Origin of the sequence: Agromyces bauzanensis (genome assembly GCF_014645655.1) — a bacterium.
In the GTDB taxonomy this organism is placed as follows: Bacteria; Actinomycetota; Actinomycetes; order Actinomycetales; family Microbacteriaceae; genus Agromyces; species Agromyces bauzanensis.
The window spans coordinates 1-94,730 of sequence record NZ_BMMD01000015.1; the positions used below are offsets into that span (position 1 = coordinate 1).

88 protein-coding genes, 3 tRNA genes and 5 pseudogenes are annotated in these 94,730 nt (G+C 69.8%); 33 read left to right on the plus strand and 63 right to left on the minus strand.

The genetic code is table 11. The annotated features are described in order from the left end of the window. Positions 1-126: 126 nt before the first annotated feature. The 9 genes and pseudogenes from IEX31_RS12770 to IEX31_RS12810 all read right to left on the minus strand — a co-directional run. Positions 127-1,281, minus strand: coding sequence for an acyl-CoA dehydrogenase family protein (locus IEX31_RS12770; protein WP_188743820.1), 1,155 nt, complete (start codon positions 1,279-1,281; stop codon positions 127-129). Positions 1,282-1,344: 63 nt separating this feature from the next. Next, positions 1,345-3,393, minus strand: coding sequence for an acetyl/propionyl/methylcrotonyl-CoA carboxylase subunit alpha (locus IEX31_RS12775; protein ID WP_373285524.1), 2,049 nt, complete (start codon positions 3,391-3,393; stop codon positions 1,345-1,347). Beyond that, positions 3,347-4,945, minus strand: a complete 1,599-nt coding sequence (locus IEX31_RS12780) for an acyl-CoA carboxylase subunit beta (RefSeq protein WP_229662340.1) — start codon at positions 4,943-4,945, stop codon at positions 3,347-3,349. The genes IEX31_RS12775 and IEX31_RS12780 overlap by 47 nt, the downstream gene beginning before the upstream one ends. 57 nt (positions 4,946-5,002) lie before the next feature. Continuing rightward, on the minus strand, positions 5,003-5,659 hold the full coding sequence (locus IEX31_RS12785) for a TetR/AcrR family transcriptional regulator (protein ID WP_188743822.1): 657 nt from the start codon (positions 5,657-5,659) through the stop codon (positions 5,003-5,005). Continuing rightward, entirely contained in the window at positions 5,652-5,957 is a 306-nt protein-coding gene (locus tag IEX31_RS12790) for an AtuA-related protein (protein WP_188743823.1), read from the minus strand. The genes IEX31_RS12785 and IEX31_RS12790 overlap by 8 nt, the downstream gene beginning before the upstream one ends. Continuing rightward, positions 5,954-7,312, minus strand: coding sequence for an acyclic terpene utilization AtuA family protein (locus IEX31_RS12795; protein ID WP_188743824.1), 1,359 nt, complete (start codon positions 7,310-7,312; stop codon positions 5,954-5,956). The genes IEX31_RS12790 and IEX31_RS12795 overlap by 4 nt, the downstream gene beginning before the upstream one ends. Before the next feature lie 2 nt (positions 7,313-7,314). Then, positions 7,315-8,361 (minus strand): phosphate acyltransferase, encoded by a 1,047-nt coding sequence (locus tag IEX31_RS12800; protein ID WP_268236989.1) that lies wholly within the window; start codon positions 8,359-8,361, stop codon positions 7,315-7,317. Then, a complete protein-coding gene (locus IEX31_RS12805) occupies positions 8,345-10,078 on the minus strand; it encodes an AMP-binding protein (RefSeq protein ID WP_229662347.1) in 1,734 nt (577 codons plus the stop codon). The genes IEX31_RS12800 and IEX31_RS12805 overlap by 17 nt, the downstream gene beginning before the upstream one ends. A gap of 90 nt (positions 10,079-10,168) precedes the next feature. After that, positions 10,169-10,342: pseudogene (locus IEX31_RS12810) on the minus strand (transposase); the annotation flags it as partial. Positions 10,343-10,529: 187 nt separating this feature from the next. On the opposite strand from IEX31_RS12810, the pseudogene IEX31_RS19615 reads away from it, so the two are divergent. Beyond that, positions 10,530-11,291 (plus strand): annotated as a pseudogene (locus IEX31_RS19615) (IS3 family transposase); the annotation flags it as partial. 114 nt (positions 11,292-11,405) lie between these two features. Next, positions 11,406-11,722: pseudogene (locus IEX31_RS19620) on the plus strand (integrase core domain-containing protein); the annotation flags it as partial. A gap of 608 nt (positions 11,723-12,330) precedes the next feature. Here the strand turns inward: IEX31_RS19620 and IEX31_RS18950 are convergent. Next, entirely contained in the window at positions 12,331-12,780 is a 450-nt protein-coding gene (locus IEX31_RS18950; protein WP_229662348.1) for a hypothetical protein, read from the minus strand. Positions 12,781-12,882: 102 nt separating this feature from the next. Here IEX31_RS18950 and IEX31_RS18955 point away from each other — a divergent pair. After that, positions 12,883-13,380, plus strand: a pseudogene (locus IEX31_RS18955) (pirin family protein); the annotation flags it as partial. Positions 13,381-13,501: 121 nt separating this feature from the next. Here the strand turns inward: IEX31_RS18955 and cls are convergent. From cls to tilS, 16 genes are all read right to left on the minus strand, one after another. Beyond that, positions 13,502-14,977: a cardiolipin synthase gene (gene cls, locus IEX31_RS12825; RefSeq protein ID WP_188743828.1), complete on the minus strand. Its 1,476-nt coding sequence runs from the start codon at positions 14,975-14,977 to the stop codon at positions 13,502-13,504. Then, on the minus strand, positions 14,974-15,150 hold the full coding sequence (locus IEX31_RS12830; protein ID WP_188743829.1) for a hypothetical protein: 177 nt from the start codon (positions 15,148-15,150) through the stop codon (positions 14,974-14,976). The genes cls and IEX31_RS12830 overlap by 4 nt, the downstream gene beginning before the upstream one ends. Positions 15,151-15,408: 258 nt before the next feature. Beyond that, a complete protein-coding gene (lysS, locus tag IEX31_RS12835; protein WP_188743830.1) occupies positions 15,409-16,941 on the minus strand; it encodes a lysine--tRNA ligase in 1,533 nt (510 codons plus the stop codon). A 225-nt stretch (positions 16,942-17,166) separates the two neighbouring features. After that, positions 17,167-18,027 (minus strand): pantoate--beta-alanine ligase, encoded by an 861-nt coding sequence (gene panC, locus IEX31_RS12840; RefSeq protein WP_373285525.1) that lies wholly within the window; start codon positions 18,025-18,027, stop codon positions 17,167-17,169. 5 nt (positions 18,028-18,032) lie between these two features. Then, positions 18,033-18,791: a Rossmann-like and DUF2520 domain-containing protein gene (locus IEX31_RS12845; RefSeq protein WP_188743831.1), complete on the minus strand. Its 759-nt coding sequence runs from the start codon at positions 18,789-18,791 to the stop codon at positions 18,033-18,035. Further along, entirely contained in the window at positions 18,781-20,514 is a 1,734-nt protein-coding gene (locus IEX31_RS12850) for a PH domain-containing protein (protein WP_188743832.1), read from the minus strand. The genes IEX31_RS12845 and IEX31_RS12850 overlap by 11 nt, the downstream gene beginning before the upstream one ends. Beyond that, entirely contained in the window at positions 20,511-21,044 is a 534-nt protein-coding gene (locus tag IEX31_RS12855; RefSeq protein ID WP_188743833.1) for a PH domain-containing protein, read from the minus strand. Before IEX31_RS12855 ends, IEX31_RS12850 begins: the two co-directional genes overlap by 4 nt. Further along, positions 21,037-21,510 (minus strand): DUF3180 domain-containing protein, encoded by a 474-nt coding sequence (locus IEX31_RS12860; RefSeq protein ID WP_188743834.1) that lies wholly within the window; start codon positions 21,508-21,510, stop codon positions 21,037-21,039. The genes IEX31_RS12855 and IEX31_RS12860 overlap by 8 nt, the downstream gene beginning before the upstream one ends. Further along, the gene (gene folK, locus IEX31_RS12865) at positions 21,507-21,992 is read right to left on the minus strand and encodes a 2-amino-4-hydroxy-6-hydroxymethyldihydropteridine diphosphokinase (RefSeq protein WP_188743835.1); all 486 of its coding nucleotides are present in this window, start codon (positions 21,990-21,992) and stop codon (positions 21,507-21,509) included. Before folK ends, IEX31_RS12860 begins: the two co-directional genes overlap by 4 nt. Beyond that, positions 21,989-22,360 carry a dihydroneopterin aldolase gene (gene folB / locus IEX31_RS12870; RefSeq protein WP_229662342.1) on the minus strand — a complete coding sequence of 124 codons (372 nt, stop codon included), beginning with the start codon at positions 22,358-22,360 and terminating at the stop codon, positions 21,989-21,991. The genes folK and folB overlap by 4 nt, the downstream gene beginning before the upstream one ends. Next, the gene (gene folP / locus IEX31_RS12875) at positions 22,344-23,144 is read right to left on the minus strand and encodes a dihydropteroate synthase (RefSeq protein ID WP_188743902.1); all 801 of its coding nucleotides are present in this window, start codon (positions 23,142-23,144) and stop codon (positions 22,344-22,346) included. Before folP ends, folB begins: the two co-directional genes overlap by 17 nt. Positions 23,145-23,232: 88 nt before the next feature. After that, positions 23,233-23,826, minus strand: coding sequence for a GTP cyclohydrolase I (gene folE, locus IEX31_RS12880; RefSeq protein WP_188743837.1), 594 nt, complete (start codon positions 23,824-23,826; stop codon positions 23,233-23,235). Between the two features lie 30 nt (positions 23,827-23,856). Continuing rightward, on the minus strand, positions 23,857-25,875 hold the full coding sequence (gene ftsH / locus IEX31_RS12885; protein ID WP_188743838.1) for an ATP-dependent zinc metalloprotease FtsH: 2,019 nt from the start codon (positions 25,873-25,875) through the stop codon (positions 23,857-23,859). Between the two features lie 126 nt (positions 25,876-26,001). Further along, positions 26,002-26,553: a hypoxanthine phosphoribosyltransferase gene (gene hpt, locus IEX31_RS12890; RefSeq protein ID WP_188743839.1), complete on the minus strand. Its 552-nt coding sequence runs from the start codon at positions 26,551-26,553 to the stop codon at positions 26,002-26,004. Between the two features lie 70 nt (positions 26,554-26,623). Next, complete coding sequence (locus IEX31_RS12895) at positions 26,624-27,046, minus strand: hypothetical protein (protein WP_188743840.1); 423 nt, start codon at positions 27,044-27,046, stop codon at positions 26,624-26,626. Positions 27,047-27,163: 117 nt separating this feature from the next. Beyond that, positions 27,164-28,282 carry a tRNA lysidine(34) synthetase TilS gene (gene tilS, locus IEX31_RS12900; protein ID WP_188743841.1) on the minus strand — a complete coding sequence of 373 codons (1,119 nt, stop codon included), beginning with the start codon at positions 28,280-28,282 and terminating at the stop codon, positions 27,164-27,166. Positions 28,283-28,363: 81 nt separating this feature from the next. On the opposite strand from tilS, the gene ppa reads away from it, so the two are divergent. Next, on the plus strand, positions 28,364-28,849 hold the full coding sequence (gene ppa, locus IEX31_RS12905; RefSeq protein WP_188743842.1) for an inorganic diphosphatase: 486 nt from the start codon (positions 28,364-28,366) through the stop codon (positions 28,847-28,849). 169 nt (positions 28,850-29,018) lie between these two features. On the opposite strand, the gene IEX31_RS12910 is transcribed toward ppa, so the two are convergent. Together IEX31_RS12910 and IEX31_RS12915 are read right to left on the minus strand one after the other, a co-directional pair. After that, positions 29,019-30,314 (minus strand): C40 family peptidase, encoded by a 1,296-nt coding sequence (locus tag IEX31_RS12910; protein WP_188743843.1) that lies wholly within the window; start codon positions 30,312-30,314, stop codon positions 29,019-29,021. Then, positions 30,307-31,518, minus strand: a complete 1,212-nt coding sequence (locus tag IEX31_RS12915) for a M23 family metallopeptidase (RefSeq protein WP_229662343.1) — start codon at positions 31,516-31,518, stop codon at positions 30,307-30,309. Before IEX31_RS12915 ends, IEX31_RS12910 begins: the two co-directional genes overlap by 8 nt. Before the next feature lie 357 nt (positions 31,519-31,875). Between IEX31_RS12915 and IEX31_RS12920 the strand changes: the two genes are divergently transcribed. The 7 genes from IEX31_RS12920 to IEX31_RS12950 all read left to right on the plus strand — a co-directional run bounded on the left by IEX31_RS12920 (position 31,876) and on the right by IEX31_RS12950 (position 35,136). Next, positions 31,876-31,951 (plus strand) — tRNA-Glu (locus IEX31_RS12920). 52 nt (positions 31,952-32,003) lie between these two features. Then, positions 32,004-32,077: transfer RNA gene (locus tag IEX31_RS12925), tRNA-Asp, on the plus strand. Positions 32,078-32,165: 88 nt separating this feature from the next. Further along, a tRNA-Phe gene (locus IEX31_RS12930) sits at positions 32,166-32,238 on the plus strand. A 474-nt stretch (positions 32,239-32,712) separates the two neighbouring features. Next, positions 32,713-33,339, plus strand: coding sequence for a hypothetical protein (locus IEX31_RS12935; RefSeq protein WP_188743845.1), 627 nt, complete (start codon positions 32,713-32,715; stop codon positions 33,337-33,339). Further along, positions 33,336-34,106, plus strand: coding sequence for a PspA/IM30 family protein (locus IEX31_RS12940; RefSeq protein ID WP_188743846.1), 771 nt, complete (start codon positions 33,336-33,338; stop codon positions 34,104-34,106). The genes IEX31_RS12935 and IEX31_RS12940 overlap by 4 nt, the downstream gene beginning before the upstream one ends. 41 nt (positions 34,107-34,147) lie before the next feature. Further along, entirely contained in the window at positions 34,148-34,534 is a 387-nt protein-coding gene (locus tag IEX31_RS12945; RefSeq protein ID WP_188743847.1) for a DUF2255 family protein, read from the plus strand. A gap of 266 nt (positions 34,535-34,800) precedes the next feature. Next, the gene (locus tag IEX31_RS12950; RefSeq protein ID WP_444541793.1) at positions 34,801-35,136 is read left to right on the plus strand and encodes a DUF7882 family protein; all 336 of its coding nucleotides are present in this window, start codon (positions 34,801-34,803) and stop codon (positions 35,134-35,136) included. On the opposite strand, the gene IEX31_RS12955 is transcribed toward IEX31_RS12950, so the two are convergent. After that, the gene (locus IEX31_RS12955; RefSeq protein ID WP_188743849.1) at positions 35,126-35,572 is read right to left on the minus strand and encodes a helix-turn-helix transcriptional regulator; all 447 of its coding nucleotides are present in this window, start codon (positions 35,570-35,572) and stop codon (positions 35,126-35,128) included. The genes IEX31_RS12950 and IEX31_RS12955 overlap by 11 nt on opposite strands. Before the next feature lie 453 nt (positions 35,573-36,025). Here IEX31_RS12955 and IEX31_RS12960 point away from each other — a divergent pair, with 453 nt between their 5' ends. From IEX31_RS12960 to IEX31_RS12970, 3 genes are all read left to right on the plus strand, one after another. Then, positions 36,026-36,226, plus strand: a complete 201-nt coding sequence (locus tag IEX31_RS12960) for a hypothetical protein (RefSeq protein ID WP_188743850.1) — start codon at positions 36,026-36,028, stop codon at positions 36,224-36,226. A 9-nt stretch (positions 36,227-36,235) separates the two neighbouring features. Beyond that, on the plus strand, positions 36,236-36,538 hold the full coding sequence (locus IEX31_RS12965) for an antibiotic biosynthesis monooxygenase family protein (RefSeq protein WP_188743851.1): 303 nt from the start codon (positions 36,236-36,238) through the stop codon (positions 36,536-36,538). A 71-nt stretch (positions 36,539-36,609) separates the two neighbouring features. Next, complete coding sequence (locus IEX31_RS12970; RefSeq protein WP_188743852.1) at positions 36,610-36,822, plus strand: hypothetical protein; 213 nt, start codon at positions 36,610-36,612, stop codon at positions 36,820-36,822. A gap of 34 nt (positions 36,823-36,856) precedes the next feature. Here IEX31_RS12970 and IEX31_RS12975 read toward each other — a convergent pair whose 3' ends face one another. From IEX31_RS12975 to IEX31_RS12990, 4 genes are all read right to left on the minus strand, one after another. Further along, complete coding sequence (locus IEX31_RS12975) at positions 36,857-37,882, minus strand: PHP domain-containing protein (protein WP_188743853.1); 1,026 nt, start codon at positions 37,880-37,882, stop codon at positions 36,857-36,859. 31 nt (positions 37,883-37,913) lie between these two features. Then, positions 37,914-38,495 (minus strand): dihydrofolate reductase family protein, encoded by a 582-nt coding sequence (locus tag IEX31_RS12980; protein ID WP_188743854.1) that lies wholly within the window; start codon positions 38,493-38,495, stop codon positions 37,914-37,916. 354 nt (positions 38,496-38,849) lie between these two features. Further along, positions 38,850-39,965: a zinc-dependent alcohol dehydrogenase family protein gene (locus IEX31_RS12985; protein WP_308423509.1), complete on the minus strand. Its 1,116-nt coding sequence runs from the start codon at positions 39,963-39,965 to the stop codon at positions 38,850-38,852. A gap of 107 nt (positions 39,966-40,072) precedes the next feature. Beyond that, on the minus strand, positions 40,073-40,393 hold the full coding sequence (locus IEX31_RS12990; RefSeq protein ID WP_308423514.1) for a cell wall-binding repeat-containing protein: 321 nt from the start codon (positions 40,391-40,393) through the stop codon (positions 40,073-40,075). A gap of 98 nt (positions 40,394-40,491) precedes the next feature. Here IEX31_RS12990 and IEX31_RS12995 point away from each other — a divergent pair, with 98 nt between their 5' ends. Both IEX31_RS12995 and IEX31_RS13000 read left to right on the plus strand, forming a co-directional pair. Further along, positions 40,492-41,430: an EamA family transporter gene (locus IEX31_RS12995; protein ID WP_188743856.1), complete on the plus strand. Its 939-nt coding sequence runs from the start codon at positions 40,492-40,494 to the stop codon at positions 41,428-41,430. A 61-nt stretch (positions 41,431-41,491) separates the two neighbouring features. Then, entirely contained in the window at positions 41,492-42,187 is a 696-nt protein-coding gene (locus IEX31_RS13000) for an alpha/beta fold hydrolase (protein ID WP_188743857.1), read from the plus strand. Between the two features lie 95 nt (positions 42,188-42,282). Here IEX31_RS13000 and ypfJ read toward each other — a convergent pair whose 3' ends face one another. Both ypfJ and pip read right to left on the minus strand, forming a co-directional pair. Continuing rightward, positions 42,283-43,158: a KPN_02809 family neutral zinc metallopeptidase gene (gene ypfJ / locus IEX31_RS13005; protein ID WP_188743858.1), complete on the minus strand. Its 876-nt coding sequence runs from the start codon at positions 43,156-43,158 to the stop codon at positions 42,283-42,285. A 9-nt stretch (positions 43,159-43,167) separates the two neighbouring features. Next, positions 43,168-44,274: a prolyl aminopeptidase gene (gene pip, locus IEX31_RS13010; RefSeq protein WP_188743859.1), complete on the minus strand. Its 1,107-nt coding sequence runs from the start codon at positions 44,272-44,274 to the stop codon at positions 43,168-43,170. 76 nt (positions 44,275-44,350) lie between these two features. Between pip and IEX31_RS13015 the strand changes: the two are divergent. From IEX31_RS13015 to IEX31_RS13030, 4 genes and pseudogenes are all read left to right on the plus strand, one after another. Further along, positions 44,351-44,623, plus strand: a pseudogene (locus IEX31_RS13015) (DUF427 domain-containing protein); the annotation flags it as partial. 51 nt (positions 44,624-44,674) lie between these two features. Further along, entirely contained in the window at positions 44,675-45,685 is a 1,011-nt protein-coding gene (locus IEX31_RS13020; protein ID WP_188743861.1) for a malate dehydrogenase, read from the plus strand. A gap of 26 nt (positions 45,686-45,711) precedes the next feature. Further along, a complete protein-coding gene (locus IEX31_RS13025) occupies positions 45,712-46,503 on the plus strand; it encodes a glycoside hydrolase family 16 protein (protein WP_188743862.1) in 792 nt (263 codons plus the stop codon). A gap of 20 nt (positions 46,504-46,523) precedes the next feature. Beyond that, complete coding sequence (locus tag IEX31_RS13030) at positions 46,524-46,697, plus strand: HPP family protein (RefSeq protein ID WP_188743863.1); 174 nt, start codon at positions 46,524-46,526, stop codon at positions 46,695-46,697. A 51-nt stretch (positions 46,698-46,748) separates the two neighbouring features. On the opposite strand, the gene IEX31_RS13035 is transcribed toward IEX31_RS13030, so the two are convergent. The 7 genes from IEX31_RS13035 to IEX31_RS13065 form a co-directional block, all read right to left on the minus strand. Next, complete coding sequence (locus IEX31_RS13035) at positions 46,749-47,519, minus strand: TetR/AcrR family transcriptional regulator C-terminal domain-containing protein (protein ID WP_188743864.1); 771 nt, start codon at positions 47,517-47,519, stop codon at positions 46,749-46,751. Positions 47,520-47,719: 200 nt separating this feature from the next. After that, positions 47,720-49,852 carry an acyl-CoA dehydrogenase family protein gene (locus tag IEX31_RS13040; RefSeq protein ID WP_188743865.1) on the minus strand — a complete coding sequence of 711 codons (2,133 nt, stop codon included), beginning with the start codon at positions 49,850-49,852 and terminating at the stop codon, positions 47,720-47,722. 206 nt (positions 49,853-50,058) lie between these two features. Further along, the gene (locus IEX31_RS13045) at positions 50,059-50,430 is read right to left on the minus strand and encodes a DUF7144 family membrane protein (RefSeq protein WP_188743866.1); all 372 of its coding nucleotides are present in this window, start codon (positions 50,428-50,430) and stop codon (positions 50,059-50,061) included. Positions 50,431-50,499: 69 nt separating this feature from the next. Beyond that, the gene (locus IEX31_RS13050; RefSeq protein ID WP_188743867.1) at positions 50,500-50,919 is read right to left on the minus strand and encodes a DUF7144 family membrane protein; all 420 of its coding nucleotides are present in this window, start codon (positions 50,917-50,919) and stop codon (positions 50,500-50,502) included. Positions 50,920-51,007: 88 nt separating this feature from the next. Beyond that, a complete protein-coding gene (locus IEX31_RS13055) occupies positions 51,008-51,439 on the minus strand; it encodes a DUF7144 family membrane protein (protein WP_188743868.1) in 432 nt (143 codons plus the stop codon). Between the two features lie 112 nt (positions 51,440-51,551). Continuing rightward, positions 51,552-53,627 (minus strand): DNA helicase RecQ, encoded by a 2,076-nt coding sequence (gene recQ, locus IEX31_RS13060; RefSeq protein WP_188743869.1) that lies wholly within the window; start codon positions 53,625-53,627, stop codon positions 51,552-51,554. A 79-nt stretch (positions 53,628-53,706) separates the two neighbouring features. Next, the gene (locus IEX31_RS13065; protein WP_188743870.1) at positions 53,707-55,761 is read right to left on the minus strand and encodes a bifunctional metallophosphatase/5'-nucleotidase; all 2,055 of its coding nucleotides are present in this window, start codon (positions 55,759-55,761) and stop codon (positions 53,707-53,709) included. Positions 55,762-55,997: 236 nt separating this feature from the next. On the opposite strand from IEX31_RS13065, the gene IEX31_RS13070 reads away from it, so the two are divergent. Then, complete coding sequence (locus IEX31_RS13070) at positions 55,998-56,735, plus strand: EamA family transporter (RefSeq protein ID WP_188743871.1); 738 nt, start codon at positions 55,998-56,000, stop codon at positions 56,733-56,735. A gap of 44 nt (positions 56,736-56,779) precedes the next feature. On the opposite strand, the gene IEX31_RS13075 is transcribed toward IEX31_RS13070, so the two are convergent. Together IEX31_RS13075 and IEX31_RS13080 are read right to left on the minus strand one after the other, a co-directional pair. Continuing rightward, positions 56,780-59,257, minus strand: coding sequence for a DEAD/DEAH box helicase (locus IEX31_RS13075; RefSeq protein ID WP_188743904.1), 2,478 nt, complete (start codon positions 59,255-59,257; stop codon positions 56,780-56,782). A gap of 96 nt (positions 59,258-59,353) precedes the next feature. Then, entirely contained in the window at positions 59,354-59,680 is a 327-nt protein-coding gene (locus IEX31_RS13080; protein WP_188743872.1) for an LGFP repeat-containing protein, read from the minus strand. A 541-nt stretch (positions 59,681-60,221) separates the two neighbouring features. Between IEX31_RS13080 and IEX31_RS13085 the strand changes: the two genes are divergently transcribed. Continuing rightward, complete coding sequence (locus tag IEX31_RS13085; protein ID WP_188743873.1) at positions 60,222-62,345, plus strand: hypothetical protein; 2,124 nt, start codon at positions 60,222-60,224, stop codon at positions 62,343-62,345. Between the two features lie 133 nt (positions 62,346-62,478). Here the strand turns inward: IEX31_RS13085 and IEX31_RS13090 are convergent, their stop codons facing one another. Together IEX31_RS13090 and IEX31_RS13095 are read right to left on the minus strand one after the other, a co-directional pair. Continuing rightward, positions 62,479-63,198: a DUF1353 domain-containing protein gene (locus IEX31_RS13090; RefSeq protein ID WP_188743874.1), complete on the minus strand. Its 720-nt coding sequence runs from the start codon at positions 63,196-63,198 to the stop codon at positions 62,479-62,481. Between the two features lie 38 nt (positions 63,199-63,236). Further along, positions 63,237-64,157, minus strand: coding sequence for an AEC family transporter (locus IEX31_RS13095; RefSeq protein ID WP_188743875.1), 921 nt, complete (start codon positions 64,155-64,157; stop codon positions 63,237-63,239). Positions 64,158-64,308: 151 nt separating this feature from the next. Between IEX31_RS13095 and IEX31_RS13100 the strand changes: the two genes are divergently transcribed. Next, positions 64,309-66,747 (plus strand): phosphoketolase family protein, encoded by a 2,439-nt coding sequence (locus IEX31_RS13100; RefSeq protein ID WP_188743876.1) that lies wholly within the window; start codon positions 64,309-64,311, stop codon positions 66,745-66,747. 94 nt (positions 66,748-66,841) lie between these two features. On the opposite strand, the gene IEX31_RS13105 is transcribed toward IEX31_RS13100, so the two are convergent. The 8 genes from IEX31_RS13105 to IEX31_RS13140 form a co-directional block, all read right to left on the minus strand. Continuing rightward, on the minus strand, positions 66,842-67,831 hold the full coding sequence (locus IEX31_RS13105; RefSeq protein ID WP_188743877.1) for an aldo/keto reductase: 990 nt from the start codon (positions 67,829-67,831) through the stop codon (positions 66,842-66,844). Positions 67,832-67,841: 10 nt separating this feature from the next. Next, positions 67,842-68,708 carry a PhzF family phenazine biosynthesis protein gene (locus IEX31_RS13110; RefSeq protein ID WP_188743878.1) on the minus strand — a complete coding sequence of 289 codons (867 nt, stop codon included), beginning with the start codon at positions 68,706-68,708 and terminating at the stop codon, positions 67,842-67,844. 4 nt (positions 68,709-68,712) lie between these two features. Then, the gene (locus tag IEX31_RS13115) at positions 68,713-69,264 is read right to left on the minus strand and encodes a hypothetical protein (protein WP_188743879.1); all 552 of its coding nucleotides are present in this window, start codon (positions 69,262-69,264) and stop codon (positions 68,713-68,715) included. Between the two features lie 143 nt (positions 69,265-69,407). Continuing rightward, positions 69,408-69,848, minus strand: a complete 441-nt coding sequence (locus tag IEX31_RS13120) for a VOC family protein (protein ID WP_188743880.1) — start codon at positions 69,846-69,848, stop codon at positions 69,408-69,410. Between the two features lie 28 nt (positions 69,849-69,876). Further along, entirely contained in the window at positions 69,877-70,359 is a 483-nt protein-coding gene (locus tag IEX31_RS13125; RefSeq protein ID WP_188743881.1) for an SRPBCC family protein, read from the minus strand. Then, entirely contained in the window at positions 70,356-70,769 is a 414-nt protein-coding gene (locus IEX31_RS13130) for an ArsR/SmtB family transcription factor (RefSeq protein WP_229662345.1), read from the minus strand. The genes IEX31_RS13125 and IEX31_RS13130 overlap by 4 nt, the downstream gene beginning before the upstream one ends. Before the next feature lie 504 nt (positions 70,770-71,273). Next, a complete protein-coding gene (locus IEX31_RS13135) occupies positions 71,274-71,480 on the minus strand; it encodes a cold-shock protein (RefSeq protein WP_142138881.1) in 207 nt (68 codons plus the stop codon). Positions 71,481-71,587: 107 nt separating this feature from the next. Then, entirely contained in the window at positions 71,588-72,625 is a 1,038-nt protein-coding gene (locus tag IEX31_RS13140) for a fatty acid desaturase family protein (RefSeq protein WP_188743882.1), read from the minus strand. Positions 72,626-73,007: 382 nt separating this feature from the next. Here IEX31_RS13140 and IEX31_RS13145 point away from each other — a divergent pair, with 382 nt between their 5' ends. Continuing rightward, on the plus strand, positions 73,008-73,856 hold the full coding sequence (locus tag IEX31_RS13145; protein ID WP_188743883.1) for an NAD-dependent epimerase/dehydratase family protein: 849 nt from the start codon (positions 73,008-73,010) through the stop codon (positions 73,854-73,856). A gap of 60 nt (positions 73,857-73,916) precedes the next feature. Here IEX31_RS13145 and IEX31_RS13150 read toward each other — a convergent pair whose 3' ends face one another. Then, positions 73,917-74,120: a cold-shock protein gene (locus tag IEX31_RS13150; protein WP_136709507.1), complete on the minus strand. Its 204-nt coding sequence runs from the start codon at positions 74,118-74,120 to the stop codon at positions 73,917-73,919. 361 nt (positions 74,121-74,481) lie between these two features. Here IEX31_RS13150 and IEX31_RS13155 point away from each other — a divergent pair, with 361 nt between their 5' ends. The 3 genes from IEX31_RS13155 to IEX31_RS13165 are packed head-to-tail and all read left to right on the plus strand — an operon-like array spanning position 74,482 to position 76,246. Next, the gene (locus IEX31_RS13155) at positions 74,482-75,057 is read left to right on the plus strand and encodes a VanZ family protein (RefSeq protein WP_188743884.1); all 576 of its coding nucleotides are present in this window, start codon (positions 74,482-74,484) and stop codon (positions 75,055-75,057) included. 36 nt (positions 75,058-75,093) lie between these two features. Then, complete coding sequence (locus IEX31_RS13160) at positions 75,094-75,912, plus strand: sulfite exporter TauE/SafE family protein (protein WP_188743885.1); 819 nt, start codon at positions 75,094-75,096, stop codon at positions 75,910-75,912. After that, positions 75,902-76,246: a DUF2510 domain-containing protein gene (locus IEX31_RS13165; RefSeq protein WP_188743886.1), complete on the plus strand. Its 345-nt coding sequence runs from the start codon at positions 75,902-75,904 to the stop codon at positions 76,244-76,246. Before IEX31_RS13160 ends, IEX31_RS13165 begins: the two co-directional genes overlap by 11 nt. Positions 76,247-76,341: 95 nt before the next feature. Here the strand turns inward: IEX31_RS13165 and IEX31_RS13170 are convergent, their stop codons facing one another. After that, the gene (locus IEX31_RS13170) at positions 76,342-76,749 is read right to left on the minus strand and encodes a YciI family protein (protein WP_188743887.1); all 408 of its coding nucleotides are present in this window, start codon (positions 76,747-76,749) and stop codon (positions 76,342-76,344) included. Between the two features lie 204 nt (positions 76,750-76,953). Between IEX31_RS13170 and IEX31_RS13175 the strand changes: the two genes are divergently transcribed. Next, the gene (locus tag IEX31_RS13175; protein WP_188743888.1) at positions 76,954-78,093 is read left to right on the plus strand and encodes a carboxylate-amine ligase; all 1,140 of its coding nucleotides are present in this window, start codon (positions 76,954-76,956) and stop codon (positions 78,091-78,093) included. A 514-nt stretch (positions 78,094-78,607) separates the two neighbouring features. Here the strand turns inward: IEX31_RS13175 and IEX31_RS13180 are convergent. From IEX31_RS13180 to IEX31_RS13195, 4 genes are all read right to left on the minus strand, one after another. After that, positions 78,608-79,219 carry a hypothetical protein gene (locus IEX31_RS13180; RefSeq protein ID WP_188743889.1) on the minus strand — a complete coding sequence of 204 codons (612 nt, stop codon included), beginning with the start codon at positions 79,217-79,219 and terminating at the stop codon, positions 78,608-78,610. A 292-nt stretch (positions 79,220-79,511) separates the two neighbouring features. Beyond that, positions 79,512-79,991, minus strand: coding sequence for a hypothetical protein (locus IEX31_RS13185; protein WP_188743890.1), 480 nt, complete (start codon positions 79,989-79,991; stop codon positions 79,512-79,514). 329 nt (positions 79,992-80,320) lie between these two features. Continuing rightward, complete coding sequence (locus IEX31_RS13190) at positions 80,321-80,902, minus strand: hypothetical protein (protein WP_188743891.1); 582 nt, start codon at positions 80,900-80,902, stop codon at positions 80,321-80,323. Positions 80,903-80,967: 65 nt separating this feature from the next. Then, a complete protein-coding gene (locus tag IEX31_RS13195) occupies positions 80,968-81,195 on the minus strand; it encodes a zinc ribbon domain-containing protein (protein WP_188743892.1) in 228 nt (75 codons plus the stop codon). Positions 81,196-81,459: 264 nt separating this feature from the next. On the opposite strand from IEX31_RS13195, the gene IEX31_RS13200 reads away from it, so the two are divergent. Both IEX31_RS13200 and IEX31_RS13205 read left to right on the plus strand, forming a co-directional pair. Beyond that, positions 81,460-82,512 carry a BadF/BadG/BcrA/BcrD ATPase family protein gene (locus tag IEX31_RS13200; RefSeq protein WP_188743893.1) on the plus strand — a complete coding sequence of 351 codons (1,053 nt, stop codon included), beginning with the start codon at positions 81,460-81,462 and terminating at the stop codon, positions 82,510-82,512. Beyond that, on the plus strand, positions 82,505-82,963 hold the full coding sequence (locus tag IEX31_RS13205; RefSeq protein ID WP_188743894.1) for an NUDIX hydrolase: 459 nt from the start codon (positions 82,505-82,507) through the stop codon (positions 82,961-82,963). Before IEX31_RS13200 ends, IEX31_RS13205 begins: the two co-directional genes overlap by 8 nt. A gap of 73 nt (positions 82,964-83,036) precedes the next feature. Here IEX31_RS13205 and IEX31_RS13210 read toward each other — a convergent pair whose 3' ends face one another. Continuing rightward, the gene (locus tag IEX31_RS13210; protein WP_188743895.1) at positions 83,037-84,689 is read right to left on the minus strand and encodes an acyl-CoA dehydrogenase family protein; all 1,653 of its coding nucleotides are present in this window, start codon (positions 84,687-84,689) and stop codon (positions 83,037-83,039) included. Between the two features lie 305 nt (positions 84,690-84,994). On the opposite strand from IEX31_RS13210, the gene IEX31_RS13215 reads away from it, so the two are divergent. From IEX31_RS13215 to IEX31_RS13225, 3 genes are all read left to right on the plus strand, one after another. Beyond that, positions 84,995-86,743, plus strand: a complete 1,749-nt coding sequence (locus tag IEX31_RS13215) for an ABC transporter ATP-binding protein (protein WP_188743896.1) — start codon at positions 84,995-84,997, stop codon at positions 86,741-86,743. Positions 86,744-86,846: 103 nt separating this feature from the next. Continuing rightward, the gene (locus tag IEX31_RS13220) at positions 86,847-88,901 is read left to right on the plus strand and encodes an ABC transporter ATP-binding protein (RefSeq protein WP_188743905.1); all 2,055 of its coding nucleotides are present in this window, start codon (positions 86,847-86,849) and stop codon (positions 88,899-88,901) included. 202 nt (positions 88,902-89,103) lie between these two features. Then, positions 89,104-90,450, plus strand: a complete 1,347-nt coding sequence (locus IEX31_RS13225) for an MFS transporter (protein WP_229662346.1) — start codon at positions 89,104-89,106, stop codon at positions 90,448-90,450. 248 nt (positions 90,451-90,698) lie between these two features. Here the strand turns inward: IEX31_RS13225 and IEX31_RS13230 are convergent, their stop codons facing one another. Together IEX31_RS13230 and IEX31_RS13235 are read right to left on the minus strand one after the other, a co-directional pair. Next, entirely contained in the window at positions 90,699-93,752 is a 3,054-nt protein-coding gene (locus IEX31_RS13230; protein WP_188743898.1) for a DEAD/DEAH box helicase, read from the minus strand. 363 nt (positions 93,753-94,115) lie between these two features. Beyond that, a complete protein-coding gene (locus IEX31_RS13235; RefSeq protein WP_188743899.1) occupies positions 94,116-94,559 on the minus strand; it encodes a DUF2868 domain-containing protein in 444 nt (147 codons plus the stop codon). Between the last annotated feature and the right edge of the window lie 171 nt (positions 94,560-94,730).

Sequence of the window (94,730 nt, forward strand, 5' to 3'; positions counted from 1 at the left end):
GATCCTCCGTCGACAGCGCGACAACATGGTCCTTGGGCCTGGGCATGACAGACGACTCCTCCCGATCAAGTATCAATCAGGACAACCCAATCCCAACATACACAAATAATTAGGAGCGACACGCTACTAGTAGGAACTCGGCAAGCCGAGGCTGTGCTTCGCGACATAGTTGAGGATCATTTCCCGGCTGATCGGTGCCGTCCGCATGAGCCTCATCGAACCCCACAGGGTGGCCAACCCGTACTCGGTCGACAACCCGTTCCCGCCATGGGTCTGGATGGCTTGGTCCAATGCGGCCATTCCTGCTTCGGCTGAGGCGAACTTCGCCATGTTCGCGGCCTCCCCCGCCAGCGGATCTCCCTCGTCATGCAGCCATGCGGCACGCTGCGTCATCAGACGAGCAAGATCGACGTTGATCCGCGCGTGCGCCAACGGATGCGCCACGCCCTGGTGCGTGCCGATCGGAACGCCCCATACCTGGCGTCCTCGGGCGTATTCAGCTGCCTTGGCGAGCGCATATCGAGCGATGCCGTTGCCGATGGAGGCCCCCATAATGCGCTCCGGATTCAGACCCTGGAAGACCTGGCGCAGGCCATCACCCTCCTGCCCTATCAGGCAATCCGCAGGGACGCGGACGTCATCGAAGAAGAGGTTGAACTGCTTGTCTGGCGCCGTGATCTCGACTGGAATGACGGACTTCGTCAGACCGGCGGCGTCAGCAGGAACCACGATGAGGCTCAGCTGCCCACGATCCCTCTCGTCCGTCCCGGTGCGCGTCACGACGAGGATGGCGTCAGCCTCGTCCACACCGGATATGTAGTACTTGGTGCCGGACAATACATAGTCCGTGCCGTCGCGGCGAGCCTGCGTCGAGATGTTGTGCGAGTTCGAACCCGCGTCGGGTTCGGTGATGGCGAAGGACATGATCATCTCGCCTGAAGTCAGACGCGGGAGCCACCGCTGTCGTTGTTCCTCCGTGCCGAACGACTGGATGACCGACCCGCAGATCGCAGGGGACACCACCATCATGAGGAGCGGGCACCCAGCAGCGGCCAACTCCTCAGCCACTATCTGCAACTCGTATACCCCAGCACCGCCGCCGCCGTACTCCTTTGCCAGATTCACCCCCAAGAATCCGTGCTGTCCGACGGCCTTCCAGAGCTGAGTACTCTTCGCTCCTGACTTCGAGGTTTCAACGAAATAGTCGTGCCCAAAGGATCGTCCAAGCTTCGCCACCGCATTCCGGAGAGCGCTCTGCTCATCGGTTTCACGCAAGTCCATCGGTGCTCCTAACTCAATTCTCAGATGGTGGGCGCCGGAGGCGCTCATCTGCGGCCGGGCCGCTTACTCCTCGTTGCCGTCGATCACGACGAGCTCTTCGCCGTCGCGCACTGTTGCCCCCTGGAGAACCATGACCTCCCGAACCACGCCCGCGTGCGGACTCGTCACGGTATGCTCCATCTTCATGGCCTCGAGTACCAAGAGCGGTTCCGCGGCGGCGACGACGTCGCCGTTGGCAACGAGGACCCGGACCACGGTGCTCGGCATCGGCGCATTGAGCGACCCGCCGAGAGCGGCTGACGAGGTCGGCTCGAAGCGCGCGATCCGTGTGAAGGAGGTGTGCCCGATGCGACTATCGACATGCACGGTCGGTGTGTCTCGCTCACCGCAAATCTTGACCTGAAAGGCTTCGCGGACACCGCTCACCACGAGCACGACACGATCCGGCGCCAGCGCACGGACGGCGACTTCGGGGAGGTCTTCATCGTTGACCTGTGCGCGAACGGTTCCTTGGTCCAGCACGTAGGCGACGCGGTATCTCGTCTCTCCAGCCTCGAGGGTGATGGTCTGCGGCTGCGACCGGTGGTTCCGCCACCCGGCGGGGACAGTCTGCTGCACGGACGCACCCTCCCGCTTCCACACGACGAGGGCCAGGCTCGCTACGACCGCATGCAGGCGTTGTGATTCTGGTCCAGCGAGCGGGCGCCCGAGCTCGACCGGTGAATGCCGGATCAAGAATCCCGTGTCGGTATTGCCAGCCGCAAACTCCGGATGCTCCAGAATGCCGACCAGGAGGTCCCGGTTCGTCACGAGCCCGTGAATGCGGGCGCCGGCGAGCGCCGTGCTGAGCTTGCGTATCGCCTCCCGCCGACTGGGTGCCCAGGCAATGACCTTCGCCACCATCGGGTCGTAGTACTGGCTGATCGATGATCCGGTTTCGACCCCGCTGTCGATTCGCACGCCCGGCACCTCCCCGAAGTCGAAGGTGTCGAGGGTTCCGATCTGCGGCAAGAACTCCTGCAGCGGGTTCTCGGCGTAGAGCCGTGCTTCGACCGCGTGGCCGGAGAGGGCAGCATCAGCAAGCTCCGCAGGAAGCGATTCGCCCTCGGCGACCAAGAGCTGCAGACCGACCAGATCAAGCCCGGTGACAAGTTCGGTCACCGGATGTTCCACCTGCAGCCGGGTGTTCATTTCGAGGAAGTAGTAACGTCCCTGGTCGTCCATCACGAACTCCACGGTGCCCGCGCCCACATAGCCGACGGCTTTCGCCGCCACCACCGCGTCCCGCCCCATCCGTTCGCGGAGCGCGCCATCGACGGCGGGCGAAGGGCTCTCCTCGATGATCTTCTGATACCGGCGCTGAATCGAACAGTCCCGCTCGAACAAGTGCACGACAGCGCCATGCGTGTCGGCGAGCACCTGCACCTCGACGTGGCGAGGAGAAACCACGAGTCGTTCCAGGAAGACGGTCGCGTCGCTGAATGCGGCAGCGGCCTCCCGCTTGGCCGCCGCGACCGACTCGACGAGGTCGCCGGAGTCCGGCACAGCGCGCATGCCGCGGCCCCCGCCCCCTGAGGACGCCTTGACCAGCAGCGGATAGCCGAGGTCGTCGGCGGCGGTTCGGAGCGCGCTCTCGTCCAGCGTCGTGACATCAATCCAGGGCAGCGTCGGAACGCCTGCATCGGCCATGATCGACTTGGCGGCGAGCTTCGACCCCATCGCCTCGATCGCCCCCGCCGGCGGACCCACGAAGGTGAGCCCGTTTGCTGCACAGAGGCGGGCGAAACTCGCGTTCTCGGAGAGAAATCCGTAGCCGGGATGCACAGCATCCGCGCTGACTCTGAGTGCAGCGTCTACCAGCAGTTCGGGACGCAGGTAGGTCTCCGCCGGAGTCACGCCCGGCAGCCGAACTGCCACGTCGGCCTCCGCCACGTAGGGCGCGTCCGCGTCAGCGTCGGAATAGACGGCGGACGTGCGGATTCCCATTTCCCGACAGGTACGAAATATTCGCCTAGCGATCTCGCCGCGATTGGCTACCAGGAGCGTGCTTATCGAAGGCATGGCATCACATTCTGAACACGCCGTAGCCGCGTTGGCCACGGACTTCTGCATTGTGGATCACAGACAGACAAATACCCAGCACAGATCGGGTATCACGCGGATCGATAACGCCGTCGTCATACACTCGTGAACTGATCGCCAATGCAGTCTGCTCACGCTCGATCTGCGACTGCACTCGCTCACGCATTACGGCGTCGGCCGCCTCGTCAAACGGCAGACCGCGGTCCGCCGCCGACTCTTTGGCGACGATCGACATCACGCCCGCGAGTTGTTGTGGGCCCATCACCGCGGTCTTTGAATTCGCCCATGAAAAAAGGAACCGAGGGCCGAACGCGCGACCAGCCATGCCGTAGTTCCCTGCTCCGTAGGAGACGCCTATGTTGACCGTGAGATGCGGTACTCGACTATTGGTCACAGCGTTGATCATCTTCGCTCCGTCTTTGATGATCCCGGCTCGCTCGTATGTTTCTCCGACCATGTAGCCAGTGGTGTTCTGAAGAAACAGCAGTGGCGTGTCGATCTGGTTGGCGAGTTGGATGAACTGGGCCGCCTTCTCGGCCTCCTCGTTGAAGAGCACGCCTCGTGCGTTGGCCAAGACTCCCACGGGGTAACCGTGCACCGACGCCCATCCCGTGACGAGCGAGGTGCCGTAGAGCGGCTTGAATTCATCGAACCTCGAGCCGTCGACGATCCGAGCAAGAACGTCGCGCGGATCGAACGGCACCTTCGGATCCGAGGATGGGATGCCGAGGAGCTGCTCTGCGGGAAAGAGTGGCTCGTCGGGCGGTTCGCTCGGGCCCGACCCCAGTCGCCGCCAGTTCAGTCGACGCACGATCTCTCGGCCGATGCGAATCGCGTCCAGTTCGTCCTCGGCCAAATAGTCGGCAAGTCCGGAAGTCCGGGCGTGCATCTCTGCCCCACCCAACGACTCGTCGTCAGAAGCCTCACCCGTCGCCATCTTCACCAGTGGTGGCCCGCCCAGGAATACCTTGGCTCGCTCGCGAACCATCACCACGTAGTCGGACATACCGGGCATGTAGGCGCCACCGGCCGTCGCGTTGCCGAACACGAGAGCGATCGTGGGAAGCCCAGCGGAGGAATGATCAGTCAGGTCGCGGAACATGCGCCCGCCTGGTATGGCGACCTCCGCCTGCGTCGGAAGGTCGGCACCGCCTGATTCGACGAGGGTCACTACCGGCAGTCGGTTCTCCTTCGCGATCTCCATCGCGCGGAAGATTTTCTTGAAACTGAAGGGATTGAGGGTTCCTCCGCGCACGGTCGGGTCATGAGCGATCAACATGATCTCGACGTCTTCGATGACACCAATGCCGGTCACGACACTGGCACCGACGGTGAATTCGGTGCCCCATGCTGCGAACGGCATCAATTCAAGAAATGCGGAGTCCTCGTCCAATAGCCACTCAATGCGCTCCCGCGCGAGCATCTTGCCGCGTGCGCGAAGACGCGCCACCGACTTCTCGCCCCCACCATGCAACGTCGCCGCACGAACCTCTGCGAGCTCGTCAAGGCTCATCCGCATTTGGGCGTGGTTCTTCTGAAATACATCAGAGGAACTCTGCACGCGATCGGGCAATACCTGCACGGTTGTCCTCCCTACTCGATCTACATATACGTTCGAATGAAGCGCCGCGTGGGCGCTCTATGAACGGTCAGGCAGGACTGCCACGCCCGCGAAAAGAACACCCATGACGTCGTCAACGACGCGCTCCAAGGGAAGCTCGCCACCAGCTCGGTACCAGAGCGGCACCGAGTTCAGGCCTGCGAGGATGAACTTTACCAATGGAATCACTGGGAGATCCTTGAATTCTCCTGCTGCGATACCCGCCCTCAGAATGGAGGCAAGGATTTCCTCGTACCGTCGTCGAGCTGCGGCCAATCGGGGAGCTGCGGTCCTCGACATGAGCACGGCGCTATTCTCCGCGAGCGCCTTGCCCTCGACCGTAGTGCACACACGAATTACATGCGTGTACATGAACTTGCGCAGCCGTTCGGCAGGATCTCCTTCCTCCACCTCAGCCGGTTGGGAATCGATAACAGCGAGCAACAGCTCAGCGAGCAGGTCGCTCTTCGAGGATACGTAGTAGTAGAGGCTGGCCTTCGAAAGGCCGACCTTGTCGCCGATCGTCTGCAAGCTCGCGTCATGATAGCCACGGTCCGCGAACTCCCCGGCCGCCGCCTCGAGGATCTCGGTACGCCGCCGATACTGACGCAGTTCTCTGCGCCTCGTGGCTGGCAACCCTCCCACAGCCTGGCTCCTCCGAGTCTCCGCAGAGGCGGCATCGGCACGCTCAGACACCGATCTCCATGAAGAGCAACGCCTCGCCCATGGCTTTGCCTTGCGCGTCCACGCGTAACGACGTCGTACCACCGCCCCCCAAGGCGGCGGTCAAGATGAAATTGAGCGCCCCGAGATTTGGCAGCTCATATCGCTCGACCGTGCCGAGGCAGACTCCCTCGAAGTGCTGCGCCACCCGTTCCGCCGTGACCTCCCGCACCATCAGGGGGTAGTTCGAGCGGTCACGCGCGATGAGTCCGATGTTGACGGAATCACCTTTGTCGCCGGACTTGGCGTGCGCAATGTCGATCAGTCTCATACGCCATCTCTCACAATCACTTGGGGATCAACGACAGTCTTGGGAATCAGAGTCGGCCAGTAGGCCATGACCAGGCTTGGCCGAATTCGTCCGCCGGCCAGCAGCCCAGTGAAACCTGCTGGACCCATCACCAGGGGAGCTATTTCCGCCGCGAATCTGCTCACGGTGCGCTGGTCGTCCGCCCAGATCGACACCCGCAAGACAACTTCCGACGTCTCCGACGCCTCAGGGGGAATCACGCGTCCGTGAACCGACCCATAGCCGACCAGGTCGGTGCGCATCTCGCGAAACGACAGGCCGAGGTCATCAATTCGGGTTCTCAGGATCTCGTCCGCCAACTTGGCCTTTGCCACTGCATCCGGCCATGCATACGTGATCATGGCGGAACCTTGAAAGCCGTCCGAGTAGGCCATCGAGACCTTGAGTGAGTCCGTCGGTGGTCTGCCTTGAGCGCCCGTGACTTCGACCCGATCCTCGCCCACTTCTCGAACCTGGAGGCCGGTGAAGTCCGCGGTCACATCGGGTGACAGGTAGGTCGTGGGGTTGCCGAGTTCGTACAGCAATTGCTCCGTGACCGTAGCGGTCGTCACCGCTCCACCGGTCCCCGGGTGCTTCGTGACGACGAAGCTGCCGTCGGCACTGACCTCGATGACCGGATACCCGACGTGAGCGAGGTCACGCATCGTTCGCCAACCGCCCTGGAAGTTCCCACCGGTAGCCTGGGCCCCGCATTCAATCGTGTGCCCCGCGACAGTGCCCGCTGCGAGCAGGTCCCAGTCATCCCATCGCCAGCCGAACTCGTGCACGAGCGGCCCCAGCACCAGTCCCGGATCAGTGCAGCGACCGGTCACCACCACGTTCGCTCCCTCTGCCAGAGCGCGAGCAATCGGTTCGGCTCCGAGGTACGCATTGGCACTGGCGATGCGGTCGCTGACCTTTTCAAAGGGCTGACCGGTGTCCAGGTTCTGCAGCGACACCCCCTGGTGGATCAGGTCGTCCAACTTCCCCACAATGTTATCGCCGGTGACTACACCGACCCGCAATCCGCTGATCCCTTGGCTCACGGCAACATCAAGCAGGGCTTGCGCACAGCCCTCCGGATTGACCCCGCCAGCATTCGCAATCACCTTGATGTCTTTCTGAATGCATTCCCGCATGATCTCCGACATCAATTCGACGAAGTCCCTCGCGTACCCCGCGGATGGGTCTCGCTCGTGCTGTTTGCGTAGCACAGACATGGTGATCTCGGCCAGGTAGTCCAACGTCAGGTAATCGATTTCGCCTCCTCGTACCTGGGCGATCGGAGCAGAGGGACTGTCGCCCCAAAAAGCCTGTCCATTGGCAATTCTGACCATGCTCAACTCCGAACTCCTTCTCGTCGATTGCTCTCGGGTGCCAATCTTTGCAGCGCGTCGACCAATAGCATTCGAACAGTCATGACGATGTCGTCGACACTTGCTCCCCGCGACACGTCCGCAAGCGGCTGCGCCAAACCCTGCAGGAGGCCCCGCGCCCGCGCGCCACCCAGTTGTTCCGCCACCTTGTAGGCGATATTCGCCGAATCGAGGCTTGGGAAGATGAGAACATTGGCGGTACCCGCAACTTCGCCCACCGCGTGCTTGCGATCCGCCACAGCCTTCGACACAGCAGAGTCGAACTGTAATTCGCCGTCGACGACCTCCTCGGGGAAAGACTGCTTGAACAGCGCGACCGCCTCCTGGATGCGCGTGACGTGCGACGATGCGGAACTGCCGTGCGTGGAGAAGGAGAGAAAGCCGATACGCGGCTCGGTCTTCATCAAGGCCCGCCAGGATTGCGCTGTGGCGGCGGCAATATCCACGAGCTGCTCGATCGTGGGTAGCGGAGTCACCACCGCGTCCGCGAACGCCAGCGTGCCGTTCGAGCCGATGTCTGGCCGCTGCGTGTCGAGGAACATGGCTCCGCTGACCGTGCTTCTGTCCGTTGCTAAGCCGATGCATGACAGGCCAGCGCGGAGCATGTCCGCACTCGTGGTGCGCGCTCCCCCAATGGCCGCGTCGACCCACCCGCATCGCACGAGCATCGCGCCCCAGAGGGCAGGATTCGTCGGAGATTCGCGCCCCAACTCCGGCGCGTGCCCGGTGTGGCGCTCAAAGTCATCGAGCAACTGTGCGCGAACCGCGCTGTCGCTGACATCGACGATGTCAGCGACGCGCTCGTGCACTGCACGCTCGATGCCGGCCCGATCCCCCATCAGCACAGGTCGACAGAGCCCCGCTTCCTCGACCCGGGTCGCAGCGTGAAGCATTCGCGGTTCGTCGCCCTCCACAAACGCAACTCGCAACGACGAAGTGATGCCCTCAAGGTCCCGCCACGCACCGACACCGGGAGCGTTCGAGGACGCGTTATCAGGCCGTGATGTCATTGCGTTTGAGGCTCAGCAATGTTGAATACTCCTCCACTAGTACGAACTTCTTCACCTTTCCGGCCGGCGTGAGCGGATACTCAGTCACGAACTGGACGTATCGTGGCACCTTGAAGCTGGCGAGCTTTCCTCGGCAGTACTCGATGAGTTCGGCCTCCGTCGTCTCATGACCTGCCCTCAGCTGCACGACGGCAAGCCCGACTTCGCCGTACTTCTCGTCCGGGACGCCGACGAGATACGCATCCTGGACGGCAGCATGGGTGCGCACGTACGCCTCAACCTCCACCGGCGCCACGTTTTCGCCCCCGACGATATACAGGTCTTTCAGACGCCCCGTGACATGGTAAAACCCGTCCTCGTCCCGCCTCGCAATGTCCCCGGTGTGGAGCCAGCCTTCACTGTCGATAACCTCAGCGGTTTTCTCCGGCATTTTGTAGTAACCCCTCATGACGTTCGGGCCGCGAGTGCAGAGTTCTCCGTCGATTCCCGGGCCCAATTCGTCTCCCGTCACCGGGTCGACGATCTTCACCTCGCAGCCCTTGGGTCGGCCGACTGAGGCGACTCGCAGTTCGAACGGATCATTGCGGCGGGAAACCGTGATGAGGGGGGAACTCTCGGTCATGCCCATTCCGATGATGAGCGTCATCCCGAACGTGTTCTCTACAGCCCTGCTGGTCTCGACCGGACACGGCGCCCCCGCCATGAATCCCATCCTGAGGGCGTCGTAGGTGTGCTCCTTGACGCTTGGATCGTGCAGCAGCGCGATGTAGTTGGTGGGTACGCCACCAGTGTGCGTGCACTTCTCTTCGTCGAGGATGCGCAAAGCCAGTGACGGAACGAACCGATCCATAGAGATGAGCGTCGATCCGCGCTGCAACGCGCTCAGAAGGCCAAGGACGCACCCACCATTGTGGAAGAAAGGAACCGGAATGAGGTACCTGCTGTCATCCGCAAGTTCGAGTGCCTCACTAAAATGCCAGGAGTTCGTCAAAAGGTTCGCATGCGACAGGATGCAACCCTTGGGGTCTCCCGTCGTGCCGGATGTGTACATGATCATGAGTGTGTCGTCGGGCTTCACATCCGCCGTGATCCGGAGCAGATCCTCGTCCGTCATCTCCCGACCGGCGTCGACCAGCCCTTGCAGACTCAGGGTTCCGGGCAGACAAGTCTCGTCGTCCACACACACGACGTCACGCAGCATAGGGAACCGTTCGAAGCGGCTCGCGTCCGCAGTCTCCGAGTGTGCTTCGGCAGTCTCCAACTCAGGCATTAGGTTGGCGAGAGCCTGTTGGTAGTCGAGGTTCAGGAACCGAGGCGTGTACACCAGGACCACTGAATCGGACTGACGAAGCAAGTACTCGAACTCGTCCTGCCGGTAGAAGGAGTTCGCTGGCACCAGCACGGCGCCGATCATGGCTGTCGCGTGCTGGAACAAGACCCATTCAGGACAATTCGGAAGCCAGATCGCGACGTTGTCGCCATAGCCGACGCCTCGGGCACTCAGCCCCTTGGCGATTTCCACGGCCCGTCGGTAGAGCTCGTCGTAAGTCAGCCGAGTAACACGCGCCCCATTGTCCTGATAACAAACGATGGCTTCTCGCTCGGCGTTACCACTCCGTGCGGCAGCCAGTCGGTCCGGCAGAGTTTCTGTTGCTGAGTCATAAGTTGAAATCGGCAAGGCACTTTTCCTTCTTCGTTGAAGTCCTCGTGTCGGCACATGGCCGCGGCGAGGGCGAGTCCTAGTTTTCGATCGCTGGTCGGTGACTCTACCCTCGGTCAAGTTGCGAGGTCAACCGGCTCTTCGAAATCAGGGGTGTAGTGCGGGTCTGGAGCCGCCGGCTTCGAGGAGCGATCTTGCGATGTAGTGGGTGAGGTTTCGGAATCCGAGGGCGGATCCGCGGGGGTGTTCGAGTCGGCCGTTGATCGCCTCTGCCGGGCCGTTCGATGTGCCGGGGCGGTCTAAGAACGCGAGTACTGGGGTGTGACACTTTTGGTGGACGGTCGTTACCAGGAAGGAACGACAGGCAGAGATGTCTACGAGTCGCAGGAAGTTCACTGACGAGTTCAAGGCCGACGCGGTCNTCGTCGCCCGGATGGAGGATGTGCTGGAGGTTGGGGTGTGACACTTTTGGTGGACGGTCGTTACCAGGAAGGAACGACAGGCAGAGATGTCTACGAGTCGCAGGAAGTTCACTGACGAGTTCAAGGCCGACGCGGTCCAGCTCGTCGTGCAGGGTCAGCGCCCGATCGCGCAGGTCGCGAGGGAGTTGGAGATCAGCGAGAGCTCGCTCGGTTACTGGGTGAAGGCGTATCGGGTCCAGCACCCGGATCCGGAGACGGCGCCGCCTCCGACCGAGGCCGCGCGGGTCGCGCGGCTGGAGGCCGAGGTGCGGCGGCTGGCGGAGGAGAACGCGTTCCTGAAAATAGCCGCGGCCTTCTTCGCGAAGGAGCAGCGGTGAGCGAGAAGTTCACGCTGATGCACGCGGAGAAGGCCGCCTTCACGATCGAGCTGATGGCCCGTCTGCTCGGGGTCTCACGCGCCGGCTACTACGCGTGGGCCAAGCGGCGGGACACGGTGCCCCCGACGACGGCGCGGCGGGTGTGGCTGTCGGGTGTGATCACGCAGATCCACGACGACTCGCACGGCGTGAACGGGTTCCGGCGGGTGCTCGCCGAGCTGGGCCGCCAAGGGATCACCGCCTCGGAGGGCCTGCTCCGCAAGATCATGCGGGAACTGGGGACCTTCGGGATCCAGCCCCGCACCAAGAAGCGCACCACGATCCCCGCCGTAGACGTCGTGACGCGCCCCGATCTGCTGGAGCGGGACTTCACCGCCGACGCGCCCGGCACCCGCCTGGTCGGCGACATCACCTACCTGCGCACCGGCGAGGGCTGGCTGTACCTGGCGACGGTGATCGACCTGTTCAACCNAGGCCACAGCTCGGCCTCGGTCCCGCCGCGCGTGTCGCGGTACTTGATCAGCCACGTGCGGAGCGTCTCGGGACCAACGCCATACGCGACCGCGACGTCCTTGATGGTCTTCNCCGTGTTCCATTCGGACCGTGGAAGCCCAGTACACCTCCGACGAGTACGCGACCCTCGCGGGCCGGCTGGGCGTGCGCTTGTCGGTGGGCCGCACCGGGGTGCTGGGACAACTCGGTAGCCGAATCGTGGTTCTCGATGCTCAAAAAACGAGACGTACTACCGGCAGAGCTTCGCCACCCGACGACGAGCACGATTCGCCGTCATGCAGTACATCGAGGTGTTCTACAACCGCCGTCGGCTGCACTCCACCCTCGGCTACCGCACCCCCACCGAGACCCGGGCCGCCTACCACGCCCAGACCACAGCCGCGGCCTGAAATCCACAAAGAGACCGTCTACGAAGCTTGACGTTGACAGCCCAGTCGGAGTCGGACTCGGGATCTGAGACATCCCGTTCGCCCCACCGCGCCGTCACGAGAAGGGCGAGCACCAGCACCGCGAGCAGTGCCGCGAGCAGGATGGCGTCGAACACGACGGGGCGGTCGGTGGCCAGTCCTGCGGCATCCGCGATGTTCCCGATCGCCCGTCGGGCTTCCCGGCGCCGACAGCCGCGGCCGACGCGGCGGCGAGGGCCCATTTCGCGGTCGCACGACGTCGGCCGAGCAGGAGGACCGCGGTGGTCGCGAGTGCGATCAGCGCGAAGACGTGCATCGCAACCGCGAGCGCGCCCGCCACCGCGGCCGCGACCCATGCCGCAGGTCTCCCGGATCCGCCCATCGCCACGTCGGGAACGTCGAGCGCCGCATGGGCCGACGTGGCGATTCGTCACGCAACACCGGCAGATCGACACAGACTCAGGCCGAGTGCAAGTGCGGCCGGGATGCCCCACGCGGCCCTCCTTGCCCAAGCCGCCGAGCCGTCCGGCACCCGACCCGCGGCGAGGCCCCGCGACCGCGAACCCCCGGGTCGTGCCGACACGCGAGCGCTACTTGACGGGAACCGTGACGGTCTCGCCCACGACTTCGACGACGAGCTCCTCGGTCGTGGTGACGTCGACCGGCGTCCAGAACACCGTGGTGTGCGGCACGAGGTCCATCGTGCAGACCTCGTCCTCGGTGCGCTCGACGACGTCGACCGCCACCCGGTTGCCCTCACCGGCCTTGTCGAGCACTCGGATGCTGCTGCCGACGACGGGGCAGGTCGAGCTGCCGGGGATGGTCACGGCGATCTGCCCGCCCTGCTGGAGCCAGGCCGCCTGCACCTCGTCCTCGGCGGCGCCCTCGTGCCCCTCGGCGTCGCCGGCGTGGTCGTTGACGGGCAGGCCGCTGTAGTCCTCGATCGCTCCGCCGCCGGGGTTGCACGCGGAGAGCAGGAACACGGATGCCACGGCCGCTGCCACGAGGCCGGCACGGCGAAGGGGGAGGGAGGATGCCATGCCCCACATGTTATCGGGTCGCGCGCACGCGCGACGGCGACGCCCGGCGGCGGTTCCGGGTGCCCGGGCGGGGGCGCTGCGGCACCGAGTAGCATTCCGGACATAAGCAACCTCGAACGCGATCCGGTGGAGCTCACGTGCCCGCCCGAGGAGCCCACCAGGCCGCTCGTGCAGGTGCTCGCGCCGCGCGAGGTCCCGCTCGGCGGACCGCACGCCATGAACGTGCGGCGCACGCTCCCCCAGCACGGGCGCACGACCATCGGCGCATGGTGCTTCGCCGACCACCACGGCCCCGACGACGTCGCCGCCTCGGGCGGCATGGTCGTGCCGCCGCATCCGCACACCGGACTGCAGACGGTGAGCTGGCTCTTCGACGGCGAGATCGAGCACCGCGACAGCGCCGGCAGTCACGAGTTCGTGCGTCCGGGCGCCGTGAACCTCATGACCGCGGGGCGCGGCATCTCGCACTCCGAGGTGTCGACCCCGGGCACGACGCGGGTGCACGGCCTGCAGCTCTGGGTGGCGCTGCCCGAGGCATCCCGCCGTATCGAACCGTTCTTCGAGCACGCCGAGACGGTGCCCGTCGCGATCGACGACGCCCGAGCTGCCGAAGATGCGGCTGAAGCCCCGGTCGTGATAGCCGCCGGCCTGCTGAAGCCGCGACGCGGAGCAAAGCGGGCGCGGCCGGGCGGGCGGGATGCCGCGGCATCCGCCCGCGTCGTTACTGCAGCGCCGAGGTGAGCCGGGCGAGGTTGTCGAGCACGGTGGAGCGCAGCGGCTGGCGCAGCCACTCCTCGAGCGTGAGTTCGCGGCTGTTGCGGCGGTAGTCGTCTTCGGCCACGCGCATCTCGCGCACGAACGAGGCGCCGCGCACGAGGAGCGACACCTCCATGTTGAGCTCGAAGGAGCGGATGTCCATGTTGCTCGAGCCGATCACGGCGACGTCGTCGTCGATCGTGAAGTGCTTGGAGTGCAGGATGTACGGCGCCTGGTAGAGCCAGATCTTCACGCCCGCGCGGAGGAGGGCCTCATAGTACGAACGCTGCGCGTGATACACGAGCGCCTGGTCGCCGACCTCCGAGACGAAGAGCTCGACGTGCACGCCGCGCTGCGTCGCACCGCTGATCGCTCGGAGCATCGCCTCGTCGGGGACGAAGTACGGACTCGTCAGGATGATGCGCTCGCGCGCCGCGTACATGAGGGCGAGGAAGAGCTTCAGGTTGTTCTCGTTCGTGTAGCCCGGGCCACTCGGCACGACCTGGCAGTCGAGGCCCTGCGCCTCGCTCTGCTGGCCGAGTGGTACGATCTCGCGCATCGGCGGCTCGCCGGTCTCGAGGTACCAGTCGGTCGCGAAGATGGCCTCGAGGCCCGAGACGATGGGGCCCTCGACGCGCGCGACGAGCTCCTTCCATTTCAGGCCGCGACGGATGTTGCCGGGTTTGTTGTACGAGCGATCGATGATGTTCTGCGAGCCCATGAAGCCGACCTCGCCGTCGACGACGAGGAGCTTGCGGTGGTTGCGAAGGTCGGGCCGCTGGTACCGTCCGAGCCACGGTTGCACCGGCAGCATGAGCTGCCAGCGCACGCCCAGGTCGTCGAGTCGCTTCAGGGTCTTCCGGTACCCCGCGATGCGAGCCGATGCGATGTGGTCGAGGAGCGCGCGCACCTCGACACCGCGCGCCACGGCCCCGCCGAGCGCGTCGAAGAGGGGAGCCGTGGTGCGGTCGTACGCGAAGATGTAGAACTCGGCGTGCACGTACCGCTGGGCACCGCGGATCGCCTCGGTCATGGCGTCGAGCGAGCCCTGGTAGTCGCCGATGAGGCTCGCGCTGTTGGATCCGATCAGCGGCATCGCGCCGAGGTTGCGGTTCAGTCGCACGACGCCGTCGAACCAGGTGGGCCACGTCGTGCTGTCGCTCACGCGCTGGACGCCGTGCGTCGACTCCCGGATGTACTCGTCGACCTGCGCCTGCTTCTCGCGGCGATGCTTCGGCAGCTTCGGGTTGCCGATGAGCACGAAGAGCAGGATGCCCACGACCGGGATGAAGAAGATGGCCAGCAGCCACGCCATGCCCGCCGTGGGTCGGCGGTTGCGCGGCACCACGATGACCGCGATCACGCGGACGACGATGTCGACGACGATGATGGCGGCGGCGACGATCGCGGTGATCGTCGTCGCCGTGATGTCGATCGTCATCCGGCCGGACGTTCGCGACCGAGCTTCGCGCGCTCCTCGGCCTCGATGCGGGCGTACGCCTTGCGCTCACCGCGGTCGGCGCGGATGACCGAGCGCATCACGAACCAGAAGATGAGCCCGATGAGCACCGTCGGCGCGAGCGACCAGATCGCGTTCGCCCAGAATTCGTCCATAGTCCCATCAGGATACGGTCAATTCCTCGGAATCCACCCACCGGCCGGGCCGGCGGAGAGGTCGGAAGGTGGACCTCATCCGAATCGAGAAGTCGCGGATGCACGGTACGACCCACCATGCGAGCCCGTCCCTGCGCCGAACACGATCCCGAGCATGGGGCGCGCGTTCGACGGGCGCTTCGGGTCGGGGTCGGGCTCGAGTTCCTTTCTGGGGAGGGAGTCGTTCATTCGCGGCATCCGTTCATTCGGGGCATCCGCTCACTTGACCAGCGGGAACAGGATGGTCTCGCGGATGCCGAGTCCCGTGATCGCCATGAGCAGGCGGTCGATGCCCATGCCCATGCCGCCCGTCGGCGGCATGCCGAACTCGAGCGCGCGCAGGAACTCCTCGTCGAGGCGCATGGCCTCGGGGTCGCCGCCCGCGGCGAGCTTCGCCTGCTCGACGAAGCGCTCACGCTGCACGACGGGGTCGACGAGTTCCGAGTAGCCCGTCGCGAGCTCGAAGCCGCGCACGTAGAGGTCCCACTTCTCGACGACGCCCGGAATGGAGCGGTGCTGGCGCACGAGCGGCGACGTGTCGAGCGGGAAGTCCATGACGAACGTGGGGCGCTCGAGGCGGGGCTTGACGTGGTGCTCCCAGAGCTCCTCGACGTACTTGCCGGGCAGCGGGTGGTCGATCTCGATGCCGACCGCATCGGCGACCTGCTTCAGGCGCGACATCGGCGTCTCCGCCGTGATCTCCTCCCCTACGGCCTCGGAGAGCGAGTCGTACATCGACAGCCGCTCCCAGTCGCCGCCGAGGTCGAACTCGGTGCCGTCGGCCCAGGTCACGACGTGCGAACCCGAGACGGCGAGCGCCGCATCCTGCACGAGCTGCTGGGTCAGGTCGGCGATGGTGTGGTAGTCGCCGTATGCCTCGTAGGCCTCGAGCATCGCGAACTCGGGGCTGTGAGTGGAGTCGGCGCCCTCGTTGCGGAAGTTGCGGTTGATCTCGTACACGCGCTCGATCCCGCCGACCACCGCGCGCTTGAGGTAGAGCTCGGGCGCGATGCGCAGGTACAGCTCCGTGTCGAACGCGTTCGAGTGCGTGACGAACGGGCGAGCGGATGCCCCGCCGTGCATGACCTGGAGCATCGGCGTCTCGACCTCGATGAATCCGAGGCTCGTGAACGTCGATCGGAGGCTCGCGTTGACCTTGGCGCGATCGATGACGTTGCGCCGCGCCTGCTCGCGCGCGACGAGGTCGAGGTACCGGCTGCGCACCCGCGTCTCCTCGGAGAGCTCATGATGCAGGTTCGGCAGCGGCAGGATCGCCTTCGCGGCGATGCGCCACTCCTTCACCATGATCGACAGCTCGCCCCGGCGGCTCGTGATCACCTCGCCGGCGACGAACACGTGGTCGCCGAGGTCGACGAGGTCCTTCCAGTCGGCGAGCGATTCCTCGCCCACCTCGGCGAGCGACACCATCGCCTGGATGCGGCTGCCATCGCCCGACTGCAGCGTCGCGAAGCAGAGCTTGCCCGTGTTGCGCGAGTACACGACGCGGCCGGCGAGCCCGACGCGCTCGCCGCTCGCCTCGTCGACGCCGAGGCCGACGAAACGATCGCGCACCTCGGGAATGGTGGCCGTGATCGGCAGTCGCACCGGGTACGCCCCGAGACCGAGGTCGTCGGATTCCGCGATCAGCCGGTCGCGCTTGGCGAGCCGGACGGCCTTCTGCTCGGAGATCTCGTCAACGCTGATCTCCTCGGCGGTCGGCTCGGCTGCGGCATCCGTCTGGGTCTCGGCCATCGTTCACTCTCGGTTCGCGGAAACGTCCGTGCACCAGCCTACTTGGGCGCGGTTGCACGGATCTCGCCACACATCGCCTTCGGCGGCACGACTCGTAGCCAGTGCAGGAAAACGTAGCCAGTGCAGGAAAAAAGGACCCATCCCGCTCGTGGGGCAGGGATGGGTCCCTTTCTCCTGCAGAAGCCGGGTCAGCGCTGTCGCGCAGGGAGCGTGTCGAGACCCACCTCAGCCGACCTGCACGTAGGCGTTGTCGATGAGGCGCGTGCTGCCGACGTACGCGGCGACGAGCACGAGCGCGCGACCGCGGAAGTCGTCGGCGATCGGCAGGAACGTGTCGGGGTCGACGACGACGAAGTAGTCGAGGTTCACGCCCTCGTGGTCGCCGAAGGCGGCGACCCCCTCGGCGAGCAGTTCCGACAGGCCGTCGGCGGCCGCTGCCTCTGCGGCGCGCAGCGACTCGACGAGTACGAGGGCCGCCTTCCGCTGCACGGGATCGAGGTATCGGTTGCGACTGGAGAGGGCGAGCCCGTCGGACTCCCGCACCGTCGGCACCACGTCGAGGCGCACCGGCAGGTCGAGGTCGGCGACCATGCGCGACACGAGGAACGCCTGCTGGCCGTCCTTCTGGCCGAACACCGCGACGTGGGGCTGGGCGATGTTGAACAGCTTCGCGACCACCGTGAGCATGCCGTCGAAGTGGCCGGGCCGTGATGCCCCGTCGTAGCGGACGCCGATCGGACCGGCATGCACGGTGGTGCCGCCCTCGGCGCCGCGGGGATACATCTCGTCGAAGCCGGGCGCGAACACCGCGTCGACGCCGAGACCGGCGAGCGCCGCGACATCCGCCTCGAGCGTGCGCGGGTACTTCTCGAGGTCCTCGTCGGGCCCGAACTGCAGCGGGTTCACGAAGATCGACACCGCGACGACGTCGGCGAGCTCCCGGGCCCGCCGCACCAGGGCGAAGTGCCCGTCGTGCAGGGCGCCCATCGTCGGCACGAGGGCGACGGATGCCCCGGCCGCGCGTCGCTCGTCGAGGAGCGCTCTGAGTTCCGCGATCGTCGTCACCGTGTGCGTGCCCACGGCCACCTCGGTCACCCGCCACCTCCAAGAGGCCGGTCGGTACCGGCCTCGTCGATCGTACCCGCCCCGTCGGGGAGCGGCCCCGCATCGTGGCGCGCGAGGGCGTTCTCGACCGTGCTGCGCACGAGCGAGGCGAGCACGGCGCCGGCTCGCGGCACGCCGATGCCCTCGAGGAGCCCGCTCGCCTGGTCGACGACGGCGGTCGAGAACGACACGGCCGTGTCGATCGCGTCACCGTAGGCGGCGCGGTCGTGCTCGGCCACGATGAAAGGCTCGCCGCCCATCTCCACGACGAGCGCCTGGCCGATCGGCACCACGGGCGCGGGCGCCGTCACGGCGAACCACGTGCCAGGCAGGCGCGCGAGGTCGATGCTCGTGCCCGTGAAGGTCATCGCGGGGTGCACCGCGAGCGGAATCGCACCGGCGCGCACGGCAGGCGCGAGCACCCCCGTGCCGAATCGGGCGGCGGTGTGCAACACGAGCTGCCCGGGCTGCCATGCGCCCGCCTCGGCGAGGCCGGCGACGAGCGCCCCGAGCTCGGTCTCGGGCACGGCGAGCAGCACGAGCTCGCTGCGCTCGACGATCTCGGGAATGGGCAGAACGGGAACGGCGGGCAGCATCGCTCCCGCACGCTCCCGGCTGGACTCGGACACCGCGGCGATGCCCGTCAGCGCGTGACCTGCGCCGGCGAGCGCCGACGCGAGCACCGCTCCCACGCGCCCCGCGCCGATCGTGCCGACGCCCAGCCGCCCGGCGCGCTCAGCGGGCATCCGCGGCCTCCGCACGCGCGCCCCAGTGGTCCGACGTGTCCCTCGCGGCGAGCTCGACGGCCTCGTCGGCCAGTCGTTCGAACAGCGCGAACCCCTCGGCACGGTCGACGACCGGCAGGCTCGCCGTGACCGGCCCCGCGACCGTGTGGATGCGCACGGACGCGAGCCGCAGCATCCGCGCGATGGGACCTGCGGCCACCGCGACCGACTGCATGCGTGCGAGCGGCACGAAGATGAGGCTCCGCTGCAGCCAGCCGCGTCGCAGCAGGGCGACACCGCCCGCGAGCGTCCAGCCGATGCGCCGCCACGAGAACGGGCGCAGCCAGGCGGCGCGAGCCGGGGTGCGCGAGTACCCGCCGGTGCCGGACCTCCCGGTGAGCCCCGCGTCGAGGACCTGCGCGATCGCGGATGCCGCGTCGGGAAGCAGCAGGCCGAGCACGCGGTGCACGTCGGCGACGGTGCCCACGGGCAGCACGAGCGTGCGCTGCGCCGCGTCGTTGGATGCGCTGACCGACTGCCCGGCCACGTTGATGCGGATCGACCACCAGCCGAACGGCCGCCAGAGGATCCACTGCGACACCTCGATCGCGTGGACGCGACCCGGCGGGATGGTCTGGTTGCCCGTGGAGAGGAGGCCGTGGCCGATGCGCACCCCGTCGGGCGTGCCGGCGATCGAGTACCGCAGCGACTTCGTGATGCGCGACCACACGTAGCTCACGAGACCGATCACGGCGGGCACGAAGGAGAACAGCACCCACCACTGGCCGGTGCCGAAGCCCACCGCGATGACGGCGACCAGGATGAGGAGCCAGATGATCGAGCCGCCGAGGAAGGTCGAGCCGATCACCCGGCCGAGCGGCAGGTGCACCACCGACTCGGGCGGCGCGAGCGTCGGATCGAGTTCGGGCGCGAGGAACTCGTCGACGCGATGGCCGATCACGGCGGGCACGTGAATTCGGCTCGCGTACGCCGGCACCCCCGGCGCGGCGGCGTCGACCGGTGCCGACGCCGCGCCGGTCGCGGTCGCGGCATCCTCCGTCGTGCCGATCGCCGTCGTGGCGCCGGCCGCCGCCGCCGCGCCGGGCGCCGTCGTGCCGGCCGCTGCCACCGCGGTCGCCGCCCTCGCGGCCCGGGCGCCCGACGCCAGCCGCAGGATGTCGGCGCGCAGGCCGTCGGCGAGCGCCGACCCGAGGTAGGCCAGCTGCACGTTGGCGGACTGCCCGGCCACCGACACCTCGAGCTTCGCCGTGCCGAAGAGCCGCGCGAACAGCGGACGGGTGACGTTGATGCCCTGGATGCGGTCGAGCCGGGCACTGCGATGCGAGCGGAACAGGATGCCGCTCTGCACCTCGACCGCCTCGTGCGTCACGCGGAAGGTGTGCAGGCGCCACGACAGCCAGAACCCGACCACGAGCAGCGCGATGACGACCCCGACCCCGGCGATCGCCCAGCCGACGAGCCCGTTCGCGATGATGCCGCCGAGCGGGTCGTTCGCCCAGTCGTCGCCGAAGCCCCCGGACCCGGTGTCGAAGGCCGGCGCCGCGTCGGGCGCGAAGAGCACGAGGAACATGTCGACGAGCCGTTCGCGCAGGTTCGCGATGATGAAGCCGAGCACCGCGAGGAGCGCGAGCCCTCCGCGCAGCAGCGGGCTGGCCGGATGCAGCCGGTGCCACTCGCCGTCGGCGAGGCTCGTGACCCGCTGGGGGCGCACGGGTGCGCTCACAGCCCCGCCCGGCGGGTCTCGGCGAGGGCGACGAGGTGGTCGCGCAGCCGGTCGGCCTCCTCCATCGGCAGTCCGGGCACGGTGACGGCGGTGGCCGCCGCAGCCGTGACGAACTTCAGGTCGGCGAGACCGAGCACGCGGGCCACGGGGCCCCGCGTGATGTCGACGAGCTGCATTCTTCCGTAGGGCACGGCGACCTGCCGCTGGAACATGATGCCGCGACGGAACAGCAGGTCGTCCTCGCGCAGCCGGTAGGCGATGGAACGCACGCGCCGCGGCTCGAGGGCGATGCCCACGAGCGACATGACGCCGACCACGACGGCGCCCCAGAGCCACCACCACTGGCCCCAGACGAGGTAGGCGATGGCGAACGCGCCGACGAACACGACCATGCCGATGAGCGACCCGACGACCTCGACGACGACGTACTTCGGCGAGACCCGGTGCCATCCGGTGTCGGATGCCGCGGCCGGCGCTTCGACCGTGGGCGCCGCCTCGACCGGTTCGTCGTGCTGGGCGGCATCAGGCATGCGCGTGCTCTTCCTTCTCGGGCTGGGTGTCGTCGGGCGGCAGGGTGCAGAAGTACTCGGCGACGAGCCCGCCGGCAAGGAGGAGTGCCGCGCCGATGGCGGTGGCGAGCGTGAGCCAGACGGTGTCGGCCGCCGGAACCACGCTCCGGGTCACGAGGAACAGGGTGATGCCGATGCCGAAGCCGAACACGAGCGCGCCGCTGAGGCTGCAGGCCTTCGCGAGCACCGCCGTTCGCATGGCGCGGAACGGGTCGAGGTGCTTCGTGGTCTTGCCCTTCACGGCGCGACGGATCGGCCAGGCGAGCGCCACGACCACGACCGCGACGCCCACGAGTGTCACCGGAAGGGACAGCGGCGGCACGATGGCCTTGCCGCCGGCGGACACGGTCGCGAGGTCGCCGAGGTAGCCCAGGACGACGCCGGCGAGCGTGAACGCGATCACCGCCGAGGCGTGCGTGCGCTTCATCGGCGCCTCACCTCGTCGGTCGCCGCCGCACGCAACTCGGATACGGGCCCGCGACCGGGCAGCACGGCGTCGGGCTCGACGTCGAGCCATGGCTGCAGCACGAACGCCCGTTGCCAGGCTCGCGGATGCGGAAGCTCGAGCCGGTCGTCGGACTCCTCGCGGCCGCCGAAGTCGATGAGGTCGAGGTCGAGCGTGCGGTCGCCCCAGTGCTCGGTGCGCACGCGGCCGTGCCGGGCCTCCACCGACAGGAGCACGTCGAGCAGGCGGTGCGGCTCGAGGGCGGTCTCGATGACGAGCACGCCGTTCAGGTAGCCGGGGGCGTCGCGGTCGACGCCCGCCGCCTTGATGGCCGGCGTCTCGTACACGGGCGACACGGCCACGAGCGTGATGCCCTGCGTGTCGGCGAGGTCACGGGTCGCCGCGGCGACGGTGGCCTCCCGGTCGCCGAGGTTCGCGCCGAACGCGATGACCGCTCGCGTCATGCGCGGCCCCGCACGATCGTGACCGAGACATCCGTGAACGGCACCTCGATGGGCGCCTGCGGCTTGTGCACCGTGACCTCGACCTCCTCGACCGCGGGGTAGCCGAGGGCGATGCCCGCCACTCGCTCGGCGACGGTCTCGATGAGGTCGACGGGGTCGCGCTCGACCGCCGCGGCGATCGCTTCGGTGAGCTCGCCGTAGTGCACCGTGCGACCGAGGTCGTCACCGGATGCCGCGGCCGCGAGGTCGACGGCCACCGACACGTCGATCACGAACTCCTGCCCCTCGGCGCGCTCGAAATCGAAGACGCCGTGGTGCGCTCGGACCCGGATGCCGGTCACGGCGATGCGATCACGTGTGCTGGCCACGTCGTCCACTCTGCCACGCCCCGAGGACGTCGAGGGCGCGCATCGTGCCGCGGACGTCGTGCACGCGCACGCCCCACGCGCCGGCCTGCGCCAAGAGCACGCTGACAACCGCCGTCGGCAAGTCGCGCGCCTCCACGGGCGCATCGTCGGGCAGCAGCGTTCCGAGGAACCGCTTGCGCGACGCACCGACGAGGATGGGCAACCCCAGCTCAGCGAGCACGTCGAGGCGACCGAGCAGGGCCCAGTTCTGCGCACCGCGCTTGGCGAAGCCGAGCCCGGGGTCGAGGATGAGCCGATCGGGCGCGACGCCGGCCGCGACGAGCGCGTCGACACGGACTGCGAGTTCGTCGCGAACCTCGCGGGCGGCGTCGCCGTACTCGGCGAGCGAGTCCATGCGGTCGGAGTGGCCGCGCCAGTGCATCGCGACGTAGTGCGCGCCGGTCTCGGCCACGATGGGCGCCATGGCGGCATCCGCGAGTCCGGCCGAGACGTCGTTGATGATCCCCGCGCCGGCCTCGACCGCGGCGAGGGCGGTCGCCGCCCGCATGGTGTCGACGCTCACGCGGATGCCGCGACCGGCGAGCTCGCGCACGACGGGCACGACCCGGCGCAGTTCCTCCGCGGGCTCGACGCGGGCGGCGCCGGGGCGCGTGGATTCGCCGCCGACGTCGAGGACGTCGGCGCCGTCGGCCACGAGTTCGACCCCGTGCGCGATCGCCGCGTCGGCGTCGAACCAGCGCCCGCCGTCGCTGAACGAATCGGGCGTGACGTTGACGACGCCCATGACCTGCGGCCGCGTCGCGCCCGCGGGTCGAGGATCGCCCGGCGCAGCCGGACGTGTCTCGAGACCCTCGTCGCCGAACCTCGAAGCCTCAGGCATCCCGGGCTCCGATGAGATGGATGATCTCCGCGCGCGCGCCCGGCTCGGCGAGCGCGCCCCGGCTCGCGATGGTGATCGTCGAGCTGCGCTCCTGGCGTGCGCCGCGCGTGGTCACGCATCGGTGCTGGGCGTCGAGCACGACGAGCACGCCCTTCGGCTCGAGACCCTCCTGGAGCACATCCGCGATCTCCTCGGCCAGCCGTTCCTGGAGCTGCGGCCGGGCGGCGAGCGTGTCGACCACGGCGGGGATGCGGCCCAGCCCGACGACCCGGTCGCCGGGCAGGTAGGCCACGTGGGCGGTGCCGACGAAGGGGAGCAGGTGATGCTCGCACACCGACCGGAATGCGAGGTCACGGAGCACCACGGCGTCCGAGGTCGCAGGCACGCCCTGCTCGTTCGAGCCGATCGGCACCGAGTCGGCGAGGTGCGACAACGGGTCCACGTGGAGCCCGCCGAAGAACTCGGCGTACGCCTCGGCGACCCGCTGCGGCGTGCGCTCAAGCCCGGGCCTGGCCGGATCCTCGCCGATGGCGAGCAGGATCTCGCGCACGGCGCGCTCGATGCGCGCGGTGTCGACGTCGGCCATGGGCATCCCTCTTCGGGTCGGGGTGGACGACTACGCCGTCGCCGGGCGCGGCTTCGACAGCGGCGCCCTGGCACCCGCAGGCTCGCCGACCGGGGTCTGCCCCGAGTCCACGCCGCCGTCGACGGCACCCTGGTCGATCGGCAACTTCTCGGTCGGGAACGAGATCGGCGGACGCTCGGAGACCGGGCGGCGATCGCTCGACAGCCAGAGCGGCCGCTCGGGCAGCTTCTGGACGTGCGTGAAGATCTCGGCGATCTGGTTGTGGTCGAGCGTCTCGTGCTCGAGCAGCTCGAGCGCGAGGCGATCGAGGATGTCGCGGTTGGCGTTCAGCACCTGCCACGCCTCGTCGTGCGCCTGCTCGATGAGGGCGCGCACCTCGACGTCGACGGTCTCGGCGACCTCCTCGGAGTAGTCGCGCTGGTGGCCCATATCGCGGCCGAGGAAGACCTCGCCCTGCGACTGGCCCAGCTTCACGGCGCCGACGGTGGCGCTCATGCCGAACTCCGTGACCATCTTGCGAGCGGTCGACGTGGCCTTCTCGATGTCGTTCGACGCGCCGGTCGAAGGGTCGTGGAAGACGATCTCCTCGGCGACCCGGCCGCCCATCGCGTACGTGAGCTGGTCGAGCAGCTCGTTGCGGGTGACGGAGTACTTGTCTTCGAGCGGGAGCACCATCGTGTAGCCGAGGGCGCGACCGCGCGGCAGGATCGTGATCTTCGTCACGGGGTCGGTGTAGTTCATCGCCGCCGCCGCGAGTGCGTGTCCGCCCTCGTGGTAGGCCGTGATGAGCTTCTCCTTGTCCTTCATGACGCGGCTCCGGCGCTGCGGCCCCGCGATCACGCGGTCGACGGCCTCGTCGAGCGCGCGGTTGTCGATGAGCTGCGCGTTCGAGCGGGCGGTGAGCAGCGCCGCCTCGTTGAGCACGTTCGCGAGGTCGGCGCCCGTGAAGCCGGGCGTCTTGCGGGCGAGCACCTCGAGGTCGACGCCCTTCGCGAGCGGCTTGCCCTTGGAGTGCACCTCGAGGATCTTCTGTCGGCCCTTGAGGTCGGGTGCGTCCACGCCGATCTGGCGGTCGAATCGACCGGGGCGCAGGAGCGCCGGGTCGAGGATGTCGGGACGGTTCGTCGCGGCGATGAGGATGACGTTCGTCTTCGGGTCGAAGCCGTCCATCTCGACGAGCAGCTGGTTGAGCGTCTGCTCGCGCTCGTCGTGCCCGCCGCCGAGGCCGGCGCCGCGGTGACGGCCGACCGCGTCGATCTCGTCGACGAAGATGATGGCCGGCGCGTTCTGCTTGGCCTGGTCGAACAGGTCGCGCACACGCGACGCGCCGACGCCGACGAACATCTCGACGAAGTCGGAGCCCGAGATCGAGTAGAACGGCACGCCGGCCTCGCCGGCGACCGCGCGAGCGAGCAGCGTCTTGCCGGTGCCGGGAGGGCCGTAGAGCAGCACGCCCTTCGGGATCCGCGCACCGACGGCCTGGAACTTGGCCGGGTCCTTCAGGAAGTCCTTGATCTCGTGCAGTTCCTCGACGGCCTCATCGGCACCGGCGACGTCGTCGAAGGTGACCTTCGGGCTCTCCTTGGAGACGAGCTTGGCCTTGGACTTGCCGAACTGCATGACGCGGTTGCCGCCGCCCTGCATGCCCGACAGCATGATCCAGAAGAACAGGCCGATGAGCACGAGCGGCAGCAGGATGCCGAGCATCGAGAGGAACCAGTTCGGCTGCGGGACCTCGTCGTTGAAGCCGTCCTTCGGGTTCGCCTCGTCGATGGCGGCGATGACGTCGACGCCGCGCGGCGTGACGTAGTAGAACTGCACCTGCGATCCGAGTTCTTCGTCGGGCTCGGCGAGCGTGAGGTCGACGCGGTTCTCGCCGTCGACGATCTTGACCGCCGAGACCTTGTCGTCCTTCAGGAGCTCGAGGCCCTCCTGCGTGGAGACCTCGCGGAAGCCCGACGCCGTGATGAGGCTGGATCCGATCCACACGGCGACGATCGCGAGCAGGATGTAGATGATCGGCCCGCGCAGGATCTTCTTCATGTTCATGGTCCTGCAAGGCTACATTGGCTGCGCTGGGGGGCGGCCGTATGTTCGCTGAGGGCGACCCACGTGGATCACTTCCCATGTTCCGCGCTACGCGGTATCCGCCACGGGCGGAGGCTCGGCGCCGCGTCAGCTGTAGACGTGCGGCGAGAGCACCGCGACATCCCGTAGGTTGCGATAGCGCTCGGCGTAGTCGAGGCCGTAGCCGACCACGAACTGGTTCGGGATGTCGAAGCCGAGGTACTTCACCGTCACGTCGACCTTCGCGGCATCCGGCTTGCGCAGGAGGGCGCAGATCTCCACCGACTCCGCGCCGCGCGACTCGAGGTTGCCGAGCAGCCAGCTGAGCGTGAGACCCGAGTCGATGATGTCCTCGACGATGAGCACGTGGCGCCCCGTGAGGTCGGTGTCGAGGTCCTTCAGGATGCGCACGACACCGCTCGACTGCGTTCCCACGCCGTACGACGAGACGGCCATCCAGTCCATGTTGACCTGCGACCTCAGCTCGCGAGCCAGGTCGGCCATCACCATGACCGCGCCCTTCAGCACGCCGACGAGCAGCAGGTCCTTGTCGTCGTAGTCGGCCTCGATGCGGCGGGCGAGCTCGGCGAGCTTCTCGTGGATCTCGGCCTCGGTGACGAGCACCTCGCTGAGGTCGGACTCGATCTCGCGCGCGTCCATGCTGCTCCCTGTCTCGGTCGGCGAACGGATGCCACGAGCCTAGCGCCGCGGGATGCCGCAGCCGCCGGGCTCACTCGTCGGCGGCGTCGGGCGCCTTCTCGGGCTGCGGGTCGCGGCGGGTGTCGCGGAGCCAGAGCGAGGTGACCACGATGAGCGGCACCTGCGTCGCCGCGTACAGCGCATGGAAGCCGTAGTGCACCGGGGTCTGGGCCGGCTCGTACGGCAGGATGTCGAGCGGGAGCACGCTGATGACGCCGCCGATCAGCGAGAGCCACGCCCACACGAGGAGCCCCCACGTGACCGCCCGCCGGATCGGCCGCACGAACCAGTGCGCGACGAGCACCGCCGTCACGAGCGTCGGCACCAGCGTCTCGACGCTCAGGAGGTCTTGGCCGGGGAGGTCGGCGAGGTTGTGCACGAACAATCCCAGCCAGGCGACCGCTGCGGAGACGACGACGGCCACCGGCCACCTCTTCACCGAGAGGCGATCCATGACCCGACCGTGGCACACGGCGGCGTCGCCCGCAAGAGACCCGCCTCCCATGCAGGATTCAGGAACACCCCGCCATCACTCGGGCAGAATTCAGGAGCGTCCGACGTCATGTGGCGATCAGGACGGCGATTCGCCCTCGGGGAGGGGTGCGGGAGCTTCGGCATTCCTGGATCCTGCACGGGGTCCTGAATTCTGAACGATGATGCGACCGCCCTCGCGGCGGGCACGGACGCCGCCGGGCAGGTCGATCGGGCCCTGCCCGCGCCAGTCGGTCACGAGGCGAGCGACCTCGAGGGTCTGCGAGCGCGTGAGCGAGACGCCGAACTCGCCCGCCACGACGTGCCGGATGATCCGCTGCCGGAGCGCGGCCGGGTTCGCCGAGAGTGCTCCGACCGACACCGCGATGCCCGCCTCGGCGGGCTCGCAGATCTCCTCGACGACCTCGTCGATCTGGCTCGAGAACGCGTCGTCGTCCTCGCGGAGCTGCTCGGCCGTGCGCGCCAGCGCCTCGGCGACGCCGGGCCCGAGCTCCGCCTCGAGCTCGGGCAGCAGGCGCTCGCGCACGCGCACGCGCGCGTACGCGGGATCGGAGTTGTGCGGATCGTCCCACGGCGTGAGTCCAGCGTCGAGGCAGGCCTGCCTCGTGGTCGCACGGCGGATCCCGAGCAGCGGCCGCGCGTACCTGCCCGCCCTGGCGGGCATCCCGGCGAGGCTCGCGGTGCCCGATCCGCGGGCGAGTCCGAGCAGCACGGTCTCGGCCTGGTCGTCGAGCGTGTGGCCGAGCAGCACCAGCGCGGCATCCGTCTCGTCGGCGGCGGCGTCGAGCGCCGCGTAGCGGGCGGCGCGAGCGGATGCCTCGGGGCCGCCCTCTCCCGTCACCTCCACCCGCCGCACGAGCACGGGGTCGAGCCCGAGGGCACGTGCGATGTCGGATGCCGCGGCCGCGACATCCGCCGAGGCATCCTGCAGCCCGTGGTCGACGACGACCGCCCCGGCCCGGAGTCCCGCCCGCGGCGCCTCGAACGCCGTCGCCGCGGCGAGCGCGAGCGAGTCGGCTCCGCCCGACAGCGCGACGAGCACGAGCGGACGCGCCGTGGCGTCGAGCGTCTCGGTTCGGGCTTTCGGCGCTGCTCGACCCTCGACGGCGGCCAGCACCGGGCGCACCGCTCGACGCACGTCGGCGATCGGCGGGGTGAGGCGCCGCCTGCGCCCGGCGGACTGCTGCTCGGAAGGCATCAAGTAACCTTATTCCGCCGAGCGCGCCCCACCCCCGCGGGCGGCCGTGGCCGAAGCTTCCAGATACGAGGAGAGACCAGCATGGGCGAGTACGCCGCCGTCATCGAGATCCCCAAGGGGAGCCGCAACAAGTACGAGGTCGACCACGAGACGGGTCGCGTCTTCCTCGACCGCGTGCTCTACACGTCGTTCGCGTACCCGACCGACTACGGCTTCTTCGAGAACACGTTGGGCGACGACGGCGACCCGCTCGACGTGCTCGTGCTCACGCAGTATGCGCTCCTCCCGGGCGTGGGCGTGAAGGTGCGTCCGGTCGGCGTGTTCAACATGACCGACGACGGCGGCGGCGACGCGAAGATCATCGGCGTGCCCGCGGGCGACCCGCGCTGGAACCACATCCAGGACGTGAACGACATCCCCGAGTTCACCCGCAACGAGATCGAGCACTTCTTCGAGCACTACAAGGACCTCGAGCCAGGCAAGTGGGTCAAGACCGAGGGCTGGGCGGACGCCGCCAAGGCCGAGTCGCTCATCGCCAGGGCGATCGAGGCGTACCCCGGACACTGAGCATCGGCCAGCCTTCGCCGGCAGGAGATCGCTCGATTCCCAGGACGTGCACGTCAAGGCCGTCCTGCACATCGTGCGTTCTCCTGTAGTCCCGCCACCTCGCCCCCAATCCGCGTCGCGAGCGAGTCCCGAGACGCCGCTTCGCGCCTCCTCGACGCGCGGGAGCACCTCAGCCCGCGGGGCGGGCGGCCGCCGACGGGGAGCCCCAGATGAAGTACTCGCGCACCGGCACGCCCTCCCGCGGCGCCTCGAGGATGCGTCCGCCGCCGAGGTAGATCGCGACGTGGTGGTAGTCACCGCCCGAGCCCCAGAAGAGCAGGTCGCCGCGCCGGATCTGCGACACCGGCACGGAAAGGCCACGAGCGGCGAGCGTGTAGTACTGGTTCGTCGCCGAGTGGGTGCCGATGGAGATGCCCGCGTTGGCGTACGACACCTTCGTGAGGCCCGAGCAGTCCCAGACGTCCGGCCCCGCGCCGCCCAGTCGATACGGCTCGCCGAGCTGCCGGCTCGCGAACCCGATGGCCGCCTCCACCGCACCCGAGTCGGGTGGTGCGGGCGCGGGAGCGGGCGCGCCCCCTCCTGAGCCGCCGGGTACTGGAGGAGCGGGCGCTGCCGGCGGTACGGGCTGAGCCGCCGCAGCCGCCGTCGCCGTCGCCGCCGCAGTCGCAGCCGCCGCGGCTGCCGCCTCCGCCGCCTCCCGCGCCTGCCCCTCGGCACGCTGCCGCTCGAGCTCGGCGGTCGAGTCCTTGAGACTCGCGAGCTGCGCGTAGAGCTCCTCGGACTTCCGATCCTGCGCCGCCACCGCGGCGTTCGCGGCGTCGGCGGCAGCACGCGCCTCGTCGGCCCGTGTCTCGGCGAGCGCCGCAAGCCGCTCCCGCTCGTTCGCGGCGTCGGCAGCCTGCGCACGCAGCGCGTCGGCCGTGTTCCGCTCGGCGATCGCCTGCCCGGCGATGCCGTTCGCCTGCAGCCCGAGCTGCGAGGCCATGCCGAGCTGTTGCAACAGCGCCTGCGAGTCGTCGCCCGCGAAGACGAGCTCGGTCGTGAGGTCGTCACCGGCGGTTCTGGCCAGGTGCGCGGCGAGGAGCCCCGCGCGCATCTCCGAGATCTCGGCCACGGCATCGGCTTCGTCGGCCTGCCGCCCGAGCGTGCGCTCGCGCTCGGCCGCCCGGTCGAGTCCGTCGATCGCGACGCGCCAGGCCTCGTCGGCCATCATCGACGCCTGCACCGCGGCATCCGCGGCTCGCTGCAGACCCGTGAGCAACTCGCCGACCCGCGCGATCTCGGCCTGTTTGGTCTGCTCGTTCTGCTTGGCCTGCTCGATCTCGCCCCACGACGGATAGTCAGGCTCGGCCATGGCCGGCCCGCCCGACGCGACGACCGACGCCGTGACGGCGCCCACCGCGACCGTCGAGAACAGGGTCGCCGGCTTCACCCGCGACACGGGACGCGTGCGCTGGTCAGCCAAGCCAGACACCCCGGTCGGCCATGAACGAGTAGGGATCGATGCGGCTGCCGCCCGAATACACCTCGAAGTGCAGGTGACAGCCCGTGGACGCACCCGTCGTGCCGCTCGACGCGATGTTCTGCCCGGACTCGACCCACTCGCCCGGGCCCACGAACCGGCCGCCGTCGCGGATGTGCGCGTACCCCGTGGAGATCCCGCCGCCGTGGTCGATCTTGATGAAGTTGCCGTAGCTGCCCGACCAGCCCGAGAAGGTGACGACGCCGCTGTTGGCCGCGAAGATGGGCGCGGAGCATCCGGTTGCGATGTCGACCGCGTAGTGGAAGGGGCTGGAGCAGTAGCCGCCGCCGCAGACGACCTGGCGGGGCCCGTAGGTGCCGCTGATCCAGCCGGCCGCGGGCTTCGCCCATCCCGACGACACGACCCCGCCGGGTGAGCCGTTCCTGATGGCCTCCTGCCGACGGCGCTCCTCCTCCTGGCGGCGCCGCTCCTCCTCGGCCTTCCGGATGCGCTCGCCCTCTTCGTACGCCGCCGCGGTCTTCGCCTCGGTGTCCTTCAGGAAGGCCAGCTGCTGCTCCAGCTGGATCTTCCTGGCCTGCGACTCGGCGAGCGCCGCCTCGGCCGCCGCCTGCGCCTCCTGCGCGACGACGAGCGCCTCCTCTGCGGCGATGCGGAGCTTCTCGCGCTCGGCGCGGGCCACCTCGGCCTGGTCGGCGAGCGCACGGGCCGCATTCTGCTTCTCCTGCGCCTGGTTGTAGATGCCCGACGTGCGCTCGACCATCTTCTCCATGCTGCCGAGCTTGGCGAGCAGCGCCTCGGTCGCGGCGGCGTTGCCGGCGTCGAGGAACAGGTTCACGCCGACGTCGCCGGTGCCCGCGCGGTAGAGCTGGGCGGCGACCTGCCCCGCGTTCTCCTCGGCGGCGGCGGCCTCGGCGGCCGATGCCTGCGCCTGCGCCTGGATCTGGTCGGCGCGCAGCACCGCGTCATCGAACTTCTGCTGCGCCGCCATGAGCTCGTCGGTGCGACGCTCCGCCTCGGCGCGCGTCACCGCGACGTCCGTCTCGAGCTGCGCGATGAGCGACGTGATCTGCTCCACCGCCGCGGCGCCTGCGGCCGTGTTCGCCTTCGCCGCCTGCAGCTCGTCCCAGGTCGGATAGGTCGCTGCCTGGGCACCGGCCGGCGCCGCGGCCACACCGGCGAGGGCCATGGCCGCGATCGAGATTCCCGCCAACACCTGCCGCACACGACGGCCGAGCAGGCGTGCGGCAGCCCCCCGGCGGCCCCCGATTCGGGGAGCGGGTCGGGCTCTGACGGTCGGCCTGCGGTCGGTGGTTCGGCTCATGGTTCCCCGGTCCACGCGGGCTCGGGCCCCGCGCTCCTGGCTCTGGTGCGGACAGGTGCAGCCCTCACGATAGGCACGGCGCGCGCGGTTTCCGAGGATTTCGGGCGGGTGTGGCGGATGCCGCAGGCGGGGCTCGGGGCATCCGCCGCCGGCGTTTTGCCATTGCGGGCGATGGCACGTATGCTTGCTTGTCGGCGGTCATGCCCTCGGGCACGGCCACTCGGCCCCATCGTTTAGTGGCCTAGGACACCGCCCTTTCACGGCGGCAGCACGGGTTCGAATCCCGTTGGGGTCACCACGACGAGGTCCACTACAATTGAACAGCCGGTGTTCGCAAGAACTCCACACGAGGCCCTGTAGCGCAGTTGGTTAGCGTGCCGCCCTGTCACGGCGGAGGTCGCGGGTTCAAGTCCCGTCAGGGTCGCTCAGGCGACAAGCCCTTTCCCTTTCGAGAGAAGGGGCTTTCTCCTTATCGAGGCACCTCGTCCGGTTTCGATCGGCGGATGCCCCGAGGCTCTGTAGCTCAGTTGGTAGAGCGTTCGACTGAAAATCGAAAGGTCACCGGATCGATGCCGGTCGGAGCCACATCGAAAACCCCCGGTCACCCGGTCACCCGGGGGGTCTTCGCGTTTCATCGGCACTATCGCGAGAGTCCGCACCGCCGGACGGCAGGTTGAGAAGTTGAACGGCTTTCCGGGAAACGCCGAACCCGAGCACCAGGCCACCTCCCCGGACCACCCCCATGCCGAGCAAGCTCGCCCGTGTACACGGAAGTAGGATGGAACATTGGCATACCATCATCGAAGGCGGGATATCACCCGGCCGCAATCGTGAATCAACCCCCTTGCGGAGCGCGATCCGACGTGGGCGTCTCGATGCTCCGAATTTCCCCCATGCACTAACGCTCGGGCAGTTGCCAGCGTAGGTTTGCGTTATATCGCGTTTCGGACGTGGGGCGAAGCGAAGGCTTGATCAAGGGGGACACATGGACCCGAATCACGGAAATCGACTCACCGCGACCGGGCAGTGTCCCGTCGCAGGCAGGCGGAGGTGGTAGGCGTGGACATCCTCATCTGGGTCCTCGTCAGCCTCCTGGTCATCGTCGTCCTCTCGATCGCCACGGTCGTCTTCATCGCGCGGGCACTGATCAAGCGCATTCGCCGCAACCGCAACCTCGCCGGGGCGATGCTCCGTACTCGCGCCTGGTTCAGTTCGGGTCCGCAGCGCAGGATCCTCACCCTGCGTGTGCGGCTCGGTGAGGCGCTCGGCAGCGGACAGGCGGCGGTCGACCTCGCGGCCCGCGGCGACGGCCCGCGTGGCGAGCTTCCGCGGCTGTTCCGTCGCATCAACGATGAGGGCGTCGCCCTGGACCTGCAGTTGCGGCTGATGGAAAGCGAGACCGACGCCGGGGTGCTGGCCGTGGAGCTCCCCGCGGCCGGGCATCGCGTCGACCAGGTCGTCGGCTTGGTGCGTCGGCTGCGGTCGGCGGTCGCCGCGGGCCTGGCGGCCCCGACCGACGACACCCTCACCACGTTGCAATCCGACGTCGACCGTGAGATCGCCGCGTTGCACGCCGGAGTGCAGGAACTGCAGCGACTCAACCGAGGCGACGAGCGCTTCGAGCCGACTCGGCCGTCGTCGACGGCGGCATCCATCGTTCGAGACAACAAGGGGACCAGATCATGAGCGACAACACCTCGCGAATGCGAACCATCTTCCGGAGCAAGACCTCGAAGGCCCTCAACAAGATCGAGGACCCTCGCGAACTGCTCGATGACAGCTACGACCAGCAGGTCAAGCTGCTCCAACAGGTCCGGAAGGCGCTCGCCGAGGTCGCCACGGCGAAGAAGCGGATCGACCTGCAGGGCCAGGAGCTGGGCGCGCGATACCAGCGCTTGGCCGGCCAGGCCCACGAGGCCCTGAGTCAAGGACGGGAGGACCTCGCGCGCGCCGCACTCGAGCGCCGCTCCCTGATCGAGCGCCAGGTCGCGCAGCTCCAAGATCAGTACACGGCGATGCAGAAGCAGACCGCGCAGTTGGAGGAGCGCGAGCGCCGGCTCGCCGAGCAGGTCGCGGCATTCCGCATCGAGAAGGAGACGATCAAGGCCACCTACACCGCGTCCGAAGCGCAGGTGAAGGCGAACGAGGCCGTGGCCGGCATCGGCGCGACGGTGAACGACATCGGCACCAGCCTCGACCGGGCACGAGACCGGGTGGCCCAGATGCAGGCCCGCGCCGCCGCGACCGACGAACTGCTCTCCAGCGGCGCGCTCCAAGACCTCACCGCGGCACCCGACGCCGACATCGAACGGCAACTCGCCTCCCTCAGTGCGCAGTCGGATGTGGAGCGTCAGCTGCGGGCGATGAAGCAGGCGAACAGCTCAGCCGGTGGCCGGAGCACTGACCGTCCGGATGGATGGCTGAGCATCGGGCAAGGGCCGACCGCCCAGTAGCCGCGACCGGCCGGGAGAATCGACGTATACGAAGGGGGCGCATGACGACCGGGTGGACCCAGGACGAACTCGACATCATCGGCGGCAGCGAGGAGGTGGGCATCTCCTCGCGGCGACGCGACGGATCGCTGCGGCCGTACATCACCATCTGGGCCGTGCGCGTCGGGGACGACCTGTACGTCCGATCGGCGTACGGACCTGACAACCCGTGGTTCGTGCGGGCGAAGGCCAGCGGTTCCGGGCGCATCCGCGCGGCCGGCGTCGAGCGCGATGTCTCCTTCGCGGAGCCGGATGCCGCGGTGCACACGTCGATCGACGCGGCGTACCACGCGAAGTACGACCGCCACGGCCCGCGGATCGTCGCCACCGTGGTCGGTCCGCAGGTCGTCGCGACGACGCTCCGGCTGGAGCCCGCCCGAGCCGGCTGACCGGGCTCGGCGACCGGATGGATGCAACGATCCGGACGGAGTTGAGATGCATCGCGTGGGCGGAACATACCTGCTGATCCCGAACCGGCAGGCGGGATCCGATTCCGGAACGCCATCCGCCCCGGCACGTCACGTCGCGCCCGACCGGCGTACGGTACCTCCACGGCCGACGGGCCGGGGCGTCGAAGCAAGGGGGGAGCTTCGCCGCTCCGTCCCCCGTCGCCGTGTCCCCATCCCCGTACCACCAGTGGAGGCCCGACTTGGGCATGATCGTCTACAACGGCCGAATGTCCCTTCCCCTCGATGACCGCGTCCTCGCCCATGTGCAGGTGGTCGTCGTGAGCAAACTCCGCCGTCGCGAGAGCTTCGCGATCACGGTGCCGGTCGACGGCTCCGAGGTCGTCTCCTGGATCGGTCCCGCAACGCCGCTCGAGTTCGTGTACTCGGGCAACCGCCGACCGCTGCTCAACCGCGCCTGGCTGGAGCAGCTCGCGGAGTCGGCATCATCGAACCGCGGCCTTGTCATCTTGCCCGAACCGCCGATGCCGCCCGAGCCGCCGGGGCTCGCACCGCCGGTCGGCGCCGTGGCCGTCAGCGCCTGAGGGTCTCCGACGGGCGCTCGCCGAATGCGCGACGGTACCGCTCGGCGAAGCGCGGGAGGTGCGCGAAGCCCCAGCGTCGTGCCACAACGGCCACCGTCACGTCGGCGCCGCCCGCGAGCAGGTCGGCGCGCACGGCATCCAGTCGCACCCGTCGCAGGTACTGCATGGGGGTCTCGCCGCGCTCGCGGGTGAAAGCCGCGTGCAGCCCGCGCGTGGAGACGAACGCGGCATTCGCGACATCCGTCATGGTGATCGGCTCGGCCACATGGGCACTCATGAAGTCGATTGCGAGCCGCACCACGGTCGAGCCGCCGGAGCGACCCTCGCCGGCCTCGAGCCAGTTCGTCGGAAACGCGCACAGGAACGCCGTGGCGAGCTGGTGGAAGTTCGCCGCCGCGATCATCGGGTGCGAGAACAGGTCGGGGGTCGCATGCATCGCATGTCGGATGCTGCGCACCGTCGCACCCCAGTAGGCCGCGGCCTCCGGCGCCAGCGGCGCCGTGCCGGTGGCGTGGATGCGGAGCCCGTCGTTGCCCGTCGCCCGGTCGATCCCGTGACCGCGGTCCCCGACACATCCCAGGCGAGGTCGACCATCGAGTACCGGTCGGCCGTCATGGCATCGATGTCGACGCGGAACGTGGCGGGATCGCTTCGCCCGTACCGGATGCCGGGAAACAAGTCGGTGAGGCAGCACTCGACGGCCTCGGGATCGCGCAGTGAGAGCGAGGTTCGTCGCACTCCGGTCATGCTGGTCCTCCCTCGCTCGTGCGGCCGGCGCGGCCGGGAGCATCCACCCTACGTTCGATCGTGGAGGATGCAACAGCGACGAGGGGCCGTCACGTCACAATGGAGTCCCCGGTTCATCCGGCTTCTGATGCAAGGAGATCCCATGCCGATCAACCCGATCGAACGGTCGCAGATGCTGAAGGCGCTGGCGTCCGAGACCACCGAGGCCATCGGCGCGCTCGCCGACAGCGGCGAGGTCACCCAGGGCAGTGCCCTGTTCGACGCCGTCGCGAAGCTCGCCATCCAGGCGAACGGCATCTCCAACGTGCTCGTGGAGGTCCTGAACGAGCTCCGGGCGCGCTGAGGTCGATCGATGAGCTACGAGATCGTGTGGACGTACGAGGTGGATCCCGCCCCGCGTCATGCGTTCGAAGACGCCTACGGACCCGACGGCGACTGGGCGCGCCTCTTCGGGCTTGCCGAGGGGTTCCTCGAGGTGGTGCTGCTCGCCGATGCCGCGGCGCCCGGCCGATACCTGACGATCGACCGCTGGCGCGACGAGGCATCCTTCGACCGCTTCACAGCCGAGCACGGCGAGGCCTACGCGGCACTCGACGACGTGCTCGCCGGCATCTCGGGCCGCGGCACGCGGCTCGGCGGGTTCGTGCGACGCTGAGCGTCGTCGCATCCGGTTCTCGGGCCTGTCAAGGGGCAGCGCGCGTTCGCGTCGCATGCGACGCTGGCCCCATGGACACCCAGGACGAACCCATCGAAGAGGGACACGACGAGGCGAGCATCGACGACAAGATCGTCGGCCTCGCCGAGCAACTGCGCGGCGACGCCGATCTCGGGCATGTCGACGATCTGACGACGATGGCGCGGCAACGCCTCGAGGAGGCGGGCCTGCCGGCCGACGACGCCACGACCGACGCGGTGGTCGGAGCCGTGCGCCGAGGATAGGCGCCGAGCATAGGCGCAGCCGCGACCGCGACCCTCAGTGCGGCACGACGGCCCATTCGAGCAGTCGTTCGGCCGGCCAGGTCGTGACGATCCGGTCGGCCGGCACGCCGTTCGCCTCGGCCCGCGCGGCGCCGAGGTCGAGGAACGAGAAGTGCCCGGGCGCGTGCGCGTCGCTGTCGATCGTGAAGCGGCATCCGGCCTCGAGCGCCAGCTGGATGAGCTCGTCGGGCGGGTCCTGCCGCTCGGGCCGGGAGTTGATCTCCACCGCGACGTCGTGCTCGGCGCACGCGTCGAACACCGCGCGCGCGTCGAACGTCGACTGCGGGCGCGTACCGCGCGAACCCTCGACGAGCCGGCCCGTGCAGTGGCCGAGCACGTTGGTCTGCGGGTGGGCGATGGCGTGGAGCATCCGTGCCGTCATCTCGCGCGACTCCATGCGCAGCTTCGAGTGCACGCTCGCGACGATGACGTCGACGCGAGCGAGCATCTCGGGGGTCTGGTCGAGGTCACCGTCGAGCAGGATGTCGACCTCGATGCCCGAGAGGACCCGGATTTCGCCGGCGGCGCCGCTCGCGTTCAGCTCGTCGAGCACGTAAAGCTGCTCGAGGAGCCGCTCGGCGCTGAGCCCGTTCGCGACCCGGAGGCTCGGCGAGTGGTCGGAGAGCACGAGGTACTCGAGGCCCACGAGGGCCGCCGCACGAGCCATCGTCGCGATCGTCGTGGTGCCGTCGGACCAGTCGGAATGCGCGTGCAGGTCTCCGAGGAGCCGTGCACGCAAGCCGCCCTTCGCCGGGGTGGTCGCGGGACCGGTGCGGGCGCGGAGCTCGGCGAGGTAGGCGGGCACCTCGCCGGCGACCGCCTCGGCGATGACCGTGTACGTCGTGTCGCCGATGCCCTTCGTACGCTTCAGCCGGCCGTCGCGCACGCGCGTCGCGAGCTCGTCGGCCGAGTACTCGCCGATGACGTCGGCCGCCCGCCGGAACGCCTTCGACTTGAACGACGAGGCGCGATCGCGCTCGAGCAGGAATGCGATCTCCTCGAGCGCGGCCACCGGGTCCATCAGCCCATTCTGGCCTGCCCTGGGGCATCCGTCACTCGGGATGTTCCCCCGGCGGGCCGGCGAGCACGGTCGGGACGTACTCGAGCAATTGCAGGCGCCCGTCGAACAGGCGGTGCTCGACGAGTTCGAGCGCGACGTCGGGATACCTGTCGTAGATCCGGTCCTGGCCGGTGGCCCCGGTGATGACGGGGAACAGCACGACGCGGAACCGATCCACCAGACCCGCCATGAGCAGCGAGCGGCACAGCGAGACGCTGCCGAGCGTATGCAGCGGTCGCGTTCCGTCGCGCTTCATCGCCCGTACTGCTTCGATCGCGTCGCCCGAGACGAGCTGGGTGTTGGGCCACGCCAGGGGCTCCCGCACCGTCGAGGAGAACACCACCTTGGGCATCGACGCAAGCTCCGCCATGCCGGCCTCGTCGGGGTACTGCTCGGCGAGCCCCGACATGAGCCGGTAGGTGTTCGCGCCCATCAGGGCGGGATGGTCGCGTTCGGGCGAGTCCGCCAGCCAGCCGAGGTACTCGGGGCCCTCCATGCCCCAGAAGCCCGGCCAGCCCTCGGCGGCGCCGTAGCCGTCGAGGGAGGTGATGAAGTCGACCGTCAGTTCGGGCATCAGATCTTCCTCTCGTCATCTTCGAACGTAACTCGAACACCATTGTTTGACAACCGTCGGCAACAAGACGCGCGACCAGGCAAACCTCTCGCGATCCCACAAGCCACCTCCCACGAGCGGATGCCGCAGCCGATCACCGTTCCCACGATGGCGCTCGACCCCGGCGACCGGCCCGGCCTGCGCCGCGGCGTTCACGACCTCGCTCAGCGCGCGACGAGGACTCGGGTTCGGCGTACGGGTGGGGTTCCCGATCCGGAACGAGACCAGCTGGCAGTCGAGGGTGAGGCCGTCGCGGTACCGGCGACCCATCGGCACATTCGACGGATTCGTGGATGCCGCGATCCACGGATGCCGCTACAGCTCGACGACCGTCATGCCCGAGCCCGACCCGCCCGCCGTGCCCATCGCGGCGAGCGCCTCGGGCACCTGGTCGAGCGTGATGCGCCGACCGACGAGCTCGATCGGACGGAAGTCGCCCGACGCGACCGCCCCGAGCATCGAGGGGTACTCGTGGGCGGCCATGCCGTGGCTGCCGAGGATCTCGAGCTCCCCGGCGATCACCGCGTCCATGGGCATCGCGGCGAGCGCGCTGTCGCCGAACATCAGGCCCACCTGCACGTGCCGCCCGCGCTTCTTGAGGCTGCGCGCCGAGGCGAGCGCGGTCTCGCTGCTGCCGAACGCATCGACCGACACGTCGACGCCGCCGTCCGATGCCTCGAGGATGCGATCCGCGGCCCCTTCGCCGCCGCGCACGGGCACCGCGCCCAGCTTCGCGGCCGCTTCGAGGGCGGCGTCGGAGACATCCACCCCGTAGACCTTCACCCCGGCCGCGACGGCGATCATGATCGCCGAGAGACCCACCCCGCCGCATCCGTGCACCGCGATCTGCTCGCCGGGGGCGAGCCGGCTGCGTGACACGATCGCGCGGTAGGCGGTGGCGAAGCGGCATCCGAGCGACGCGGCCTCGACGAAGCCGAGCCCCTCCGGCAGCCGGATGAGGTTGAGCGCGGCCTCGTCGATCACGACGTACTCGGCGAACGAGCCCCAGTGGGTGAAGCCCGGCTGCGACTGGGCATCGCACACCTGCTCGTTGCCCGAGAGGCACTCGTCGCAGCGGCCGCACGCGCAGATGAACGGCGCGGTCACCCGGTCGCCGACGCTCCAGCCGGCATCCTCCGGCACCTCCCGGCCGAGCTCGGCGATCTCCCCGGCGAACTCGTGGCCCGGAACGTGCGGCAGCGCGACGCTCTCGTCGTGTCCCATCCAGGCGTGCCAGTCACTGCGGCACACCCCGGTGGCGCGCACGCGGATGACGGCGCCGCGCGGCGGGCACGCGGGCATCGGCACCTCCGCGAGCGCGGGCGCCTTGCCGAATTCGGTGAAGAGAACGGCACGCACAGGGGTCCTCCGGTTCGGGTCTACGGATGTCGCGAAGCCGGACTCCCCCGTGACCGACGTCGTCCGCGACATCCGCGAGCCTACCCGCCCGTGAGCCGGACTCAGCGCCGGGGGTCCTCATCCGTTCGGCTCGACCCCGGTTCACTCGGGGGAGCGCAGTGCGCGCCCCCGGAGGGCGCTCAACACGAGTACAGGTTCATCACATTCGAGTTGAGTGTCGGCTCACCACCGACGAGGATCACATCGCGCACATGCTGGCGACCGATCTCTTCGAGGACGTCGAGGGGCACGCAGTCCTGACGGACCAGGTGGATCGGCGCGAACCGGGCCCCGGCGAGCGCTGCCCCCGCCAAGGCATCGGGGAACGTGGAGTCCGTCGCGAGGAACGCGGCGTCAGCGAGTGGGAAGGGCTTCTGGTTGGTGATCACCGAGGTGGCGAACCGGTCGGCTCCGTTGCGTCGATAGGACTCGAGGATGCTCGTTCGCGGCGGCCGGCGCAGCCGACAGTGCGTCGGGGAAGTTCATCCCGGTCGCAACGAGCTGACCCCCCGAACAGGGGCCGTGCGAGAGAAGGGCGTAGATTGTGTAACAATATGGCATGCGATTCGTGACGGCGGTGCTGCTCGCCTCGGTGTGCTTCGGCACCACCGGCACGGCCCAGGCACTCGGCCCCGACGCGAGCGCCGCGTCGGTGGGAGCGGCACGCATCCTCATCGGCGGTGGCGCGCTCGGGCTCGTCGCGCTCGCCATGCACTTCGCCGGGCGACGACGCGGCGCGACCGGGACATCCGCCGCATCGCCGCCCGGCGTCGCTCCGCGGCATCCGCTTCCCTCGTGGCTCATCGTCGTCATCGGTGCGCTCGGCGTGCTCGGCTACCAGCCCGCCTTCTTCGCGGGCACCGCCGCCAACGGGGTCGCAGTCGGCACCGTCGTGGCGCTCGGCGCGGCGCCCGTGATCACCGGCGCGTTCGACTGGCTGCTGCGGCGACGGTACCCCGGCCATCGCTGGCTCGTCGCGACCGTGATCGCCACCGCGGGTATCGCCATCCTCGCCGCCGCGACCGACCCGGAGCGTGCCGCGACCGATCCGCTGGGCCTCGTCGCATCGCTCGGCGCTGGCACCTCGTACGCCGTCTACACGCTTGCGGCGAAGGCGCTCCTCGACCGCGGATGGACGCCCACCGGCAGCGTGGGCGCGCTGTTCGGCGGGGCGGCGATCGTGAGCCTGCCGCTGCTCGCGGCGACGGATGCCTCGTGGCTCGCGACCGGCCCCGGGCTCGCGATGGCGCTCTGGCTCGGGCTCGTCACCACGACCCTCGCGTACCTCCTCTTCGGCGCGGGGCTCCGCGGCCTCGCGCCCGCGACGGTGTCGACGCTCACGCTCGCCGAGCCGCTGACGGCCGGGATCCTGGGCGTCGCCGTCCTCGGCGAGACCCTGACGGGCGGGGCCGTCGTCGGCCTCCTCGTGCTCGCGGCCGGCATCACGGTGCTCGCCTCGGGCGGGGCGCGGCGGGCGCCGCGGGCGCTCCCCGCCTGATCGGCCCCCGCGTGCTCATGGCGTTCCCTGGGATGTCGGAGGCCATCGGTAGCATGCACGCATGGACGTGATCCTCATCCCCGGATTCTGGCTCGACGCATCCTCATGGCAGGAGGTCACGCCGCTGCTCGAGGAGGCCGGCCACCGCGTGCACCCGCTCACCCTGCCCGGTCTCGAGTCGGTCGACGCCGACCGGTCGGGCATCGGCCTGCGCGACCACATCGGCGCCGTGGTGGACGTCGTCGACCGACTCGAGGGCGAGGTCGTGCTCGTCGGCCACTCGGGCGGTGGGGCCATCGCGCATGGCGTCGCCGATGCGCGTCCCGACCGCATCGCGCGCGTCGTCTACGTCGACGCCGGGCCGCAAGCCGAGGGTGACCCGATCAACGACGAACTGCCGGTGGTCGACGGCGAGATCCCGCTGCCCGACTGGTCGGACTTCGAGGAGGCCGACCTCGTCGACCTCGACGACGAACTGCGAGCCGCGTTCCGTGCGCGCGCGGTGCCCGAGCCGACCGGGGTCGCCCACGACGGCATCGAGCTCCACGACGATCGGCGCTACGACGTGCCCATCACGATCATCGCCTGCGAGTTCCCGAGCTCTGCGCTCACCGCGTGGATCGCCGCCGGGTCGCCCTTCACGCGCGAGCTCGCGAAGGTCACGCACGTCGACTACGTCGACCTGCCCACCGGGCACTGGCCGCAGTTCACCAAGCCCGTGCAGCTCGGGCAGGCGATCGCCGCGGCGATCGGCTGAGCGCGGCCGGCCGGGCGCTCCGGGCGCTGATCGCTCCCGGCCGATCGCTCCCGGCCGGTCCCTCCCGGCCGGTCCCTCCCGGCCGATCGCTCCGATCAGAGCTGGGAGCCGTCGATCGAGAACGTGTCGCAGGCGCCCGCGCTCTGCTCGTACCCCGTCTCGAACCAGCGGACCCGCTGCTCGCTCGTTCCGTGCGTGAACGAGTGCGGGGTCACCTGGCCCTGCGTGGCCTCCTGGATCCGGTCGTCGCCGACGGCCGCCGCGGCGTCGATCGCCTGCGTGTACTGCTCGCGGGTGATCGGCTGCAGGAACGGCACGCCGCGCTCGTCCTCGGTCCGCGAGGCCGCTGCCGCCCACGATCCCGCGAAGCAGTCGGCCTGCAGCTCCACCCGAACCGCGTTCGACGTCGGGCCGGACTGGCCGTCCTGCGACAGCTCGAGGATCCCCGCGATGTTCTGCACGTGATGACCCCACTCATGTGCGACGACGTACATCTCGGCGAGCGGTCCGCCGCTCGCGCCGAACCGGGTCTCGAGCTGGTCGTAGAAGCTCGTGTCGATGTAGATCGACTGGTCGGGCGGGCAATAGAAGGGGCCGGTGGCCGAGGACGCGTTCCCGCACGCCGTGGAGACCGCCTGCTCGAACAGCACGAATCCCTGCGGACCGACGTAGTCGAGGCCGATGTTCGGCCCTTCCGCCTGCCAGTAGTCCTCGAGCGAGGCCGACGCGCCCTGCATGCGGCAGTCGATGCGCTCGTTCGCATCCTGGCCGGTCAGGCACCGCTCGAGCGCAGAGTCGTCCGCCGCGGGCTGGCCTCCGCCGCCGAGGAGCCCGGTCACGTCGAAACCCAGGAACTGCGAGAGTAGGAAGAGGGCGACCACGCCGAGCCCACCGCCGACGGCGATGCCGGTGGTTCGACCGCGCCTGGATGCCCTGCCGCCGCTGATGTCCGAATTCGGGTTGAACGTCATGGATCGACGCTACTCCGGAGCACGGTACGAGACCCGGCGAGGCCCGGCTCCGGGCGACCCGTTGACAACGGCGTCGGAATCGGCTCCATCCTCCTCCCCGTCGTCGTCATCCCCGCCGTCGTCACGATCCACACCGTCGTCATCGGGGTCGTCGTCCTCGTGACCCGCGAACCGGTCCGTCGCCCGGACGAGGGCATCCAGGATGCCGGGCTCGTCGTACGCGTGCCCGGCGTCGGCGATCAGGTGGAACTCGGCCTCGGGCCACGCCGCGTGCAACTCCCACGCGGTCATCGCGGGCGTGCACATGTCGTATCGACCCTGCACGATCACGGCGGGGATGCCCGCGAGGCGCGGCGCATCGCGGATGAGCTGTCCCTCCTCCCACCAGCCGCCGTGGCGGAAGTAGTGGTTCTCGATGCGGGCGAACGCGGTGGCGTACTCGGGCTCCGTGAAGCGCGCGATGGTGTCGGCCTGCGGCAGCAGCGTGATCGTCGACGACTCCCAGCGCGACCAGGCCACGGCCGCCAACTGGTGCACCTCGGGGTTCGGATGCCGGAGCAGGCGCGCGTACGCCTCGATGAGGTGGCCCCGTTCGAGCAGTGGAATAGGCGCGATGAAGTCCTCCCACAGGTCGGGGAACACCGCGGCGGCGCCGCCCTCGTAGAACCAGTCGAGCTCCTGACGGCGAAGGGTGAAGATGCCGCGCAGCACCAGTTCGGTGACCCGCTCGAGGTGGGTCTCGGCGTACGCGAGTGCGAGAGCACTCCCCCATGAACCCCCGAATACCTGCCAACGGTCGATGCTCAGGTGCTCGCGCAACCGCTCCATGTCGGCCACGAGATGCCAGGTCGTGTTCGCCGAGAGGTCGACCTCCGGCTCGCTCGCGTGCGGGATCGACAGCCCGCAACCGCGTTGGTCGAAGAGCACGATGCGGTAGCGCTTCGGGTCGAACAGGCGGCGGTGCGCAGGGCTCGTGCCGCCACCCGGCCCGCCGTGCAGGAAGACGACCGGCTTGCCCTCCAGGTTGCCCGAGACCTCCCAGTAGATGTGCTGGCCGTCCCCCACATCGAGCATGCCCGTCTCGAGCGGCTCGATCTCCGGGTACAGGTCTCTCATGCCCACACGGTAGACGACCGGGGGATGCCCCGCACTCATGCCGCGCCGCCGCAGCCCTCGGCCGAGCCGGCCGTGCGGCGCCCCGTTCTGCGAGTTCAAGGGCTCGGCCCGCTACCTGAGCCTGCGCGGCGGCGACGTCGTGGTGCCGCGCGCCGCCTGGAACTACCCGACACCCGCGCCGGGATTCGAGGAGCTGGCCGACCGGGTCGCCGTCTATGCCGGCGCGATGGACGCGTGCACCGTCGACGGCGAGCGCGTGACGCCGCAGCCGGGCGGCTTCTACGGCGGTTGGATCACGTCGGATGTCGCGGGCCCGCTCAAGGGCGGAGCGGGCACCGCGGGGTGGTGAGCCGGCGGGCCCCCGCGAACACGGCGGTCGGCCGCGGCGTAGGCTCGCGGTATGAGCGTCACGCCGGTCACGATCACCATCACGGGCGCTGGAGGCCAGATCGGCTACGCCCTGCTCTTCCGCGTCGCCTCGGGCGCCATGCTCGGGCCCGACACCCCTGTGCGGCTGAACCTGCTCGAGATCCCCCAGGGCCTGCGGGCCGCCGAGGGCGCAGCGCTCGAACTTCAGGACTGCGCGTTCCCGCTCCTCCACCAGGTCGAGGTCTACGACGACCCGAAGGCGGCCTTCCGGGGCACCAGCCACGCCCTGCTCGTCGGCGCGCGACCACGCGCCGCCGGCATGGAGCGGGGCGACCTGCTCGCGGCGAACGGCGGCATCTTCGGCCCGCAGGGCGAGGCGATCAACGCCGGCGCCGCCGACGACGTCCGCGTCGTCGTGGTGGGCAATCCGGCCAACACGAACGCGCTCATCGCGTCGGCGCACGCGCCCGACGTTCCCGCCGACCGCTTCACCGCCCTCACGCGCCTCGACCACAACCGCGCGCTCGGGCAGCTCGCGCCCGCCATGGACACGCCCGTGGGTGACATCCGGAACGTCACGATCTGGGGCAATCACTCGGCGACGCAGTTCCCCGATGTCGCACATGCCACCGCCGCAGGCGACCCCGTGCCCGCGCTCCTCGCGGCGCGGCTCGGCGGCGTCGACGCCGCGCGCGAATGGATCGTCGACGAGTTCATCCCGCGGGTGGCGAAGCGGGGCGCGGAGATCATCGAGGTGCGCGGATCGTCGTCCGTCGCCTCGGCGGCGAACGCGGCGATCGACCACATGCGCGACTGGGTGCACGGCACGACGGGCGGATGGACGAGCGCGGCCGTGGTCTCCGACGGGTCGTACGGCGTGCCCGAGGACCTGGTGTCGTCGTTCCCCGTCGAATCGGTCGATGGCAGCTGGCGCATCGTGCAGGGCCTCAGCCTCGATGCGTTCGCGCAGCACCGGCTTGCGACCAGCGTCGCGGAACTCGTGGACGAGCGCGACGCCGTGCGCGCCCTCGACCTGATCTGACCCCGCCCATCGAGGAGGATGCGGCCATGACGGATGCCCCGGCGCTCGACCTGTCGGCCTACCGGCTTCTCGTCGACGAGCGGTTCGACGGTGACGAGCTCGCGCGAACGCGCTGGTTGCCGCACTACCTGCCGCACTGGAGTTCACGGGCCGCGACGGCCGCTCGGCACGAGGTCTCGGCCGGAACGCTGAAGCTCCGCATCGACGCCGACACGCCGCCGTGGTCGCCGGAGTTCGACGGCGACGTGCGGGTCTCGCACCTGCAGACGGGGGAGTTCTCGGGGCCGATCGACAGCCCGGTCGGCCAGCACCGGTTCCGCCCGGGGCTCGTCGTGCGCGAGGAGCAGGACGAGGAGCGCCTGTGGCTGCCGCGCCTCGGCGTCGTCGAGGCCCGGGCGCGGGCCATCCGCCACCCCGCGGCCATGGTCGCGCTCTGGGCGATCGGGTTCGAGGAGGAACCCGCCGACAGCGGCGAGATCTGCATCTTCGAGATCTTCGGGCGCGAGATCGACGACGACGGCGGACTCGTCGGCGTGGGGGTGAAGCCGCAGCACGACCCGCGCCTCGAGCTCGACTTCGAGAAGGTGCGGGTCGCCGGCGACCTCACCGAGTTCCACGACTACGCGGTCGAGTGGCTGCCCGACCGACTGCGGTTCTTCATCGACGGGCGCCTCGTGAAGCCCGTGCCGCAGTCGATCGCGTACCCGGTGCAGCTCATGCTCGACGTCTACGAGCTGCCGACGGATGCCCCGCGCGACACCTCGTCGCATCCGCTCGTGTTCGAGGTGGCGCACGTCCGCGAGTACGTGCCGCGCTGAGCCGCCCCTACGCTGGTGGCATGGCCTCCGAACCGATGTCTCCCGCTCGCCGCAGACAGCTCATCGTCGGGCTGGTGATCGGGGCGATCGTGGGAGTGGGAATCAGCCTCTGGACGGGCTTCTGGCTGTGGCTCGCCGCCGGACTCGCCGTGGGCCTTGCCACCGGCGCGCTCATGAAGCCCCCGTCCGAATAGCCACCGCTGGTTGGGGAGGCGGCCCAGCCGTCTCGAAACCCGGCACCGCCCTCACCGTCCGGACGCCGCGCCGACGTACACCTCAATGCCGTCGATGACCCGCGCCAGGCCGAACTCGAAGGCGCGTTCAGGATCGGCGGATGCCCCGTACTCGGCACCCGCGGCCTGGCCGACACGACCCGACACTGCAAATCGCGCCGGATCCACGATCTGCTCGAGGAGCGGCCCGTTGCGTTCCCACCACGCGTCGTCGTCGGACTCGGCGCGGCGCAGGCGCTCGGCGTCGACGTAGGCGCGTGCCGGCGCCGACACGAAGCCCACCACGAGCGTGACGACCTGGTCCATGTCGAGGTCGCTCAGCCCGAGCCCTTCGATCGCCCGGAGGCTCCACTCCCACCGGTCGGAGACGTTCGGCCCGAGCGGCGGCCGGCTGGTGTCGATCGAGAGCAGCCACGGATGCCGCAGGTACTCGTTCCACGCGCGGCGCGCAACCTGCTCGAGCCGTTCCCGCAGGGATCCGCGCAGCTCGGGCAACGGCTGTTCGCCGGCGACCCGGTCGACCATGAGGTCGATCAGCTCGGCTCTGCCGGGCACGTACGTGTAGACCGACATCGGTCTCAGCCCGAGTCGCTCAGCGACCCGCCGCATCGAGAGGGCCTCGAGTCCCGCGGCGTCGGCCAGCTCGATCGCGGTGTCGACGACGGCGTCGACGCTGGCACGCTGCTTCGGACCGCGCGAGCCGACCGGGTCGCCGAGTCGGTCCCGCCAGAGGAGGCGCAGCGTGCGATCGGGCTCGTCCCGCCCGTCGGATGCGGTCGACATGGCGCCCAGCATAGGTACTTCGTACCGTGTATGGCGTTCGGACACACCCGATGCGCCGACGCCGCGCCGAGAACCGGCGCGAGCCGCAGAAACCGGGGCGCAGCACCTGTTCTCGGCGCGGCGTCGGCGTGTCGGCCTGCTTCCACATGGGGGACGACGAAGGCGGGGCCCGTCGGGACCCGGCCTTCGCGCGTGGGATTCTACTTCTTCGTCTTCTCCGGCATGGGCAGGGTGCCGGCGGCGCGCTGCGCCGCGTAGTACGCGCGGGCCTCGTCCTGGCGCTCCTGCTCGGCGCCCGACGCGATCTTCGAGCGCAGGTGCTCGGGCGTGTAGCCGAACGCGTCGACGAGGTCCTGCGCGTGCGGCCGCAGGCGCTCGAGCAGGCGGTCGATGTACGCCGTCACGGCCTGGGCGCGCTGCGGCGACAGGCGGCCGTGGATGAGGTACCAGGCGAGGTGCTTCTCGACGAGGCCGAGGCCGAACAGGTCGCGCAGCCACGTGAGCACGCGCCTCGTGCCGGGGTCGGTCGTCTGCTCCAGTCCGCGGGTGAACGCCTCCCACTGCAGGAGCTCGCCGTGCGCGCGGGCGGCCTCGATCAGCTCGTTCTGGTTGCGGTTGAAGGCCGCCGCGGCATCCGCCTTCGGCAGCTTGCGCGCGTCGCGGAGTCGGGCCGCGATGTCGGCGATCATGGTCTCGACGCGGTCGGTGAGCAGTTCGCGCTGCGTGTTCGTGTCACGGAGCTCCGACACCGAACGAGCGGTCGAACCGAAGTCGGCGATGGTCTGCCCGAGGCGGCGAAGCCCCGTGCCGTGGTAGGCCCGCTCGGCGGTCTGCGCGACGACGTATCGGGCCATGGCGCCGGCATCGGCCTTGGCGAACTGCTTCGAGTAGTCGGTGAGCAGGCGCTTCGCGACGAGCTGCAGGAGCACGTTGTTGTCGCCCTCGAACGTCGCGTAGATGTCGAGGTCCTGACGCAGCCCGACGATGCGGTTCTCGGCGAGGAAGCCGGCGCCGCCGGTGGCCTCGCGTGCCTCCTGGAGGGTCTCGAGCGCGTGCCACGTCGAGAGCGGCTTCAGGGCGGCCGCGATGGTCTCGAGGTCCTGGCGGTCGTCGTCGGTGTCGGCCCTGCCCGAGAACACCGCGTCGAACTTCAGGAGGAACTCGTCGTGCGCGAAGGTCTGCGCGTAGGTGGTCGCGAGCTTCGGAAGCAGCCGGCGCTGGTGACGCTGGTAGTCGAGCAGCACCTCCTCGTCGGTGTCGCTCGCCGCGTTGAACTGGCGACGCTGGTTGCCGTAGGTGATCGCGATCGTGAGCGCCACCGCGGCCGCCGACGTCGCGGCGCCGTCGAGCGAGACGCGGCCCTGCACGAGGGTGCCGAGCATCGTGAAGAAGCGTCGGCCGGGGCTCGCGATGGGACTCGAGTAGGTGCCGTCCTCGGTGACCGACCCGTAGCGGTTCAGGAGGTTCTCGCGGGGCACGCGCACGTTCGTGAAATGCAGGCGCCCGTTGTCGATGCCGTTGAGCCCGCCCTTCAGCCCGTCGTCCTCGCCCCCGATGCCGGGCAGGAACGCGCCGTCGGCGTCGCGGAGCGGCACGTAGAGGGCATGCACGCCGTGGTTCACGCCCTTGGCGATGAGCTGGGCGAACACCACCGCGGCGATGCCGTGCAGGGCGGCGTTGCCGAGGTAGTCCTTCCACGCGCCACGGAACGGCGTGTTGATGACGAACTCCTGTGTCGCCTCGTCGTAGGTGGCCGTCGTGCCGATGGCCGCGACATCCGACCCGTGCCCGGTCTCGGTCATCGCGAAGGCCCCCGGCACGTCGAGCGACATGATGCCGGGCAGGAACGCGCGGCGGTGGTACTCGGTGCCGAGGTGGAGCACGGCGGCGCCGAACAGGCCCCACTGCACGCCGGACTTGATCTGCAAGCTCGGGTCGGCGATGACGAGCTCCTCGAACGCGGCGATGTTGCCGCCGTGGTCCTCGAGCCCCCCGAGCTCCTTCGGGAACGCGCGGTGCACGGCGCCCTGCTCGACGAGGATCTTGAGCTGCCCGAGCACGCGCTCCCGGTGCTCGGCCATCGTCTGGCCCTCGATGCGCTGGAGCTCGGGATGAGCGGCGCGTTCGCGCGCGGCGAGGCGGATGTCGGCCCACGTGCCGAGGAGCTGGCGTCCGAGCGCGGCCACGTCGACCTCCGGCGACTCGGGAGCCGGGGCGGCCGACGGAGCCGGGATGGGCGCGCCGACCGCGCCTGGCACGGGCTTCGCGGGCACGGTCGCGGCGGGGCGCTGGCCCCAGGTCTTCGTGGTGGTGCGGGGTGCCGTGTCAACCATCGTCGGCTCTCGTCTTTCCTGTGTGCGGCGGTCAGCTCCGTCCACGGTAGGACGACCCGCCCGCGCCCGAAAACGGGGCGTCAGGGGGCTACAAACGACGTGCGCGGCGTCTCGCGGACACCTGTCGAGACTCTACAAAGCGCAGCACCGCTGTCGTGGCAGTGTCCACAATCGGATGCCGCGACATCCGCTCGGTCACCGGACCCTCAGGCGCGGAAGAACTCGTTCGCCCGAGGCGTCCAGAGCAGGACCAGGATGAGGACGGCGAAGACGATGCCGATGTACTCGCCGATCGCGCTCGCCGGGTACGCGATCGCGAGGAACACCGAGAGGAGGATCGAGAGCGCCTCGAAGATCGTGACGAGGATCCGCGCGCCGTTGCGGCCACGCAACAGCCCCACGGCCACGAGGATGACGACGATGCCGATGAGGATCCCGGCCAGTGCGGCGAGGATGAGCTGGCTCGCTCCGCCGAACTGCTCGACCGTCGCGGCGATGCTCGTCTGGAACAGCAGGATGGTGCCGCCGAGGATGTCGAGTGCTCCCGAGATCCAGGTGAGCACGGCGACGAGGGTCACGCCGCCAGGTCGATGGATGGCCATGAGCGCCCCCGTTCGCGCCGCCCGACGAGGCGGCCTGTTGCGATGTTAGTGCAAGGCGGCCTCGCTGCCGCGGAAGTAGGCGCTCGCCGGGCGCGTCCAGAGCAGGATCAACACGATCGCCGAGACGAGGACGCTCGCCCACTCGCCCACCGGGTTGCCCAGGTTCGCCACCGCCATGAACAGCGAGCCGATGAGCGACAGGATCTGCAGCACCGTAACGATCATGCGAGAGATCCAGCGACCCAGCCAGAGGCCGAACGAGAGGATCACGACGATCAGGCCGAGCACCATCGAGCCGATCGCAGCGGTGAGCAGCCCGCCCGATCCGCCGAAGGCGGCCGTCACATCCGGATCGTCCCCCTGGAAGATCAGGAGGATGCCCGAGATGATGTCGATGACGCCGGACACGAATGCCAGGACCGCCACGATGGCGACTCCGATCGGCCGGCTCGTTGCTTCAGCCATGATGCGCTCCCCACTCGCTTCGCGCCGTGCAGCGCAGCACGACGACCTTGGGCTGATGCTAGCGCGACGACGGATGCCGCAGCACGCGTCAGCTCGTCGGCTCGCCGGGAGCGAGGCCCCGGAAGTAGCGCGTCGCCTCCCCCGACCACAGCAGGAACAGGATGGCGATCGCGAGGAGCGAACTCAGGATCTCGGTCGAGAGCGTCGCCGGCGCCGCGATCCCCGACCAGATCGAGCCCGCCAGTGAGATCACCTGCAGCACGGTGGCTGCGATGCGTGAGACCGCGTCGCCGCGCAACAGGCCCCACGCGACGACCAGGACGATCGCACCGAGCACGATCGACATGACGGCGACCACGATGAGCAGTCCCGCCCCGCCGAAGCGCTCCGCCGCGGTCGCATCGGACTGCATCGTGAGGAGCACGATGCCGCCGATGATGTCGAACACGCCGGAGACGATCGCGAGGGCCGCCACGATCGTGACGCCGAGCGGACGCTTGGGGCCGAACTGGTCTGACATGTTGCTCCTGACGACGGCCGGTGCACGGATGCCGCGGGCCGCGACCCGCTGCCGCGATCCTATGCCGCCCGGCCCGCGGCCGGCAGCCCCGGCACTGGCGTGCCGCGACGGATCAGCCATGCTCCGCGACCACGGCGAGCAGTTTCTCGCCGTACGCCTCGAGCTTCTTCGCGCCGATGCCGCTGATGCCGTCGAGGTCGGCGAGCCGGGTCGGCCGGGCCTGGGCGATGCCGCGGAGCGTGGCGTCGCCGAACACGATGTAGGCCGGCACGCCCTGTTCGCGGGCCTCTCCCGCCCGCCACGCACGCAGCGCTTCGAAGAGCTCGGCCTGTGCGGGCTCGAGGTCGGCGGCCGCCGGAGCAGCCTTCGGCCCACGGACGCGACCCGACCGATCGGGTTCGGTGCGCAGCATGACGGTGCGCTTCCCCGAGAGCACGTCGGCCGCGGCATCCGTCAGCGCGAGCGTGCCGTACTCGCCGTGGGTGGCAAGGAGCCCCTGCGCGAGCAGCTGGCGCACGACGCCGCGCCATTGCTGCTCGCCGAGGTCGGCGCCGATGCCCCACGTCGCGAGCGAGTCGTGGCCGTACTGGCGCACGCGGAGGGTCTCCTTGCCTCGGAGGATGTCGATGAGATGGCCTGCCCCGAACCGCTGGCGGCGCTCGCGCTGCAGGCGCACGATGGTGGACAGGAGCTTCTGCGCCGGGATCGTGCCGTCCCACGCGGCGGGCGGCTCGAGGCACGTGTCGCAGTTGCCGCACGGTTCGCTCGCCTGGCCGAAGTAGGCGAGCAGGTTCTGGCGGCGGCACTGCACGGTCTCGCAGAGCGCGAGCATGGCGTCGAGGTGCTGCGCGAGGCGGCGCCGGTGCGCGAGATCGCCCGGACTCTCGTCGATCATGCGGCGCTGCTGTACCACGTCCTGCAGGCCGTAGGCGAGCCACGCCGTCGCGGGCAGGCCGTCGCGGCCGGCACGCCCCGTCTCCTGGTAGTAGCCTTCGACCGACTTCGGCAGGTCGACATGGGCGACGAAACGCACGTCGGGCTTGTCGATGCCCATGCCGAAGGCGATCGTCGCGACGATCACGACTCCGTCTTCGCGGAGGAATCGCTCCTGCGTGCGGCGCCGCACCCGGGCGTCGAGTCCCGCGTGGTACGGCATGGCGTCGACGCCGTTGGCCGCGAGGAACGCGGCGAGCTTCTCGGTCGACGCGCGGGAGAGCGCGTAGACGATGCCCGAGACCGGGTTGCCTGCGGCATCGGTGCCCTCGCTGCGGACGAAGTCGAGCAGCTGCCGGCGCACCTCGACCTTCGGCGCGATGCGGTACTGGATGTTGGGGCGATCGAAGCTCGACACGAAGTGCCGGGCGCCATCGAGCGAGAGCCGCGTCGTGATCTCGCGGTGCGTCGCCTCGGTCGCGGTGGCCGTGAGCGCGATGCGCGGCACGTCGGGCCAGCGCTCGGCGAGCTCGGACAACGCGAGGTAGTCGGGACGGAAGTCGTGGCCCCACTGGGCCACGCAGTGCGCCTCGTCGATCGCGAACAGGGCGACACGGCCCTCTTCGAGGAAGCGCTTGACCGGCTCGGCATTGAGCCGCTCGGGCGCGATGTAGAGCAGGTCGAGCTCGCCCGCGAGGTAGGCGCGCTCGACCGCAGCACGCTCGGCCGGCAGCTGGCTCGAGTTGAGGTACGCGGCGCTCACGCCGTTGCGCACGAGCGCGTCGACCTGGTCGTGCATGAGCGCGATGAGCGGCGACACCACGATGCCGGTGCCCTCGCGGAGGAGGGCAGGGATCTGGTAGCACAGGCTCTTGCCGCCGCCCGTGGGCATGAGCACGACCGCGTCGCCGCCGGCCGCGACGTGCGCGATGATCTCGGCCTGCTCGCCGCGGAAGGCGTCGTAGCCGAAGACCGCGTGCAGTGCCTCGAAAGCGCTGGCGAACCGGGCCGGTGCAGCACGGATGGCTCGCGTGACCGTCGCTGCAGCGACCTGGCCCTCGGCGGCGGTCGCTGCGCCGCCGGTCGGTGCGCCGGCGCTCGTCGCCCACTCGAGGTCGACGGGCGGCGCCCAGTCGTCGTCGGGCGGCGGCGGCAACCCGTCGGGATCCCATGGGACCTCCTCGGCGCCGTGGGGTTCCGGGTTCCAGCTCACCCGTCGAGTGTAACGAGCGCCCCCGACGATCGATCCGGTCATCCCCAGCCCGCGACCGCGGATACCCCAGGCACGGGAACGACCCCGGGCGCGAGCGCCCGAGGCCGTTCGATGGCCGAACTCAGTCGACGTCGATCACGAAAGAACTCGTCGTGCCGGTCGACACCACCGTGATGTCGAACCGTGTCGGTCCCGACGCGTCGGCAGGGATCGCGAACATCACCGTCGCCGTGCCGATCTCGTCGGTGGTCGGCGTGTACGCGCGATCGACGGCCTCGCTGTCGAGCTCCGTTGCGCCGAGGGAGACGGCGACGGTGCCCGCCTGCGGCTCGTTGGTGCTGAAGTCGAGCGACGAGAGGTCGATCGTCACCTGGTCGCCGGGGTCGTAGCCGTCGGCGTCGGGCGCCGAGACGACCACGCCGACGGCGCGCTGGGCGAAGTCGGGCGTCGCCATCTGGAAGTCCGCCTCGAGTGCGGCGAAGTAGTCGACCATCGACTCCAGGTCGATCTTGCCGCTGTCGGACTTGTTCGCGCCGTCGTCGAGCGTGAGGAAGTTGTCTCCACCCGAGGCGAGGAACGAGTTGACGCCCACGCTGTAGGTCGCGGCCGGATCGATCGCCATGCCGTCGAGGAGGATCTCGGTGATGTGCGAGCCCGCCGCCGCGGACGGATCGTACGTGTACTCGAGTCCGGCACTGACGCCGAGCTTGAGGAACGGCCGTGATGCCCCTGCGGGCTGCCACTGCTCCTCGAGCACCTGCTTGACCTGCGCGCCGGTGAGGTCCATCGTCACGAGCGTGTTGGCGAACGGCTGCACGTTGGCCGCTTCGCGATACGTGACCGGGCCCGCAGCGATGTCGGCTCGAAGGCCGCCGGGGTTCATGAACGCGACGTCCACGTCACGCGTGCCGTCCTCGTTGAGCGACCAGAGCTGCACGTCGGCGACGAAGTTGCCGAGCGTCGACTCACCACCCCGGTTCTCGACGAGCGTCGGGACGCCGTTCACCACGCCGGGCTGCCGAGCGCGGTTGAAGTCGGCGCTCGCGTCGCCGAGCTCCACGTTGCCGAGCGTGTTGGCGAGGGCCGTCGCCTCCGCGACGATCGGCACGATCTCGGGGTCGGGCTCGAACAGGTACTCCGTCACGTTGCCGCGGTCATCGAACGCCGTGGCCATGGTGTAGATCGTGTTCTTCATCTGGGCGATCTTTCCGCTCTTGATGTTGAACGTGATGTCCATGTTGCTGAAACGCTCGCCGTACTGGCCGCTCGAGATGACCGGCCGGCCGTCGATCACGTGGTTGTACGCGAGGTGGGTGTGCCCCGAGACGATCGCGTCGATGTTGTCGTTCGCGTTCAGCACGATGTCGCCGAATCGCGTGGTCGGGTCGGTCGCGGATGCGATGTCGGTCGTTGACGCGCCCTCGTGCACGAGCATGATCACGATGTCGGCTTCGCCGTTCTCCTCGGAGCCGTCGCTGAGCTGGTCGGCCACGCGGTTGGCGGCTTCGACGGGCGAGCCGACCGTGATGTCCTCGATGCCCGCGGGGCTCACGAGCGAAGGCAGTTCGTCGGTCACGGCGCCGACGAACCCGATGGTGACGCCCTGGAAGGTCTCGGTCCAGTACTCGGGCAGTGCAGGCTCGTCGGGTGCGTCCGCGTGGTAGACGTTGGCGCCGAGGTACTCCCACTCGGCCATCGGCATGACGCGGTCGGTCAGGTCGGCGAAGCCCTTGTCGAACTCGTGGTTGCCGACGGCGCTGACGTCGAGCCCCGCGGCGTTCAGCGTCTCGATGGTCGGTACGTCGTCCTGGATGAAGGACGTGAACGTCGACGCGCCGATCATGTCGCCCGCGGCGGCGAAGACGGTGTTCGGATTCTCGGCCCGGAACGAGTCCACCGCGGTGGCGAGACGTGCGATGCCGGCTGCGGTGCCGGACTGCTCGATGCGACCGTGGAAGTCGTTGACGGTCACGAGGTTGAGGTCGACGAACGCCTTCGCATGCGCCAGCGCCTGCGGCGGCAGCCCGTCGTCGGGGACCGCCTGCGCGGCCGCGGAACCGCCGAGGGTGAGTCCGACGGCCGTGGCCGCCGCGAGCGCACCGGCGGCGAGCCGGCGGCGCGAGCGTGTGGGGGCATTGGTGCGGTCGAGTTCCGCACCACTGGACCGATGCTGCATTCCGTGTCTCCTCTGCGAGTCCGCCGAGGTTCCCGAATCCGCAACCCCCCGGCCATGCACGCCCCCGCGCGGCGCTCGGGGGACGATGGAAGCCTACGTTTCGGGCAGGGACGCGGGGAAGTGGTTTGGCCAAGTCGTAACCTGCACTTAAGTGGAATGGCGCAGATTCTGCTCATATGAGCACAGCCACCTCCGCCGAGAGGTCGTGTTCCGACCCGAGGCTAGGCTTGCCGCCGATGCTCACCGCCGTCCTCTCCCTCAGCGGGGCCCTCGTCTTCGGCGCGGCCGACTTCCTCGGCGGTCTCGCGGCCAGGCGAGTGAACGCGATGCTCGCCACCGCGGTCGCCGCCGTCACGGGGTTCGCGATCCTCCTCGTCGCCGCGCCGTTCCTCGGCGGCGCGTGGACTCCGCACGACGCGCTCTGGGGCGCGTTCTCGGGGGTCGCGAGCGCCGTCGCGATCTCGCTGCTCTACGCCGCGCTCGCGATCGGGCCCATGAGCATCCTCTCCCCGCTCACCGCCGTCGTGGCGGCGGTGGCCCCCATGCTGTTCCAGACGAGCGACGAGAGCGGCGTCGTCCCACTCGTGCTCAACCGCGGCTTCAGCGCGGCGATCCTCTTCGCCGTGCTCGGCGTGCTCGCTCTCGCGGGCGCACAGCGTCGGCAGGCCGCGGCCTCCGAGACCGAGGGGATGCCGCGGGCCTCCCTCGGCGCGTCGATCGCACCGCCGCGCACCGACGCGCCGGGCGGCCTCCGCCTCGCGGTCGCGTGTGGCGTCGTCGACGTGGCCGCCAGCGTGCTGCTCCTCCTGGGCATCCGGGCCGGCGACCTCTCGGTGGCCGCGGTGCTCGGCGCCATGTACCCGGCCGGTACCATCCTCCTCGCCGCGCTCGTGCTGCGGGAGCACGTCGCGCCCGTGCAGTGGGTCGGGCTCACGCTCGCGCTCGCGGCGGCGGCCATGCTGGCGTTGGCGTAGGGGTCTCGAGACGGTCGCTTCGCGACCTCCTCGACCCGCTGGGACTACAGGCGCACGACCTCGATGACGTGCACGATCGCGGTCCCGACCTCGGCGGACGCCTCGAGGTCGACCTCGCCGCGGATCCGCCAGTCGTGGTCGCCCGCTGGGTCGTCGAGGGTCTGCTCCACCCGCCAGGTGCCGGCCGCGGCATCCGTCTCATCGATCGTGACGAGCCGAGGCGAACGCGCCGGTCCGCCCGTGCCGATCGAGTCGTGCTCGGCGTAGTAGCGGTCGAGCGCATCGGGCCAGCCCGCATCGGGGTCGAGCTCGGCGAGCTCGTCGTCCCGCTCGAGCGCGGCGAGCTGCACGCGGCGGAACAGCTCGTTGCGCACGAGCACCGTGAACGCCCGGCGGTTCGTGACGACCGACGGCGGCGCGGGCGGAACGACGGGCGCCTCGTCCTCGGGCAGATGCGCCGTCGGATCGACGAGCTCGTTCCACTCGTCGACGAGGCTCGAGTCGACCTGGCGCACGAGCTCGCCGAGCCACTCGATGAGGTCGAGGAGCTCCTCGTCCTTCGCCTCGGTCGGCACCGTCTGGCGGATCGCCCGGAACGCGTCCGACAGGTAGCGCAGCACGAGCCCCTCGCTGCGTGCGAGCTGGTAGAAGGCCACGTACTCGCCGAACGACATCGACCGCTCGAACATGTCGCGCACCACCGACTTCGGCGAGAGCTCGAAGTCGCGTACCCATGGCTGGCTCGAGGCGAAGGTCTCGAACGCCTGCGCGAGCAGCTCGGCGAGCGGCATCGGCCAGGTGACCTCCTCGAGCAGCTCCATGCGCTCCTCGTACTCGACGCCGTCCTGCTTCATCGCGGCGACGGCCTCGCCTCGCGCCTTGTACTGCTGCTGCGAGAGGATCGGACGCGGGTCGTCGAGCGTCGACTCGATGATCGACACGACGTCGAGCGAGTAGTGGCCGGTGCCCTGCTCGCTCGTCTCGGGGTCGAGCAGCTCGATCGCGGCGAGCGCGAACGGCGACAGCGGCTGGTTGAGCGCGAAGTTCGGCTGCAGGTCGACCGTGAGCCGAAGGTCGGCCAGTCGCCCGGGCGCCGACGCCGGCATCAACTCCACCACGCCCGCGTTGCGCAGGGTGCGCAGGACCTCGAGCGCGCGGCGGGCGAGCTCGTATCGACGCGACCTGGTCTCGTGGTTGTCGAACACGAGCGAGCGGATGCCGCAGGCGACGTCTCCCCCGCGGCCCACGACGTTGATGAGCATCGCGGCCGTCAGCTTCAGCTGGGGCGTGAGGGGTTCGGGCTCGGCGGCGACGAGCCGCTCGTAGGACCCCTCGCCCCACGTCACCTGCCCGGCGGGCGCCTTCTTGCGCACGACCTTCTTGAGCTTCTTCGGATCGTCACCCGCCTTGCGGACGGCGACCTCGTTCTCGATCTCGTGTTCTGGGGCGAGCACGACGACCGTGCCGGCGGTGTCGTAGCCGGCCCGGCCGGCGCGACCGGCGATCTGGTGGAACTCGCGCGCGGAGAGCTGGCGCATCCGCTGCCCGTCGAACTTCGCGAGTGCCGTGATCAGCACCGAGCGGATCGGCACGTTGATGCCGACCCCGAGCGTATCGGTGCCGCAGATCACGCGGAGCAGTCCGCGCTGGGCGAGCGTCTCGACGAGCCGCCGGTAGCGGGGCAGCATGCCGGCGTGGTGCACGCCGATGCCCGAGCGCACGAGCCGCGACAGGGTCTTGCCGAACGCCGTCGTGAAGCGGAACCCGCCGATCGCGTCGGCGATCTCGTCGCGCTGCTCGCGCGTCACGACGCGGATCGACGAGAGCGCCTGCGCCCGCTCCATCGCCGCGGCCTGCGAGAAGTGCACGATGTAGACGGGTGCCTGCCGGGTCTCGATGAGCTCCTCGACGGTCTCCTGCACGGGCGTCTTCGCGTACGAGAAGTGCAGCGGCACCGGGCGATCGACGCCCGTGACGCGCGCCGTCTCGCGGCCGGTACGTCGGGTGAGGTCGTCGGCGATCGCCGTGACGTCGCCGAGCGTCGCCGACATGAGGATGAACTGCGCACGGGGAAGCGTGATGAGCGGCACCTGCCACGCCCAGCCGCGGTCGGGGTCGCCGTAGTAGTGGAACTCGTCCATCACCACCTGGTCGACCGCGGCATCCGCCCCGTGCCGGAGCGCGAGGTTGGCGAGGATCTCGGCGGTGCAACAGATGATCGGGGCATCCGGGTTCACCGAGCTGTCGCCCGTGACCATGCCGACGTTGCGGGCGCCGAAGATCTCGACCAGCTGGAAGAACTTCTCGCTCACGAGCGCCTTGATGGGGGCCGTGTAGTAGGTGCGGCCGCCCTGGGCGACGGATGCCGCGTGCGCCGCGACCGCGACGAGCGACTTGCCGGTGCCGGTGGGCGTGGAGAGGATGACGTTCGAGCCCGAGACGATCTCGATGACCGCCTCGTCCTGCGCAGGGTAGAGCGTGAAGCCGCGGTCGTCGGCCCATTCGACGAAGGCGCCGTACATCGCGTCGGCGTCGTACGGGCGCGGCGCGCGGTCGAGGAGCGGCTGGGTCACCCGTCCGAGTCTGTCACGCGCCGGGCCCGCGCAGCGCCGTCGAGGTCAGGCGCGCGGCGCGAAGTCGGCGGCCACGCGGCCGAGCCTGTCGCACTCGTCGGCGTCGAGGTCGCGGTCGGATGTCGCCGGCGCCGTGATGACGACGTCGGGACCGCCGGCGGGCGACCACGTGATGGTGCCATGTTCGAAGCATCCGCCGAACTCGAGCGTGTCGTGGTCGAATCCCACGTCGGCGACAGGCAGGCCCAGTGCCGAACGCTCCCAGCCGAGGAGCGACCAGACGTCGCGGACCATGCCGTGCACGACCGCGGCGCCGTGCCGCGCGGTCCAGTGGATGGAGGCATGCGAGGGTCCCGTCATCCGCTGGTCCATGGTGGTGCTCCGATCATCGGCCCGGACGTGCCGGGAGGGACCCGGTGATCCGGGTGCGACAGGGGAAGCCGGCCGGCACCTCGCATTCAGGAGGAGGCGCCAGGCCGGCTTTCCGATCGCCGGCCGCGGCGACTGTTCCCCCTGCGGTCCACGGCCCGACGATCGACTCCTACGCTACGAGGCGGCTTCCGAACCAGGATCAGGGGTACCCCTGAACTCCGGATGCCGCGTCAGCGCACGCCGTCGAGCGCCGGTCGAGCTGGCCGAGGACCGGCCACGTTGACGAGCGAGACGATGGTCAGCAGCAGTTCGCCGGCGGTCCCGGATCGACGCCCGACACCAGGGCCTGGAAACGCGTGACCTTCCCCTGCTGGTACTCGACGCACGCGGCGTTCGCGGCGACAGGCGCCCCCGCCGCCGCTCCGGCCCCCGCTCCGGCCACCGTCCCCGCGCCGCGACTCCCGCGTTCGGGGGTGGGTGCTTGATCGCGCCGATCGCGGGCCGCTAGCGTTCGCTCAGGACGCTGACCCAGGAGGCTGTGATGCTGATCTCGACCGAAACAGACGAGCAACACGAACAGGCTCCGAAGCCCGGTGAGTTCGACGCCGCCCTCGTGGTCGTGCATGGCATGGGCAACGCGTTCACGAGCCAGGTGCTCCTGGAGTGGGCGGAACCCCTCCTCGGGCGGCTCGACTGGCTCGCACGGGATCCGCTCATCGGCGGCGGGGATGACCGGCACGGGGTGAAGGTGCATGAATCGACCCTCGTCGGCGACACGCCGCTGATCACCGCGACGGTCACCTTCCCTCGCCGGACCGGGGACCAGGGGAGCGCGAGGCTCGTGCGACCGGCCCCGGGCGCCGAGCCGGCACGCCGCCGCATCGCGCTGCTCGAGGCGAGGTGGTCGGAGTCGTTCGTCCCGATGACGCGCGGACAGGTCTTCAAGTGGGCGATGCCGTTCCTCTGGCGTGCGATCACCAGGATGCTGCGACTCTTCCTCGGCACCATGGTGCTCGTGCCCTGGTACACGATGCGCCAGCATCTCAAGGCGCCCGTCTCGACGCTCCTGCTCCCGCCCTGGCTGAACTTCATCGTCGATTGGGTTCGGATCATCGTGGGAAGCGCGTTCTACGTCGTGGTCACGCTGTTCGTCGTCGCACTCGGGTCCGTGGCCACCATGCTCCTCCCCCTCCTGAGCCCACTGCTCCTCATCCCCTGGTTCAAGAATGTGGCGCAGGGTGTCATCGACGGTGTCGTGGAGTCGATCGGCGACGTGGCCACCTGGAAGGAACGGCCGGTGCGGGCCGCCGCGATGCGACTGGTCGTGCGCGATGCGATCACCCGCGCGCGCGAGCTCGTCGGCGACACGGGCGAGGTGCAGGTGCTCGCGCACTCGCAGGGCGCGGCCGTCGCGACCTACACGATCCTCGAGGAACTCATGCCCGCCGATCTCCGCCTCCGACGGCTGACGACCGTCGGCGCCGCGGTCGTACTGCTCGGACGGGAGAACTGGCCGGGCCGGAGCACTCCGTACCACCCCGTGGACACGTGGATGCGGATGAATTCGGGCGCCCCCGAGGCGGACCGCCTGGCATGGGAGAACTACTGGGCGACCTGGGATCCCTTCTCCGCCGGACCGATCGCCGATCGCGCGAAGGACGCCCACGCGCGGTGGCGCACCGCGTACTTCCCCGAGGGCGCGACTCCCCCGGACGGCCCTGAAGAGCACGCCGTGCACAACACGAGCCAGCCGTTCCTCGACCACTCGCTGTACTACGACAATGTGCCCCAGGTCATCGAGCCGACGGCGCTGCATCTGCTCGGCGACGACTACCCGCGACCCCCCGCCGCCGTCGCCAACCTCGAGGACCGACTCTCGGTGATCGGCAAGAAGTCCTCGGCCCTCAACGTGCTCGCCGCGCTCGTGATCGCGGCGATCGTGCCGGGACTTCCGGCGGTATCGGCGTTTCTGGCCGACCTCGCGAGGTCGATCACCTCGTTCATCGGCGCAGGTCTCGCCTGGGTGGGCGCGTTCTTCACCGGCTCCGCGCCGGAGCCCGACACCGAGCAGGGGGCCTGGTTCCTCGCCGGCGACGGCGAGAGCCTGTCGACCGGAGGGTGGGTGCTCGCCTCGATCCTCCTGTTCGCGCTGCTCGTCTGGGTCGGTCAGCGCATCCAGCGCTGGATCTACCGCTCCCGGGTCTGGGAGCGGTGCCCCTACGACGCCAAGATCTGGCTGACGCTCTCGACCATCCCGCGGGCCGCCTACGTCCTCGGTGCCGCCACGGCGGTCTGGTTCGCCATCTTCGTGTGGTGGACCGAGGATGTCCCGACGCTGCTCATCGCGGGGGTCGTCCTCCTCATCGTCAGTGCGTTCGTCGTCGTCGAGCCCCGGTTCGCACCGGCGCCCGTGGTGGTGCCCGGCCCCGCCTTCGGGCCGAGTGGCACGACCGCCCGGGCTCCTCGGCATGCGTCGCTGACTCGACCCACGATCGGGAACCTTATCAAGGATCGGGACTACCAGGATGAGCGGGACGCGCGAGCCAGGCTCACGCGCCACCCGACGACCTCGTGGTCGAGGTACTGGGCTCGCGTCTTCTATCGATGGAGCGATCCCGGAGCTCCCGCGGTGTCGCCGGAGACGACGACGTCCACCGCGCCCTGAGCGCGGCCGCCGCCGCGACTCGACGGGCTCGTGGCCGTTCGCGGCGGCTCGTGGCGGCTCGTGGCGGCTCGTGGCGGCTCGTGGCGGCTCGTGGCCGTTCGTGGCGGCTCGTGGCGGCTCGTGTCGGCGACGCTCATCCTCGGCGATCCGGCCGCACCGTCGGGCGCAGCACGCCGGCGGGGTCGCCGGCCGTGGCGAGCTCGACGATCGCCTCGACCAGGCGGAACGGCGCGAGCGACACGAGGTGCAACACGATGAGCGGGGCGAGCAGGCCGGTCACGTAGTTCAGCAGGAGCATGAGTGGCGCGAGCCGCCACCACGGCGCCGCGGCGAGCGCGGGCACGGCGAGGAGCGCGAGCCACGCGGGGTTCCAGAACGCGGCGACGGATGCCCCGACCACCACGATCGCGCCGAGCACCGCCTGCACCAGGAACAGCGCGCCTGCGACGCCGCCGAGCGCACGCTCCCGGTCGGCGGACACCCACGCCCACATGAGCCAGGCCCGCAGGAGCGGCACCCCCTGCTCGCGGAGCGCGATGCGGAACACCCGGTCGTCCTCGCGCCGGAGCGCGAGCGCGGCGCGTCGGTCGCCGAGTGCGTCGGCGACATCGGAGCGGTCGTCGTGCAGCAGCGCGGGCGCCGACTGGCGGCCGTAGCTCGCGATGAAGCTCCACAGCCACGACGGCACCGACGCGAGGTCGCTCGTTCGGCCGGCGCGCACCTCGTAGCGTCGCCCCGACACCGGGTCCTCGTAGTCGAAGCCCTCGCGCACCTGGAAGCGATGTCCGTCGGCGGGTCGCTGCGCGAGCAGCAGCTCCTCGAGGTCTCGTCCGTCGTCGGTGCGGAACGGCATGCGGTCTCCTTCGCTCGCGACCATCATGCCGCGCCCGGTCACCCGAGCAGCAGCGCCACTGCGAGGAGCACGGGCACCGATCCCATCGTCGTGAGGAACACCGCGTCGCGCGCCACGAGCTCGGCCGTCTCGTAGCGCTGGGCGACGTTGAACACATTCTGCGCGGCCGGCAGCGCGGCGAGCACCGTGACGGCGTACAGCTCGACGCCGTCGAGGCCGAAGACGAAGCGGCCGAGCGCCCACGCCGTGAGCGGCATCGCGACGAGCTGCAGTGCGGTGGCGAGCAGCACGTCGCGGCGGCCGCTGCCGGCTTCGAGGAGGCGCTGGCCGTGCAGCGACATGCCGTACGCGATGAGCATCACCGGCACGGCGGCACGACCGATCGACTCGACCGGCTCGAGCACGATGGCCGGCAGCTCGAGCCCCGACACGGCGACGACGACGCCCGCCAGCGAACCGATGATGATCGGGTTCGTGAAGGTAGAGCGGAGGATGGCCCGCACCGAGGTGCGTCCCTCCACCCGGGCGCCGAGCACGGCGAGCGCGATCGGCGCGAAGACGAGCAGCTGCAGCAGCACCACGGGCGCGGCGTAGGCGGCGTCGCCGAGCATGTACGCCGCGATGGGGATGCCGATGTTGTTGCCGTTGACGTAGCCCGACGCGAGCGAGCCGATGACGGTGTGCGCGACCGTGCGCCGCCACACGAGGAGGGACACGAGCGCGAAGACGAGCATCATCGCCGCGGCGGCGATCGCCGAGACGGGGAGCAGCGCGGAGAACAGCGCCGCGACATCGGCGGTCGCGAGCACCGAGAACAGCAGGAACGGGCCCAGCACGTTGAACGCCAGCAGCGCGAGCACCTGGCGGGCGCCCGGGCCGAGGACGCCGGAGCGCCCGGTCACGTACCCCACGGCAACCGCGAGCGCGATGACGGCGAATCCCGTGAAGACCTGAATCATGCGCGCGAACCCGCCACGGATCGGAGGAGCGCGTCGGTCATCGCCTCGACCCTACCCCGGGGTGCCGGCGGCGGCGCTGGCTCGGTGCTGGCCGCGGGGCCGCCCGGCGACCTAGGCTCGGAGGCAGCTGAGTCGGACGGGCAGGGAGAAGATGGCGGGAGCAGTCGGGCAGGGCGGGGACTCCGGAATCGATGCGGCGGCGGCATCCGTCGCCCTCGAGGTCGTCGACGCGTGGTGGCGGGCCGCGAACTACCTGAGCGTCGGACAGATCTACCTCATGGACGACCCGCTGCTCGACGAGCCGCTCACGCCCGAGCACATCAAGCCGAGGCTGCTCGGGCACTGGGGCACGTCCCCCGGGCTCAGCCTCGTGTACGCGCACCTCAACCGCGCGATCGTCGAGCGTGGCACCCCGACCCTGTACGTGTGCGGACCCGGACACGGCGGTCCCGCCATGGTCGCGAACACGTGGCTCGACGGCACCTACTCCGAGCTGTTCCCGACCGTCACGGCCGACCGCGAGGGCATGCGGCGCCTGTTCCGCCAGTTCTCGTTCCCCGGCGGCATCCCATCGCACGCGGCACCCGAGACGCCCGGTTCCATCAACGAGGGCGGCGAGCTCGGCTACTCGCTCATGCACGCCTACGGCGCGGCGCTCGACAACCCGGGGCTCGTGGTCGCCTGCGTCATCGGCGACGGCGAGGCCGAGACCGGGCCGCTGGCCGCGAGCTGGCGGGCGCATGCCTTCCTGAACCCCGTGACCGACGGCGCGGTGCTGCCGATCCTCCACCTGAACGGCTACAAGATCGCCAATCCGACACTGCTCGCACGCATCCCCGAGTCGGAGCTCGTCGAGTTCCTCCGCGGCAACGGCTATGAGCCCCTCCTCGTCACGGGCGGCTTCGACGACGAGGACCACCTGGCCGTGCACGCGCGCATGGCCGACGCGATCGACGTCGCCTACGAGCGACTCGCCGACATCCGAGCGGATGCTGCAGCCGGCGCCTTCCACCGGCGACCGCCGCGCTGGCCCGCCATCGTGCTGCGCACGCCCAAGGGTTGGACCGGGCCCGGCGTCGTCGACGGCGTGCAGGTCGAGGGCACCTTCCACGCGCACCAGGTGCCCCTCGCCGGGGTTCGTGAGAACACCGAGCACCTCGCGATGCTCGAGGCGTGGCTGCGCTCGTACCGGCCCGAGGAGCTCTTCGATGCCGACGGCCGTCCGGTTCCCGAGCTCGACGCGCTGCGCCCGCGCGGCGACCTGAGGATGAGCGCGACGCCGGTCGCGAACGGCGGCATCGTGCGGCCGCTCGTGCTGCCCGACAGCGCGCCGTTCGCCGTCGAGGTCGACCCCGGCGCGCGCGGCGCGTCGGGCGAGGCGACGAGCGTGTTCGCACGCTGGCTCGCCGAGCTCATGCGCGACAATCCCGACGACATGCGGCTGTTCGGTCCCGACGAGGTGCTCTCCAACCGGCTGGGCGCGGTGTTCGACGTCACCGACCGGGCGTGGGCAGCCGAGGTGCGTCCGCTCGACGAGCATCTCGCGCGGTCGGGGAGCGTGATCGAGGCGCTCAGCGAGCACCTCATGCAGGGACTGCTCGAGGGGTACCTGCTCACCGGACGGCATGGCCTCATCACGAGCTACGAGGCGTTCGTCCACATCGTCGACTCGATGTTCAACCAGCACGCGAAGTGGCTCGAGTCGGCGAACGACGTGGCGTGGCGAGGGGATGTCGCGTCGCTCAACTACCTGCTCTCGTCGCACGTGTGGCGGCAGGACCACAACGGCTTCTCGCACCAGGACCCCGGGTTCCTCAACGTGGTCGTGAACAAGCAGGCCGCGGTCGTGCGGGTCTACCTGCCGCCCGACGCGAACACGCTGCTCGCGGTCGCCCGGCACGTGTTCGACACGCAGAACCGTGTCAACGTCGTCGTCGCGGGCAAGCAGCCGCACCCGCAGTGGCTCACTGCCGAGGAGGCCGAGGCGCACGTCACGGCCGGGCTCGGCGTGTGGGCGTGGGCGGGCTCGGAGCCCGGTTTCGACGCGGTCGACCCCGCGGCATCCGTGCCCGACGTGGTGCTCGCGTGCGCGGGCGACGTGCCGACCCTCGAGACGATCGCGGCCGCCCAGCTGCTGCGCGACCGCCTGCCCGGGCTCGCCGTGCGCGTGGTGAACGTCGTCGACCTCATGCGCCTGCAGGACCCGTCGCACCATCCGCACGGTCTGCCCGACCGGGAGTTCGACGCGATCTTCACGCGGGCCTCACCCGTGATCTTCGCGTTCCACGGGTACCCGTCGCTCATCCACCAGCTCGCCTACCGCCGCACCAACCACAAGAACCTGCACGTGCGCGGCTTCATCGAGCGGGGCACCACGACGACGCCGTTCGACATGGTGCACCTGAACGACCTCGACCGGTACCGGCTCGCGCTCGACGCGGTGCGCCGGGTGCCCGGCCTCGCGGGCGAGCCCGGGATCGCCGAGATCGCGGACGAGTGGCACGCCGCGCGGGCGGTCGCGCGCGACCACGCATACGAGCATGGCGAGGATCCCGAGTGGATCACGGGGTGGGAGTTCTCCGCAGGTTGAGTAGGAGTACCGCCGCCGAATGTTCCCGTTCCCGCGCGGTGTCGCCGCCCGAATGGTCGCACGCGGTACGAACGGAAACACTGGGTGCTGAGCATCACCAGCGGGCGTGCACCTGCGCGCGGATCTCGCGGTCGTACAGGTCGCGAACGGATGCCGCGAATCCGTCGGGCAGCTCGAGCGAGCCCGCCGCCGCGTTCGCGCGCGCCTGCTCGGGGCTGCGCGCGCCCGGGATCACCGAGCTCACGCCCGGCTGCGCGGCGATCCACGCGAGGGCGACCTGAGCCGGCGTCGCGTCGGGCGCGGCGGCGCGGGCGAGCTCGGAGAATTCGGCGGCGGCGCGCACGCCCGTCTCGTAGTCGACGCCCGAGAACGTCTCGCCCACGTCGAACGACTCCCCGTGCCGGTTGAAGCTGCGGTGGTCGTTCACGGCGAACTGCGTGTCGAGCGTGTACCGCCCCGAGAGCAGGCCGCTCGCGAGCGGCACGCGGGCGATGATGCCGACCCCGGCGGCGCGGGCCGCGGGCAGCACCTCGGCGAGCGGCTTCAGGCGGAACGCGTTGAGGATGATCTGCACGCTCGCGACGCTCGGCCGGGCGATCGCCGTGAGCGCCTCGTCGACCTTCTCGACGCTGACCCCGTAAGCCGCGATCGCGCCCTCGTCGACGAGCGTGTCGAGTGCGTCGTACACGCGGTCGTCGGAGTAGACCGACGTCGGCGGGCAGTGCAGCTGCACGAGGTCGAGCGTGTCGACGCCGAGGTTCGCCCGCGACCGGTCGGTCCACGCGCGGAAGTGCTCCAGCGAGTAGTTCTCGTGCTCCTGCGGCATCCGTCGGCCCATCTTCGTGGCCACGGTCACCCCCGAGCCGGGGTGCTCGCGCAGCCACCTTCCGATGAGCGACTCGCTGCGACCGTCGCCGTAGACGTCGGCGGTGTCGAAGAACGTGACGCCGGCGCCGTTGGCGGCATCGAGCACGGCGAGCGCGTCGGCTTCGTCGACGTCGCCCCAGTCGGCGCCGAGCTGCCAGGTGCCGAGTCCGATGACCGAGACGGTGCGGCCGGTGCGGCCGAGGGCGCGGGTCTGCATGGATTCGAGCCTAGCCCGCGTGGATCGGCACGGCGCGACCGCTCACCACGATGCCGCCGCGCTCGGGGATGTCCACCACGAGCTCGCTCGGCCGGCCGACGTGACGGCCCTGCTCGATCAGGACCCGGGCCGGCGGCGTCACGGCGCCGAGCGCGCGCAGGTACGCCCCGGTGGCGGCGGCCGCGGCGCCCGTCGCAGGGTCCTCGGTGATGCGCCCGACCGGGAAGGGATTGCGTGCCTCGAACCGCAGGCCGCCGTCCGCGGCATCCGGAAGCCGGTGCAGCACGATGATCGTCGCGGACCAGCCCTGGGCATCCATGAGCGCGCGAGCGGCCGCCGGGTCGAAGGCGAAGCCGTCGAAGACGTCGGCATCGCGGAGCACGAGCACGGGGTGCCGGTTGCCGGCGTACGCGAGGAGTGGCGGGTGGCGTCCGTCGAGGTCGGCGCGAGTGATGCCGAAGAGGTCGAGCAGCGACTCGAGCACGTCGTCGGGCAGCGGCGCGGTCTCGGGCTCGACGCTCGTGAACGCGGCCCGCACCGCGCCGTCGGCCTCGCTCGTCTCGATCGCGACCTCGCCGACGGGCGTGGCGAACCGGATCGTGCCGTGCCCCTCGCGCTCGGCGATCGCGACAGCGGTGGCCACGGTGGCGTGCCCGCAGAACGGTACCTGGGCGATGGGGGAGAAGTAGCGCACGACCCGGGCGCCGTCCGACTCCCCGGTGATGAACGCCGTTTCGGCGTAGTCGACCTCGGCGGCGATGCGCTGCATGTCGGCCTCGTCGAGCGCTGAGGCGTCGAGCACCACTCCTGCGGGATTGCCGCCCTCGGGGTCGTCGGCGAATGCGGTGTAGCGGAGGATCTCGGGAGCGTCGGTCATCCCATCATGATGCCCTGATCGGCGAGTACCGTGTCGCCGACCACGCGTCACCCACCGCGCTCGCCTTCGTGTCGCGCCATCCGGCCGCGCGCAGCACCGCACGGACGGCGTTGTCGCCGGGCGCCGTCGACTCGCGGCCCTTGCCGTGCACGATCCAGACGTGCGTTGCGATGCCGCACTCCCGGAACCACACGGGCAGCATCCCGAGTTCGCCGTCGTCGCGGACGACCACGACGATCAACTCGGCCTCCCACGGCGCCGCACGTGGGGCATCCGCCAGCGCATCCTCGAGCTCGGGCACGGGCAGCTCGCCGCGCACGGCAACGGTCGTGCCGTGCGTGACGCCGAGCTTCTCGGTGAGCGACGGCGGCGGCGTGGTGAGCGCGTCGGCCCACGCGGACGCCGCTGGGCCGAGCCGGAACCGATACGTGTCCCCATCGGCCTCGAACGACACGATCCCGTCGGCCGCCTGCACCTGCGACCACGCGTTGCGCGGCACGCGCGCGCGTCGTTCACCCGATATATGCAACCCCGCCGACTCCAGATGCAGCGTCACCGCGGCACCCCCGTGCTCGCCGATCCAGGTTGCCTTCGCCTGCCTCCCCATACTTCAAACCCCCCGCATCATGATCGTCGCCCTCGCGGCATGATGCAATGCCCCCAAGGGGTGTCATGGGGGCATTGCAGGCAAGGAGCGGCTCAGGCCTCCTGCTCGGCCCCGAATCGACCGCGGGCCTCGACGGGGATGAGCGGATGCTCCGCCCGCGCCCTGATCTGCTGCACCGCCCACGAGTTGCCGTCGGGGTCGGCGAAGCCGAAGAACCTGCCGCCGTCGCGCGGGTCGATCACCTGGATCCCGCTGCATTCGACGCCACGTTCGAGCAGTTCGGCACGCGCCGCCTCGGCGTCGGCGACGACCAGCTGCACGCCCTTCAGCGACCCGGGCGCCATCTCGTGCTGGGCGGGAAGGGTGCCCATGACGATCGAGCAGCCCGACCCGCACGGGGTGAGCTGCGCGAAGTGCATGTCGCCCATGGCGGTGTCGTGGTCGAGCTCGAACCCCACGCGATCGCGGTAGAACTCGATGGCGCGATCCAGGTCGCTGACCGGGACGATGACGACCTCGAGGGTCCAGTCCATGATGTGCTCCTTCTTCGCAGCTCGGGGCTCAGGCACCGAGCAGCTGCTCGAGTCGCTGGTAGCCCTCGCGGACGCCGAGCTCCATGTTGCTCTGGATCATGCCGTCGCGCGCCTCGAGGCTCGGATACACGGAGTGCGCCCGGAGGCGCGTGCGCCCGTCGCCGAGGTCGTCGAACGTCAGCGACTCGACGCTCACGACATCGGGGAAACCCTCGAACTCGAAGGTCTGGATCACCAGCTCGTTCTCGCGCACCGTGTGGAACGTGCCGTTGAACGCGTACGCCTCGCCCTCGGGGTTGGTGTGCAGGTACCGGTAGTCGCCGTGGCTGACGAAGTCCCAGCGGTCGACGGCCATCTCGTAGCCGTTCGGCCCCAGCCACCGCTTCACGAGCTCTGGGTCGCGGTGCGCATTGAACACGGCGGCCACGGGCGCGTCGAACTCGCGCTCGATCTCGATGAAGGGCAGGCCCTCGGGCGCGCTGATGGTGACGGGGTTGCTTGTGGTGGTCATTGTCCTGTCTTTTCCTGTATCGGACCGGTGTCGGCACCGGTTCCGGGTTGGCTATCGGATGCTGCGGCGTGCGTGCCGCGGTCGGTTGCGAGCAGCGCGTCCAACGCGCGGAACTGCTGCTCGTGGATCAGCCGGTAGCGGTCGATCCACGCGGTGAGGGCCTCGAGCTGCGCGGCATCCAGGTGCACCGGACGTCGTTGCGCGTCGCGGCTGCGAGTCACGAGGCCGGCCTGCTCGAGCACCTGGATGTGCTTCGAGACGGCCTGCTTGGTGATCTGGAACGGCTCGGCGAGCTCGTTGACCGTGGCCGACCCCCGGCTCAGGCGGGCGATGATGCCCCGTCGCACCGGATCGGCGAGGGCCATGAAGGCGCGGTCGAGACGGTCGTCGGCGCTCGGGTCCACGATCATCACCTGCCTCCTCCTCGTTCTCAATCGATCGCTTGATCAACCAATTGATTGATAAAGGGTACGACGCCTGAACCTCATCGTCAAGTGGGTGCTTCAGGGGACTCGTGGAGCCGTGGCATCCGGAACAGAATCGGGCGGAGGAACGAAGACCGCGACCTGGAGGCGACGATGCCCGTCACGCTCAACCCGTACCTGAACTTCCGTGACAACGCCCGCGAGGCGTTGGAGTTCTACCACGACGTGCTCGGCGGTGAACTCACCATCTCGACGTTCGCCGACTCCCAGGCGGCCCGGGATCCAGCCGAGAACGACCTCGTCATGCACGGCCAGATCGACGGCGCGGGCGACGACGATGCGACGCTTCGCGGCTACAGGGACAGGCTCACCGAGGGCCGGAAATGCGCGAACGGATGCCGCGCCGCGCCTCACTGTGAGGCGCCGGCTGCGGCATCCGCTCGTCGACCGGCCCTTCGACGAACTCAGGGACCGGTGGGGGTGCGAGAACTACGCGATGACGCGGATGTTCTCGGCCTGCAGGCCCTTCGGGCCGCGGGCGGTCTCGAATTCGACCTTCTGGTTCTCCTCGAGTGAGCGGTATCCGCCCGACGCGATCGCGCTGAAGTGCGCGAAGACGTCGGCGGTGCCGTCATCCGGGGCGATGAAGCCGAAGCCCTTGTCGGCGTTGAACCACTTGACGGTTCCGGTTGCCATATTCTTTTCCTTCTGTAAAGCCGAGCCGCTCTGCGGCTGCGACGTGCACGACTCGGGGCCGTGCTGGGTTCCGACGGCGACGTCCGCCGCCGGAAGTGCGTGGTCGATCAGACCCGACGGAACTGATTCACCATCGGGCAGTCGAACGGGTCGCGCGCGGCGAGGCCGACGCGGTTCAGGTAACGGACGACGATGGCATAGGACTGCAGCACCGTCGTCTCGGTGTAGGGCACGTCGAGCGTGCGGCAGTACTCGCGCACGACCTCGCGGGTCTTCGCGAGGTGCGGACGCGGCATGTTCGGGAAGAGGTGGTGCTCGACCTGATAGTTGAGTCCACCGAAGAGCGCACTCGCCCACCAGCCGCCCGAGATGTTGCGCGAGGTCAGCACCTGCTTCGAGAAGAAGTCGAGCTTCGCGTCCTTCGGGATGATCGGCATGCCCTTGTGGTTGGGTGCGAACGAGGCGCCCATGTAGATGCCGAACACCGCGAGCTGCACGCCGATGAAGGCGAACGCCATGCCGAGCGGGAGGAACGTGAAGATCGCCCCGAAATAGATCGCGAACCGCGCGGCCATGAGGCCGAGCTCGATCCAGCGACCCTTGACTGGTCCCCGCGCGAAGAGCGTGCGGAGCGAGGTGACGTGCAGGTTGATGCCCTCGAGCGTCAGCATCGGGAAGAACAGCCAGCCCTGCCTGCGCGTGACGAACGCCATGACACCGCGCTGCTTCGCCGCCGACTCCTCCGTGAAGGAGATCGTGTCGAAGTCGATGTCGGGGTCCTTGCCGAGCTTGTTCGGGTTGGCGTGGTGGCGCGTGTGCTTCGTCATCCACCAGGCGTAGCTGATGCCGACCACGCCGGCCGCGAGGAAGCGCCCGACCCGGTCGTTCGCGGGACCCGATTCGAGCACCGCACGGTGCGAGGCCTCATGGGCGAGGAAGGCGAACTGCGTGAAGATCAGGCCCAGTGCACCCGCGATGAGGAGCTGGAACCACGAGTCGCCGAGCAGGATGAACCCCGTGATCGCGCCGCCGAGCGCGAGCGTGAGCAGCGAGACGAGCGCGAGGTAGAACCACCGCGCGCGGTTCAGGAGGCCGGATTCGCGAGCGACCCGGGAAAGTGCCGTATAGCTCCGTGTGATGTCCATGGAGCCGGTGCGGGGCTTCGTGACCCGGATCGCACCGAGGGTTTCGGTGTGAGAGATGTGTTCGTCCCAGCTGGTCGTCGACTTCACAGCCGGGGATTCGCGGGTAGACCACCCGCTGCAGATATCCCGAGTCTAGGGTCTTTGAATGAGAAGGGGCTGTGAGGCTCGCGGATTCGTCCGGTTCACCGTGCGGCGTCGGCCGCGGTGCGGAGCTCCTCGACGGACGTCCCGTGCCGGCCATGGCAGGAGCGTAGGAGCCGCGGCCGCGCCGGCGAGGGAGTTGCGGTGAATCGGCGCGCCGGGCCGCAACCGGGCGGCTGCCCGGGCTCGGCCCAGCCGGCACGGGCCGTTCGAGTCGGGACATCCGGTGCAGACTGGACCCATGCGCATCATCGTCACCGGGGGAACCGGCAAGCTCGGCCGCACCGTCGTCCGCACGCTCCGGGAGGAGGGGCACAAGGTCTGGAACCTCGACCTGCACGGCAGGCGCGGCGGGTTCATCCGCGTCGAGATGACCGACTACGGGCAGGTGATCGACGCCATCGCGGGCGTCGATGACCGCCACTCGGGGGTCGACGCGATCGTGCACCTCGCGGCCATCCCCGCGCCGGGGCTCGAGAGCGACGTGGCAACCTTCCACAACAACATGCTCGCGACCTACAACGTCTTCCAGGCCGCGCGGCGCCTCGGGATCCGGCGCATCGTGTACGCCTCGAGCGAGACCGTGCTCGGCCTGCCCTTCGACACCCCGCCGCCCTACCTCCCGGTCGACGAGGAGTACCCGGCCCGCCCCGAGAGCACGTACTCGCTCGTGAAGCACCTCGAGGAGCAGCTGGCGATCGAGCTCGTGCGCTGGGATCCCGCGCTGTCGATCACGGCGCTGCGGTTCTCGAACGTGATGGACCCCGAGGACTACGACGCGTTCCCGTCGTTCGACGCTGACGCGACGCTGCGCAAGTGGAACCTGTGGGGCTACATCGACGCGCGCGACGGCGCGCAGGCCGTGAGCCGCGCGCTCGCCACGGCCCAGCCCGGCTTCGAGCGGTTCATCATCGCCGCGGCCGACAATGTGATGAGTCGCCCGAACTCCGAGCTCGTCGCCGAGGTGTTCCCGGATGTCCCGGTGCGCGGCGAACTCGGCGTCAACGACACGCTCCTCTCCATTGAGAAGGCTCGCCGCCTGCTCGGCTACGAGCCGCGGCACTCGTGGCGCGACTCCATCGTGGGTTGAGCGCAGACGACGAACGCCGTCGCAGCCCGTGAGTGGCGACGGCGTTCGTCGTGTTGCGACCTAGAGGGCGCGGATGTTCTCCGCCTGCAGGCCCTTGGGGCCCTGCGCGACCTCGAACTCGACCTTCTGTCCCTCATCGAGCGAACGGTAGCCGCTGCCCGTGATGGCGCTGAAGTGCGCGAAGACGTCGGCCGAGCCGTCGTCGGGGGCGATGAAGCCGAAGCCCTTTTCGGCGTTGAACCACTTGACGGTTCCGGTTGCCATACTGCTGTCCTTCTGTCGTGCGGGCCGCGTTCGCTGCCCGATGCGATCGAGTCGATCGCGGCCCCGACGGCCCGGTGCCGCCGAAGCGAGGGGCGAGAGGCGGGTGTGCGCTCAGGCATCCGCCGTCTCGTATCGGGTCATGCCACGCGGATCGGTCCGCCTCCGGGCAATCAGGTGGAGGCACGGGCGAGTGCCCGCTAGATGGAGGAATCGTTGAAGGCCACCATAGCGGCTTCCACCCCGCTGCACACCGTTCGCGACCGGATCGTGACCGCGCGTGACGCGCGGGATCTGTCCCTCGGAGGGGGGACATGCGGCACGATGCCAGCCGACTCGAAGCAAACCGGGGCAGAATCGTGGGATGAACCGCCGCCCCCTGCGATTCTTCGCCCTCGCCTACTCCGTCGCCCTGCTGTGGGTGACCGTCGGGCCCGCGCCGTGGCGTGGCCGCGGCAACCAGTTCGACGGCGGCATCCTGAACCCCGACGCGTGGACCGCGACCGTCACCTGGACGACGGGCTACCTCGCCGAGATGGCGTTCAACGTGGCGATGTTCGTGCCGGTGGGCGTCTTCGCCGCGCTCCTCATTCCGCGCCGCCGCTGGCCGCTGGCCGTCGTCGCCGGATTCGCCTTCACGGCGCTCATCGAGCTCATCCAAGTGTCCTCGTCCGATCGCATCTCCGACCCGCGCGACCTGGTCATGAACGCGAGCGGCGCGGTGTTCGGCGTGCTGCTCGTGCTCGTCGCGCGCAGCCTTCGGCGGGCAGCGGCGGTCGCGTCGCCACTGCCGAGCACGACGGATGCCACGACCGGGCGTCGCACGCCCGCGCACGCCGAGCTCGGCGAGTCGGGCGAGCCCGGCGAACCCGGCGAACCCGACGGCGCGGTCGTGGGCGCGAGCGCCTCCTCGCGCACGGTCGATCACACGGCCGCCTGAACCGCACGTCCGGCCGACCGCCGCTACAGTGTTCGGGTGACCTCCCCCGCCGCGCCCTCCGCTCGGGCACGGCTCCCCTGGGTGCGCCTCGCGCTCGTCGGTGCGGCAGGGGGGCTGTTGTCGGGGGCCTTCGGCGTCGGCGGCGGCATCCTCATGGTGCCGCTCCTCGTGACCTTCGCCGGCATGAACCAGCGCCGGGCCTCGGCGACGTCGCTCGCGGCGATCGTGCCGGCCGCCGTCGCCGGATCCATCACCTACCTCCTCAACGGCCAGGTCGACCTGATCGCCACGCTGTTCGTCGCGATCGGCGGCATCGCCGGGTCGTGGGTCGGGTCGTGGCTGCTCCGGCGCCTGTCGCTCGGCTGGCTGCGCTGGCTGTTCATCGGCCTGCTCGTCGCCGTCGCGGTGCGCCTGCTGCTGGTGACGCCGGTGCGCACCGATCGCCTGCTCGAGTTCGATGTGGTCACGGTCGTGGCCATGCTCGCGCTCGGCGTGGCCATCGGGATCGCGTCGGGACTGTTCGGGATCGGCGGGGGTGTCATCATGGTGCCCGCGTTCATCGCGTTGTTCGGCATGAGCGATCTCGTGGCCAAGGGCACCTCCCTGGCCGTCATGATCCCGACCGCGGTCAGCGGCACGGTCGCGAACGCACGTGCCGGCCTCGTCGACCTGCGGACCGCCCTCGTCGTGGGCGTTGCGGCCACGGCGGCGTCGTTCGGCGGGGTCGCGATCGCGTTCCTGCTGTCGCCCGAATGGTCGGTGCGGCTGTTCGCGGCGCTCATCGTCATCGCCGCGGTGCAGCTGACCATCCGCGCGATCACGCTCGGCAAGCGGGAGCGGCCACGTGACGTGTGAGCCCGATCGCCGCGCCGGCTGGTACGACGACCCGTCGACGGAGCTCAGGGACCACGAGTCGGATGCCGCGTGGCTGCGCTACTGGGACGGCACGAAGTGGAGCCCCCACATCGTGCCGAAGCCGACGATCGCCGAAGTCGAGACGGGTTCCCGGCTCCATGTGAGCGCACTGGTCGACGAGGCCCCCGGGCACACCGTGCGCCTGCGTTCGCCAGACGAGTACACGATGGTGCCGCTGCCGCCCGAGCATGACGGCGCCGCGGCATCCGCCTGCTGGATCGACCGCGCGGTCGGGAGCGTGTGGCGGGCGCCTCGTGTCGGCCGTCACGGATAGCATCCGGGCATGCGATTCCGGTTCACCGCACTGGTCGGATGCCGCATCACGAATGTCGCGTCACGATTGTCGCATCACGATCATTCGCGTCACGATCAGAGGTCGTCGCCGCCGCTCAGCCCGAGCACCGGGCGCACCTCGATGAGGCCGAACTGCTCCTCGGGGAACCGGGCCGCGATCCCGACGGCGCGCGCCTCGTTCTCGCAGTCGACGAGGTAGAAGCCGGCAAGCAGCTCCTTGGTCTCGGCGAACAGCTCCTTGGTCTCGGCTAACGGCCCGTCGCTCGCGACGGCGCCCTCGTCGGTCGTCGTCACGCGCTTGGCGAGCGAGGCGTGGGCGAGGCGTGGGCGAGGGCCTCGCCCCGCGACGAACTTCCCGCTCGAGGCGAGCTCCTCGCTGATGCCCTGGTAGTACGCGTACCCCTCTGCCTGCTCTTCGGGACTGAACCCCTCCCACACGGCGCGTGACTCCGGGTTGCTGTAGAACTGGATGAGGTACTTCATCGCTGATCGCTCCTTCGTGGTGTCGTCTCCATCGGCAGGCCGGACCGCGCTCCCATCAGTATGTCGAGGCCGACTGCCGATTCTCGATGTCGACGGCGACACCCGTGCTCATGGGTTCGCAATCTCTCGACGCACGGGCTTGACAGAGTGGCCTCCCCTCGCCGAACCTTCGATTGCGGATATCACGCGACGAGAGGGGGCGTGATGACAACCTTCGGCGTCGAAGAGGAGTTCCAGTTCCTGGATCCCGAGACGTTGCGTCCTGCGGATGTCGCAGCGTACGTGTTCGATTCGCTGTCGAACTCCCCCGAATGGCGTGACGTGACGCACAAGGAGTTCCTCGCGTCGCAGGTGGAGCATGCCTCTGTCGTGTTCACGGACCTCGAGGAGTCCCGAGCGGCGCTCGTGGGATTCCGGCGGTTCGTGGCCGATCGCGCGGCCGAGCTGGGCGTGGTCGCGGCGAGCACGGGCACGCCGCCCGACACCACTCCGTTCCCGTCGATCACGAACGTCGAGCGGTACCACCGGATCGTGCGCGACATGGCGGGCGTCATCGCCGACCACCAGCTGAGCGGCTTGCACGTGCACGTCGGCATTCCCGACCGCGAGGCCGGCGTGGTCGCGCTGAACGCGGCGCGCCCGTGGATGCCGCTGCTCACCGCCATCTCGTCGAACTCGCCGCTGTGGCGCGGGCATGACACGGGGTACGACAGCTGGCGCACGATCCTGCTGCGCCGCTGGACCACCTCGGGCTGCCCTCCGGCGTTCGTCGATGCCGCCGACTACGAGCGCCGCATCACGCGACTGCTCGGCATCGGCGGCACGAAGGACCTCGGGCTCATCTCGTGGGACCTGCGCCTGTCGGAGCACCTGCCGACGATCGAGTTCCGCATGGGCGACGCACAGCTGGACGCGGACACGACGCTGCTCGTCACGGCACTCGTACGGGCACTCGTCACGCACGCCCTCGCCGAGCCCGAGGCGATGGATGCCGCGGCCGACGCGTCGGCGGAGGTGCCGCCCGAACTCCTCTCTGCCGCGCTACTGCACTCCGCCCACTTCGGGATGCGTCAGGACGTGTTCGATCCGGCGTCCGGCGGCCTTGCGCCCGCCGGCGAAACCCTCACCCGGTTCGTGCGGACCCTCGAGCGCGAGCTCACCGGGGCCGGCGACCTCGGCGCGGTGTCAGACGCGGTGGCGCGGATGCTACGGGAGGGCACGGGCGCCGAACGGCAGCGCACGGCGTTCTCGCGGGGCGGCATGGCCGGTGTGCGCCGGCTCATGGAGTCGACGGTGGTCGCCGACCACCCACGCCACGGGGAGCCGACCGCGTCGGGCCGGTAGGTGGGGGGGCGGCACTCGTCGCCCATCCACGCTCCGGCACGTGCGCGGGCGCGGGCGCGCCTCGCTGGCGCCCGGCGCCGGCGCGTCGAGTGGCTCCGTTCGCACCGAGCGTTTCCGTTCCCGCCGAGTGTTTCCGTTCCCGCGGAGACATCCGGTGGGAACGGAAACACCCGGCGCTCAGCAGGGCCGCGCCGTCAGTCGAACAGGTGCTCCAGCGCCTTGTCCATCCAAGCGGCCTGCATCGCGGCATCCGTCATGCCCTCGAAGCCGAAACCGGTCAGGAGCGAACCTGGGGTGGCCACCACTGCAGCCTCGGGGAAGCCCGCCGCCGTCGTGACGATGCAGTTGTTCGGGTTCTGCGCGCAGTCGGCTCCGTTGAAGCCCCAGTCGATGCCGGTGAACGGGGTGTCGGTCGGTGCCGAGGACGTCGAGGATGCTGCCGTCCTCCGCGGTGCCGGCGTCGTCGACCGTGAGGTACGCGCCGAGCCAGTACTGCAGGGTGTCGTTGGTGAAGTCACCCGATCCGCCGAGAGCACGGCACCGGACCAGCACGGCCGGGTCGGCGCGGCACTCCGCGTTCTCCGCCTTCGCCGCCGCCTTCGAACCGGACCTCGACGCTGTCGCCCAGGCTGGTGCCCGTGACGAAGCCGCTCATGATCGCGTAGTGCACGCCGGTCTGGCCGCCGTAACGGTCGCCGCCGGTCCACTCCTCGGTCGAGGCGCTCGCGGGGTCGGCGCCGTGGACGGAGTACTTCAGCGTCACCTCGCCGAGGCTCCTGCGGTTGTCCTTCGCGAGCTGGTGCAGCTCGTCAGGGGATGCCGCCGGCCTCGTCCCACGAGCGCCACACCTCGTAGCCCGACTCCGCCTGCTCCGCAGCCAGTTGCCGAGAGGACTTGCCGTCCTTGTACTTTTCACCTTCACGTCGACACCGCGGTCGCGGAGGCTCTTCGCCTCCTCATCGGTGAGCACGACGTCGACGCTCACGCCGGATTCGGTGTATCCGCTGTCGGAGACGTCGAACCCCGATGCAGCGAGGTCGGCCGCCTCACCGGCACTCACTTCCGCCGTGCACACGTCGAGCACGTTGTCGTTGTCGACGGCGCTCGCGCCGATCGGGCCCAACATCGAGAACGCCACGGCCGAGCCTGGCGACACGGACGAAGGTGTTGCGAGTGGAGCGAGTCGAGCAGTTGCCGGCCATGAGGACTCCCATTCGGTCCGTTCCCCGGCACAGCACATGAGTGACGTCATCGTCGTGTGATCCCCATGTTCGCCACATCGCTGGTGTTCCCTGCTGATCCTAGGGGTTAGCGTGCCCCTCCCCAGTGTCGCGTCTCAAGGCTCAGCTCGTGCTCATGCTCATGCTCGTGCTCGTGGCCGTGCTCGTGTGCTGGCGCTGGCGCTGGCGCTCCAGCGCTCAGCAGCCGGGCCCGGCGGGGTTCGCGTTGCAGTCGCCCTGCGTGAGGACGGTGTCGAACTCGCCGACCAGCACGCGCAGCGGATCGCCCGCGACGGAGAGCGTGCCCGCGATGGCGCGCCACGGCGATCCGGCAAACCGGTACTCGGCGCGCAACACGACCGCGAGTTCGACCGTGTACACGCCCGACGCCGCGTAGACGTGGCTCGTGGTCGTCTCGCTGAACTCGCGCTGCCCGAGCGAGGCCCACGTCGCGCCGGGCGTCGAGGTCTCGACGACGGCCCCGTCGCTGTGCGTCCACCGGTAGCCGACCGGCGTGAACCGCACGTCGGCGGGCTGCCCGAGCAGCGTTCCGGCCACGACCTCGACGGATGCGCCGGCCACGAAGTTCGCTGGCAGCCCCTCGATCGCCCAGCCGCCGGGTTCCATCCCGTTGCCGGGTGTCGCCGGCCGAAAGGACGCGATGTCCCGCAGCGTCACGACGACCGGTGCGACGGGCTCGTCGGGCGGGGCGGCGGGGTCGCCGGCGCAGAGGCTCGGGTTGGTGGGGCTGCAATCGTCTGATGGGGGTGGCGTGGACGCAGGCTCTTGTTCTGCATCAGATCTTTCTGGACCTAGATGACTGGGCGGGTCATTCGCGTCATCTGAGTTGTCGTCCCTTATTAGGCCCTCGAGGACCGCCTGTCCCCCATCGACTGAACTGTCGATCTCGGGAGGGCAGCCGATGTACCCGACTGCCGGGCTACACGCACTAGCGGGCGACGCCTCTAGGACCACGGCCGCGACCAACCCGATGAACGCGCCCGTCGCTAGCAGAAATCTTCGCCGGACCATAGTTCGACTCCGTCGACCAGAAACCTCGCCCCGTCGCCTGCCACCAAAGTTGCGATCAAGGGGGTCCGCGAGGCGCGATCCAGTGGCGTGACATCTGCGCCTGATGCATCACGCACACGCACATCGCCGACATCTCGGCATACGTAGATGACGACTTCTGACCCGGCCGCGGTCGTTTGTTGCTGAACCAATGAGAAGGAGTCAAGCGCCGTCTGCCCCTCGGCCCGAATACCGAGGGCGCGATACTGGGCGAACTCATCCAGCAGCTGGACCGTATAGGTCGGCGTTGCCACCGCCTCGATCCTCTCGGCGTCATTCCCCGATTCTGACGCGATGAGTGCTGAGACTTCTTCAAAAGACCGGTATGCCGCCTCAGCCGCGGCCAGCGCCTCCTCGTCTGACGCGAAGACGGGCTCGGCGGACACCGAAGGCGACGGTGACGGCGTGTTCGCGGGTGCGCCGACGCATCCGCTCAGCACGAGCGTGAGAACGCCGGCCGCGGTGATCGCAGCGCCATGACGGCGCATCACGAATCGACGGGGGCGGGGGCTCGGCATGGCGATGAGCATAGGCGAGCGGCACTACGGAAACGGCCGTTATCCACAGCCCGAGACGTAGCCCGCTACCGCATGAGGTCGCGGATCAACTCTCCCCATTCGAAGCCGCATTCGCGGCAGTCGAACAGCGGATCCTCAGCCTCGAAGAAGACGGTGGCGTCATCCATCGAGTCGATGGCGGCCCGCGTCGAAGACGTGTAGACGACCGCACGCACAGCGGTCGACCCGCAGCGGGGGCACGGCTCGTCGAGCACGTTTTGCTCGACAGTGGTCTGCACCTGGTTCGTCGCCATGCTGCCCACGGTACGCCCGACAGCGGTCATCCCCGGTGTCACACGCGGTATCGTCGCGGATCGCGCCGAGCGACCGTTTCCTGCACGAGGGCGCGCCACCCCGGCACCCCGCCACCCCGGCACCCCGCCACCCCGCCACCCCGCCACCCCGCCACCGCGTTGCGAAACGAGAGAGTCGGTTCGAGGTCGGCACGGATCTCCGAGATCGTGATCTCGTCGCAATCAAAGGCCCCCGAACGAGTGCCGCAGCCATAGGCTCGGACCGTGAACAGTGTCGTACCCGGCTCCTCGGCGGGCGCCACCGACGCCGACCGCTGGGTGCTCGGGGTGGACGTCGGCGGCACGGGCTCACGCGCGGCGCTAGAGCCACTCGAACCGCTCGCTCCACCGCCCGGCGGCGACCCGGGCCCCGGCGGCGGCGACCACGACGCCGCAACCGCGGGCCGGCGCGTGCTCGAGGGCGGGCGCGCGGTCGTAGCCCCCTGCGGGTCCACGCCCGAGGTGGCGGCCGAGCTCATCGAGGCGGCCCACGCCGAGTGGCCGGATGCCACGATCGTCGCGATCGGCATCGGCGCCACCGGTCTCGCCTCGCTCGTGACCTCCCCGGGCACCGCACTCGGTCGACTCGGCCGCGCTGCGGGCGGCGGCACACCGCTCGCCCTCACGATCGACGCCGTCGCCGCGCACCTCGGCGCCCTCGGCGGCCGGGCCGGAGCCGTCGTCTCCGTCGACACGGCCGCGATCGCAATCGGCACCGACCTTCGCTCGCACTGGCGCCGGGTCGGCGGTTGGGGGCACCTCTGGGACGACCGCGGCTCGGCCGCCTGGATCGGCATCGAGGCGCTCAAGGCCGCCATCCAGACGCACGACCGCGTGACCGACGACGCGCAGGCGCTGCTGTCGGCCGCCGTCGACCGGTTCGGCCCCGCGCACGAGTGGCCGGCGCACCTCCTCACCCGTGAAGACCGGGCCGGGCTGCTCGCGGGGTTCGCAACGGATGTCGCACAGCTCGCGGCATCCGGCGACCACCTCGCCACCGACATCATGGGCCGGGCGGGCTCGGCCGTCGCGGCCACGCTCGCGGCAGCCCTCGACCCCGACCTGCCGCAGCTCGCCTCGGGCGTCGGCGGCGTGTTCGCCGCGGACGGCGCGTTCACGGCGTCGTTCGAGCAGGAGTTCGCGCGGCTCGCGCCCAGCGCCGAGCTCATCGCACCCGCGGGCACACCCCTCGACGGGGCCGTTCGGCTGGCGCGACTCGTGGCGGCGGGCGACGTGCCGGCGGGGCATCCGCCGTTCCTCTGGATCTCGCGTGGCTGAGACGAGCGCCGGCCTGCTGCTCTATCGGCGGATGCCTCGGCTCGAGGTGTTCCTCGGTCACATGGGCGGCCCGTTCTGGCGGGGCAGGGATGCCGCCGCGTGGTCGATCCCGAAGGGCACGTACACCGACGAGGAGCCGCTCGCTGCCGCGCTGCGCGAGTTCTCCGAGGAGGTCGGTCGCCCGGCGCCCGACGTCGAGTACCGGGAGCTCGGCGCGTTCCGGTACGCGTCGGGCAAGCGCGTGTGGGTGTTCGCGGGCGAGAGCGACTTCGACGCGAGCGACATCCGGAGCAACGTGTTCGAACTGGAGTGGCCGCCGAGGTCGGGGCGGCGGCAGTCGTTTCCCGAGCTCGACGCGGCCGGATGGTTCGCGCTCGACGATGCACGCGAGCGGCTCGTGAAGGGCCAGCGGCCGGCGCTCGACGCGCTCGAGCGGCTCGTCGGGGGCTGAGGTCCCGCGAGGACGGCGCCGCCTCCGGCCGGGTCGGGGTGGGAAGGCGGCAGCGGCCGCCGCGGGCACCCGCTCAGGCGCGGGCGAGGATCGCGGCCGTGTCGGCGCCGGGCGGGACCGTGCCGTAGAGCATCCCGCCGCCGCCCTCGAGGCGCGTGCGCACGAACGCGTCGGCGACCGCGCCGGGCGAGTGCTCGATGAGGAGCGCCGCCTGCAGCACGAGCGCGAGCCGCTCGGTGAGCTCCCTGGCCCGGGATGCCGCGGCCGCGGCATCCCTCGACACCTCGTGTACGACCGACCGCGCCTCGGCGAGCGCGAGGTCGAAGCCCGCGTGCCCGCCGCCGGCCACCCCGACGAAGTCGAAGAACGCCTCGAACGCCTCGGGCTCGCGGGCCAGCACGCGCAGCACGTCGAGCGCGATGACATTGCCCGACCCCTCCCAGATGGCGAGCAGCGGCTGCTCGCGGTACCGCCGCGCGAGCGGGAACGCCTCGGTGTAGCCGTTGCCGCCGAGGCACTCGAGCGCCTCGTACGCGTGTCCGGGCCCGCGCTTGCACACCCAGTACTTCGAGACCGCCGTGGCGAGGCGCCGGAACGCGACCTCGGCGCCCGAGGCGTCGTCGTCGTACGCCCGGGCGAGCCGCATGGCCGTGAGGGTCGCCGCCTCGGACTCGAGCGCGAGGTCGGCGACCACGGCCGCCATCGCGGGCTGGTCGACGAGGAGCGCCCCGAAGGCGCTGCGGTGCCGCACGTGCCAGGCCGCCTCGGCGACCGACTGGCGCATGCCGGCGGCGGTGCCGATGACGCAGTCGAGCCGGGTGCGCGTGACCATCTGCACGATGGTGGCGACGCCGCGGCCCTCCTCGCCCACGAGCCACGCGGCCGTGCCGTCGAACTCGACCTCGCTCGACGCGTTCGAGCGGTTGCCGAGCTTGTCCTTCAGCCGCTGGATCCGGAACACGTTGCGCGTGCCGTCGGGCAGCACCCGCGGCACGAAGAAGCAGCTCAGCCCTCCCGGCGCTTGGGCGAGCACGAGGAACGCGTCGCTCATCGGCGCGCTGCAGAACCACTTGTGGCCGGTCAGCCGGAACTCGCGCCCCCACGGACCGTCGGCGCCGGTCGGCTCGGCGCGCGTGGTGTTCGCGCGCACGTCGGAGCCGCCCTGCTTCTCGGTCATGGCCATGCCGACGAGCGCCGAGCGCTCGGCGCCCCCGCCGAGGTCGGGTTCGTACTCCCGGCTCAGCAGCCGCGGCATCCAGCCGTCGCGGAGTCCGGATGCCGCGAGCTCGAGCACCGGCACCACCGCGTGCGTCATCGACACCGGGCAGGAGTGGCCCGGCTCGACCTGCGCGAAGAGGAAGAACGCCGCGGCTCGGTCGACGCTCGCACCCGGCCCCGGATCGGCCCACGCCGACGTGTGCGCGCCCGCATCCACCGCGGCGGCCATGATGCGGTGGTACGCGTCGTCGTACTCCACCTCGTCGACGCGTCGGCCCCACCGATCGTGCGTGCGCAGCACCGGCGGCTGCGTGTTCGCGCGTTCGGCGTCGCGCTGGAACGCCGCCGAGCCCACGAGGGAGCCGATCGCGTGCAGGTCGCCGGTCGCGGCATCCGGGCCCCGACGGCCCCACCGCGCGACCGCCTCGACCAGCGGCACGTTCGCGGCGTACTCGTCGACGCCCTCGCGGGGCGGCGCCTGGTTGAGGATCTCATGCGTGCTCGTCATCGTCGACCTCCGCGAGCCATTCTCGTCGGCGGGCGGCGGCGCGGGTAGACGTCGTGCGTCTTCCGGGCTCAGGGGGCGTACGCACGGAGGAACGCGGTGGCGATCGCCTCGCCCATGATGGCCCGGACAGCTGATACTGCCGATTCCGCCCTGAGCGATATCCACCCACCGGAGGATGTCGGCGGCATCCGGTCGGATGCAGACTGTGCGGGTGCATCGCTGAGCCCGGCCTTCCGGCCCCGCCGGTCGACCTTCCCCCGCACGCCATCCTTCACACTGCACACCCACGTCCCTCACGGAGAAACATGCTCGGCAGACTCCTCATCCGTTACGTGAAGCCCTATCTCTGGTTACTCGTCGGCGTTCTGGTGTCCCAGTTCGCCTCAGCCCTCGCCTCGCTGTACCTGCCGAGCCTCAACGCCGACATCATCGACGAGGGCGTCGCGAAGGGCGACACCGGCTACATCTGGTCGACGGGCGTGTTCATGCTGTCGATCTCGCTGGCCCAGATCACCGCGGCCATCATCGCGACGTACTTCGCGGCCAAGGCCGCGATGCGCGTGGGCCGCGACGTGCGCAACGATGTGTTCGACAAGGTGAGCGCGTTCTCCGAGCGTGAGGTGTCGCAGTTCGGGCCGGGCTCGCTCATCACCCGCAACACGAACGACGTGCAGCAGGTGCAGATGGTCGCCATGACGGGGGCGACCATGCTCGTGAGCGCGCCGCTCCTGGCGATCGGCGGCATCATCATGGCGCTGCGGCAGGACGTCGGGCTGAGCTGGCTGATCTGGGTGTCGGTCGCCACGATCCTCCTGGTGGCGGCGATCGTCGTGTCGCGCATGGTGCCGCTGTTCCGCACCTACCAGAAGAAGCTCGACGCCGTGAACCGCATCCTGCGCGAGCAGCTCACGGGCATCCGCGTGGTGCGCGCGTTCGTGCGCGAGCGCATCGAGGAGGAGCGGTTCCGTGGCGCCAACACCGACATCATGGACGTCGGGCGCCGCGTGGGAAAGCTGTTCATCACGCTGTTCCCGCTGTTCATGCTCGTGCTCAACCTGACCGTCATCGGCGTGATCTGGTTCGGCGCCATCGAGGTCGACGAGGGCAACGTGCAGATCGGCACCCTGTTCGCGTTCATACAATACGTGGGCATCATCCTCGGCGGCGTGCTCATGGCCGCGTTCATGACGATCATGATCCCGCGGGCGGCGGTGTCGGCCGAGCGCATCGCCGAGGTGCTCGCAAGCGAGTCCACCCTCTCGCGGCCGACGGAGCCCGTGTCCGAATTCCCCGACCCGGGCACCGTGGAGTTCCGGGATGCCGCGTTCGCCTATCCCGGCGCCGAGCACGCGGTGCTCGAGGGCATCTCGTTCCGCGCCGAGCGCGGTGAGACCGTCGCGATCGTCGGTTCCACCGGCGCCGGCAAGACCACGCTCGTCTCGCTCATCCCGCGGCTGTTCGACGTGACGGGCGGTGCGGTGCTGGTGAACGGCGTCGACGTGCGCGAGGCCGACCTCGAGCGGTTGTGGAAGACCATCGGCCTCGTGCCGCAGCGTCCGTTCCTGTTCGCGGGCACCGTGGCATCCAACCTCCGCTTCGGCCGTGAGGAGGCCACCGACGCCGACCTGTGGCACGCGCTCGAGATCGCCCAGGGCCGCGACTTCGTCGCCGAGATGGAGGGCGGCCTGGACGCGCGCATCGCGCAGGGCGGCACCAACGTGTCCGGCGGCCAGCGGCAGCGCCTCGCCATCGCCCGGGCGATCGTGCACCAGCCCGACCTGCTCGTGTTCGACGACTCGTTCTCGGCGCTCGACCTCACCACCGACGCGAGACTCAGACAGGCGCTGTGGCGGGAGTTGCCCGACGTGACGAAGATCGTCGTCGCCCAGCGCGTCTCGACGATCACGGATGCCGGCCGCATCATCGTGCTCGACGACGGCCGCATGGTCGGTGTCGGCACGCACGAGGAGCTGCTCGAGACGAGCACCACCTACCGCGAGATCGTCGAATCGCAGCTCGGAGTGGAGGCCACGGCGCATGAGCACCGAACCTGAGAAGACCGAACCGGGTGCGGCGGGCGGCCGGGGCCGCGGCGGGCGCGGCGGGGGCGGGCGCGCGGGTGCGCGCGGCCGGGGCCGCGAGGCCGAGCCGAAGCCGATGACCGAAGAGGAGCGCATCGAGCACGAGCTCGCCGAGGAGGCGCGCATCAACTCGGGCGACTGGAACGCCGTGGCTCTGGGCAAGGCGAAGGACTTCGGCGCCAGCTTCCGGCGGCTCTTGGGTCTGCTCGCCCCCTACAAGTGGCCGTTCGCGTTCGCGTCTGTACTCGGCGCCATCGGCGTGGTGCTCACGGTCATCGCGCCGAAGGTGCTCGCCGAGGCGACGAACATCATCTTCGAGGGCTTCATCTCGTCGCAGATGCCGGCGGGCGTCACCCAGGCGCAGGTCGTGGAGCAGTTGCGTTCGGCCGGCCAGCAGGACCTCGCGAACATCGTCGGGGCCGCCACACTGGTCCCGGGTGAGGGCATCGACTTCGTGCGGCTCAGCCAGGTCGTGATCATCGCGATGTTCCTGTACGTCGGGGCATCCGTGCTCTCGTGGATCCAGGGCTACGTGATCAACCTCATCATGGTGCGGGCGATGTGGCGCCTGCGCGAGGACGTCGAGGCGAAGGTGCACCGCCTGCCGCTCCGGTACTTCGACCGCGTACAGCGCGGCGAGCTGATCTCGCGCGTCACGAACGACATCGACAACATCACGCAGACGATGCAGCAGTCGCTTTCGAGCGCGCTCACGAGCGTGCTCACCGTGGTCGGCGTGCTCATCATGATGTTCTCGATCTCGTGGCAGCTCGCGCTGGTCACGCTCGTGTCGCTGCCGCTCATGGGAGTGATCTTCGGCCTGATCGGTCCGAAGTCGCAGGCCGCCTTCGGGGTGCAGTGGCGGAAGGTCGGGCGCCTCAACGCCCGCGTCGAGGAGTCGTTCTCGGGGCACGCGCTGGTGAAGGTGTTCGGCCGTGAGCGCGACGCGAGCGAGAAGTTCCGCGCCGAGAATGAGGAGCTCTACGAGGCCGCGTTCAAGGCCCAGTTCCTGGCCGGCATCATCATGCCGGGCATGATGTTCATCGGGAACCTCACCTATGTGGGCATCGCGGTGCTCGGCGGCCTCATGGTCGCGGGCGGGCAGCTGCGCCTCGGCGACGTGCAGGCGTTCATCCAGTACTCGCAGCAGTTCACGCAGCCGCTCGCGCAGCTCGGCGGCATGGCCGCGGTCGTGCAGTCGGGCACCGCGTCGGCCGAGCGGGTCTTCGAGCTCCTCGACGCCGACGAGCAGGAGGCGGATGCCTCCGACGCGCTCGAGCCCGTGCGGAGCACCGGCACGATCGAGTTCCAGAACGTCTCGTTCTCGTACACGCCCGAGCGTCCGCTCATCCGGGATCTGTCGTTCCGGGTGGAGCCCGGGCAGACCGTCGCGATCGTGGGTCCGACGGGTGCCGGCAAGACGACGCTCGTGAATCTCATCATGCGGTTCTATGAACTCGACGGCGGTCGCATCCTCCTCGACGGCCAGGACATCGCGTCGCTCACGCGTCGCGATGTGCGGGCCCGCACCGGCATGGTGCTGCAGGACCCGTGGCTGTTCGCCGGGACGATCAAGGAGAACATCCGCTACGGGCGTCAGTCGGCGACCGAGGACGAGATCCTCGACGCCGCACGGGCGACGTACGTCGACCGGTTCGTGCACTCGCTGCCCGACGGGTACGACACCGTGCTCGACGAGGAGGCGTCGAACGTATCGGCCGGTGAGAAGCAGCTCGTCACGATCGCGCGGGCGTTCGTGTCGCAGCCCTCGGTGCTGATCCTCGACGAGGCGACCTCCTCGGTCGACACCCGCACCGAGCTGCTGCTGCAGCACGCGATGGCGGCGCTCCGCGAGGGCCGCACGTCGTTCGTGATCGCGCACCGCCTCTCGACGATCCGCGACGCGGACCTCATCCTCGTGATGGAGCACGGCGACATCGTGGAGCAGGGCACGCACGACGAGCTCATCGCCGCGAAGGGCCCGTACCACCGCCTCTACGACTCGCAGTTCGAGCAGGCGGCGTACGACGTCGACGCGGAGCTCGCCGCCGAGCAGGGCGAGGTGCTCACCGGCCCGATCAGGACGCTCGAGGAGGTCGTGGAGGAGGCAGCCGAGGCCGAGCTCTCCTGACGCCTGGAGCACGCGAACGCGATCGAACGAGCGGATGTCCCGACCGGGGCATCCGCTCGTTCGTGTACGGGCGTCGCCTAGGCTGGGAGCAGCCTGCGGTCCAGTGGCCGCAGCCCGCGGCCCGGTGGCCGCAAGCCTGCGGTCCGGTCGCCGCCGGTCGACCACTCCGCCTCTCCTTCCCCACTTCCGCCCTGAAGGTTCCGTGACGACTGCCCTCCCGCCTGTGCGCCCGTGGCACCTGTGGCTGGTGTGGGGCGTCGGCGTCGCCGCGTACGTGCTGTCGGTGACGAACCGCACTTCGCTTGCGGCGGTCGGTGTGGACGCGGCGGTGCGGTTCGACGCGGATGCCTCGACGTTGTCGATGTTCGCGGTCATCCAGCTCTTCGTGTACGGCGCGATGCAGGTCCCGGTCGGGCTCCTGCTCGACAGGTTCGGCGCGCGGCCCATGATCACCATCGGCATGTTCCTCATGGCCGTCGGGCAGCTCGTCATGGCGTTCGCGCCCGACGTGGGCACGGCGATCCTCGCGCGGATGCTCGTCGGCGCGGGTGACGCGGCGATCTTCCCCAGCGTGCTGCGCGTGGTGGCGGTGTGGTTCCCCGAGCGGCAGGCGCCGCTGCTCGTGCAGCTCACGGGCATCGTCGGGCAGACGGGCCAGCTGCTGGCGATCCTGCCGATGGCGGCGCTCCTGCACGCGACGACGTGGAGCGTCGCGTTCGGCAGCCTTGCCGGACTGGGGGTGCTGTTCACGCTGCTCACGTTCGCGGTGATCCGCAACCATCCGCCCGATCGATCGGCGGATGTCTCGGTCGACACCGCGACGGGAGCGATGCACGTCGTGACCTCTGCTGCCGACCTGCGGGTGGGCTTCCGCGAGTCGTGGGCGCACCCGGCGACGCGGCTCGCGTTCTGGTCGCACTTCACGGCGCCGTTCTCGGGCACGGCGTTCATCCTGCTCTGGGGGTTCCCGTTCCTCACGGTCGGCGAAGGGCTGACGCCCGCGATGGCGTCCCTCGTGTTCAGCGTCTACGTGGTGTTCGGCATGCTCACCGGACCCGTCATCGGCATGCTCTCGAGCCGTCACCCGATGCGCCGGTCGCGGATGCTCGTGCTGCCCATCATCGGCATCCAGGTGCTTGCGTGGCTCGCGGTGATCGCCTGGCCGGGGGCGGCGCCACTCTGGCTGCTGCTCGTGCTCGCGCTCGCGCTCAGCACCGGCGGGCCCGCATCGATGATCGGGTTCGATCACGCGCGCACGTTCAATCCGAGCCACCGACTCAGCACGGCGACCGGCATCGTGAACGTCGGCGGATTCCTCGCTGCCCTGCTCGCGATCCTCTTCATCGGCATCGCGATGGACGTGCAGGGCGCCGGCACGCCCGATACCTACAGCCTCGACGCATTCCGCATGGCGTTCCTCACGCAGGTGCCGCTGTGGCTGCTCGGCGCCGGCTTCATCGTGTTCGAACGCAAGCGCACGCGCGTGCACATCGGGCTCGACGAGCCGCGGTCGTCGCGCCGCGCTCGTCGCGACCGCGCTGCGGACTGAACGCGCGGTCTCCCCGACCGCCACGCGATGTGTCGTTCGCGTCACCGAATCCGAGCGACAGTTTCGTCTGCGAAGTGACCCCACTTCGGTACCCCGGCACCCCGGCACTCCGGCAGCTCGGCACCCCGGCACCCCGGCACCTCGACCGCTCCGGCACCGGGTCGCAGAACGGGAAACGTTCGTCCGCGAGCGGAATGGTCGGCCGAAGGCCGGCACCGGCGACCGGTTCGGCGACCCGCATCGCGCGCTCAGTCCGCGAGCAGCCCCCGCAGGTCGTCGGCCGTGAGCGAGGCATCCGTCATCCCCTCGTCGTCGAGGAGCGACGCCACGAGTTCGCCCTTGCGGGCCTTCAGCTCCATGACCTTCTCCTCGATCGTTCCCGAGGCGACGAGCCGGTACACCATCACCTGCTTCGCCTGGCCGATGCGATGCGTGCGGTCGATCGCCTGCGCCTCGCTGGACGGGTTCCACCACGGATCGAGGAGGAACACGTAGTCCGCCTCGGTGAGGTTCAACCCGAATCCGCCCGCCTTCAGGCTGATGAGGAACACCGATGCCTCGCCCTCGCGGAACTGCCGGATCACCGCGTCGCGTCGACGAGCGGGCGTCGACCCGTCGAGGTACGCATACGGCACCCCTGCGGCATCCAAGCGCGAAGCCGCCCGGCCGAGGAACGACGTGAACTGGCTGAACACGAGCGCCCGATTCCCCTCGCCGAGCACGTCGTCGAGCTGCTCGAAGAGCGCGTCGAGCTTGGCCGACGCGATTCCCGCGTACCGTTCCTCGTCGATGAGCGTCGCGTCCAGCGCGAGCATGCGCAGCAGGGTGAGCGAGCGGTACACGATGAAGCGGTTGCGGTCGAGGTCGTCGATGAGCCCGAGGAGCTTCTGCCGCTCGCGCTGCAGCATGGTGTCGTAGAGCCGCCGGTGCCGCGGATGCAGCTCGACCTGCAGCACCTGCTCCTGCTTCGGCGGCAGCTCAGGCGCGACGAGCTCCTTCGTGCGCCGCAGCATGAGCGGACGGACCCGTCGGCGCAGCCGCGCGAGCCGCTCGATGTTGCCGTCGTTCTCGATGGGCCGCCGGTAGCGCTCGTCGAACGCCCGACGCGACGGGAACAGCCCCGGAGCGACGATGTGGAACAGCGCCCACAGCTCGCTGAGGTTGTTCTCGACGGGCGTGCCCGTGACGACGAGCCGGAACGGCGCCCGGATGTCGCGGGCCGCCTGGTGCACCTTCGTCGCAGCGTTCTTCACGAACTGCGCCTCGTCGAGCACGAGTCCGCCCCACTCGATCGCGGCGAACGCGTCGGCCTCGAGGCGCAGCACGGAGTACGTCGTGACGACGATATCGGCGTTCGCTGCGGCATCCGCGATGCGACCGCGCCGCTTCGCCTCGGTGGCCGTGACCGTCGCGACGCGCAGCCCCGGGGTGAAGCGCGCGGCCTCGCTCACCCAGTTCGAGGCGACCGAGGTGGGCGCGACGACGAGGAACGGCGCGCCGCCTCCGCGGGTCGAGAAGCGCCCGGCGGAGCCGGACGCGTCTCGAGACTCCGACTCCTCGACCGCATGCGCGATGAGCGACAGCGTCTGCGCCGTCTTGCCGAGCCCCATGTCATCGGCGAGGATGCCGCCGAGCCCATGCCGCCACAGGAATGCGAGCCAACGGAACCCCGCGAGCTGGTACGCCCGCAGCGGCAGCGCGAGGCCTGCGGGCGGCGGAACCTCCTCGACAGCGCCCCCTTCGAGCCCCGCGATGGTCGCCCGCCAGGCGCGCGCGGGAACCGAGACATCCGCGAGGTCCTCGAAATCGGCCCAGAGGCTCGTCTGGGTGCGGTGGATGCGCAGGCCCGTCTCCCATTCGGCGAGCGTGCCCGCCTCCTCGATGAGGTCGCGCAGCTCGTCGAACACCGGCAGCTTGAGGCTCAGGTAGCTCTTGTCGACGAGCAGCAGCCGGCGTTGCCCCTTCGCGAGCGCCCGGAACAGCGGCATGAACGGCACGGGCTTGCCCTCGACGGTCAGCCACACGCCGAGGTCGAACCAGTCGCGCTGCCGCGACTCGACCGTCGTGACGCGCACTTCGGGTGCGGCGGTCACCTCGCGGTAGTCGGGCCGCTCGCCCGTGACATCGATGCGCAGGCCGCCGCGCTCGGCCAAGCGTTCGAGTCGCGGCATCCGCTCGGCCGTGAACTCGGCGGCGTCGAGGCCCCGCAGGATGATCGCGTCGAGCGGCACCCACCCGAGCTCGTCGGCGACGCGGGCCAGGAGGTCGTCGTCGAGTTCGGGGTCGTCGGCGGCAGCGGTCGTGGATGCCTCGGATGCCTCGACCGGGCTCGTGCGCCCGCCAGCGTGTTCCCACCGCCAGGCGAGGCGCAGCACGTCGCCCGGCTCGAACGCCGCCTCGAGCACGAGTGTCGCCGGCGGGACATCGGGCGCCTCGAAGCTGCCATCCAGACTCACGACGGGAAGCGACCGGGCGAGCGTGTGGAAGTGCCCGCGCAGGAACGTCGACACCTCGGCAGCCGGCACGTGGATCGGCTCGGGCGGCGCCGTGATCAGTGCGCGCTGCGCCGGGGTGAGCTCGCCGTTGGCGACCGGAGCGAGCTCGATCACCCCGGCATCGAAGTCGGAGCGGTAGACGCCGTGCCACGCGATCGGCCGCACGTGTTCGACCGGGTGCTCCTCGTCGTCGATCGTGACCGTCGGCTCGAGCGTGAGACCGCCGGGCACGAGGGGTGACCTGCCAGCGAGACTCGCGTCGAGCCCCACCGTGGCGCTCCCGCGCAGCACGACGTCGGGCGTGACATCCGACCCGACGAGCGCGATGCCGAGCCGCCCCGCCTCGGCGAGCAGCCCCCACAGCAGTGGGCTCTCGAACTCGTCGAGCGTGATCCACTCGGAGCCGTACTGGTACACCGCGGGCGTCGTGCCCTTCAGCATCGCGAACTGCGCGAACCATCGCGACTGCGACGGGTCGACGCCCGCGGCGCTGGCCTGGTAGGCGATGTTCTGCCAGGTCAGGCCGTCCTTCACCCAGGTACCCCTGGCGCCCTGGGCGACCGGCCGCACCGCGAGTCGGTCGACGGATGCCGCGCGCCGGGCCGTCTCGTCGCGCGCTCCGCGCCACTCGCCGTTCCGGCGCTCGACGCGCCGACGCAGCTCGAACTGGAGCCCGAGCGGGCGCGTCGAGCCGCCGGAACCCGGAGCTGCGGCATCCGCTCGCACGTGTGCGAGCCCGGCCAGCGCGCTGCGCCAATCGGTGCCGCCTGCACTGACGCCCGGTCTGGGCGAGCGGTCGGCGGGCATGCCCCCAATGCTCGCATGCACGCCTGACGCCCGCGGGTTGAGAAGCGACGCAGGAGCGTCTCGAAACCGGCTGCGGGCCAGGCGGGTTTCGAGACGACGCGGGCGCGCCCCCCAACCGGCGGGCGCGGTGCTGGGCGTTCTCCTCGACCCGCGGAGCGCGGTGCACCCGGGTAGAGCTCGTCGAGCAGGCCCGGCTCGTCGACGAGGGCGGTGAGCGGATGCCCCGAGCCCGCCCCTGCGGCGAGTGCGTCGAGGAACTCGCCTTGCGCCTGGCGCTCGGGCGTCGCGGCGAGGCCGGACAGGGGGACGACGACCTCCTCGGCGGCCGCCATCCGTGCGAACGACAGGTTCGCGAGCGCTTCGTCATCGCCCCACGCGACGGGCGCCTCGATGGTGACCCCGGCGCCGGTCGTACGTGCGCGCGAGGATCGCGTCGAGCCCGCCCCGCGCCTCGGGCGTGAGGGTGTGGCTGTACGGCACGGCGCGGATCCGCCCCGAACGGCCGAGGGAGCGCGCAACCAGTCGGCGGTAGTAGGGATCCGTCAGCGGCAGTGCGATGCGGGCGGCCCGGCGCCGCTCGACAAGTCCCGACACGAGTGCGAGCACGAGCCGCGGGATCACCACCACCGCCGCGACGCCTGCGGCGAGCAGGTGCATCCAGGTCGCGTCGTTCTCGCTGTCGGGAGCGCGGATGGACGCGACCGCCGCGACATCCGGCACCGGGATGCCCGTGAGCCACGAGCCGGGCGCGAGCTTCACGGCGAGCAGCGCACGCACCTGATCGGCGTCGAGGAACGTACTGTTCACCTCCTCGCGCCGGGTCTCATGCGGCCGACTGGGTTGCGGGCAGCGCGAATCGCGCCCGTCCGCCGGGTCGGGGTGTTCGTACGGGATCGATGTGCGGTGGTGGGGTGAACCAGACTTCGGTTCGGGTTGCGTGGATGTCCCATCCCTCGCGGTGGATTCGGTGGTGGCAGA

What these genes read in the sequence shown, in the direction of transcription:
- IEX31_RS12770 (WP_188743820.1), bottom strand. Translation starts at nt 1,281, where the DNA reads ATGGACTTGCGTGAAACCGATGAGCAGAGCGCTCTCCGGAATGCGGTG.
- IEX31_RS12775 (WP_373285524.1), bottom strand. Translation starts at nt 3,393, where the DNA reads ATGCAGAAGTCCGTGGCCAACGCGGCTACGGCGTGTTCAGAATGTGAT.
- IEX31_RS12790 (WP_188743823.1), bottom strand. Translation starts at nt 5,957, where the DNA reads ATGAGACTGATCGACATTGCGCACGCCAAGTCCGGCGACAAAGGTGAT.
- IEX31_RS12795 (WP_188743824.1), bottom strand. Translation starts at nt 7,312, where the DNA reads ATGGTCAGAATTGCCAATGGACAGGCTTTTTGGGGCGACAGTCCCTCT.
- IEX31_RS12800 (WP_268236989.1), bottom strand. Translation starts at nt 8,361, where the DNA reads ATGACATCACGGCCTGATAACGCGTCCTCGAACGCTCCCGGTGTCGGT.
- IEX31_RS18950 (WP_229662348.1), bottom strand. Translation starts at nt 12,780, where the DNA reads ATGGCATCCTCCCTCCCCCTTCGCCGTGCCGGCCTCGTGGCAGCGGCC.
- cls (WP_188743828.1), bottom strand. Translation starts at nt 14,977, where the DNA reads ATGACGATCGACATCACGGCGACGACGATCACCGCGATCGTCGCCGCC.
- IEX31_RS12830 (WP_188743829.1), bottom strand. Translation starts at nt 15,150, where the DNA reads ATGGACGAATTCTGGGCGAACGCGATCTGGTCGCTCGCGCCGACGGTG.
- lysS (WP_188743830.1), bottom strand. Translation starts at nt 16,941, where the DNA reads ATGGCCGAGACCCAGACGGATGCCGCAGCCGAGCCGACCGCCGAGGAG.
- IEX31_RS12845 (WP_188743831.1), bottom strand. Translation starts at nt 18,791, where the DNA reads ATGCCCGCTGAGCGCGCCGGGCGGCTGGGCGTCGGCACGATCGGCGCG.
- IEX31_RS12855 (WP_188743833.1), bottom strand. Translation starts at nt 21,044, where the DNA reads ATGCCTGATGCCGCCCAGCACGACGAACCGGTCGAGGCGGCGCCCACG.
- IEX31_RS12860 (WP_188743834.1), bottom strand. Translation starts at nt 21,510, where the DNA reads ATGAAGCGCACGCACGCCTCGGCGGTGATCGCGTTCACGCTCGCCGGC.
- folK (WP_188743835.1), bottom strand. Translation starts at nt 21,992, where the DNA reads ATGACGCGAGCGGTCATCGCGTTCGGCGCGAACCTCGGCGACCGGGAG.
- folP (WP_188743902.1), bottom strand. Translation starts at nt 23,144, where the DNA reads ATGGGCGTCGTCAACGTCACGCCCGATTCGTTCAGCGACGGCGGGCGC.
- folE (WP_188743837.1), bottom strand. Translation starts at nt 23,826, where the DNA reads ATGGCCGACGTCGACACCGCGCGCATCGAGCGCGCCGTGCGCGAGATC.
- ftsH (WP_188743838.1), bottom strand. Translation starts at nt 25,875, where the DNA reads ATGAACATGAAGAAGATCCTGCGCGGGCCGATCATCTACATCCTGCTC.
- hpt (WP_188743839.1), bottom strand. Translation starts at nt 26,553, where the DNA reads ATGGACGCGCGCGAGATCGAGTCCGACCTCAGCGAGGTGCTCGTCACC.
- IEX31_RS12895 (WP_188743840.1), bottom strand. Translation starts at nt 27,046, where the DNA reads ATGGATCGCCTCTCGGTGAAGAGGTGGCCGGTGGCCGTCGTCGTCTCC.
- tilS (WP_188743841.1), bottom strand. Translation starts at nt 28,282, where the DNA reads ATGCCTTCCGAGCAGCAGTCCGCCGGGCGCAGGCGGCGCCTCACCCCG.
- ppa (WP_188743842.1), top strand. Translation starts at nt 28,364, where the DNA reads ATGGGCGAGTACGCCGCCGTCATCGAGATCCCCAAGGGGAGCCGCAAC.
- IEX31_RS12915 (WP_229662343.1), bottom strand. Translation starts at nt 31,518, where the DNA reads ATGGCCCTCGCCGGTGTGGCCGCGGCGCCGGCCGGTGCCCAGGCAGCG.
- IEX31_RS12940 (WP_188743846.1), top strand. Translation starts at nt 33,336, where the DNA reads ATGAGCGACAACACCTCGCGAATGCGAACCATCTTCCGGAGCAAGACC.
- IEX31_RS12945 (WP_188743847.1), top strand. Translation starts at nt 34,148, where the DNA reads ATGACGACCGGGTGGACCCAGGACGAACTCGACATCATCGGCGGCAGC.
- IEX31_RS12950 (WP_444541793.1), top strand. Translation starts at nt 34,801, where the DNA reads ATGATCGTCTACAACGGCCGAATGTCCCTTCCCCTCGATGACCGCGTC.
- IEX31_RS12955 (WP_188743849.1), bottom strand. Translation starts at nt 35,572, where the DNA reads ATGCATGCGACCCCCGACCTGTTCTCGCACCCGATGATCGCGGCGGCG.
- IEX31_RS12960 (WP_188743850.1), top strand. Translation starts at nt 36,026, where the DNA reads ATGCCGATCAACCCGATCGAACGGTCGCAGATGCTGAAGGCGCTGGCG.
- IEX31_RS12965 (WP_188743851.1), top strand. Translation starts at nt 36,236, where the DNA reads ATGAGCTACGAGATCGTGTGGACGTACGAGGTGGATCCCGCCCCGCGT.
- IEX31_RS12970 (WP_188743852.1), top strand. Translation starts at nt 36,610, where the DNA reads ATGGACACCCAGGACGAACCCATCGAAGAGGGACACGACGAGGCGAGC.
- IEX31_RS12975 (WP_188743853.1), bottom strand. Translation starts at nt 37,882, where the DNA reads ATGGACCCGGTGGCCGCGCTCGAGGAGATCGCATTCCTGCTCGAGCGC.
- IEX31_RS12980 (WP_188743854.1), bottom strand. Translation starts at nt 38,495, where the DNA reads ATGCCCGAACTGACGGTCGACTTCATCACCTCCCTCGACGGCTACGGC.
- IEX31_RS12985 (WP_308423509.1), bottom strand. Translation starts at nt 39,965, where the DNA reads ATGTCGCGGACGACGTCGGTCACGGGGGAGTCCGGCTTCGCGACATCC.
- IEX31_RS12995 (WP_188743856.1), top strand. Translation starts at nt 40,492, where the DNA reads ATGCGATTCGTGACGGCGGTGCTGCTCGCCTCGGTGTGCTTCGGCACC.
- IEX31_RS13000 (WP_188743857.1), top strand. Translation starts at nt 41,492, where the DNA reads ATGGACGTGATCCTCATCCCCGGATTCTGGCTCGACGCATCCTCATGG.
- ypfJ (WP_188743858.1), bottom strand. Translation starts at nt 43,158, where the DNA reads ATGACGTTCAACCCGAATTCGGACATCAGCGGCGGCAGGGCATCCAGG.
- pip (WP_188743859.1), bottom strand. Translation starts at nt 44,274, where the DNA reads ATGAGAGACCTGTACCCGGAGATCGAGCCGCTCGAGACGGGCATGCTC.
- IEX31_RS13020 (WP_188743861.1), top strand. Translation starts at nt 44,675, where the DNA reads ATGAGCGTCACGCCGGTCACGATCACCATCACGGGCGCTGGAGGCCAG.
- IEX31_RS13025 (WP_188743862.1), top strand. Translation starts at nt 45,712, where the DNA reads ATGACGGATGCCCCGGCGCTCGACCTGTCGGCCTACCGGCTTCTCGTC.
- IEX31_RS13030 (WP_188743863.1), top strand. Translation starts at nt 46,524, where the DNA reads ATGGCCTCCGAACCGATGTCTCCCGCTCGCCGCAGACAGCTCATCGTC.
- IEX31_RS13035 (WP_188743864.1), bottom strand. Translation starts at nt 47,519, where the DNA reads ATGTCGACCGCATCCGACGGGCGGGACGAGCCCGATCGCACGCTGCGC.
- IEX31_RS13040 (WP_188743865.1), bottom strand. Translation starts at nt 49,852, where the DNA reads ATGGTTGACACGGCACCCCGCACCACCACGAAGACCTGGGGCCAGCGC.
- IEX31_RS13050 (WP_188743867.1), bottom strand. Translation starts at nt 50,919, where the DNA reads ATGGCTGAAGCAACGAGCCGGCCGATCGGAGTCGCCATCGTGGCGGTC.
- IEX31_RS13055 (WP_188743868.1), bottom strand. Translation starts at nt 51,439, where the DNA reads ATGTCAGACCAGTTCGGCCCCAAGCGTCCGCTCGGCGTCACGATCGTG.
- recQ (WP_188743869.1), bottom strand. Translation starts at nt 53,627, where the DNA reads ATGACCGGATCGATCGTCGGGGGCGCTCGTTACACTCGACGGGTGAGC.
- IEX31_RS13065 (WP_188743870.1), bottom strand. Translation starts at nt 55,761, where the DNA reads ATGCAGCATCGGTCCAGTGGTGCGGAACTCGACCGCACCAATGCCCCC.
- IEX31_RS13070 (WP_188743871.1), top strand. Translation starts at nt 55,998, where the DNA reads ATGCTCACCGCCGTCCTCTCCCTCAGCGGGGCCCTCGTCTTCGGCGCG.
- IEX31_RS13075 (WP_188743904.1), bottom strand. Translation starts at nt 59,257, where the DNA reads ATGTACGGCGCCTTCGTCGAATGGGCCGACGACCGCGGCTTCACGCTC.
- IEX31_RS13080 (WP_188743872.1), bottom strand. Translation starts at nt 59,680, where the DNA reads ATGGACCAGCGGATGACGGGACCCTCGCATGCCTCCATCCACTGGACC.
- IEX31_RS13085 (WP_188743873.1), top strand. Translation starts at nt 60,222, where the DNA reads ATGCTGATCTCGACCGAAACAGACGAGCAACACGAACAGGCTCCGAAG.
- IEX31_RS13090 (WP_188743874.1), bottom strand. Translation starts at nt 63,198, where the DNA reads ATGCCGTTCCGCACCGACGACGGACGAGACCTCGAGGAGCTGCTGCTC.
- IEX31_RS13095 (WP_188743875.1), bottom strand. Translation starts at nt 64,157, where the DNA reads ATGATTCAGGTCTTCACGGGATTCGCCGTCATCGCGCTCGCGGTTGCC.
- IEX31_RS13100 (WP_188743876.1), top strand. Translation starts at nt 64,309, where the DNA reads ATGGCGGGAGCAGTCGGGCAGGGCGGGGACTCCGGAATCGATGCGGCG.
- IEX31_RS13105 (WP_188743877.1), bottom strand. Translation starts at nt 67,831, where the DNA reads ATGCAGACCCGCGCCCTCGGCCGCACCGGCCGCACCGTCTCGGTCATC.
- IEX31_RS13110 (WP_188743878.1), bottom strand. Translation starts at nt 68,708, where the DNA reads ATGACCGACGCTCCCGAGATCCTCCGCTACACCGCATTCGCCGACGAC.
- IEX31_RS13120 (WP_188743880.1), bottom strand. Translation starts at nt 69,848, where the DNA reads ATGGACTGGACCCTCGAGGTCGTCATCGTCCCGGTCAGCGACCTGGAT.
- IEX31_RS13125 (WP_188743881.1), bottom strand. Translation starts at nt 70,359, where the DNA reads ATGACCACCACAAGCAACCCCGTCACCATCAGCGCGCCCGAGGGCCTG.
- IEX31_RS13130 (WP_229662345.1), bottom strand. Translation starts at nt 70,769, where the DNA reads ATGATCGTGGACCCGAGCGCCGACGACCGTCTCGACCGCGCCTTCATG.
- IEX31_RS13135 (WP_142138881.1), bottom strand. Translation starts at nt 71,480, where the DNA reads ATGGCAACCGGAACCGTCAAGTGGTTCAACGCCGACAAGGGCTTCGGC.
- IEX31_RS13140 (WP_188743882.1), bottom strand. Translation starts at nt 72,625, where the DNA reads ATGGACATCACACGGAGCTATACGGCACTTTCCCGGGTCGCTCGCGAA.
- IEX31_RS13145 (WP_188743883.1), top strand. Translation starts at nt 73,008, where the DNA reads ATGCGCATCATCGTCACCGGGGGAACCGGCAAGCTCGGCCGCACCGTC.
- IEX31_RS13150 (WP_136709507.1), bottom strand. Translation starts at nt 74,120, where the DNA reads ATGGCAACCGGAACCGTCAAGTGGTTCAACGCCGAAAAGGGCTTCGGC.
- IEX31_RS13155 (WP_188743884.1), top strand. Translation starts at nt 74,482, where the DNA reads ATGAACCGCCGCCCCCTGCGATTCTTCGCCCTCGCCTACTCCGTCGCC.
- IEX31_RS13170 (WP_188743887.1), bottom strand. Translation starts at nt 76,749, where the DNA reads ATGAAGTACCTCATCCAGTTCTACAGCAACCCGGAGTCACGCGCCGTG.
- IEX31_RS13175 (WP_188743888.1), top strand. Translation starts at nt 76,954, where the DNA reads ATGACAACCTTCGGCGTCGAAGAGGAGTTCCAGTTCCTGGATCCCGAG.
- IEX31_RS13180 (WP_188743889.1), bottom strand. Translation starts at nt 79,219, where the DNA reads ATGTTGGGCCCGATCGGCGCGAGCGCCGTCGACAACGACAACGTGCTC.
- IEX31_RS13190 (WP_188743891.1), bottom strand. Translation starts at nt 80,902, where the DNA reads ATGCCGAGCCCCCGCCCCCGTCGATTCGTGATGCGCCGTCATGGCGCT.
- IEX31_RS13195 (WP_188743892.1), bottom strand. Translation starts at nt 81,195, where the DNA reads ATGGCGACGAACCAGGTGCAGACCACTGTCGAGCAAAACGTGCTCGAC.
- IEX31_RS13210 (WP_188743895.1), bottom strand. Translation starts at nt 84,689, where the DNA reads ATGACGAGCACGCATGAGATCCTCAACCAGGCGCCGCCCCGCGAGGGC.
- IEX31_RS13215 (WP_188743896.1), top strand. Translation starts at nt 84,995, where the DNA reads ATGCTCGGCAGACTCCTCATCCGTTACGTGAAGCCCTATCTCTGGTTA.
- IEX31_RS13220 (WP_188743905.1), top strand. Translation starts at nt 86,847, where the DNA reads ATGACCGAAGAGGAGCGCATCGAGCACGAGCTCGCCGAGGAGGCGCGC.
- IEX31_RS13230 (WP_188743898.1), bottom strand. Translation starts at nt 93,752, where the DNA reads ATGCCCGCCGACCGCTCGCCCAGACCGGGCGTCAGTGCAGGCGGCACC.